General features: G+C 61.8%; 80 protein-coding genes and 1 pseudogene. 36 read left to right on the top strand and 45 right to left on the bottom strand.

Annotated features, from left to right (window positions below; genetic code table 11):
* Window positions 1–542 (bottom strand): MurR/RpiR family transcriptional regulator (locus AC1DWF_RS02205; protein WP_476841431.1); only part of this gene is annotated, 542 nt, incomplete at its 3' end.
* Between the two features lie 247 nt (window positions 543–789).
* On the opposite strand from AC1DWF_RS02205, the gene AC1DWF_RS02210 reads away from it, so the two are divergent.
* Both AC1DWF_RS02210 and AC1DWF_RS02215 read left to right on the top strand, forming a co-directional pair.
* Window positions 790–2238 (top strand): MFS transporter, encoded by a 1449-nt coding sequence (locus tag AC1DWF_RS02210; protein ID WP_476788694.1) that lies wholly within the window; start codon window positions 790–792, stop codon window positions 2236–2238.
* A gap of 8 nt (window positions 2239–2246) precedes the next feature.
* Complete coding sequence (locus AC1DWF_RS02215; RefSeq protein WP_476788732.1) at window positions 2247–2912, top strand: aspartate/glutamate racemase family protein; 666 nt, start codon at window positions 2247–2249, stop codon at window positions 2910–2912.
* A 66-nt stretch (window positions 2913–2978) separates the two neighbouring features.
* On the opposite strand, the gene AC1DWF_RS02220 is transcribed toward AC1DWF_RS02215, so the two are convergent.
* The 3 genes from AC1DWF_RS02220 to hpaR form a co-directional block, all read right to left on the bottom strand.
* Complete coding sequence (locus tag AC1DWF_RS02220) at window positions 2979–3386, bottom strand: group II truncated hemoglobin (protein ID WP_476786120.1); 408 nt, start codon at window positions 3384–3386, stop codon at window positions 2979–2981.
* Window positions 3387–3553: 167 nt separating this feature from the next.
* Entirely contained in the window at window positions 3554–4693 is a 1140-nt protein-coding gene (locus AC1DWF_RS02225) for an RHE_PE00001 family protein (protein WP_476786121.1), read from the bottom strand.
* A 99-nt stretch (window positions 4694–4792) separates the two neighbouring features.
* Window positions 4793–5254: a homoprotocatechuate degradation operon regulator HpaR gene (gene hpaR, locus AC1DWF_RS02230; protein WP_476786122.1), complete on the bottom strand. Its 462-nt coding sequence runs from the start codon at window positions 5252–5254 to the stop codon at window positions 4793–4795.
* A gap of 166 nt (window positions 5255–5420) precedes the next feature.
* Between hpaR and AC1DWF_RS02235 the strand changes: the two genes are divergently transcribed.
* Genes AC1DWF_RS02235 through hpaI form a run of 6 tightly spaced genes read left to right on the top strand, consistent with a single transcriptional unit; the run spans window position 5421 to window position 10833 of the window.
* On the top strand, window positions 5421–5807 hold the full coding sequence (locus AC1DWF_RS02235) for a 5-carboxymethyl-2-hydroxymuconate isomerase (RefSeq protein WP_476786123.1): 387 nt from the start codon (window positions 5421–5423) through the stop codon (window positions 5805–5807).
* Window positions 5808–5818: 11 nt separating this feature from the next.
* A complete protein-coding gene (gene hpaE, locus AC1DWF_RS02240) occupies window positions 5819–7336 on the top strand; it encodes a 5-carboxymethyl-2-hydroxymuconate semialdehyde dehydrogenase (RefSeq protein WP_476788695.1) in 1518 nt (505 codons plus the stop codon).
* 15 nt (window positions 7337–7351) lie between these two features.
* The gene (gene hpaD, locus AC1DWF_RS02245; protein WP_476787054.1) at window positions 7352–8332 is read left to right on the top strand and encodes a 3,4-dihydroxyphenylacetate 2,3-dioxygenase; all 981 of its coding nucleotides are present in this window, start codon (window positions 7352–7354) and stop codon (window positions 8330–8332) included.
* Between the two features lie 10 nt (window positions 8333–8342).
* Window positions 8343–9215: a fumarylacetoacetate hydrolase family protein gene (locus tag AC1DWF_RS02250; RefSeq protein ID WP_476841421.1), complete on the top strand. Its 873-nt coding sequence runs from the start codon at window positions 8343–8345 to the stop codon at window positions 9213–9215.
* Window positions 9212–10018, top strand: coding sequence for a 2-oxo-hept-4-ene-1,7-dioate hydratase (gene hpaH / locus AC1DWF_RS02255; RefSeq protein WP_476784431.1), 807 nt, complete (start codon window positions 9212–9214; stop codon window positions 10016–10018). Before AC1DWF_RS02250 ends, hpaH begins: the two co-directional genes overlap by 4 nt.
* A gap of 8 nt (window positions 10019–10026) precedes the next feature.
* Entirely contained in the window at window positions 10027–10833 is an 807-nt protein-coding gene (hpaI, locus tag AC1DWF_RS02260) for a 4-hydroxy-2-oxoheptanedioate aldolase (RefSeq protein WP_476788697.1), read from the top strand.
* Between the two features lie 149 nt (window positions 10834–10982).
* On the opposite strand, the gene AC1DWF_RS02265 is transcribed toward hpaI, so the two are convergent.
* The 7 genes from AC1DWF_RS02265 to AC1DWF_RS02295 form a co-directional block, all read right to left on the bottom strand.
* Window positions 10983–12353 (bottom strand): IS1182 family transposase, encoded by a 1371-nt coding sequence (locus tag AC1DWF_RS02265; protein ID WP_476804316.1) that lies wholly within the window; start codon window positions 12351–12353, stop codon window positions 10983–10985.
* Between the two features lie 145 nt (window positions 12354–12498).
* Window positions 12499–13902, bottom strand: coding sequence for an aldehyde dehydrogenase family protein (locus AC1DWF_RS02270; RefSeq protein ID WP_476841422.1), 1404 nt, complete (start codon window positions 13900–13902; stop codon window positions 12499–12501).
* A gap of 2 nt (window positions 13903–13904) precedes the next feature.
* Window positions 13905–15533 (bottom strand): ABC transporter ATP-binding protein, encoded by a 1629-nt coding sequence (locus AC1DWF_RS02275; RefSeq protein WP_476784435.1) that lies wholly within the window; start codon window positions 15531–15533, stop codon window positions 13905–13907.
* On the bottom strand, window positions 15530–16339 hold the full coding sequence (locus AC1DWF_RS02280) for an ABC transporter permease (protein ID WP_476841423.1): 810 nt from the start codon (window positions 16337–16339) through the stop codon (window positions 15530–15532). Before AC1DWF_RS02280 ends, AC1DWF_RS02275 begins: the two co-directional genes overlap by 4 nt.
* A 3-nt stretch (window positions 16340–16342) precedes the next feature.
* Window positions 16343–17323: an ABC transporter permease gene (locus AC1DWF_RS02285; RefSeq protein WP_476788700.1), complete on the bottom strand. Its 981-nt coding sequence runs from the start codon at window positions 17321–17323 to the stop codon at window positions 16343–16345.
* A gap of 18 nt (window positions 17324–17341) precedes the next feature.
* Window positions 17342–18871, bottom strand: coding sequence for an ABC transporter substrate-binding protein (locus tag AC1DWF_RS02290; RefSeq protein ID WP_476788701.1), 1530 nt, complete (start codon window positions 18869–18871; stop codon window positions 17342–17344).
* Window positions 18872–19015: 144 nt separating this feature from the next.
* The gene (locus tag AC1DWF_RS02295; protein ID WP_476841424.1) at window positions 19016–19792 is read right to left on the bottom strand and encodes a FadR/GntR family transcriptional regulator; all 777 of its coding nucleotides are present in this window, start codon (window positions 19790–19792) and stop codon (window positions 19016–19018) included.
* Between the two features lie 193 nt (window positions 19793–19985).
* Between AC1DWF_RS02295 and AC1DWF_RS02300 the strand changes: the two genes are divergently transcribed.
* From AC1DWF_RS02300 to AC1DWF_RS02350, 11 genes are read left to right on the top strand one after another with little or no spacing between them, the layout of a single operon-like run.
* On the top strand, window positions 19986–21395 hold the full coding sequence (locus AC1DWF_RS02300) for an NAD-dependent succinate-semialdehyde dehydrogenase (protein WP_476787218.1): 1410 nt from the start codon (window positions 19986–19988) through the stop codon (window positions 21393–21395).
* Between the two features lie 11 nt (window positions 21396–21406).
* On the top strand, window positions 21407–22660 hold the full coding sequence (locus AC1DWF_RS02305) for an amidohydrolase family protein (RefSeq protein ID WP_476788703.1): 1254 nt from the start codon (window positions 21407–21409) through the stop codon (window positions 22658–22660).
* 11 nt (window positions 22661–22671) lie between these two features.
* On the top strand, window positions 22672–22971 hold the full coding sequence (locus AC1DWF_RS02310; protein ID WP_476785982.1) for a hypothetical protein: 300 nt from the start codon (window positions 22672–22674) through the stop codon (window positions 22969–22971).
* Window positions 22968–23378, top strand: a complete 411-nt coding sequence (locus AC1DWF_RS02315; RefSeq protein WP_476785981.1) for a Rieske (2Fe-2S) protein — start codon at window positions 22968–22970, stop codon at window positions 23376–23378. The genes AC1DWF_RS02310 and AC1DWF_RS02315 overlap by 4 nt, the downstream gene beginning before the upstream one ends.
* Window positions 23375–25036, top strand: a complete 1662-nt coding sequence (locus AC1DWF_RS02320) for an FAD-dependent oxidoreductase (RefSeq protein ID WP_476788704.1) — start codon at window positions 23375–23377, stop codon at window positions 25034–25036. The genes AC1DWF_RS02315 and AC1DWF_RS02320 overlap by 4 nt, the downstream gene beginning before the upstream one ends.
* 41 nt (window positions 25037–25077) lie before the next feature.
* Window positions 25078–26103, top strand: coding sequence for an amidohydrolase family protein (locus AC1DWF_RS02325; RefSeq protein WP_476785979.1), 1026 nt, complete (start codon window positions 25078–25080; stop codon window positions 26101–26103).
* 52 nt (window positions 26104–26155) lie between these two features.
* Entirely contained in the window at window positions 26156–27172 is a 1017-nt protein-coding gene (locus AC1DWF_RS02330) for a DODA-type extradiol aromatic ring-opening family dioxygenase (RefSeq protein ID WP_476804315.1), read from the top strand.
* Entirely contained in the window at window positions 27169–27831 is a 663-nt protein-coding gene (locus tag AC1DWF_RS02335; RefSeq protein ID WP_476788706.1) for an RraA family protein, read from the top strand. Before AC1DWF_RS02330 ends, AC1DWF_RS02335 begins: the two co-directional genes overlap by 4 nt.
* A complete protein-coding gene (locus tag AC1DWF_RS02340; RefSeq protein ID WP_476788707.1) occupies window positions 27828–28484 on the top strand; it encodes an RraA family protein in 657 nt (218 codons plus the stop codon). The genes AC1DWF_RS02335 and AC1DWF_RS02340 overlap by 4 nt, the downstream gene beginning before the upstream one ends.
* The gene (locus tag AC1DWF_RS02345; protein WP_476786731.1) at window positions 28481–29149 is read left to right on the top strand and encodes a 4-carboxy-4-hydroxy-2-oxoadipate aldolase/oxaloacetate decarboxylase; all 669 of its coding nucleotides are present in this window, start codon (window positions 28481–28483) and stop codon (window positions 29147–29149) included. Before AC1DWF_RS02340 ends, AC1DWF_RS02345 begins: the two co-directional genes overlap by 4 nt.
* A gap of 43 nt (window positions 29150–29192) precedes the next feature.
* Window positions 29193–30365, top strand: coding sequence for a 4-hydroxybenzoate 3-monooxygenase (locus AC1DWF_RS02350; RefSeq protein ID WP_476788709.1), 1173 nt, complete (start codon window positions 29193–29195; stop codon window positions 30363–30365).
* Between the two features lie 131 nt (window positions 30366–30496).
* Here the strand turns inward: AC1DWF_RS02350 and AC1DWF_RS02355 are convergent, their stop codons facing one another.
* Complete coding sequence (locus AC1DWF_RS02355; RefSeq protein ID WP_476841425.1) at window positions 30497–31681, bottom strand: amino acid aminotransferase; 1185 nt, start codon at window positions 31679–31681, stop codon at window positions 30497–30499.
* 318 nt (window positions 31682–31999) lie between these two features.
* Between AC1DWF_RS02355 and AC1DWF_RS02360 the strand changes: the two genes are divergently transcribed.
* The 3 genes from AC1DWF_RS02360 (at window position 32000) to AC1DWF_RS02370 (ending at window position 35892) form a co-directional block, all read left to right on the top strand.
* Entirely contained in the window at window positions 32000–33679 is a 1680-nt protein-coding gene (locus AC1DWF_RS02360; protein WP_476788711.1) for a thiamine pyrophosphate-binding protein, read from the top strand.
* Between the two features lie 61 nt (window positions 33680–33740).
* Window positions 33741–34706 carry a PDR/VanB family oxidoreductase gene (locus tag AC1DWF_RS02365; protein WP_476787356.1) on the top strand — a complete coding sequence of 322 codons (966 nt, stop codon included), beginning with the start codon at window positions 33741–33743 and terminating at the stop codon, window positions 34704–34706.
* Window positions 34707–34716: 10 nt separating this feature from the next.
* Window positions 34717–35892 (top strand): Rieske 2Fe-2S domain-containing protein, encoded by a 1176-nt coding sequence (locus AC1DWF_RS02370; RefSeq protein ID WP_476841426.1) that lies wholly within the window; start codon window positions 34717–34719, stop codon window positions 35890–35892.
* Window positions 35893–35941: 49 nt separating this feature from the next.
* On the opposite strand, the gene AC1DWF_RS02375 is transcribed toward AC1DWF_RS02370, so the two are convergent.
* Both AC1DWF_RS02375 and AC1DWF_RS02380 read right to left on the bottom strand, forming a co-directional pair.
* Window positions 35942–36706 (bottom strand): IclR family transcriptional regulator, encoded by a 765-nt coding sequence (locus AC1DWF_RS02375; RefSeq protein WP_476784249.1) that lies wholly within the window; start codon window positions 36704–36706, stop codon window positions 35942–35944.
* A gap of 128 nt (window positions 36707–36834) precedes the next feature.
* Complete coding sequence (locus AC1DWF_RS02380; protein ID WP_476784250.1) at window positions 36835–39483, bottom strand: autotransporter family protein; 2649 nt, start codon at window positions 39481–39483, stop codon at window positions 36835–36837.
* Window positions 39484–39836: 353 nt separating this feature from the next.
* Between AC1DWF_RS02380 and AC1DWF_RS02385 the strand changes: the two genes are divergently transcribed.
* The gene (locus AC1DWF_RS02385) at window positions 39837–40895 is read left to right on the top strand and encodes a helix-turn-helix domain-containing protein (protein ID WP_476788713.1); all 1059 of its coding nucleotides are present in this window, start codon (window positions 39837–39839) and stop codon (window positions 40893–40895) included.
* A 63-nt stretch (window positions 40896–40958) separates the two neighbouring features.
* Here the strand turns inward: AC1DWF_RS02385 and AC1DWF_RS02390 are convergent, their stop codons facing one another.
* The 6 genes from AC1DWF_RS02390 to AC1DWF_RS02415 all read right to left on the bottom strand — a co-directional run bounded on the left by AC1DWF_RS02390 (window position 40959) and on the right by AC1DWF_RS02415 (window position 45760).
* Window positions 40959–41753 carry an anti-sigma factor family protein gene (locus AC1DWF_RS02390; protein WP_476788714.1) on the bottom strand — a complete coding sequence of 265 codons (795 nt, stop codon included), beginning with the start codon at window positions 41751–41753 and terminating at the stop codon, window positions 40959–40961.
* On the bottom strand, window positions 41740–42282 hold the full coding sequence (locus AC1DWF_RS02395; RefSeq protein ID WP_476784253.1) for a sigma-70 family RNA polymerase sigma factor: 543 nt from the start codon (window positions 42280–42282) through the stop codon (window positions 41740–41742). Before AC1DWF_RS02395 ends, AC1DWF_RS02390 begins: the two co-directional genes overlap by 14 nt.
* A gap of 46 nt (window positions 42283–42328) precedes the next feature.
* Complete coding sequence (locus AC1DWF_RS02400) at window positions 42329–42658, bottom strand: cupredoxin domain-containing protein (protein WP_476784254.1); 330 nt, start codon at window positions 42656–42658, stop codon at window positions 42329–42331.
* 24 nt (window positions 42659–42682) lie between these two features.
* Window positions 42683–43636 carry a metallophosphoesterase family protein gene (locus tag AC1DWF_RS02405; protein WP_476788715.1) on the bottom strand — a complete coding sequence of 318 codons (954 nt, stop codon included), beginning with the start codon at window positions 43634–43636 and terminating at the stop codon, window positions 42683–42685.
* 140 nt (window positions 43637–43776) lie between these two features.
* On the bottom strand, window positions 43777–44646 hold the full coding sequence (locus AC1DWF_RS02410) for a D-amino-acid transaminase (RefSeq protein ID WP_476788716.1): 870 nt from the start codon (window positions 44644–44646) through the stop codon (window positions 43777–43779).
* A gap of 25 nt (window positions 44647–44671) precedes the next feature.
* On the bottom strand, window positions 44672–45760 hold the full coding sequence (locus AC1DWF_RS02415; RefSeq protein WP_476841427.1) for a P1 family peptidase: 1089 nt from the start codon (window positions 45758–45760) through the stop codon (window positions 44672–44674).
* Window positions 45761–45990: 230 nt separating this feature from the next.
* Between AC1DWF_RS02415 and AC1DWF_RS02420 the strand changes: the two genes are divergently transcribed.
* The 7 genes from AC1DWF_RS02420 (at window position 45991) to AC1DWF_RS02450 (ending at window position 54061) form a co-directional block, all read left to right on the top strand.
* Window positions 45991–47622, top strand: a complete 1632-nt coding sequence (locus tag AC1DWF_RS02420) for an amidohydrolase (RefSeq protein WP_476788733.1) — start codon at window positions 45991–45993, stop codon at window positions 47620–47622.
* Window positions 47623–47683: 61 nt separating this feature from the next.
* Window positions 47684–49270, top strand: a complete 1587-nt coding sequence (locus AC1DWF_RS02425) for an ABC transporter substrate-binding protein (RefSeq protein ID WP_476788717.1) — start codon at window positions 47684–47686, stop codon at window positions 49268–49270.
* A gap of 68 nt (window positions 49271–49338) precedes the next feature.
* Window positions 49339–50274: an ABC transporter permease gene (locus AC1DWF_RS02430; protein ID WP_476788718.1), complete on the top strand. Its 936-nt coding sequence runs from the start codon at window positions 49339–49341 to the stop codon at window positions 50272–50274.
* Window positions 50275–50277: 3 nt separating this feature from the next.
* Window positions 50278–51099 carry an ABC transporter permease gene (locus AC1DWF_RS02435; protein WP_476788719.1) on the top strand — a complete coding sequence of 274 codons (822 nt, stop codon included), beginning with the start codon at window positions 50278–50280 and terminating at the stop codon, window positions 51097–51099.
* On the top strand, window positions 51096–52025 hold the full coding sequence (locus AC1DWF_RS02440; RefSeq protein WP_476785920.1) for an ATP-binding cassette domain-containing protein: 930 nt from the start codon (window positions 51096–51098) through the stop codon (window positions 52023–52025). The genes AC1DWF_RS02435 and AC1DWF_RS02440 overlap by 4 nt, the downstream gene beginning before the upstream one ends.
* 2 nt (window positions 52026–52027) lie before the next feature.
* Entirely contained in the window at window positions 52028–53014 is a 987-nt protein-coding gene (locus AC1DWF_RS02445; protein ID WP_476785919.1) for an ABC transporter ATP-binding protein, read from the top strand.
* A 168-nt stretch (window positions 53015–53182) separates the two neighbouring features.
* Entirely contained in the window at window positions 53183–54061 is an 879-nt protein-coding gene (locus tag AC1DWF_RS02450) for a LysR family transcriptional regulator (RefSeq protein ID WP_476785918.1), read from the top strand.
* Between the two features lie 102 nt (window positions 54062–54163).
* Here the strand turns inward: AC1DWF_RS02450 and AC1DWF_RS02455 are convergent, their stop codons facing one another.
* The 17 genes and pseudogenes from AC1DWF_RS02455 to AC1DWF_RS02535 all read right to left on the bottom strand — a co-directional run bounded on the left by AC1DWF_RS02455 (window position 54164) and on the right by AC1DWF_RS02535 (window position 69811).
* Entirely contained in the window at window positions 54164–54964 is an 801-nt protein-coding gene (locus AC1DWF_RS02455) for an ABC transporter permease (RefSeq protein ID WP_476841428.1), read from the bottom strand.
* A complete protein-coding gene (locus AC1DWF_RS02460; RefSeq protein WP_476788721.1) occupies window positions 54961–55833 on the bottom strand; it encodes an ABC transporter permease in 873 nt (290 codons plus the stop codon). The genes AC1DWF_RS02455 and AC1DWF_RS02460 overlap by 4 nt, the downstream gene beginning before the upstream one ends.
* A complete protein-coding gene (locus AC1DWF_RS02465; RefSeq protein WP_476788722.1) occupies window positions 55830–56933 on the bottom strand; it encodes an ABC transporter ATP-binding protein in 1104 nt (367 codons plus the stop codon). Before AC1DWF_RS02465 ends, AC1DWF_RS02460 begins: the two co-directional genes overlap by 4 nt.
* Before the next feature lie 76 nt (window positions 56934–57009).
* Window positions 57010–58035: an ABC transporter substrate-binding protein gene (locus tag AC1DWF_RS02470; RefSeq protein ID WP_476786725.1), complete on the bottom strand. Its 1026-nt coding sequence runs from the start codon at window positions 58033–58035 to the stop codon at window positions 57010–57012.
* 54 nt (window positions 58036–58089) lie between these two features.
* Window positions 58090–59088, bottom strand: a complete 999-nt coding sequence (araD1, locus tag AC1DWF_RS02475) for an AraD1 family protein (protein WP_476788723.1) — start codon at window positions 59086–59088, stop codon at window positions 58090–58092.
* Between the two features lie 26 nt (window positions 59089–59114).
* Window positions 59115–59894, bottom strand: a complete 780-nt coding sequence (locus tag AC1DWF_RS02480) for an SDR family NAD(P)-dependent oxidoreductase (RefSeq protein WP_476788724.1) — start codon at window positions 59892–59894, stop codon at window positions 59115–59117.
* Between the two features lie 12 nt (window positions 59895–59906).
* On the bottom strand, window positions 59907–61634 hold the full coding sequence (locus AC1DWF_RS02485; protein WP_476788725.1) for an IlvD/Edd family dehydratase: 1728 nt from the start codon (window positions 61632–61634) through the stop codon (window positions 59907–59909).
* Window positions 61631–62416: a FadR/GntR family transcriptional regulator gene (locus AC1DWF_RS02490; RefSeq protein WP_476788726.1), complete on the bottom strand. Its 786-nt coding sequence runs from the start codon at window positions 62414–62416 to the stop codon at window positions 61631–61633. The genes AC1DWF_RS02485 and AC1DWF_RS02490 overlap by 4 nt, the downstream gene beginning before the upstream one ends.
* A gap of 761 nt (window positions 62417–63177) precedes the next feature.
* Complete coding sequence (locus tag AC1DWF_RS02495) at window positions 63178–63387, bottom strand: cold-shock protein (RefSeq protein ID WP_476785013.1); 210 nt, start codon at window positions 63385–63387, stop codon at window positions 63178–63180.
* A gap of 194 nt (window positions 63388–63581) precedes the next feature.
* The gene (locus AC1DWF_RS02500) at window positions 63582–64715 is read right to left on the bottom strand and encodes an aminomethyl transferase family protein (protein WP_476785014.1); all 1134 of its coding nucleotides are present in this window, start codon (window positions 64713–64715) and stop codon (window positions 63582–63584) included.
* 171 nt (window positions 64716–64886) lie between these two features.
* Window positions 64887–65504 (bottom strand): HupE/UreJ family protein, encoded by a 618-nt coding sequence (locus tag AC1DWF_RS02505; protein WP_476804313.1) that lies wholly within the window; start codon window positions 65502–65504, stop codon window positions 64887–64889.
* A 50-nt stretch (window positions 65505–65554) separates the two neighbouring features.
* Complete coding sequence (locus AC1DWF_RS02510; RefSeq protein WP_476785016.1) at window positions 65555–66601, bottom strand: arginase family protein; 1047 nt, start codon at window positions 66599–66601, stop codon at window positions 65555–65557.
* A 25-nt stretch (window positions 66602–66626) separates the two neighbouring features.
* On the bottom strand, window positions 66627–67700 hold the full coding sequence (locus AC1DWF_RS02515; protein WP_214390604.1) for an agmatinase family protein: 1074 nt from the start codon (window positions 67698–67700) through the stop codon (window positions 66627–66629).
* 21 nt (window positions 67701–67721) lie between these two features.
* Window positions 67722–68111: a hydrogenase maturation nickel metallochaperone HypA gene (hypA, locus tag AC1DWF_RS02520; protein ID WP_476785018.1), complete on the bottom strand. Its 390-nt coding sequence runs from the start codon at window positions 68109–68111 to the stop codon at window positions 67722–67724.
* 9 nt (window positions 68112–68120) lie between these two features.
* On the bottom strand, window positions 68121–68792 hold the full coding sequence (gene hypB / locus AC1DWF_RS02525) for a hydrogenase nickel incorporation protein HypB (RefSeq protein ID WP_476788734.1): 672 nt from the start codon (window positions 68790–68792) through the stop codon (window positions 68121–68123).
* A gap of 96 nt (window positions 68793–68888) precedes the next feature.
* Window positions 68889–69104, bottom strand: a pseudogene (locus AC1DWF_RS02530) (hydrogenase nickel incorporation protein HypB); the annotation flags it as partial.
* A 2-nt stretch (window positions 69105–69106) separates the two neighbouring features.
* On the bottom strand, window positions 69107–69811 hold the full coding sequence (locus AC1DWF_RS02535; protein ID WP_476785019.1) for a TetR/AcrR family transcriptional regulator: 705 nt from the start codon (window positions 69809–69811) through the stop codon (window positions 69107–69109).
* Between the two features lie 717 nt (window positions 69812–70528).
* Here AC1DWF_RS02535 and AC1DWF_RS02540 point away from each other — a divergent pair.
* The 3 genes from AC1DWF_RS02540 to AC1DWF_RS02550 all read left to right on the top strand — a co-directional run bounded on the left by AC1DWF_RS02540 (window position 70529) and on the right by AC1DWF_RS02550 (window position 72809).
* Window positions 70529–70714, top strand: a complete 186-nt coding sequence (locus AC1DWF_RS02540; RefSeq protein WP_476787301.1) for a hypothetical protein — start codon at window positions 70529–70531, stop codon at window positions 70712–70714.
* On the top strand, window positions 70714–72126 hold the full coding sequence (locus AC1DWF_RS02545; RefSeq protein WP_476788728.1) for a purine-cytosine permease family protein: 1413 nt from the start codon (window positions 70714–70716) through the stop codon (window positions 72124–72126). Before AC1DWF_RS02540 ends, AC1DWF_RS02545 begins: the two co-directional genes overlap by 1 nt.
* Window positions 72127–72233: 107 nt before the next feature.
* Window positions 72234–72809, top strand: a complete 576-nt coding sequence (locus AC1DWF_RS02550; RefSeq protein WP_476804312.1) for a helix-turn-helix domain-containing protein — start codon at window positions 72234–72236, stop codon at window positions 72807–72809.
* 75 nt (window positions 72810–72884) lie between these two features.
* Here the strand turns inward: AC1DWF_RS02550 and AC1DWF_RS02555 are convergent, their stop codons facing one another.
* From AC1DWF_RS02555 to AC1DWF_RS02580, 6 genes are all read right to left on the bottom strand, one after another.
* The gene (locus AC1DWF_RS02555) at window positions 72885–76580 is read right to left on the bottom strand and encodes a putative Ig domain-containing protein (protein WP_476841429.1); all 3696 of its coding nucleotides are present in this window, start codon (window positions 76578–76580) and stop codon (window positions 72885–72887) included.
* A 690-nt stretch (window positions 76581–77270) separates the two neighbouring features.
* Complete coding sequence (locus AC1DWF_RS02560) at window positions 77271–77402, bottom strand: hypothetical protein (RefSeq protein WP_476784932.1); 132 nt, start codon at window positions 77400–77402, stop codon at window positions 77271–77273.
* Between the two features lie 29 nt (window positions 77403–77431).
* Window positions 77432–78157 carry a GntR family transcriptional regulator gene (locus AC1DWF_RS02565; protein ID WP_476784931.1) on the bottom strand — a complete coding sequence of 242 codons (726 nt, stop codon included), beginning with the start codon at window positions 78155–78157 and terminating at the stop codon, window positions 77432–77434.
* Between the two features lie 27 nt (window positions 78158–78184).
* Window positions 78185–79039, bottom strand: coding sequence for an ABC transporter permease (locus AC1DWF_RS02570; RefSeq protein WP_476789247.1), 855 nt, complete (start codon window positions 79037–79039; stop codon window positions 78185–78187).
* On the bottom strand, window positions 79039–79779 hold the full coding sequence (locus tag AC1DWF_RS02575) for an ABC transporter ATP-binding protein (protein WP_476789248.1): 741 nt from the start codon (window positions 79777–79779) through the stop codon (window positions 79039–79041). The genes AC1DWF_RS02570 and AC1DWF_RS02575 overlap by 1 nt, the downstream gene beginning before the upstream one ends.
* Window positions 79780–79847: 68 nt before the next feature.
* Window positions 79848–80825: an ABC transporter substrate-binding protein gene (locus AC1DWF_RS02580; RefSeq protein ID WP_476789249.1), complete on the bottom strand. Its 978-nt coding sequence runs from the start codon at window positions 80823–80825 to the stop codon at window positions 79848–79850.
* 425 nt (window positions 80826–81250) lie between these two features.
* On the opposite strand from AC1DWF_RS02580, the gene AC1DWF_RS02585 reads away from it, so the two are divergent.
* A complete protein-coding gene (locus AC1DWF_RS02585) occupies window positions 81251–81943 on the top strand; it encodes a fumarylacetoacetate hydrolase family protein (RefSeq protein WP_476789250.1) in 693 nt (230 codons plus the stop codon).
* A gap of 24 nt (window positions 81944–81967) precedes the next feature.
* Window positions 81968–82621 (top strand): 4-carboxy-4-hydroxy-2-oxoadipate aldolase/oxaloacetate decarboxylase, encoded by a 654-nt coding sequence (locus AC1DWF_RS02590; protein ID WP_476787087.1) that lies wholly within the window; start codon window positions 81968–81970, stop codon window positions 82619–82621.
* A gap of 62 nt (window positions 82622–82683) precedes the next feature.
* On the opposite strand, the gene AC1DWF_RS02595 is transcribed toward AC1DWF_RS02590, so the two are convergent.
* Together AC1DWF_RS02595 and AC1DWF_RS02600 are read right to left on the bottom strand one after the other, a co-directional pair.
* Window positions 82684–83712 (bottom strand): carbon-nitrogen hydrolase family protein, encoded by a 1029-nt coding sequence (locus AC1DWF_RS02595; protein WP_476789251.1) that lies wholly within the window; start codon window positions 83710–83712, stop codon window positions 82684–82686.
* 54 nt (window positions 83713–83766) lie between these two features.
* On the bottom strand, window positions 83767–84678 hold the full coding sequence (locus tag AC1DWF_RS02600; protein WP_476787143.1) for a fumarylacetoacetate hydrolase family protein: 912 nt from the start codon (window positions 84676–84678) through the stop codon (window positions 83767–83769).
* A gap of 204 nt (window positions 84679–84882) precedes the next feature.
* Between AC1DWF_RS02600 and AC1DWF_RS02605 the strand changes: the two genes are divergently transcribed.
* A partial coding sequence (locus tag AC1DWF_RS02605; protein WP_476841430.1) for a GntR family transcriptional regulator occupies window positions 84883–85156 on the top strand: 274 nt, incomplete at its 3' end.

Raw genomic sequence — 85156 nt, forward strand, 5'->3', positions numbered from 1 at the left:
CTGCCGACGCTGACCAGGTGCTCGCCCAGCGTCTGTCCCCCGCCCGGTATGGCGACAATGTTTTCCACCACCTGCGTCATCTGCCATTGGAAATAGTCGGCGAAAGGATGGCTGCTGCGAAAGCCAAGCACCCAGATCTTGCGGCTTGCCAGCATTGCCTCGACGGCAGCGTCAATCTGGCTGTCGGTGATGGTGGCGAAGGTGCCCTCGATATTGGCGATGCCCTGGGCCACATGGGCGCCCAGCGACTGAACCGTCGCCGTGTCGGTCGACGTCGTCAGGAACAGGCGCGAGCCGGTCTGCTTTTCCTCGCGCGCATGGCGGCGGGCTTCTTCGTAGTTCTCATAGCCCAGCCGTTTGACAAAGCGCGAAACCGTGGCGTTGGAGACGTTCGCCAAAGTGGCGAGCTCCGATGCAGAATAGCTGGCCAGCTCACCGGGAAAGTCGCAGACGAAGTCGCCAAGCCGCCGTTCCGCCGGGTGAAGCTCGTCTAGCGCCTCACGCACGCGGAAAAGAAAGGGCCGATCCTTGGGGTTCGTCATGCCGCCTGCCATTGAATTGTCGTCGCGCACATTTGCGCCGTTCAGGCGCGTCAGCAAGGGTGGAAACTTCAGAAGCCCTGCTTGGACTGCCGTAATCACTTAGGAATCACAGAGACATAAGCACATTTGCACACAACACAACTCTGCTATCTCCCCTACGTAAGTTTTGACTATAAAAAGATTGTTTCATATGTTACTTACGTGAAAATCAGTTTTCATATCTGGGTCAGCCAAGGGGGGAGAAACCATGGCAGCGGAAAATATGGTGCCGTCCGGCAAGTCATCGCCGGTCATTAGACAACTCGAATCGTCGCTCAGCCGCATAGGGGTGACAGGAGCGCACAAGCAGATCATCGCGCTGGTGCTCATTGGTGTGCTGTTCGATGCTTTCGAGCAGAACACAATCGGCGTTTCCGGGCCGATGCTCAAGGAGAGTTGGGGGCTGACTGGCGCCGACATCGGCTTCCTGAACACCATCACCTTCGGCAGCGCGGCCATCGGGCGGCTGCTGTCGGGCATCCTTGGCGACCGTTATGGCCGTCGCGTGATGCTGACCTTCAACCTGCTGCTCTTCACCATCGGTTCGCTGGCCTGCGCGCTGGCGCCGAATTTCGCGATGCTCGCCATTGCGCGTGGCGTTGTCGGCTTCGGCATCGGCGGCGAGATTTCGACGGCGGTGACCATGCTGTCTGAATTCTGCTCGCCAAAATTTCGCGGAACGGCGGCGGGACTGGTCAATGTCGGCGCCGGCGGCTTCGGCAACTTCCTCGCACCTGCCTTCGGCCTTTTGATCTTCACGATTTTTCCGGGTGAGAACGGCTGGCGCTGGCTGTTCGCCGCGCTGGCTTTGCCGGCGTTGCTGGTGGTGTTTTATCGCCGCTTCGTGCCGGAGACACCGCGTTTCCTGGCCTCGCAAGGCAGGATCGCAGAGGCCAACAAGGTGCTCTCGATCCTGGAATCGGGAACGCTCAGGCCACAAAACCTTGTTGTCCGCGAGTACCTGACGGCCGACCCGGCGCAGGAAGCGCCGAGCAAGAGCGCCTGGAAAGAGCTGTTCCGCGCGCCGTATCTCGGCCGGACGATTCCGGTCGCCATTGCCATCCTGATGAGCTACGGCGCGCAGCTTTCGGTGCTGACGCTTATGCCCATCATCTTCGTGTCGATGGGCTATACGCTGCAGGGCAGCCTGCTCTACTCCATGATCATCCAGAGCGGCAGCGTGCTCGGCGCCGTCGCGGCTTCGATGTTCGGCTACTACTTCCCGCGCAAGAAGGTGCTGACGGTGGGTGCGATCTTCGCCTGCCTGGCCGCCGTCTCGATCGCCACTCTCGGCACCAACATCTATCTGGTGCTGATGTTCGGCGCGATCTTCCAGTTCTTCGTGCTGCTGCTCAACACCTCGATCTGGATCTATGCGCCGGAGCTTTTCCCGACCCGCATTCGCGCCTTCGGCGTGGCCTTCATCCTGGCGACGGGATCGGCGGCGGGTTCATTCGTGCCGACGATCTCGGGCGCATTGTTCGACATCTACGGCATGGTCGGCGTGTTCGGCCTGGCAGCCGCCATGTACGCCGTCTTCGCCGTCTGCATCCAGATGGGACCTGAAACCTACGGCATGTCGATGGAAGACCTGACACAGCCGGCCGAGACTGATCTGCCCGAAATATCGACGCAGCCGGTACAAGCAAGAGTGTAACGATGAGCGTGACTTCACATATCCTGTTGATCAACCCCAACAGTTCGCATGCAACAAGCGACATGATGCATGCGATCGCGCGCAAAACGGCGACAGGACGGACGGCGGTGGCAGTTGCCACCGCCAGCCGCAACCCGCAGATGATCATCAACGGCGAGCAGCTTGAGGCATCGGCGGACCAGGTGATCGAGATCGGCTGCGGTCACGACGAAAACTGCCTGGGGATCATAGTCAGCGCCTTCGGGGATCCCGGCCTGGCGGCACTCAGGGAACGCGTCGACATTCCCGTCGTCGGCATCTGCGAAGCCTCGATGATCGAGGCTTCGCTCGGCGGCCGAAAATTTGGCGTCGCCACCACGACGCCCGATCTCGCCGAGGCAATTGCCGAGCGCGCGCTGGATCTAGGTCTCGCTCACCTCTATACGGGCATCCGGTGTACCCCGGGTGACCCTATCGCTGTAGCAGGCGACGAAAAGCTTCTCGTAAAATCGCTCGCCCAAGCGGTCAGCGATTGTATCGATCTCGATGGGGCCGAAGCCGTCATCATCGGCGGTGGTCCACTCGGGCAGGCGGCCGAGCAATTGCAGCCGCTGTTCGACACACCGATCATCGCGCCGATTCCCTGTGCGATGGAGCGGATCATCGGCATGCTGCCGGTGGGAACGGCCCGCTGAGCTCAAGGCAGCACTCAGGAGCGCGGATCTGAGTTTGGTCGCGCTCCCAACGCCTTGCCTGCAAAACTAATCCCGGTTGCGCGTTGTTTCGGCAGCGAATCCAAAATGGCGCATGACGAGGTCGCGGAAGCGGTCCGAAAAACCCGCTTTTTCGACCGCCCGTTGCATGCATTTCAGCCAGAGATCGCGCAATTCGGGGCCGATCTCGACATGCTCGTGGATTTCCTTGAGCCTCGAATGACCATGCTTCTGGACGTAGTAGCTCGGGCCGCCGAAGAAGCCGCAGAGGTAATTGAACTGCTCCTCGCGGGAGTGGGCAACGCCGTGGCCGCGAAGGTGCAGCACATGCAACGGTGCCGCATCCTCGTCCTGCTCGACGATGTCGTAGAAAATCTCGACGAGGCGACGGATGGCTTCTTCGCCGCCGACTTCGAGATAAAGAGAGCGCCCTTTTGGCTGCAGGCTTTCGTTCAAGATCATCCTCCCCTGAAGCTTTCGCGGCAGCGGTCTTGCTGGCATGGGCTGCAAGCGCCGTTCGCCGGGCCATCCCTCAAGCGGCCGGATGAAAGCATCGATTCATTTCGACACCAGCGCCAGCGATTTAAGCCACCCGCGTCCCACCGCCGCAGGCAGGCAACCGCTCACATGATGCCCCAGGCGCGGTACCTGCCCCTTCCGGTGATCTCGCGCAGGTCGAGTTCGCCGATCAAATTGAGCGCGCCGGCGGTGGTCACACCCAGCTCCTTTTCGACCATGCCGCTGGAGACCAGCGGCCGCGACAGCACAAGCTCGATCAGCTGAGGCAATTTCGATGTCGAGCGGCGGCCCTTGAGCCGCCTGTCCATCTGGGTTTTGGCAAGGATCAGCCGGTCGTGTTCCTTTGTTCCGGCCCTGGCTGTTTCGTAGACGCCGTCGAGAAAGGCCACCAGCCGCGTCGTGCGGTCGCGCGAATGCCTGCTCTCGCGCGGGATGATCCGCGCGCCAAGATAAAGTGCCGCCAGATGGGCTGTCGTCGCTCCGGCCTCGCGCAGCAGCGCTTCAACAAGCAGGCGTCCAAGCCAAGGCGCATGCTGCAGCGGCGCCATCACGCTCCAGGCGTCAAAGACGACAGCCGCGCGCAGAAGCGGCGGCAGGCCCTCGCTTTCGGAAAGTGTTCCCTGCCAGGCCGCAAGCCGCTCCGGCTCGTCCCAGTCGGCATCATAGATCAGCGGGTTTTTGTCGTCGGAGCTACGGCCCGGGGCTGCATCGGCACGCCTGGGCGGCTGGTTTGCCAACCCATCGCCGCGCGTCCGTTCAAGCACTGCCTGAGCACGGTCAAGCGCTGCATCGAGCGCGGCCATTTCGGCGCTCAGGCTGTTGTCGCCGTCGTCTTCGTCCTCATCGCCAACTTCCCGCGATGCCTCTTGCGCTTGCGGTTTTGGCGGCACGGGTGCAGCGCCTCGTCCGCACAGCGTGGCAAAGCCCTCGCGGCCCAGCGCCCAACCGGGCCTGTTGCCGAAAATCTGGCGCCTGAGCCGCAGGATCTCATGCGCCCGGGTCAGTTCGTGCGTCGGCGCGCGCAAGTCCATATGCGCGTCATGCAAAACCAGGTCCTCGGTATGCACCAGTTCGCCATCGAGCCACAGCGACGATGCGGCATCGGTAAAATGGCTGCGCTCGACAAAACCCTTTCCCACCGGCGAACGGGCAATGCGCTCGTCGAGGCGCACTAGCGCTTCGCTCGCCCGCATCGCCGGGCCAACGAGGCTTGTCAGGGGCAAATCGTTCAGATCGTGAGCCATTGATCAACTAAACACGAAGCGCAACTGAAGCTATAGTGGGCGTCACTTTATTATAGCGCAAGGGGCCCGCACGACAGAGAGCTGCAACAACCAGAGCGCTCAGTCCTTGCGGCTCTCCAGGTCGATCAATCCCTCGAGCAAATCGAGCAGCTGTTCGTAGCGCTCGTGTCCGATACGCTTTTGGACCTCGTCATAGATGGCGCTGCTTTCGGGCGCGACTTCGGCGATCAGCACTTGCCCCTTGGGCGCGATGGCCAGCATCACGCGGCGCCCGTCGCCCTCGACCTTGCCGCGCGTGATGAGCTTACGCTCTTCCAGCGCCTTGATGATCCGCGTCAAGCTTGGCGCCAGTATCGACGCCCGTTCGGCAAGTTCCGTCGCATCGAGCGGGCTCTGCTCGCCCAACACGCGGATGACACGCCACTGCTGCTCAGAGACGCCATGCTGGGCAAGGATCGGGCGAAACTGAGCCATCACCGCTTCGCGCGCGCGCAGCAACGACATGGGCAATGAGCGTCGGGTGTTCTGCGGCAGCAAAGACGAACTCCTGATGGAAGGCATTTCACTTTATTCCCGATATTGCGTCCGGTCACAACGGATCAACGCCGCACGCCAGCCACCAGCGGGATCCGAACAGCATGGCGGCGCAACACCATGCTTGACATCGGGCTGCGTAACTATTTAACATGTTAAATATCGATGCGCCAGCTCACCAGAAAGAAGCGTCTTGCCCCACCTCACCCTTGAATATTCAGCCAATCTCGACGACCGGGTTGACATCCAGGCGCTGTGCGAGCAGCTGTCGCAGGCGATCCTAGACACCGGCCTGTTCGAGCACGGTGCGGTCAGAGTGCGGGCACTGGGTGCGGACGCCTATGCGATTGCCGACCGCGTGGCCGAAAATGGCTTCATCGACATGAGTTTCAGGATCGGCGCGGGCCGATCAGCTGACGACAAGAAGCGCGCGGGCACCGCCATCTTCGCGGCCGCGAACGCGTTTCTGGCGCCGCTTTTTGCCAGTCCGCATTTCGCGCTTTCCCTCGAGATCCGCGAGATCGACGCCGAGCTCAGCTGGAAAAACAACGCCATCCACCCGCGCCTGCGTAACAAGTGACGGAAACCGACATGTCAGAATTCGAAAACAATCTGCGTAAGGCTGAAGCCTATCTCGAGCGCTTCCGGTCCGTAGGCGTAACCAACCACATCAATGGCGAGGCCATGGCGGCACTCGATGGGACAAGTTTCGAGACCATCTCCCCGGTCGATTTGAAGCCGCTTGCCCAGGTAGCGCACGGCAAGGCCGCCGACATCGACCTCGCGGCCAAGGCAGCCAAGGCAGCCTTTCCGGGCTGGGCGGCGCAGTCAGGTGACGCACGCAAGAAGCTGCTGCATGCCATTGCCGATGCCATCGTCAAGCGGGCCGAAGAGATCGCCTTCGTCGAGTGCATGGACACCGGCCAGTCGCTGAAATTCATGGCCAAGGCAGCACTGCGCGGTGCCGAAAACTTCCGTTACTACGCCGACAAGGCACCCGAGGCGCGCGATGGCCGCACGCTGCATGCACCCGGCCAGCTGAACATGACCACCCGCGTGCCGATCGGCCCGGTCGGCGTCATCACGCCGTGGAATACGCCCTTCATGCTGTCGACATGGAAGATCGCGCCCGCACTCGCCGCAGGCTGCACCATCGTGCACAAGCCGGCGGAATTTTCCCCCCTGACCGCTCGTCTCCTAGTCGAAATCGCCGAAGAGGCCGGCCTGCCGAAGGGCGTGTGGAACCTCGTCAACGGCCTCGGCGAAGATGCCGGCAAGGCGCTGACCGAACACCCCGACATCAAGGCGATCGGCTTCGTCGGCGAAAGCCGCACCGGTTCGATGATCATGCGCCAGGGCGCCGACACACTGAAGCGCGTGCATTTCGAGCTCGGYGGCAAGAACCCGGTGATCGTCTTCGCCGACGCCGACCTCGAACGCGCGGCGGACGCTGCGGTGTTCATGATCTACTCGCTCAATGGCGAGCGCTGCACCTCGTCCTCGCGCCTGCTGGTCGAAGCCTCGATCTACGACAAGTTCACCGCCATCGTGGCGGAGAAGGCCAAGCGCATCCGTGTTGGCCATCCGCTTGATCCGCAGACGGTCGTCGGCCCGCTGATCCACCCGGTGCACGAAGAAAAGGTGCTGTCCTACATCGAGCTCGCTCGCTCGGAGGGTGCTACCATTGCTGCCGGTGGCGGCAAGGTCGAGGGACCAGGCGGTGGCTGCTATGTCGCGCCGACGCTGTTTACCGGCGCGCGCAACGACATGCGCATCGCCCAGGAAGAGATTTTCGGGCCGGTGCTGACCGCGATCCCGTTCAGCGATGAAGCCGAAGCTCTGGCAATCGCCAACGACACCCAATACGGCCTCGCCGGATATCTGTGGACATCGGACGTGACACGCGCCCTGCGCTTCACCGAAGGGCTAGCCGCGGGGATGATCTGGGTCAACTCGGAGAACGTCCGCCATCTCCCGGCACCGTTCGGCGGCGTGAAGAACTCCGGCATCGGCCGGGACGGCGGCGACTGGTCGTTCGATTTCTACATGGAAACCAAAAACATCGCCTTCGCCACGACGGCCCACAACATCCAGAAGCTCGGCGGCTGAGCGGGAACAGACATCATGCCATTGCCCACACCCAACCTCTATCCCGCCTTCAACATCGTGCGGCTCAGCCATGTCGAGCTGGCGGTCACGGATCTGGCCAGATCCCGCGCCTTTTATGTCGACACGCTCGGCCTCCAGGTCACCGACGAGACGGCTGATACAATCTACCTGCGCGCCATGGAAGAGCGCGGCCACCATTGCATCGTGCTGAAGCAAGGCGACAGGGCCGAAGCCCGCGACCTCGGTTTCAAGGTGTTCTCCGAGGACGACCTCGACCGGGCTGGACATTTCTTCAAGGCGAAGGAACTGCCGGTCGAATGGGTCGAACGGCCCTATCAGTCACGCACGCTGCGCACCCGCGACCCGCATGGCATTCCGCTCGAATTCTATTCGAAGATGGACCGGCTGGCGCCGATCCACCAGAAATACGCGCTCTACAAGGGCGTGAAGCCGCTGCGCATCGACCACTTCAACTGTTTCTCGCCTGACGTCGACCAGTCGGTGGCCTTCTACAACGAGCTCGGCTTCCGCGTGACGGAATATACGGAAGACGCCGAGAGCGGCAAACTGTGGGCGGCATGGACCCACCGCAAGGGCGGCGTTCACGACATCGCCTTCACCAACGGGCTTGGGCCGCGCCTGCATCACGTCGCCTTCTGGGTGCCGACACCGCTCAACATCATCGACCTGCTCGACCTGATGGCAACCACCGGTTACGTCGCCAATATCGAGCGCGGCCCAGGCCGCCACGGCATCTCCAACGCCTTTTTCCTCTACATCCGCGACCCCGATGGTCACCGCATCGAAATCTACTGCTCGGACTACCAGACGGTCGACCCCGATCTCGAGCCGATCAAATGGGACCTCAAGGATCCGCAGCGCCAGACGCTGTGGGGCGCCCCTGCGCCGCGCTCGTGGTTCGAGGAAGGCAGCACCTTTGCCGGCACCGAGCCGCGTCTGTCCGCGCTTGCGGCATCGCCGATCATCGCACCGTGAGGGCAACGACATGAGCGACAGGCCCMGTTTCGCCACCTACACGCATGGCGGAAAAACCAGCTACGGCGCTGTGACCAAGAGCGGCATCATCGAACTCGCGCCCCATTTCCCGCAATGGCCAACCCTGCGTGAGGTCATCGCGGATAGCGGTTTCAATCAGCTGGCAGAAGCAGCGGCGCAACGCGCGGCTGACATCGCCGAAGATGCGGTCACCTTCCAGATCCCGGTTCCGGCACCGGAAAAGCTGATCTGCGTCGGGGTGAACTTTCCCGACCGCAACGAGGAATACAAGGACGGCCAGGTGGCCCCTGCCAACCCGTCACTGTTCATCCGGTTTCCGCGCTCGTTCGTCGGGCATCGCTCAGCGATCGTGCGGCCGCCGGAATCGCCGCAGCTCGACTATGAGGGCGAAATCGTCATCGTCATTGGCAAGGCCGGACGCCGCATCACCGAAACGGATGCACTCGGCCACATCGCCGCGCTTTCGCTATGCAACGAAGGCACCATTCGCGACTRGGTGCGGCACGCCAAGTTCAACGTGACCCAGGGCAAGAACTTCGACGCCTCCGGCGCCATCGGCCCCTGGCTCGTGCCCTACACCGACGAGACGCAGATTGCCGACATCCGCCTGACGACCAGGGTCAATGGCGAGTTGCGGCAGGACGATCGCACCAGCCGCATGATCTTCAGCTTCCGCAAGTTGATCGCCTACATCTCGACCTTTACCACGCTCGTTCCAGGCGATGTGATCGTGACCGGCACGCCGACAGGTGCCGGCGCCCGTTTCGAGCAGCCGCGCTGGCTGAAGTCAGGCGATGTCGTCGAAGTCGAAGCCGAAGGCATCGGCACATTGCGCAACACGGTGATGGACGAGCAGCCATGAAGCTTTCGCCACAGCAGCATCTGGCCGCCGCCCAGCGTCTCGACCAGGCCGAAAAGCAGCGCAAGCAGATCGGGCTTTTGTCGCTCGACCATGCCGAGATGGACATGGAAGACGCCTATGCCGTGCAGGCCGAGTGGGTGCAGCTCAAGCTCGCCCAGGGCCTCCGCAGGATCGGCTGGAAAATCGGCCTGACCTCCAAGGCAATGCAATATGCGCTCAACATCGATATCCCCGATTCAGGCGTGCTGCTCGACGACATGATGTTTTCGGATGCGGCGACGATACCAGCCGACCGCTTCATCCAGCCGCGCATCGAAGCCGAGATCGCCTTCGTCATGAAGGCGCCGTTGCAGGGCCCCAACACGACGGTCTTCGACGTACTCAACGCCACCGATTTCATTGCGCCGTCCATCGAGATCCTGGATACGCGCATCCTGCGCAGCGACCCGGCCACTGGCCGCACGCGCACAATCGTCGACACCATCTCCGACAATGCCGCCAATGCCGGCATCATTACAGGCGGTCGGCCGATGCGGCCCACCGAAGCCGACATGCGCTGGATCGGGGCCATCGTGTCGCGCAACGGCGAAGTCGAAGAAACCGGCCTGGGTGCCGGCGTGCTCAACCATCCCGCAGCCGGCATCGCCTGGCTTGCCAACCGGTTGGCGATGTTCGGCGGCTCGATCGCGGCCGGCGACATCGTGCTGTCCGGTTCGTTCATCCGCCCTGTCGAGGCACGCCATGGCGACACGATCACGGCCGATTTCGGCCCCTTCGGCACCGTCAGCGCCTATTTCGCCTAGAGAACCCCATGCCCGCACCAGTTAATACGTTCAAGGCCGCCCTGCTCGGCGGCGAGGCACAGATCGGTCTATGGCTCGGCCTTGCCAATGCCTACACCGCCGAGATCTGCGCCGGCGCCGGCTTCGACTGGCTGCTCATCGATGGCGAGCACGCGCCTAACGATATTCCCACGATGACGACACAGCTCCAGGCGATCGCGGCATCAGGTACAAGTGCGGTCGTGCGCCCGCCGATCGGCGAGACATGGATCATCAAGCAACTGCTCGACATCGGCGCCCAGACGATCCTGGTGCCGATGGTCGAAACCGCGGACCAAGCGCGCCAGCTCGTCCAGGCCATGCGCTACCCGCCGCATGGGGTGCGCGGCGTGGGTGCCGCCCTTGCCCGCGCTTCAGCTTTCAACCGCATCCCCGACTATCTGGCGACGGCCAATGACCAGACCTGCCTGCTGGTCCAGCTGGAGAGCCGGGCCGGCCTTGCGGCACTCGAAGGCATCGCGTCGGTCGACGGCGTCGACGGTATCTTCATCGGACCGGCCGACCTCGCCGCCGATATGGGATATCTCGGTAAGCCCGGTGCCCCTGAGATGCAGGCCGCGGTGGAAGATGCAATCATGCGCATCAGCAAATGCGGCAAGGCGGCGGGGATCTTGACCTCCGACACCGAGCTTGCGGCACGCTATCTCGAATTGGGCGCGGCCTTCGTGGCTGTCGGCACCGACGTCACCCTTCTGGCGCAGGCCACCAGCACGCTTGCCGGCAAATTCAAGGCTGCCCGCAACGACCAAGCCCCAGCCTCCAGCTCTGGCTATTGAGCGGTCCGAACATCTGAAACGCAAAAAAAGGCGGCCAAGGGCCGCCCCAGACTGCTGACAAACCCCGCCTTTTTGGCGGGGTTTTGTTTTTGGTGTTGGTCGGCTTGGAGATTGCCGGTTTCGGGGATTTGCCGGAGCGGTGCCGGTGTTCAGGCGGGCATCGGCTTTGGCCTGGGGCTCAGCGTCAGGGCGATCTTCTTGATATTTTGGCTGGCGGCGGCGATCAGGCACTGGCAGGCGACGCGTGTCAGCCCTCGGAAGCGGGCGTAGCGGTGGCCGTGCAGTTGCTTGGCGTCGGCGAAGGAGCGTTCGACGGTCTCCTTGCGGCGGCGGTAGACGGCCTTGCCCCATGCGGTCAGCCGGTTGGCGTCGGCGCGCTCGCGGGCGTCCTGCCAGACATGGCGGGTGATCAGGCGAGTGGCGTTGGCGTTTGACGTGCACGACGCGAGCAGCGGGCAGTCGCGGCAGATGGCCGGATCGGACTTGTAGTGGCGGTAGCCGTTGCGGTCGGTGGTGGCGTAGGCGAGCACCTGTCCCTGCGGGCAGCAGTAGCCGTCGAGCTCAGGCTCGTAGGCGAAGGCGCTCTTGCGCATCATGCCGGGCCTGGGCGGGGGAGGGTTGCGGTAGCCGGTGACGCCTGCAATGGCGCGCGCCTCCAGCCCCTTGGCGATGCCTGCTGTGGCATAGCCGGCATCGAGCCCGACCGCGGCGACGTCAAGGCCGAAGCGCTGCCGCTGGCGGTCAAGGCGGCCAAGATAGACGATGGAGTCATGCACATTGGCCGGCGTGGCGAAGGTGTCGGTGATGATGGCGTGTTTGGCGTCGACGGTGCGGTGATCGAGGTAGAAAAAGCCTTTCGGCTTGCCCTCGCGCACCATGTAGCCAGCTTGCGGGTCGGTGCGCGAGACCTTGGTCTGCTTCTCCACCGGCTGGCGGTCCTTCTCCTTCAACGGCTTCTGTCCGTGTTCGGCGCGCTCCGCCGCGATGGCCAGATCCAGATCGTTCCAGTAGTCGGCGCGCGACTTGGCAACCACTGCAAGGTCGTGTTTGCCCTTGTTGGCGTTGGCCTTCAGATGCGTCGAGTCGGTGTACAAAACCGTGCCGTCGACCAGCCCGTGGCGGATCGCCTGCGCGACGATGGTGTCGAAGATCGCCTGCGCCACGCTCTCGTCGCGATAGCGCCGGCGCCGGTTCTGCGACAGCGTCGAGGCGTCGAACACCTTGTCGGTCAGCTTCAGCCGCAAAAACCAGCGATAAGCGACGTTGACCTCGATCTCGCGCACCAGCTGACGCTCCGAGCGCACGCCAAACAGGTAGCCCAAAAACAGCGCCTTGAACATCAAGGTCGGATCGAGCGGCGGGCGGCCATTGTCGGGGCAATACAGCGGTGCTGTCAGCTCGTGGATGAACGAAAAGTCGATCACCCGATCGATCTTGCGCAAGAGGTGGTCGGGCGGGACCAGCTGGTCGAGCGTCACCATCTCGATCGCGGTCTGTTCAGGGCCAGGGCGCTTCAGCATGACCCAGTGAATCAAAAACCCCCGGCAATTGCCAGGGGTTTGTCAGCAGTCTGAGGCGGCCAAGGGCCGCCCTTTCCTTTTGCTGTCCTGCGATCACCCGGCGCCAGCCGCAGAGCCGCCCCTCACAGCAGAAGCCAGCGCTCGATCAGCGCGTGATGTGAACCGTCTGCATCTGCATGTACTCTTCGAGCCCCCAATGGCCGAACTCCACGCCGATGCCCGATTRCTTGGCGCCACCGAAGGGTGCTGCGGGCGAAATCGAACTGTGGTCATTGACCCAGGCGGTGCCGCATTCGAGGCGCCGCGCCAGCTCTTCAGCCCGCTTGAGGTCCGACGACCAGATCGAGCCGCCCAGGCCGTTCTCGCTGGCGTTGGCACGCGCGATCGCGTCGTCGACTTCGCTGTAGCGGACGATCGGCAAGATCGGGCCGAACTGCTCTTCATCGACGATGCGCATGCCGTCGGTCACTTCTGTGACCACGGTGAGCGGGAAGAAATAACCCGCTTCCCCTGAAGGAGCGCCACCGCAAAGGAAGCGTCCGCCATTGGCCTTGGCATCTTCCGCAAGCTCGCGAACCAGATCGAACTGCGCCTTGTTCTGCAATGGACCGAACTGGCTTGCCGGATCGGTCGCTGGACCGACCTTCGCCGCACGCGCCAGCCCGGCGATCTTTTCGGCGAGTGCATCGTGCAGGCTTTCATGCACATAAAGCCGCTTGAGCGCAGCGCAGGTCTGGCCGCTGTTGCCGAAGGATTTGGCGAAGATCGCCGGCGCAATGGCGTCGATATCCGCGTCTGGAAGGACAATCGCCGCGTCATTGCCGCCCAGTTCGAGCGTCAGTCGCTTCAACGTCGTTGAGGCATTGGCCATGATGTTGCGCCCGGTCGGGGTCGAGCCGGTGAACACGATCTTGTCGATGCCGGGATGGCCGGCGATAGCGCGGCCGATGCCGCCTTCGCCGGTGACCGAATTGAGCACGCCGCGCGGCAAATGCGCATTGGCAAGCTCAACGAGCCGAAGTGTGCTCAGCGGCGTGTAGGACGACGGCTTGATCACCACGCAGTTGCCCGCCATCAGCGCCGGCATGATGTGCCAGGTGGCGATCAGCACCGGATGGTTCCACGGCGTGATCGAGCCGACCACGCCAAGCGGCTTGCGGTGCACTTCGATCCTGAGCTTCTCGTCGTCGCGGATGACTTCGACGGCAGGCCTAAGCTTTGCCGTTTCACGCATCCAGTGGATCGCCGCGCCGATCTCGCCATGAGCACTGGCGCGGGGTTTGCCCTGCTCGGTCGAGAGCAACACGGCCAGGGCCTCCTTGTCGCCCTCGACCGCATTGGCGATCTCGTCGAGCAATCTTGCCCGTTCATCGAACGACGTATCCCGCCATGTGGGAAACGCCCTACGGGCGGCGGCGACTGCTGCATCAAGATGTTCTGGCCTGGCAGCTGGACACTGAGCGAACACTTCCGCCCGCGCCGGATCGATCACGCCGAACGTCTCTGCGGCTTTGACCTTTTCGCCATCGATGATCATCGCATGGGTCATTCTTATCTCCCTCGAATTTCAGCAGGCTGAGGCCCTGGCCGGGCAGCATTGCTGGAAAACCCGTCCAGCCAGCCTTCGCGCAGTTGAGGCACCGCGCGGATCAGGCTGCGCGTGTAGTCCGACTGCGGTGTCTCGAACACCGACCGCGTTTCGCCATGTTCAACGATCCTGCCCGCCTGCATCACCGCCGTCTTGTGCGAGAAACGCAGCGCCAGCCCTAGATTGTGGGTGATGAACAAGATGCTGAGCCCCTCGTCCTCGATCAGCCTCGTCAGCAATTTGACGATGCTTTCCTCAACCAGCGGGTCGAGTGCCGATGTGATCTCGTCGCAGATCAGAATGTCGGGTTTCGCCGCCAGCGAGCGCGCGATGCAGACGCGCTGTTTCTGTCCGCCCGAAAGCGAAGCCGGATAGCGGTCGAGATAAGCCGCTGGCAGCTCGATGGACTCCATCAGTTCGCGAAGCCGCTGGTCGGCGGCTGCACCACGCAAGCCGTGAAAATAGGTTAGCGGACGGCCGATAACGTCGCGGATGGTCTGGCGCGGGTTGAGCGCAAGGTCAGGCAATTGGTGGATGTACTGGATCAGCCGGCGCTGATCGAAGCTGCGGCCTTCGACGACAGGCGCCAGTATGCTGTCACGCATCCGGATCTGGCCGGTACGCGCCGGCTGCAGCCCGGCAATGCTGCGCGCCAAGGTGGTTTTGCCGCTGCCCGATTCACCAACGAGCGCCAGCACCGAACCAGCGCCCAATTTGATCGACGCGTCCTTGACCGCCGCGACCCCGCCATAGCCGACATCGACATTGCTCACGTCAAGCAACGTCGCCTCGCCACCATTTGCGCTGGCATAGGTACCGTCGCCCTGATTGGCGACCAGGCGCTGCGCGTATTCGGTCTGCGGGTTGTCCACCAGTTGCCGGGTCGTGCCCTGCTCGACCATCTTGCCGTTGCGCATGACCACGATCCGGTCAGCCATCTGCGACACCACGGCCAGGTCGTGCGAGATGTAGAGGGCGCCGCAATTATGCGTACGCGCCACCTTCTTGATTAGCCGCAACACCTCGATCTGCGTCGTAACGTCAAGTGCGGTAGTCGGCTCGTCGAAAATGATCAGGTCGGGCTGGTTGATGAGCGCCATGGCGATCATCGCGCGCTGCAACTGACCACCGGAAACCTGGTGCGGATAGCGCCGCCCGAAATTCTCGGGATCGGGCAGCTGAAGCTCCTCGAACAGCTCGACCGCCATACGCCGCCTTTGGGCCGTGGTCAGCTTCTGCGACATCGCAGGTATTTCGGTGACTTGGTCTTCCAGCCGATAGAACGGATTGAACGCGGCGGCAGCACTTTGGGCGACATAGGACGCCTTGGTGCGCCGGATGGTTTCGAGCTCGCTGATGCCCAGTTCCATGAGCGATTGGCCACACAGCTTGATCGAGCCGGCGGTTGGCACGCAGCCAGCCTTGAACAGCATGATCGAGCTCAACGCGAGCGTGCTCTTGCCAGCCCCGGATTCCCCGATAATGCCCAGCACCTCGCCACGATCGACATGGATCGAGACGTCATCGAGCAAAACGCTCGAACGTGCCTCGACGCGCAGATTGTCGATGCTCAGTATCCGATTTCCGCTCATTTCAATTCCGGTTTGTCTGAATAGCGGCCAACGAGCCAATCAACGATCCCGTTCACGCTCAAGCAGAAGAGCGCGATGCAGAAAGCCGGTATCAGCGGTGTCAGACGGCCGGTTGAAAGGGCGAGCGCATTCTCGCGGACAAGGCCGCCAAGATCGGCCGCGGGTGGCTGGATGCCGATGCCCAGGAAGCTGAGCGAACTGATGAAAAGTGCTGCCGACGAAAGCCCAAGCCMGAACTGCGCCAACAGCGAGGGGATCATGTTGGGCAGTATTTCCTTGAACAGGTACCAGTGCAGGCGCTCGCCGCGCAGGCGCCCGACTTCGACATATTCCATCGCCGCCAGGTCACCTGCGATCGGGCGGGTGACACGGTAGTAGGTGCTCGACTGCAGGACCGCCATGGTCAGGATCAGCGTGGTCAGCGACACGCCGGCAATGGCCAGGATGATCAAGGCGAAGATGATCTGCGGGATCGACATCAGGATATCGACCGCGCGCCCGATGACGATGTCGACCCAGCCCTTGCTGAGCCCCGCGAGGATGGCAAGCGTCACGCCGAGCATACATGCCAGCGTGGTCGCTATCAGCGTCGCAACGAATGTATAGCGCGTGGCGTAGAGGATGCGGGACAGCATGTCCCGGCCAAGGCCATCTGCGCCCAGCACGCCGCCCACGCCAGGCGCATCGAACGGCGTGTGAACCATCTCGTTCGGCGGAAAGGGCGCAAGTACAGGCGCGAAGATGGCGGCAGCCGCCATCGTTGCGAGAACGGCCACGGAAACGCCCAGCGTCACTTTATTCGACACGGTTCAGTTCCCCTTCCTGGGCAGTCGCTGGCGCGGATTGACGAGCATGGCCAAAAGGTCGGAGGCAAAGTTGAGCGAGATGAAAATGGTCGAAAACAGCACGCCGCAGGCCAGCACCATCGGAATGTCGCGATAGGCGACCGCGTCCACCATCAGCTTGCCCATGCCCGGGTAGTTGAACACCGCTTCGATCACGACGACGTCGACGATCAGATAGGCCATGGTGATCATGCAGATCGACACGATCGGCGAAAGCGCATTGGGAAGCGCGTGCTTGAGGATGATCTTGTTGCGCGGAATGCCCTTTGTCTCGGCCATCAGGATGTAATCCGAGCTCATCACCCCAAGCACGGCGGCGCGGGTGAGCTTCATCACATGAGCTTGCGCTACAAGCACCAATGTCAGGACAGGTAGCGTCAGAGCCGAAATCCAAGTCGATAGGCTGGCGCTGGAGCGGACCATCGACAGCGGGGGGAACAGTCCGAGCTTCACGGCAAATATGAAGACCAGGAGATAGCCGATCAAAAACGACGGCATCGACAGGAATATCGCCGAGATCGAGCCGGTCGCGGTGTCGATCGCCTTGCCTCGATTGATCGCCGAAAGCAGTCCCGCCGCAATGGCCAAGGGCAGCACGATCACTGCGGCCGAGCAGGCCAGGATCAGCGAATTGATAAGGCGCGGCACCAGCAGGTTGATGACAGGTTGGGCATTGGAGAGCGAGCTGCCGAAATCGCCCTGCAGCGCATTGGTCAGCCAGTGCAGGTACCTCACCGGCAAGGGTTGGTCGAGGCCCAGCGACTTGCGCAGGGCCAAGACCGTTTCAGGCGTCGCGTTCTGGCCGAGCAACGCATTGGCTGCGTCGCCCGGCAACATCGACGTTCCCACAAAAACCAGGAACGAGATGAAGAAGATCGACACGAGTCCAGACGCAACCCTGGCTACTACGAACGATTTCACCGGGGAATTGGCGAATAGAGTCATGCCGTMCAGTCCTTGGTATCAGGCGAACCAGACCTGCTCGATGGCGCGGTAACCGGCCATCTGCAGTGCCGAGGGCACAAAACCGTCGAGATCGCTGGTCGTGCCTTCAACCGTGCTGGAGAAGAACGGAATGATGGTTCCGCCGTCTTCGCGGCAGATCTTCTGCGCGGTGGCGTAGAAGGCCTTGCGCTTTTCAAGGTCCGGTTCGGCGCGTGCCGCGATGACGGCAGCGTCGAAGTCCTTGTTCACCCACTTGCACTCGTTGTTGCCAGACGTGCTGAGGAAGGCGACCGAGAAGATCGCGTCGGCCGTCGGCCGGTCGGAACGTGCCGAGACATGGAACGGCGTCTGGCCAACGATGGTTTCCCAATAGCCGTCCGAAGGCTCGCGCTTGACCTCGATCGGAATGCCCGCCTTGGCGGCGTGCTCCTGGAAGATCACGGCCATGTCAACGGCGCGCGACGAGATGGCTTCCGAGGTCTGCAAAACGATCGGGCCCTTGAAGCCTGTCTTGTCGAACAGTTCCTTGGCGCGTGCCGGATCGTATTCCGTCTGCGGCAGGTCGGCTGCGTAGACCGGATCGCTCGGTGCAACGGGTGTATCGTTGGCAATGCGGCCGACACCCACCGAAACGCGCTCAAGCATGTCGGGACGGTTGACGGCAAGCTTGAGGGCCATGCGCATGTCGGGATTGTCGAACGGCGCCATATCCGTGCGCATGTTGAAGCAGATGAAACCGCGACCTTCGGTGTTGTAGATCTTCAGGTTCGGCATCTGGCGCATCAGYGGCGCGGTACGCGCGTCGAGCAGCGTGGTCAGATGGATCTGGCCGCTCTGGAAAGCGCTGCCCAGCGCCGAGGCATCGTTGATCGCAAGGAACTCGACGCTGTCGACAAAGGCTGCGTCCGACTTGAAATAATTCTCGTTGCGCTCGGCTTCGAGAACTTCGCCCGGCGAGAACCTTTTCAGCTTGTAAGGCCCGGTGCCCACGCCATCAAACGTCGTTGTTCCAGCCGGAACGATGCCGAGCGAGAAAGCCGTCAGCATGGCGGGGAACATGTAGTTGGCTTCGGGCAGGTCGATGATGACGCGGTTTGGACCATCCGCACGGATATCGGCGACGCCCTTGATGATGCTGCGCATGTTGGAACGCGAAGCTTCTTCGGCGTGGCGCTTCAGCGAAAAGACCACGTCTTCGCTGGTGAAGGCCTTGCCATTGTGGAAGGTCGCACCCTCGACCAGATCAAAAATCCAGGTCTTGCCGCCATTGGACGGCTCCCAGCTCTTGGCGAGACCGGGGCGCAGTTCCATGTCCAGTCCGTGAACCTCGATCAGCGAGTTGTACGTGATGCCGGACATGACCGCCGTGTAAGGCGAACCGAATGTGCGCGGGTCCAGCGAGTCCGCCGTCGAGGCACCACCACTGGCCACCACAAGGTGTCCGCCGCGCTTGGGCTCAGCCGCCCACGCACCACCGCCGGGCAATGCCGCCATCAGGCCGGAAGCCGCTGAAATCTTGAGCAGGCTTCGGCGCGAAATCGTAAACATCTTCCTCACTCCCTTTTTCACAAATTGTCCCGCAACGCCCGCTCCTTTTGCGGCGTTCAGCAGGCATTCCCCTCTGCACCTGGCCCCTCTGCGCCCGGCGTGAACCAAAGCGGCAAGGCGCTGGGCCTCACCGCTCCTCCATGGTCATTCGCCAGGCTCTCCCTTCGCCAGGTCGCCCAACTGGCGCGACTTGACGAACTGCAGACGTTCGTAAACCAGATTTCTCGCAGCATCGGCTCCGCGCGCCTCGACGCAAGCAATCAGCGCGCGCTGAAACGCCACGGCGCGACGGGCTACGTCAGGCGACGAGCCGCGGACATAAAGCGGCATCAAGACATGGCTAAGCGCCCTGAACTGCGCGACCAGAACCCGGTTGTGGGAAGCCCCGACAACGCAGCCGTGGAAATTGATCGCCGCCCAGGTGAATTCCTCGGGGTCGTCGATCAGGCGCTCGGCCTCGGCCAGCGCGTCATGCAGCGCCTTGATATCGGCGCTGTCGGCGTTGGTTGCCRCAAGGCCTGCCGCCATCACTTCAATGGCGATCTGGGTGTCGAGCAGCTCTTCGGTGCTGATGCCGATCAACTTCAGCTGGATGGCAATGGTCTCGGCCAGGCGCTCGGAATTGCCCTCGGCGACAAAGATGCCGCCCTTGATGCCAACCTTGACCTCGATCACGCCCGACGCCTGGAGCGAGCGCAAGGCATCGCGCATCGTCATGCGGCTGACGCCGAATTGCAGCGCCAGCGACGACTCCGAGCCAAGCCGATCGCCGGGGGCCAGCCTGCCGGCAAACAGAACCGTTCGTATCTGATCGATCACGTTCGCCGAGAGCGTGGACTGCTTGCCCGAGGACCATAGGCGCTCGGCCGGCCCGACCATCTGGGTCAGACCGCCACCGTCAGCATCAGGCGCTTTTTGCATGCCTATCCCTTTGATACGATATTTAGGACAAAAAAGAGTATTTCGAGTCGAATATCAAGCTAAAAATGACGATTGCACGACCATTTTTTTTAAACTATCATATGTTTTGAAAATGGCGGTAACGAGCTCCCGCCTTCAACAATTTCAATCAGTTGAGTGGGACATGATCATAGAAGATCAGATAGATCGCTTGATGCGGATCGGATCCGAGAGGGTCAGGGCGGGCGATCGCGAGATCCTGCCCATTATCAATCCCGCCAGCGGCGAAACTGTCGGAGAAATCCCGGTCGCGACCGCCGCCGATCTGGATAATGCGCTTGATGCAGCCGGCACGGCGTATCGGTCCTGGCGCAAGGTTTCAGCCTTCGAACGCTACGGTATTTTGCGCCGTGCAGCGGCTCTGCTGCGCGAGCGTACCGCCAGCATTGCCCACTTCATGACACTGGAGCAGGGCAAGCCGGTCGGTGATTCCATGGCGGAAGTCATGGGCGCCGCCGACATCTTCGACTGGTATGCTGAAGAAGGCCGCCGCGCCTATGGGCGCATCATTCCCTCACGCACGTCAGGCGTCCGCAGCCTTGTCTTCCGCGAGCCAATCGGCCCGGTTGCGCTGTTCACGCCGTGGAATTTTCCGATCACCATTCCGGCGCGCAAGATCGCCGCGGCACTGGCGGCCGGGTGCTCATGCATCGCCAAGCCGGCCGAGGAGACACCTTCCCCGACGCTGGCGATCGCTCAGGCGCTTGCGGATGCCGGCCTGCCCGACGGCGTGCTCAACATCGTCTTCGGTGTGCCGGACCAGATCTCGACGCATCTGATCGCATCGCCCGTCATCAAGAAGATTTCCTTCACCGGATCGACCCGCGTCGGAAAACATCTCGCCAAGCTGGCAGCCGAAGGCGTCAAGCCAGCGACGCTCGAACTCGGCGGACACGCGCCGACGATCATTTTTGCCGACGCCGATATCGAAAAAGCAGCCGAGATGACCGCGCGGTCGAAATACCGCAACGCAGGCCAGATCTGCATCACCCCCACCCGGTTTTATCTGCACGAGTCCATCCACGACAGGTTCGTCGCCAGGTTCCGCGAAGTAGCGGCGTCACTCAGGCTCGGCGACGGCCTAGATCCCACCACGCAGATGGGGCCGCTGGCCAATGTGCGTCGGCTCGACGCCATGGAAGGCATGATTTCGGATGCGGAACGCTGCGGCGCCCGCATCGAACTGGGCGGCGAACGTCATGGCGAACGCGGCTATTTCTGGCAGCCGACAATCCTGACCGATGTGCCGAACGAAGCCCGCATCATGAACGAGGAGCCGTTCGGACCCGTCGCCGTGACACGCCGGTTCAAGGATTTCGACGAGGTCGTCGCCCAGGCAAACCGCTTGCCGTTCGGCCTGTCCGCCTACGCTTTCACCCGGGACACAACGACGGCGACAAGGATCGGCGACGAGCTGGAGTCCGGCATGGTTGGCGTCAACCACATGGTCCTGACGACACCCGAAACCCCTTTCGGCGGGGTCAAGGAAAGCGGCTACGGATCCGAAGGCGGGTCGGAAGGCCTCGATAGCTATCTCGTGACCAAATTCGTGACACAGGGCTGAAATTTAGCGCAATGAACGAGAATTCCATTCCCAATTTCCGCGAGCTTGGTGAAATCACCGGCTCGACCGACTCGCGCGACGTGCTCTCGCATGCCACGCGCCAGGCGGCGAAGAACTTTGACGACTATCTCATCGTCGACGTCGACGCCCACGTCTCGGAAGATCATTTCTGGTCCGAAATCATCGACCTGATCGACAATGATGTGCTGCGCCAGATCGGCCAGCAGCAGGTTAAGGGTTTTGCCGGCCCGAACGCCTTGCTCAACATCTCGCCTGGCCTGTCGCTGCAGAGCGTTGGCGGGCGCATCGGCCACCAGGGACGCCGCGAGCCGGTGCTGGACGACAGCGTGCACCGCTTCATTTCGACCGCGCGGCGCTCGATGGACGCGATGGGGCTGGACTACCAGGTGGTGTTTCCCAGCGCCATGCTGCTGCTTGGCATGCACCCGCAGGACGAGATCGAGGTGGCGCTGGCCAAGGCGTTCAACCGCTGGATGATCGAGCGCATCCTGCCGATCGACACGCGGATGAAAGGCCTGCTCTATCTCCCCTTCAATACGCCCGAGGCCTGCGAGGAACTGGTCGCCCAGTATGGCGATACCGAGGGTATCATCGGCTTCACCGTCTGCTCGACACGCAACAAGCCGGTGCATCACGACTGCTACATGCGGCTCTATTCAATGATCCAGGAACTGGGCAAGCCGCTGGCTTTCCACTCCGGCTATCATTGGGGCGATCCGTCCTTCGCGCAGCTCAACCGCTTCTTGTCGATGCATGCGCTGTCCTTCACCCACTACAACCAGATCCATGTGACCAACTGGATCATCAACGCCATGCCCGAGCGCTTCCCCAAGCTGAACATGCTGTGGGTCGAAAGTGGGCTCGCCTGGATCCCGTTCCTGATGCAGCGCCTCGACCACGAGGTGATGATGCGCCCCAGCGAAGCTCCTGGCCTGAAGCGGCTGCCCAGCGAATACATGCGCGAGATGTACTACACGAGCCAGCCGCTCGAACGTGGAAACATGAAGCTTCTTGAAGCGACCATGGAGGCCATGAACGCCGAAACCCAGTTGCTCTACTCGTCCGACTGGCCGCACTGGGACTGGGATTCGCCCGCGACCATCGATTCGATCCCGTTCCTCTCCGAACAGGCCAAGCGCAACATTCTCGGGCTCAACGCCGCACGGCTGTTCAAGCTGGACACGACACGCCGCAAGCCGCTCGCCGCAGACGTGCTCGCCAGTCGTCCGAAAACCTCATCGTAGTGGCACAGAACATGACAACATCCGAACATGACGCTGGTTTCAGCGCAGCTGCCGCAGCGATCGCCGCAGTGGCAGACGAAGCTCTGGCAACCCGAACGCTTGATAGCATCAGCGAAGCCGACATTGCCGTTGCGCTTGCCGCACTGGGACGACTTTACTCGGCCAAGGTGGAGAAATCCGACAAGGTTTTCCCGCCCGTCGCTCAGGACGCCCTCACCGCCACCGAGACGGCGGTCCTAGTCAGCGAATTGCTGCGAGCAGCCGACCTCAATGTCTTCGATCTGGCCATGTGGTTCAGGAGGGCGTCGTGAGCGCGCCGGCTATGGTGGCGGGTGCGTCGCGGCAGGTCGTTCTGGGCCGTCACGATGACCTCAAGACCCGGCAGCGCATGGTCGTCGAAGTGGATGGCGTCGGCATCGGCGTCTATTTCATCGGCGATGAAGTGCGGGCCTATCTCAACATTTGCCCGCATATGGGCGGGCCGGTCTGTCAGGGCAAGATCATGCCGCGCACGCTGGAGCAGGTCGCCGAAAACGGCAAGAGCCTGGGCCTCGGCTTTTCCAAAGACCAGTTGCACATCGTCTGCCCCTGGCATGGATTCGAGTTCGACATGCTGACCGGCCGTCACCCGATCGACAAGAATGTTGGGCTGACGCCTGTTCCGGTGCAGGTGAGCGACGGCGAGGTTGTGCTGACCGTCGGGGGACCTCGGCCATGACGGCAGTGCTGGAGACCGACGTCCTCATCGTCGGTGCAGGTCCGGTCGGGTTGACGCTGGGCATGATCCTGGCGCAGCGCGGCGTGGCCGTGACGCTGCTTGAGACGCGTCATCGTGGCGAGCCACCGAATGTGAAATGCAATCACGTCTCGGCGCGTTCGATGGAGATCCTCAGACGGCTGGGCGTCGCAAGTGCTGCCCGCAATGCGGGTTTGCCGGCCGATTATCCGAACGATGTTGCCTACCGCACCAGCATGGTCGGCAAGGCCATCACCCGCATCCCGATCCCCAGCCGGCGCGATCGCTACACGGCGACCGGCGGCCCCGATACGGACTGGCCGACGGCCGAGCCGCCGCACCGGATCAACCAGCTCTTCCTGGAGCCGATCCTGTTTGAACATGCGGTAGCGATGCCGGGCCTGACCGTGCTCAACCGCACCGAATACCTGTCTCACACCGAGACCGCTGATGGCGTTGAGATCAGCGCCCGCAATATCGACAGCGGTGAGCAAACGACGATCCGCGCCAGCTATCTCGCCGGCTGTGACGGCGGCCGCTCGCAGGTGCGCCGCGACATCGGCTCCAAGCTGGTCGGCGACGCAGTGGTTCAGCGCGTTCAGTCCACCTACATCCGCGCGCCCGAATTGCTCGGCCTGATGAACGACCAGCCGGCATGGGCGAGCTTTTCGCTCAACCCTCGCCGCAGCGGCAATGTCTACGCCATCGACGGCCGGGAAACCTGGCTGGTGCACAACTATTTGCGCGATGACGAGCCGGACTTCGACAGCGTCGACCGCGACTGGTCGATCCGCGAAATTCTGGGCGTCGGGCCGGAGTTCTCCTACGAAGTGATCTCGAATGAAGACTGGTTTGGACGGCGCCTCGTCGCCGACAGGTTCCATTCCAGGCGCGTGTTCATTTGCGGCGACGCTGCACATCTGTGGGTACCTTATGCCGGCTACGGCATGAATGCCGGCATTGCCGATGCGGAGTGTTTGGGCTGGTTGCTCGCCGCCTGCGTCGCCGGATGGGGCAAGGCAGGCATGCTCGATGCCTATGCCGCCGAGCGCCAGCCGATCACCGAACAGGTTTCGGTCTTTGCGATGAACCATGCGCACGCCATGGCCAAGGAGCGCCGTATCGTCCCCGCCGACATCGAAGACGACACGCCAGCCGGCGAGACGGCGCGCGAGACGCTCGGGCGCAAGATCTACGATCTGAACGTCCAGCAATATTGCTGTGGCGGCCTCAACTTCGGCTACTACTACGACCGCTCGCCGATCATCGCCTATGACGGCGAGGCACAGCCGGCCTATTCGATGGCCGATTTCACACCATCGACAGTGCCCGGCTGCCGCACGCCTCACATCTGGCTGGCGGACAAGCGCTCGCTCTATGATGCAATGGGGCCTGGCTACACCTTGCTGCGGTTCGACTCGGCCCGCGATGCCCAGCCTTTGAGGGCGGCGGCAGCGGCGCGCGGCATCCCGCTCCAGCTTCTCGACGTTGTGCCCAGCGAGCAAGGTTGCGGCCCTTACACTGAAGCCTTCGTGCTGTCGCGGCCCGACCGGCATGTCGCCTGGCGCGGCGAAACCTGCCCAGTCGATCCCGACGCCCTGCTCGACACAATCACCGGTGTGGCCGCCTCACTGAACTGAGGGAGCCTGATGCGACCTGTTTTGGAATTCTGGAGTTTCCGATGAAGATCATCGATTGTCATGCGCATATGGCGGTGCCACATCAGCTTCCCGCCTACAAGGCGAGCATCCTGTCGCATCGCGGCGCGCATGGCCGCAAGGCGCCGCCAGTCTCCAACGAAGCGCTGGAACAGGCGTTCAACCGCGTCGAGATGGCACCCATGGGCCACCTCGCCTGCCTTGATCAGGCCGGCGTCGACATACAGCTTTTGTCGCCACGCCCATTTCAGCTGATGCATTCGGAAGAGCCCAAGAAGCTCGTTCACTGGTATGTCGAATACGCCAACGACATCATCGCGCAGGAATGTGCGCTCTACCCCGAGCGGTTCTACGGCGTGGCCGGCCTGCCCCAGACCGGAGACAGCCCGATCACCGAGGCGCTGGCCGAGCTCGAGCGCTGCGTCAAGACACATGGTTTCCGCGGCTGCCTGATCAATCCGGACCCGTTTGAAAACAATGGCCGCATGGCCCCGCCGATGGGTGATCGCTACTGGTATCCGCTCTACGAAAAGCTGTGCGAGTTGGACGTCGTCGGGCATGTCCATTCGGCAAGTTCGCGGGCGCCCGAACGCGAGCCCTATTCGCTGCATTTCATCAACGAAGAAACCACGGCGGTCTATGGGCTGTGCAAGTCGACGGTGCTCGACGACTTTCCCGATCTCAAGATCCTGGTCAGCCATGGCGGCGGCGCGATCCCCTACCAGCTCGGCCGCTTCGATGCGACCACGGTGCCGCGCAATGGCATGTCCTCGTCGGGCGTGCGTTTCCGCGACCAGCTGCAGAAGCTCTATTTCGACACCGTGCTTTATTCGCGCGATGCGATCGAACTGCTGGTCAAGGTGGTCGGCGCTTCGCAGTGCCTCTATGGCGCGGAAATGCCCGGTGTCGGCTCGTCCATCGATCCGGAAACCGGCGAGACCTTCGACACCATCATCCCACACATCAACGGTCTGTCGTTCATCTCAGATGATGAACGCAAAGCAATCCTGGGCGGCAATGCCGCACGGCTTTTCAAGATCGAAGCCTGATCAACACCAGGTCACCTGAAGCGCAGCCTTAGAACAACATGGAGGCTACCCAATGGCGAAAATAGTCGGATTCATCTGCACGGCCCACGGGCCGCAACTGCACACCACGCCTGACAAATGGCTGCTGCGCGTCCAGTCGGACCGCACGCGCAAGCACCCGTTCCGCGGCGGCGTCTATTCCTTCGAAGAACTCTGCGAACTGCGCAAGCACGAAAACCTTGCGGCACGCAGCACCATGGAGGCGATGACCGCCAACTATGAGAAGTGCCACGCGGCCAGCGAACGCCTTGCCGACGCCTTCGACGCCATGAAGGCCGATGTCGCCGTCATATTCGGCAACGACCAGCACGAGATCTACGGCGAGGATTTGAGCCCGCCCTACATGATCTACTACGGCGACAAGATCCGCCATCATCCGGCCACCGAAGAAGGCCGCCGCCTGATGCCACCTGGAGTAGCCGAGGGCGAGGCCGGGCATGCGCCGGAAGAATACCGCGAATACGACACCGTGCCGGAACTGGCCAAGCACATCATCGGCAATCTGGTCGAAAACGAATTCGACATCACCGTGTCGCCCAAGCTGCCGACCCACAATCCGCGCACGACCGGCATCAGCCATGCCTTCGGCCATATCTACCGCCAGGTGATGCGCGACAAGGTCATTCCCAACGTTCCGATCTATCAAAACACCTTCTTCCCGCCGAACCAGCCGACGGCAAAGCGCTCCTACAAGTTCGGTCAGGTCGTGGGCGATGCGATCCGCTCGTGGAACAGCGATGCGCGCGTGGTCGTGTTCGGGTCGGGCGGCATGAGCCACTTCACCATCGACGAGGACTGGGACGCCCGTTTCATGAAGGCGATGCGCGAAAAGGATGCCGAGTTCCTCAAGAACATCCCGCTTTCCGAGCTCCAGTCCGGCACCTCGGAAATGAAGAGCTGGATCACCACCGCCGGCGTCATGGAAAAGATGAACACCGAGTTCCACGAGGTCGCCTATGTGCCATGCTACCGTTCCGAGGCAGGCACCGGCACGGCCCAAGGCATGTACTGGTGGGACGTCAAGCCATGAGCGCCGACCTCATTCAGCGGCTGCGCCAGCTTGATGCCTGCTCCGTTTCCGACGCGCTCGATGCGCTTGGGCTGACCGGTGCTGTCACCGGCATCGCCCGCCGCTCCGGCGGCGGTGTGGTGGCAGGACGGGCGGTTACCGTCTTGCTCGCACAAGGTCCCGCACCTGCCGGTGCGCCCAAGGTGCATCTGGGCGCCCGCGCCATCGAGGCCGGCAACGCTGACAGCGTGATCGTCGTTGCCCATCCCGGCATCGATGCCGGCGGCTGGGGCGGCGTGCTGACCCAGGCCGCGCGTTTTGCCGGCATACAGGGCGTCATCGTCGATGGCCCCTTGCGTGACATGGATGAAGCCAACGGGCTCGACTTTCCGATCTTTGCGCGCGCGACCACGGTGCGCACGGCTCGCGGCCGCGTCCACGAAGTCGCAACCAATGTGACGGTGACCATCGACACAGTGGAGATCACACCTGGCGACTACGTCATCTCGGACGGGTCGGGTGCGGTGTTCATTGCCGCCGACAAGGCGGAGAAGGTGATCCGGACGGCCGAGCGGATCGCGGCCAAGGAACGCCTGATGGTCGAGGCCCTGCTGACCGGCAAGCCGGTCTCCCAGGTGCTCGGCGCCGATTACGAAGACATGCTCGAGGCAATGCAATGACCGACCAGGCCCTAGAACGCGCCGGAAAACACGACTGCGCCACCCTGTCGGATGCGATGGACCGACTTGGCATCGAAGGCGTTTGCCGGGGCATCAAGCCGCGCGACCACAAGTTCAAGCTTGTCGGCCGCGCCTTCACCGTCCGCTATGTTCCCGTCGACGTGCTTGCGCCCGGCAATGTCGGCGACTTCATTGACGACCTGCCCGCTGGAACGGTCGTGGTGCTCGACAATCGCGGCCGCGAGGACTGCACCGTCTGGGGCGACATCATGACCCAGCTGGCCAGCCATAAGGGGCTTGCCGGCACGGTCATCGACGGTGCCTGCCGCGACGTCGATCTCTGCCTCAAGCTCGGCTATCCGATCTACTCGCGCAGCTATTCGATGAAGACCGGCAAGGATCGCGTCCAGGTCGACGCCACCGGCATCACTGTCGAGATCGGCGGCGCGCTTGTCCGCCAGGGCGACATCCTGGTTGGCGACGCCGACGGCGTTGTCGTCATCCCGAGCGAGCGCGCCGGACAGGTTCTGGACCTCGCCGACGAGATCGCCACCGCCGAAAACGCCATCCGGCAAGCCATCACCGAAGGCATGTCGCTGCGCGATGCCCGCACCAAATTCCGCTATCACTCGCTGCAGACGCGCCAATCATGAAGAAGGTCATTCGCAACATCGAGCGCGCCGATAGCGCCACCATCGCCCGGCTGGCCAGGGCCGGCGTCGCCACCACACATGAGGCGTTCGGCCGAACCGGGCTGATGAGCTCTCGGATGCGGCCGATCTATCCAGGCGCCGCCATTGCCGGAAGTGCGGTCACCGTTTTGGTGCCGCCCGGCGACAACTGGATGATCCATGTGGCGATCGAGCTGATCAAGCCGGGCGACATCCTCGTCGTTGCGCCGTTTTCGCCTTCCGACGCCGGCTATTTCGGCGATCTGCTGGCGACCTCGGTCATGGCGCGCGGCGGCATCGGGCTGGTCATCGACGCCGGCGTCCGCGATATCCGCGATCTGACGCAGATGAAGTTCCCAGTTTGGTCGACGGCGATCTGCGCGCAAGGCACGGTCAAGGAGACGCTGGGTTCGGTGAACGTGCCGATCTCCTGCGCCGGCGCGGTCGTCAATCCCGGCGATGTCGTGGTCGCCGATGATGACGGCGTGGCCATCATCCCCCGCGAGATGGCTGAGAAGGTGGCGCATCTCTCCGAGCAGCGCATCGCCGAGGAAGAAGCCAAGCGTAGCGAACTCGCCAAGGGCGTCCTCAGCCTTGATCTCTTCAATTTGCGTGAGCGCCTGAAAGGCAAGGGCCTCGAATACTGACGCCCGCAGCAGCGTAGCACTCCAGTCAGCAATAGGTGAACTCATGAAAACTCAGGTCGGGATTATCGGCGCGGGGCCAGCCGGCCTGCTCGTAGCGCGGATTCTTCAGTTCAACGGCATCGACTCGGTCATCCTGGAACGGCGCACGCGGGAATATGTGCTAGGGCGCGTGCGCGCCGGCGTGCTTGAATCAGGCACCGTCGATACTCTCAGAACCTACGGCATGGGCGAACGCCTCAATCGTGAAGGCATTCCCATGCGCTCGATGCAGCTTTGCTGGGACAAGCAGAAGGCCGACATCTCGCTCGACGACGGCACCGGGCGTCACCTGACCACCTACGGTCAGCAAAAGATCGTCGAGGACCTGATCGTCCAGCGTGAGACCGATGGCCTGCCGGTCATATTTGAAGCCGCCGTGTCGAGGCTCGACGATATCGAGAACGCCCCACGTATCCATTACACCCACAATGGCGAAGACAAGGTGCTGGAGTGCCAGTTCATCGCCGGTTGCGACGGTTATCACGGCGTCAGCCGCAGGCACATTCCGGGCTCCGACGAACACGTGTTCCTGACCGACTATCCGTTTGCCTGGCTGGGCATCCTGGCAGAAGCGGCACCACTCGCTGCTCGTCGCGGCTTCGCCCATTCGACGCGCGGCCTGGCGGTGGCCTCCGCTCGCTCGGCCTCGATCGGCCGGCTCTACCTGCAGGTCGAACCCGATGCCGATCCCAATGCCATGAGCGATCAGCAGATCTGGGACGAACTCGATCTGCGCCTTGAGGATGGTACCAATGCACAGCTCAATCGCGGCGCGATCATCGAGCGCAGCGTTGCCCGTCTTCGCGGTTATGTCTGCGAAAAGATGCGCCACGGCCGGCTAGCCATTGCCGGGGACGCGGCCCATATCGTACCGCCGAGCGGCGGCAAGGGTCTGAACCTTGCGGTCGGCGACGCGCGCATCATGGCCGAAGCGATCCGACGTTTGCTGACAGCCAATGATTCAGGCCTGCTCGATAGCTATTCCGAAATGTGCCTGCGTCGCATCTGGCCGACGGTTCATTGGGCCTGCTCGATGTGCGAGGCCCTGCACATCTTCCCCGGTCAGTCGAGCTTCCAGATGCGCATGCAGTACCAGACGCTCAACCACTGGGGTAACACCGAGATCGGCCAGCAGCGCCTGCGCAAGGCTCAACTCGGCCTGCCTTACGAAATCTGAAGCTCTGCCCATCCGGGACACAGCGGAAGCTGGTCCCGGATGACTTTCAAGTGCCTATAAGAAAGGGCGGCGCTCCAGTGGAACGCCGCTCTACTTTTGTTCCGCTGGCCAGAAGGCCGCGTCAGAAGAAATCAGCCGCAGACCGCGACGATGGCGTTGGCAACATGACCGACATTCTTGTCAGTCAGGCCGGCCACGTTGACGCGACCCGAGCTGGTGATGTGGACATGGTGCTCGACCTTCATCCGCTCGGCGTCGGCAGGGGTAATGCCGAGCATGGCGAACATGCCGCGCTGCGCGCCAAGGAAGCCAAAATCGCGCGTGGTGCGGCCAGCCAGTGCCGCCACCAGCTTGGTGCGCATGCCGTTGATGCGTTCGCGCATTTCGGTGACCTCGGCCTCCCAGCTGTTGCGAAGAGCCGCATTGCCGAGAATATGGGCGACGACGGAAGCACCGTGATCTGGCGGCATCGAATAGTTGGTGCGAACGACCGGCAGCAGGTGGCCATGCGCGCGGGCCGCGGTCGCTTCATCCTTGGCCACCAGCGTGAGCGCGCCGACGCGTTCGCGGTAGAGCGCGAAGTTCTTCGAATAGGAACTGGCGATCAGCATTTCCGGCAGGCGCTCGGCCAGAAGCCTGACGCCGGCCGCGTCCTCATTCAGCCCGTCGCCGAAACCGAGATAGGCAAGGTCGATCAGCGGCATGGCGCCGGTCGAAGCAAGCAGCTCGGCGATCTCGGCCCATTGCGCCAGGCTGGGATCCGCACCACCCGGATTGTGGCAGCAGCCGTGGAACAGCACCAGGTCGCCGGGGCGTGTGGCGCGCAAGGCCTCGATCATCTGGTCGAACTGCAGGGTTCCAGAGGCGACATCGTAATAGGGATAGCTGACCACTTCGAGACCAGCCGCCGCCAGCAGCGAGGGATGGTTCGGCCAGGTCGGTGTCGGCAGGTAAACCTTGCAGCCAGGCTTGAGCCGATTGGCAAAATCGCCCGCAACGCGCAAGGCGCCGGTGCCACCCGGCGTCTGGATCGCCTGCGACCGCGCGATCAAGCCACTATTGGYGCCGAAGATCAGCTCCCTGGTCAGCCGGTTATAGTCGTCGTTGCCGGCCGAGGAGACATACGACTTCGACTTCTGGGTCTCCACCAGGAAAGTTTCCGCCTGCTTGACGGTGGCCAGCACAGGTGCGTTGCCCTGCCCGTCCTTGTAGATGCCGATACCGAGATCAACCTTGTCGGAGCTCGGATCATCGCGAAATTGCTGCATCATCCCAAGCAGCGGATCGGCCGTCGGCGTGGAGAGATTGGAAAACATAACATCCTCGTTTGTCTCGTATTGTGAGACTCTATCGCGTATTTTGAACATGGTCAACTTCTGGCTTGCCGCATCCAGCGGCGGCGCAAGCGACGCCTAGCATTTTTTACGGATGTGCACGACAGGCGACCAGCGCCGGCATCTGACTGGTCATTATCGGGTGCGATTTTTCGTTGACTAGCGAGACGCCGTAACGCATTATGAGACGACATTGTATTCCACGTGACTATTCGCAGGACTTTGGGATGCGCCTTGGCCCAGCTAACGGCCCAGATCAGACCTCCGCCTTGCGGTCAAAAGCTATCGGAGAAGAAAAGCGTGAGCGGGAAGTACGAACCTATGGAGCTGACCGGGGGACAGGCGCTGGTAGCCCAGCTCCTCGAAGAAGGCGTGACCGACATCTTCGGCATTCCCGGCATTCAGCTCGACTGGGCGGTGGAAGCCATCCGCAGCCAGCCCGACCGCATCCGGTATGTCATGCCGCGCCACGAACAGGCGACGTCCTACATGGCCGACGGTTATGCCCGCACGACCGGACGCGAAGGCGTGTTCATGGTCGTGCCGGGACCCGGCGTGCTCAACGCGCTTTCCGGCCTCGCCACCGCCTATGCCTGCAGYTCGCGCGTGCTGTGCATCTCGGGCCAAATCCCCTCGACGCTGATCGGCCAGAAGCACGGCATGCTGCACGAGATCCCGGATCAAAGCGGCATCCTCAAGTCGCTGACCAAATGGCATGGCATTGCTCACCGCCCCGAAGATGTGCCCGCGCTCGTCCACGAAGCCTTCGTGCAGCTCCGCTCGGGCCACCCGCGTCCGGTCGCCATCGAACTGCCGCCGGATGTGCTGCAGGCCAAGGGCGTGACATCAATACTGCCGCGCGCCGAATTCAGCCGGGCCGAGCCGCAACAGGACGCCGTCAAGGCGGCTGCGACCATCTTGGCGCAGTCGAAATTCCCGGTCATCCAGGTTGGCGGTGGTGCTGCCGCATCCGGCGCTGGCAAAGCCATCCAAGCGCTCGCCAAGCGGCTGCAGGCGCCTGTGGTCATGACCGACGGCGCGCGCGGCATCCTTGACGACAACCACCCGCTGGCGCTGACGTCGCTTGGCGGCCGGGCCGTGTTTCCCCATGCAGATGTGGTTGTGGCTGTCGGCACCCGTTTCATCGACGGCATCGCCAAGCCCACCCATGCCAGCGACAAGACCAAATATATCTACGTCAATGTCGACGCTGGGGCTGCCAGCGCACCCCGTGCACCAGGCTGCCTGGTGCTATCGGATGCGGCTGCCGGCGCCGAAGCGCTTCTCGCCGCCCTGCCGGCAGATGAGCGCACCTCGTCCGCCGACAAGATTGCCAAGGTCAAAGCCTGGTCCTCATCGCAGACCGACGCGATCCAGCCGCAGACCGACTATGTCAGGGCCATCCGCTCCAGCATGGCCGACGACGACATCCTGGTCAGCGAACTGACCCAGGTCGGCTATTTCTCCAACATCGCCTTCCCAGTCCATGCCGCCAACTCCTACGTCACCCCAGGCTATCAGGGCACGCTGGGCTACGGCTTCAACACGGCACTTGGTGCCGCGCACGGCAATCCGGACCGGCGCGTGGTTTCGCTCAATGGCGACGGCGGCTTCGGCTGGGGCATGCAGGAGCTGGCGACGCTTTCACGCGACGGTTGCAACATGTCGGTCGTGGTGTTCGTCGACGGCCATTACGGCAATGTTCGCCGCATCCAGCAGCGCACCTTCGGCGAGACCTTCGCGGTCCAGCTTGCCAACCCGGATTTTGCGCATCTGGCGAGCGCCTTCGGCCTGCCCTTTGAAAAGGTGGACTCGCCGCAGGGACTTCACGACTCGCTTGTGCGGGCAAAAGACAGCAAGGGCCCTGCCCTGATCGCCGTCTCGGTTAGCGAGATGCCGAGCCCCTGGGCGCTGATCCATCCTTTCGTGCCCTCGCCGGTCGTACCGCCGGCAAACCCACTCGGCGAACCGCACGCCTAGGCCTGTTCCGCGGACGCGCGGCCACGCCTTTAACCGAAACGGCTTGGGGATGGCCGCAACAATGAACGACGGTCACCAAGACAACGCCGGCGCGACAATCCAGGTAATTGTCCGCCGGATGTCCTACGAAACGCCCTCGGTCCTTTCCTACGATCTGCGGCCCGCCGATGGCGGGCCTCTGCCGTCGTTCGAGCCCGGCGCCCACATCGATATCCATCTGCCCGATGGGCTTGTACGACAGTACTCGCTGATCGGCCCTAGCGACGGGGCCGATTACCGCATCGCCGTGGCGCTCGACCGCGCTACCCGCGGCGGTTCGCGCTGGCTTCATGTCAGCGCCCGGCCGGGCGACCGCATCAAAATTTCCCCGCCACGGACGAGCTTTCAACTGGCCGAGACGGCTGGCCCATCGATCCTGATCGCCGGTGGCATCGGCATCACGCCATTGCTGGCCATGGCCCGGCAGCTGCAAGGGACGGGGGCCGACTGGCATCTGCATTATGCGGTGCGCACGCGCGGCGACTGCGCCCTTCTCGACGAGCTGACAGCACTCGGCGGAAACATCCACCTGCATATCGACAGCGAAAATGATCGCCTGCTCGACATAGCAGGGATCGTCAGCCAGGCCGGCCCGGACACTCATTTCTACTGCTGCGGGCCACAGCCGATGCTGGATGCGTTTTTGGCCGCAAACCAATCCCGCGATCCCTCGACGGTGCACTACGAGTCTTTCACCCCGACGGTGCCGGCGGCGGACGATGGCGGCTTCACGGTCGTCCTGAACAAGTCGGGCGCCTCGGTCAGTGTCGGGGCCGACCAGACAATTCTCGGTGCGCTGGAACAGGCGGGGGTCCACGCGCCCTCGTCCTGCCGCAACGGGGTCTGCGGCACCTGCGAAACACGCGTTCTGGAGGGTGTGCCGGACCATCGCGACAAGGTTCTCAGCGACGGCGAACGCGCCGCCGGGAACACAATGATGATCTGCTGCTCACGCGCCAAGACGGCGCTTTTGCGGCTCGACCGCTAGGGAGGTATTCATGACCAAGGACGGATCAGCCTACGCGCTGCCCAAGCCGACATATTTTGCCGAGTTGACCGAAGTGGAACGCGGAACGCCGATGGGCGAACTGCTGCGCCGCTATTGGCACCCGGTCGGCCTGTCGGAAGACGCCACAGCCACGCCACGAAAAATCATGGCGCTAGGCGAGGAGCTCATCTTATTTCGCGACGGCAAGGGGCGCCCCGGCCTGGTCCACCCGCGCTGCGCGCATCGCGGCGCCTCGCTCTATTACGGCCGCGTCGAAGAAACTGGCATTCGCTGCTGCTACCATGGCTGGCTGTTCGACACCGAAGGCAATTGCCTCGAACAGCCCTGCGAACCGGAAATGGGCGAAAAGACCCGCGGCCATGTCCGCCAGCCGCACTATCCGCTTGGAGAGAAGTATGGCCTGATCTTCGCCTATATGGGCCCGCTCGACCGCAAGCCCGTGCTGCCGAGCTACGATGTGCTTGAAGGTCTTGCGGACGGCGAGTTCCTGGAAACCGATGACAGCAGTATCGGCAGCGGTGGTCCTGTCATCGTCGATTGCAACTGGCTCCAGCACTACGAAAACGTGCTCGACCCATTCCATGTGCCGATCCTGCACGGCTCCTTCAGCGGCGATCAGTTCAATTCCAAGATGAGCCTGATGCCGCGCGTGACCTTCCACTACACACCGCGCGGCGTGTCGAGCCTGCAATTACGCGATTTGGAAGCCGGCGAACATCAGCGCATCACCGAGGCGGTGGTACCCACCGTGCGCGCTGTCGCAAGCCCGGTCGCGACTGTCGACGGACCCTGCACTCTGCTCGGCTGGGTGCTGCCGATGGACAACACTTCGTTCCGCATCTACTCGGTCGGCCGCGTCACGGAAGCCGGCACGCTGGCAAAAATCCGCTCGAAATATGCCGGCAAWCTCTGGCAGGAACTCTCTGAGCAGGAACACCAGAAGCTGCCGGGAGACTATGAGGCCCAGGTCGGCCAAGGACCGATCACCTTCCACTCGGAAGAAAACCTGACCTCGACCGATCAAGGCATCGGTATGCTCAGGCGCGTCCTGCGCCAACAGGTCGATGCGGTGGCAACAGGCAAGGATCCGATGGGCGTGGTCTTTGATCCAGCCAAGGCGCTGGTCCAGCTCGAGGCCGGGTCGCGCACCGTCCCCAAAGCATGATTGAATTGCCGGCTCGCGGACTTACCTGCGGCCGGCAAAGCACCTGTGATCAGCTTGATTGCCGGGGCATCAGCGGCGGGGTGACGCCGTCGGCGTAACGCTTCTGGATCTCGCTCGCCACCGACCGGACCGTCGCGAGCAGCTGGACGTCCGGCTCGGGCACAAGCAGCGACGACGACAGGATCACCCCCAGCGAGGCACAAATCTGGCCGTCGGCTTCGAATATCGGGGCAGCGATGCCGCCGAGCCCGTTGCCGCGCGTGTCGGTTTCGAAATCGACACCGTGGGCCGACAAATTCTCGACGACCCGAGGCGGCACCGGCTTCTTGTTTTCGAAGTAATAAAACAGCCGAGCGGCCGGCGATCCGGGCAGGCTGAGCACCATGCCGGGCTGCACCATGATTCCGGGCTCGAACGGATTTGGCACGGCGTGCACGACCATCGCACCGCCCTTGATCGGCGTGGTCAGCAACGCTGTATGCCCGGTCTGTGCGCATAATTCGCTGAGATAAGGTCGGGCGATCTCGACGACGTTGCTGCGGTAGACGGCCGCGCGGCCGAATTTGAACAGCTTGCGGCCGAAGACGTAACCCTCGCCCTCCCTGGCGTGGTCGACAAGTCCGAGGCGCGTCAGTGTCTGCAGATGCCTGGAAACCCTAGCCTTGGTCATGTCTAGCGAACGCGCAAGCTCGGTCACGCGCACGGGCCCCGGGGCATCGGCGAGCGCATCGAGAATCTCGACCGCAACCTCGACGCTTTTCACCGTTGACGATGATCTCTGATCGTCGTCATTGTCTGGGTCAGACCGTCTCATGGCTGTTCTTCCGCTACACGTGCCCTGTTATATGTCACGCATAGCAAGAAGTAATCACGAAATTCGAGACAACTGGCGGAAAACCCCCTTACGTCGGCTCCCGGCGTGACCTGGCCAGACGCGCGTACTCAAAGCCCTGCGGTAAAGCCGACAACGCCCTTGAAGCCGTAGCCGCCCTCAAAGCTGGTCGAGGCCAGCGCTTCGCCGTGCAGGGCATATTTGCCGCCGGCCCATTTGTAGGTGCCGCCGAAGCCGAGTTCGCCGCCGAAGCGTTGGGGCTCGAAGGCGACGTTGACACCTGATACGGCGACAGAGGTGCCGTCGAGGAACTCGTAGGTCAGGTTGGCGATGCCGTAAACGTGGTTGCCGCTGGTATCGGCATCGTAATTGACGGCAGCACCGAGGCGGCCCTTGAGGCTGTCACCTTGGCGCAGGGCAACATTGGCGCCGAACGGATCGGTGAAGGCATCGAAATCGACCGAGGCATAGGCCAGCTGCGCCTGCGGCGTCAGCGACCACGTGGCGTCGAGCGCAATCTTGCGTCCGGCTTCGAGGCTGAGCGCATAACCGCTGCCGTGGATGCCGTCGCCGATTGTGCCGATGCCAACAGCACTCATGTCGGAGCGCAAGGTCGCCACCTGCGCCTGGCCGTCGACATAAAAGCCAGTCTGGCCATACCAGGTCAAATTGGCGCCAATGCCATGACTTTCGGTGGTGTTCGAGCCATCGCCGAGGCTTGAGAAGATGTCGGCTGTAGCGTGCGAATATTGCGCCGTCAGCCCGCCAATCAGCATGCCGGCAGTGCCTTCGTAGAGCTGGCCGTCGAAACCGGCCTGCACCAAGACTGTGTCGGCGTCATAGGCGGCATTGGCAGTGGAAGTATCGGCCTCGACATGGCCGTGCGCTGCCTCGATGCGAGTCCAAATGGCGGCCTCGCGCGATATCGCGCCGCCATTCACCGCATTGCGCACGCGTTCGCCAACACGCTGCTCGAGCGTCGGCAGCGCCACCATGCCAAGCAGCACCTGCGGATAGTTTTCGTAGACCGGCACGGTGGGCGCGAGGCCACCAGCGCGCAGGTACCAGTCACCATCTGCCGGGTTGGTGATGCCGTGCTGGAACAAATTATAGCGATAGGCACCGCCAATTGCCGGGCCGTTGAGCACGAAAGCGTCGGCCGCCGAAGCGCCGTCGACCTGGACGATCCTGATGCCGTCGCCGGTGGTTTCGGCGCCGGCGCCGCCGACATTGATGACCCGCACCTTGGTCGCGCCGGTGCCCAGGATGGTGTCGCCAGTGACGACGAGCAGATCAGTTGGCGAATTGTCAGCGCCGAGCTTGGCCTCGATCTCCAATGCGCCGCCATTGCTAGTGTAGTCGCCGGCGACGGTGAATGTGCCGATCGAATTGCCCGGCGCGATGATACCGCCGGCATTGTTGGTCGTTGCGCCGACCGTGCCAGTGCCTTGCAGGCGTCCGCCAAGCACGTCCATGGTGCCACCGAGGATGCCGTTCACGGAAAGGGTGCCGGCGCGGACAGTCGTTGCGCCGGTGAAGCCCGAGCTGTCGCCTTCGAGGCGCGTAGTGCCCGAACCGGTCTGGTTGATCCTGCCATTGCCGGACATAGGCAGTGCGAAGGCGTAGTCGCTGTTGGTGTGGTTGAAATTCAGCGCACCCGTGCCGCCGGCAAGGGTGATGGAGGCGACATCCAAATGGCCCGCGCCCGTTGCCGCTTCGCCAACCGCGCCGCCGATGTTGATCGTCCCACCCTTGTTGATCGTCAGAACGCGCGAAGGCGCGACTGCGACAAAGGAAAAGGTGCCGCCGTCCGCAACGGTGATGATGCCAGTTCCGTTGGTCCCGAAGATCAGGCTGTTGACGCTATGCCGTGAACCGGCGCCCGAGATCAGGATGTTGGAGGTCTTGCCGGCGAGATGGCCGATCGACATATTGCCGTTCTGCATCAAGCCGCCATCGAGGATCCTGAGCGACACATTCCCAAAAAAGCCGAGCGAGCTTTGCCAGCGTGACCCGGTGCCGGAGATCAGGATCGTCGCACTTCCCGACCCGGCGCCCGCAACACCGGCGCCCATGGCGATCTGCCCCCCATGGATGATCGCGCCGCCGTCGAGGATATTGTAGGTGGCGTTGCCATGCAGCGAGCTGATGGCGGATTGCGTTCTGAACTCCGACCCATCTCCGATCAAGTTCAATGTCGCCTTTGTACCCGCCACATTCGCGACGTTGACGTTTCCGCTGGTGTTCTGGAACATGCCCCCATTTTCAACCGTCATCGTGACACCGGCCGCAGAACCAATGGCGCCGAGGCTGGCTCCCGTGGTGAGCTTCGATCCAATCCCGCTGATGATCAGGCCGGCATTGGCGCCGGTCAGGGACAGCGTGCCGCTGTTTGCCACCGTGCCACCATCACTGATGCGCAGCCCGCCCCCGGAGATCGTCGTGCTCGCGTAGCTGCTCGCGCCCGTCAGGGTCAGTGTGCCGTCGCCCGCCTTGGTGGCGCCTCCGGCCCCGGTGATGGCGCCCGACTGCGTTGCGCTGGCCCCCACCCCCACGGTCAATATTGAAGGGGCGGTAACGCCCGTGGTTCTCACCTCGCCATTGCCGTAGCTGATGTTCTGTGCCTGCGCCTGAGTTGACGCTATCGTGGCAATCGCCAGCGACAAAACCAGAACAGAATGTGACACCGCACAACGTGGTAGGCCATATAGGCTACCGAATGGGTGATCGGCGGAAATGGTCTTGGTGACGATAGGCATGGCTGCTCCTGCCCGAAGCCGCATTTCTGAAGCCCGGATCGCTGGTCTGATACGAGCCTTCCTGTCAGGGGGGAATGCATGCAGCAAGCTGCCGCAGAACTGATCCCTCAAGATACCCGCCGCAAGGGGAGCATTCGCATAGAATTGGCTATATCGAAGCGGCGCCATGTCTCATTTTTCTATGCATTTTGTCTCAAGCCATTCACCGCGCTTCTACCGGGCCGTGCTGATCGTCTTCGACGCACGCAAGAATAGGTGGAACACGACATCAAATCACCTTACCAACCGTCAGGTGAGGTTTCGGCCTTGGCGAGGGAAAAAACGATGGGACAAGCTGGAACGGACATCCGATAGTGGCTGACGAAGTGCTGCTTTCGACGGACTTCGTCGAACCGGGCCTGCGCGACGAAGTCTGGCGCGAGATCGCCAAGCCCTATTTCGAGGCGACGCAAGGCGACGGGGACGAAGACACCCTGCAAGGCTCAATCCTGTCGCGGTCACTGAACACGATACTGCTGGGGGCGACGACATTCAACGGACAACGCTACAGCCGGGATCGGCGCATCGTCTTGCAGAGTGGGCTCGACCATTATCTGGTGCAGCTTTTCGTCTCCGGTTCGCTCCTGGGCGATTGCGACGGCCGCATGATCTCCGTCGATCCGGGCGACATCTGGGTCTTCGACCTTGCCCGCACCTTCAAAGGCAGTGCACGCGCCGGATCGACGATTTCGATCGTCCTGCCGCGCGAGCGCGTCGATAAAGCGGCTGACGGGTACAGCCTGCATGGCGAAGTGCTCAAGGCAGGGTCTCCCGTCACGCGGCTTTTGACGGATTTCATCGTCAGCCTGTCGAACGTGTCGGCTGAGATGGAGCATGCCGATATGCTTGCCCTTGAGGGAGCCGCCATCGATCTGCTGGCATGCGGCCTGGCGCGCCAGCTCCCTGACGGCGCAATAGGCGACCAGGCACTTGCACATGTGCTCCGCCGACGCGTGCTCGATTTCATCGACGCAAATCTGTCTGAACCTGAGTTGGGGCCGACCCTGCTGATGCGGCGTTTCCGCGTATCACGGGCCCACCTCTACAGGACGTTCGCCACCGATGGGGGCGTCGCCAGGGTAGTGCGCGAAAGGCGCTTGGATGCGGCCTATGGCGAGCTTGTGCGCCCTGGCCATCCGTCGCGCTCGATAACCGAGATGGCCTCTCGGCTTGGCTTTTCCGGCAGCTCTCAGTTCCTGCGCGCATTCCGCGCCCGCTTCGGCATGACGCCGAGCGAAGCCCGGCAGGAAAAGGCCCGGCCGACACTGGCCGATCGGCGGCTGGCGCAGGTACAGGCGCGCTTGCTGGAATATTCGCAGAACCTTCTTGCGGATGACGCGTCTCATGCCGGCACTCACGACGGAGACAGCTGAGGGGTTTGCCAGAGGCCGCCATCGCCGCCTCGCCGCCCAAATTTGAAGTGGCATCGCGACAGGTCAACCTGCGACGGCCGCTGCCTGGAAGCGGTGGACGAAATCTTCGAGGACGGGGCGCTCCGTATCCGAGATTGCCCAATAGGAAAAAGCGCCATCGTTCCAGCGTACCAGCGAGAACCCGTTCGCCGAAAGAGCCGCCTCGGCTGGCGCTACGGCGATCTCCTGTGGCACCGCGACAAGCGTAATCAGGTGCTCATTGTGACGGTAAACGAGCGCCGGCACCGGCTTGTCCCCAATCACTTCGACCCGGCCTCCGAGAAGTGAATATCCATCTTTCGCAAGGTCGGGCGCCGGTGGCGAGACTCCGATCCTGGCGTCCAGCCATGGCTTTACCGTATGGCGGTCCGAAGAAGCGACGTCCACCGCGCTAGCCGCCAGAAGGCTGCGACGATGGCTGCTGGCGATTGCCGTGGCGAAGCTGTCCTGCGCTATGGGCGCCGTCATCCAGTAGGTGGCACCGCTTGCCACGGCAGCCGAGACCAGCGCCGAGGCGGCCAGGGCGCGCCAACCCGACAAACGGAAGCTGTCATTTGCCGGCCTCGTTGCCGCCTGCTTGTGTGCAGCGAGTTCGGCGATGCGCGCCCGAAAAGCGTCGCTGATCTCGGGCCTGGGCAAGCTGGAAACAGCGGTGCGGAGCGCATCGATCCGCGCATGTTCGGCAGCAAGGACCGGATCGCTCGCCATGCGCCGCTCAAGCGCCAAGGCCGCTGCAGCGTCGAGTTCGCCATCGACCAGGGCATGGATCAGAAGGCGCATGTCAGGCGAATTGGTCGGCAGTCCGTTATCTTCGATCATGATTGCCCCCAAGTTGCGAAATCAGCATTACTCGGGCTCGCGAAAGGCGGGACATGACCGTGCCTAGYGGCACGTCAAGCATTGCTGCGATCTCCCTGTAGCTGAGGTCGTTGATGTCGCGCAGCACGATAATTTCCCGATATTGGTGCGGCAGGGATGCTATGGCCGCTTCAAGTGCCGCGATGTCGGCTTTGGCGATCAGGGCCGCCTCGGGGCCATCGACGGGCTGAATGTCCTGCGAAGCGGCCATCTCGTCGAGATCGCTGAGATCTCCAACAGCAACGATACTGCGTGGCCGGTTGCGCGAGAGCCACGAGTAAGAGGTGTTGCGCACGATGCTCAATAACCAGGCGCGGGCATTGCCGCCGGCATAGCTGCCGATGCCGGCATAGGCCTTGAGACAGGCCTCCTGCACCACGTCTTCGGCGTCCACCGCATTGCCGGTCAGCCAGCGCGCCAGCGCCAAAGCGTCGCCAAGATGAGGCAGAACCACCTCACCAAAGCGTTCGGCCGAAACATTGCCGCTCAACACAGCCGTATCATCCGGGACTCCCAACAAGGTTCGCGGACGGCTTTCAAAAAGTAACTGTGACCTTGCCCTGCATATGCGGGTGTAGCCCGCAAAAATAGGGGAAGTCGCCAGCCTTGGTAAAGGTGAAGGCATAGGTGTCGCCTGTGTCAAGCGCCTTGGACCTGAAGGAGCCATCGCTCGATACGACCAGATGCGGAATGTCGTCGTCATTGCGGAACGTGACCGTCGTCCCGGCTTTCACGGTCAATGTTCGCGGCGTGAAGGCGAAGTTTTCGATCTTCACCATCGGCGCATCGGCCGCGAGCAAAGGTGCATCCATGGCGGCCAGGCCAAGGCCCACAACGATCGCCGCGAGTAGAGCTGAACGGATCATGCGAATGCTCCTTCGGCTTTCCACTCAAGCTTCGGCAAGCGTGTGATCGATGATGGCAAGCTCGCCACCGCCCTGCTTCACCGCAACGGAGGTGGTGCCGAGCAAACCGCGAAGCTTGCCTGGTTCGACCGTCATTGGCCCCGGTGCCGGAGCCGTGCCCGGTGCCGGCTGCGGAAAGGCCGTCGAGCGCGCAGTATGGAAAGTCACATTGCCTTCGACCTTCTGCATGATTTGATGGATATGGCCGTTCAGCACAGTGACCGAGCCAAAACGTTTGAGTAGAGCGAGCGCGTGTGCCGCGTCGTCGGTGCCCCAGCCCCATTCCGGATAGACGGCCCACAACGGGATATGCGCAAACACGACGACCGGGGTGGAGTTGCTGACCGGCTTCAGGTCGTCGGCCAGCCAGGCGAGCTGGTCCGCGCCGAGATTGCCAAGCCCGCCGGCCTTCAGATTGACGACGTTGACGAGGCCGACGAAGTGCACACCGTTCTGGTCGAACGAGTACCAGCCGGCACCCTTGGTGCCCTTGCCGTAACGTTCGAGATAGGCCTGCCCGTTGCCCTCATCGATGACATCATGTTCGCCGGGAACATAACGCACGTCGAAACCCGAGCCACCGATGATCTGGGCTGCGTTGTCGAACTGCGCTGCTTTGGAAAGATGGGTGATGTCGCCGGTGTGGATCAGGAAGGAGGGCTTTGTCTTGAGTGCCTTGATCTTGGCTATCGCCTCCTTCAGCGTATCGATCGCATGCGGATTGGCCGCCTTGTCGAAGCCGATATGGCTGTCTGAAATCTGCAGGAAGGTGAAGCCGGTGGACAATGCCGCGGCCGCCTCGGCTTCGCCCAGAAGGTTGAGCGAAACCGGCACGCCGCCTGAAATCGTCCACAAGATGCCTGTGCCTGCCCAGATCATGCACTCCAGCGCATGGCGACGGCTCATGCCCTCGCCGTCCTTTTCGTCATAATGGGTCATGTCGATCTCCTGCCGCGCCGCTTGTGGCGCATGCCTAGGAGACCTCGGGACGGACAGGTTTATTCCAGCAGCAACAGCTGGCGCCGGTCACGATGACGTGACGGCATAGGCGCCTGGTCTATGCCGTCCTCAACTGCCGATCAGCTGGCGTTTGCCCGGGCGTGGTCTACATAGATCTCGCGCAGCCTGGTGACGACCGGGCCTGGCTTGCCGTAGCCGACCGGTTTTCCGTCGATCCGGGTCACCGGCATAACGAAGGTTGAGGCGCTGGTGATGAAGGCCTCCGCCGCGCCCAAGGCTTCCTCGACGGTAAATCGGCGTTCCTCAAGCGTCAGGCCGCTCTCGTCCATCAACTGAACGATCGCCTGTCGCGTGCAACCAGGCAGTGTGCGCCTGCTGTTGGCCGGCGAGACGATCTTGCCGTCATGCGTGATGATATAGGCTGTGGACGACGCACCTTCGGTGACATGGCCGTCCTCGACCATCCACGCCTCGTCGCAGTTTTCGGCGCGCGCGTCGCGCTTGGCCAGCACCTGCGGCAGCAGCGATACGCTCTTGATGTCGCGCCTGGCCCAGCGCTGGTCGGTCACCGTCTTGACGGCAATGCCGGTCTTGGCAGCAGCAACGTCGACCAGAACCTTGGGCTGTGTGAACAGGAGCAGCGTCGGCTCCAACTCATCGTCAAACAGGAAATTCCGTTCCTCGGCACCGCGCGTCAGCTGGAGATAAACGACGCCCTCCTCGAGTCCATTGCGCTCGATCAGGGCATGTTCGATCTGCTCGATCGCAGCCGTGGTGACCGGCAGGCGCAAGCCAAGCTCGCGCGCCGAACGTTCCAGCCTTGCCATATGCAACGCGCTGTCGACGAGCTTTCCTCCAAGGACCGCGGTGACCTCATAAATGCCGTCGGCAAACAGGAAGCCGCGATCGAAAATCGACAGCTTCGCCTCGCTGGCCGGAAGGTAGCTGCCGTTCAGCCAGACAATGCGGTTTTGTCCGCCATTGGTCATTGGAACTCTCCAAAGCTGGGTGATGTTAGCGCTGCTTGTTTCGAGCCAGCGCTTTCAATGAAATTGCCTCGACGCGAGACGGCTTGCCGGTGCCGGCATCATAGCCATCGAAGGTGTGCGCCATGCACAGCGAGTTGAGGATGGCTTCTTCTGTCGCTTCGATCACCGCCTCAAACAGCGGCGACACCAGTTCATTGGGCAGTGTCGGCGCGGTGACGATGCCGGCACGCCTTTCGGGTGTGCGGCGAACGCTTTCATTGGTCGAAAACACCAGCGCATAGTCGCCCGAGCCGTTGCTGAGGGCCGCGCCCGTCCTGGCGAGGCCGCCGAAAGCACGCTGGCCCAGCCGCTTCAAATTGCGCTCGCACAAGGGTGCATCCGTCGCCACCACGATGACGATGGAGCCATCCTTGTCCTCTGAAGCAGGCTTGGCGCTCCAGGGCTCACCATCGACCAGCAGCCGGCCGCCATAGTTCGACTGCACCAAAACACCAATCGTGAAGGTCTCGCCGTCCTTGAAAGGTACGCGCCGCGAGCTTGTGCCAATGCCGCCCTTCATCCCGAAGGCCACCGTGCCTGTGCCCGCGCCGACCGCCCCTTCGGCGACCGCGCCATCCCCAGCGGCATCGATCGCTGCGCTGATCTCCGAAATGTCCGGGCGCCCAGCGCGAATGTCGTTCAGGCGGGAATCGTTGGTCTCGCCGACCACGGCATTGATCGACACCACCCGGTTGTTCCCCGGCTGCGCCAGCGTATGAGCGTGGATCGCCTCGATGGCGCGTCCGGTCGCCAGCGTGTTGGTCAAGACGACAGGTGTTTCGATCTCGCCCAATTCATCGATCTGGGTCGAGCCTACGAACTTGCCATAGCCGTTGAAGACAGCGAGCGCGGCGGGGACCTTGTCGCGAAAGATGTTGCCGCCATGCGCCAGGATCGCGGTGGCGCCTGTGCGGATGGTATCGCCTTCGACGACGGTCGAGTGCCCCACCAGAACGCCTGCAACGTCGGTGATCGCATTGAGCGGACCCGGCGCGAAAACGCCTGGCGCTATGCCAAGGTCACGCAACCWGCAACGCGTCGATGTCTGAGGAATGTCCGTGGAGCCGTGTTTCATGCGACATCCTTAGTTCCGTTTGCCGGCCGGAGACATTGCAAAGGTGGAATAGTTTGATGCCGTTGCCGCAAGCCGCAGAAAGAGCTCGGCATCCCGGCTGACGGCTGAGCGATTTGCGTCCGGACAAACTATTCCAGAACTGCATGACCCATGCCCTTTTGCGAATTTGCATTTGTCGGCTCATATCCGGATACTCGCGGAAAAGAATTTTAGGGTGGGGAAAGTCGATGATGAAAAGTGCCGGTAGCCCGGATATGATCCTGCATAACGGCATCGTCTGGTGCGGCTATGCGGAAGGCATCCGGCAGGCTGTCGCGATTGGCCAAGGCACAGTGCTGGCAACCGGATCCGACGAAGAGATTCTCGCGCTGAAAGGCGCTGAAACCAAGCTCATCGACCTCAACGGGCAGTTCGCGACACCCGGCCTCAACGACGACCATTTGCATCTGATTTCCACCGGCCTTTCCATGCAATGGGTCGACGCCAGCCCGGAATCGGCGCCGACGCTTGCCATCCTGCTCGACAAGCTACGCAAACGGGCCCAGGAGACGCCCAAGGGCGGCTGGGTGCTGGCGCGCGGCTATGACCAGGTCAAGCTCGATGTCGGCCGTCATCCGCACAAGAGCGAACTCGACCAGGTAACCACAGACCATCCGCTGATGCTCGTGCGCGCCTGCGGCCATATCAGCATCTTCAACTCGCGCGCTTTCGAGCTGGCGAACGTCAACGCCTCGACACCGGCGCCAGCCGGCGGCGTCATCGAAACGGTCAACGGGACTTTGACCGGCATGGTGGCGGAAAACGCGCAATCCGTGTTGCGCGCGGCGATCCCTGTCCCGAGCCAAGACGACCTGATCGATGCCATTGAACGAGCCGGCAAGTACCTTTTGTCCTATGGCATCACCAGCTGCATGGACGCAGCCGTCGGACAGGTCGATGGCTTCGCCGAAATCCACGCCTACAACAAGGCAAAGAAAGAGGGCCGGTTGCCGGTGCGGGTCTGGCTGACATTGCTCGGCGACCCCGGCAATTCGGTCGTCGACGAAGCCTATGCCGCCGGGCTGGTCTCGGGTGCCGGCGACGATTGGCTGCGGGTGGGCGCGGTCAAGATCTTCCTTGACGGTTCGGCTGGCGGGCGCACCGCCTGGATGTCGGAGCCCTATCTCGGCGAAGACAACACCGGCGTGCAGATCCTGTCCGATGACGAGCTCGAAAAGCTGGTCGCGGAGCATCACGCCCAGGGCTACCAGCTCGCTTGCCATGCCATTGGCGACCGCGCCATCGGGCAGCTGATCACCGCCTATGAAAAGGCGCTGGCAGCCGTTCCGGATGCCGACCGCCGCCACCGGATCGAACATTGCGGCTTTTCAACCGAAGCCCAGCACAAGCGCATGCTCGCGGCCGGAATTTACCCCTGCCCGCAGCAGGCGTTCATTTATGATTTCGGCGACAGCTATATCTCAGTGCTCGGTGAGGAACGTGCGCTGTCCAGCTATCCGCTGAAGACCTGGGACGATCTCGGTTTCAAGCCGGGCACGGGCAGCGACTCGCCTGTCTGCCTGCCCAACCCATTCCCTAATCTCTACTCCATGGTCACCCGCAAGACCTGGAAGGGAACGGTCATGGACGCAGGCCAGCGCGTGCCGATGGACAAAGCGCTTCAGGCCTACACCGAGTATGGCGCGTTTTCGCAGAAGGCCGAAACGATCAAGGGCCGCATCGTTGCTGGCCAATTGGCTGACATCGCAGTCTTCTCACGCAACCTGCTCACCGCATCACCAGAAGAAATCCTGCACGACACACAATGCACCCTGACGATCGTGGCAGGCGAAGTCGCTCATGAGCGCCCGACCGCCGCGTAGAGCGGAACGAATAAAATAATAAAAACAATACAATAGCTAAAACAAATAGGAGGAATCTCGCATGTTCAAAACCTTGTCCTTGACCGCGATGCTGATGCTCGGCGTGTCCACAGCAGCACTTGCGGAAGAGCCGCGCTCAGGCGGCGTGCTCAATTTCGTGGCCCCTTACGGCTCCAGCTTCGCCACACTCGACATCCACGCCACGCCCCAGACTCAGGACGAATTCTACGCCAAGGCGATCCATCGCAGCCTTTACAGCTGGGATTCGCTTAAGAATGAACCCGTGCTCGAGCTGGCAACCAGCGTTTCGGTGTCCGACGACGGCAAGGTCTACACCTACAAGCTGCGCGACAACGCCTTCTTCCACAACGGCCGCAAGATGACCGCCGATGACATCATCTGGTCCTACAAGCGCCTTGCCACGCCCTCCAACGCCTTCCCCGGCGCCCGCTACATCGCCGACATCGAAGGCGCCGATGCCTTCGCCAGCGGCAAGGCGACCGAGATTTCTGGCCTGAAGAAGATCGACGATTTGACGCTGGAGATCACCTTCACCGCGCCGATCAATCCCGGCTTCAACCTGATGCGCACCAACGCGGCCATCTATCCCGCCGACATCGGCGACAAGGCGGCGACCCATCCGATCGGGCTTGGGCCTTTCAAATTCGTCGAGCACGTGCCGGGATCGCGCATCGTGGTCGAGAAGTTCGACAAGTTCTACGAGCAGGGCAAACCCTACCTCGACAAGATCAACATCGTGATCATGGAAGATTCCGCGGCCCGCGACGTTGCCTTCCGCAATCAGGAAATCGACGTGACGGTGCTGGGGCCGACCCAGTATGTTGCCTATCAGGGCGATGCCGCACTGTCCAAGAACATCCTGGAAGTGGCCGAAGGCTACACCCGCAATGTCGGCTTCAACCCCAATTTCGCACCCTTTGCCGACAAGCGCGTGCGGCAAGCGATCAACTACGCCATCGACACCAAGCTGATCGTCGAGCGGCTTGCCAAGAACAAGGCCTACCGCGCGGTGAGCTGGCTGCCATTGTCGTCTCCGGCCTATGACACCACAGCCCAGCCCTACGCCTACGATCCGGAAAAGGCCAAGGCGCTGCTGGCAGAGGCCGGCTTCGACAAGGGCTTCGAGTTCGAACTCACGGCAACGCAGAATGAAAGCTGGGGCCTTCCCATTGTCGAAGCGATCATTCCGATGCTGGCCAAGGTTGGCGTCACAGTGAAGGCCAAGCCGGTCGAAGCGTCCGTCCTGTCCGAAGTCGTGCCGGCGGGCGACTTCCAGGCTTATATGTGGTCGAACGAGAGCGGACCTGATGCGCTCGCAGCACTGCAGTGCTTCTATTCGAAGACCGCGCAAAGCGCCTGCAATTACTCCAACTACAAAAACCCCGAATTCGACAAGCTGTTCGAGGCGGCCCAGACAGAGCGTGACCAGACGGCCAAGACCGAACTTCTGAAGAAGGCCAACAACTTCCTGCAGGAAGAAGCGCCGGTCTGGTTCTTCAACTACAACAAGGCGGTCATGGCCTATCAGCCCTGGCTGCATGGCCTGAAGCCGAACGCTACCGAGCTGGCCATCCAGGACTACGAAGATCTCTGGATCGACGAGACCGCGCCCGCTTCGCGGAAGTAACCTCCATCATAACTAAGAGTCCCCGACCCGCTGCCTGCGGGTCGGGAGAACGGGAGGGGTCTGCCCGGATGCTGCGCTTTATCATTCGCCGGATATTGCAGGCGATCCCGACCGTTATCGCGGTCGCGCTTTTGATTTTCGTCATCTTCTCGGTGGTTCCGGGAAGCTTCACATCCAGCCTGATCGCCGACGGGCGATCAGCATCCGACCCTTTGCTTGTCGAGCGGCTGAACAAGGAATTCGGCCTCGACAAGTCGCTGCCCGAACGCTTTACCTCTTACGTCTACGATCTTGCGCGTTTCGACCTCGGCACCTCGTTTCGAACGCGGCAGCCTGTGACGGACGTGATCGGCGCGCGGCTATGGCCGTCGCTGAAACTGGCAATGGCAGCGATGGTCTTTGCTGTGGTTTTCGGCGTGCCGCTGGGGTTTCTCGCAGCACTCAAGCCCGGCAGCATTCTTGATACGGTGACAATGATCGGCGCGGTTTCGGGCCTGTCATTGCCGCAGTTCTGGCTCGGCCTGCTGTTGATGTATCTCTTCGCGCTCCAGCTCGGCTGGCTGCCCAGCTTCGGCTACGGAGATGGCGGGCTGCGCTATCTGATCCTGCCGGCGATCACGCTGGGCCTGACGCCTCTGGCGCTGCTTGCCCGCACGACCCGCGCCGGCGTGCTCGAAGTGATGAATGCCGATTTCATTCGCACAGCATATTCCAAAGGCATGAGCAGTGGACGCGTCGTGCGCTGGCATGTGACGCGCAACGCGCTGGTGCTGATCGTCACGACCATCGGCCTGCAGTTCGGCTCGCTGATGGGACAGGCGGTGGTGATCGAAAAACTGTTTTCCTGGCCGGGCCTTGGCTCATTGCTGGTCGACAGTGTCGCGCTGCGCGACATTCCGGTCGTGCAAGGCAGCATCCTCGTCATCGTCTTGTGGTTTTTGCTCATCAACACGATCGTCGACGTCGTCTATGCCGCGATCGATCCACGTATCAAGCAGGACTGAGCCATGCGTATCCAGTTCAACCTGATCGTTGGCGGCTTCCTGACGGCACTGGTCATTCTGGCGGGACTTTTCGCACCCTGGCTCTCACATCTTGACCCGGTTCTCGACGCCGACCTGATGAACGCCGAATTGCCGCCGGACTGGACATTCTGGTTTGGCACCGACGCGCAAGGCCGCGATATCTACACACGGGTGCTCTATGGCGCCAGGATCTCGCTGACCGTGGGCATCGTGTCCCAGCTCATCAACACTGTGATCGGTCTCGCGCTGGGTATCTCGGCCGGCTATTTCGGCGGCTGGTGGGACGACCTGGTCAATGGGCTGACCAACGTCATGCTGGCCATTCCTTCGCTGATCTTTGCCATCGCCATCATCGCGATCCTCGGGCCGGGATTGCCGAGCCTGCTGATCGCGCTGGGGCTTACCAACTGGTCCTGGACCTGCCGTATCGCGCGTAGCTCAACCTTGTCGCTCAAGGGCCTCGGCTACGTCCAGGCTGCGAAGACGCTTGGCTACGGCAATATCCGCATCATGATCACCCAGCTTTTGCCGAACATGATGGGTCCGATCCTGGTGATCGGAACCTTGGGCATGGGCGGTGCTGTGCTGTCGGAAGCCGCGCTATCGTTCCTCGGGCTTGGCATTCGCCCGCCCTTCCCCAGCTGGGGCAGCATGCTCACCGACGCGCGTGAACTCATCGTCATCGCGCCGTGGGCAACGATCTTTCCCGGCCTTGCCATCTTTCTGTCCGTGCTCGGTTTCAACCTGCTGGGCGATGGCCTGCGCGACATGCTCGACCCGCATATGAGGATCCGCCGCGCATGAGAGATATCCCGCTTCTCGAAATCAAAAACCTGGATATCGGCCTGAAGATCGGCGGGCACGAGCAAAAGATCGTCAAGGACGTGTCCTTCGACATCATGCGTGGCGAGGCCTTCGGTCTGGTCGGTGAATCAGGTTGCGGCAAGACGATCACCTCGCTTTCGATCATCGGCCTGATGAAAGGGCCACTTGCGGTTACCGACGGCCAGATCCTGTTTGACGGCACGGACCTGCGCGGCCTGTCGCCTCGCGACATGCGCAATCTGCGCGGCAATCGCATCGCGATGATATTCCAGGAGCCGATGACCGCGCTCAACCCGCTGGCGACAGTCGGGCGGCAAATYGCCGAGATGTTCGTTCTGCACAAGGGCACGAGCTGGAAGGATGCAGAACAGCGCGCGGTCGAAGCATTGGCCAGCGTCAAGGTGCCGGCACCCGAGCAGCGCGTGCACAATTACCCACACCAGATGTCAGGCGGCATGCGCCAGCGCGTCATGATCGCCATCGCACTCGCCTGTGACCCGGACCTTCTGATCGCCGACGAGCCAACGACAGCGCTCGACGTGACCGTGCAGGCGGAGGTGTTGAAACTCATCCACGAGCTTTGCTCTGCCCGCAACACCGCCGTCTTGATGATCAGCCACGATCTTGGCGTCATCGCCAACATGTGCCAGCGCGTTGGCGTGATGTATGCCGGCCAGCTCGTTGAAGAGCGCGATACCTACGACCTGTTCGCCGATCCACGGCATACCTACACCAAGGGCCTGCTCGGCGCCTTGCCCCGGCTCGGTTCGCGACAACGCCATGGTCGCCAACGCCTCGTCGACATCGACAGCATCGTCACCGACAAGAGCAAGCTGACCGAAGAATTCTACTTCGAGCCACGCAAGCCGCAAATGGCGGCGCGTGCCGATAGCGAGGCTCGCTGAGCATGTCTGGTCAAACAACGGCGACCGATCGTCCCTTGCTCGAAATCAACGACCTGCACGTCCATTTCCCGGTGAGCGGCGCGCTTTTTTCCCGGCGTAAGCAAGCATTGCGGGCCGTCAATGGTGTCAGCCTCCACCTCAACAAGGGCGAATGCCTGAGCATTGTCGGTGAATCCGGCTGCGGCAAGTCGACAACCGCCCTGTCGGTGATCGGGCTCCAGGCTCCGACCTCAGGCGATATTCTATTCGAAGGCAAATCGATCATTGGCGCCAACGCGCCACCCCGCATGGAACGCGCGCGGATCGCACAGATGGTTTTCCAGGACCCCTATGCCTCCCTCAACCCGCGCCAGACGGTGCATCGTTCACTGGCGGAGCCCTTGCGCCTGCATGGCACCAAGTCCCGCAGCGAAATCGACGACCGGGTCGCCGAGATGCTGCGCCGCGTCGGCCTGACGCCGGAACAGGGAACCCGCTTCCCACATGAATTTTCCGGCGGCCAGCGCCAGCGCATCGGCATCGCGCGCGCGCTGATCCTCGACCCGCACATCATCATGCTGGACGAACCGGTCTCGGCGCTGGACGTGTCGATCAGGGCGCAGATCATCAACCTGTTGCTCGATCTCAAGGAACAGCTGTCTTTGTCCTACATCATGATCAGTCATGATCTCGGCGTGGTCGAGCATATGAGCGACCGCGTTGCGGTGATGTATTTCGGCCAGATCGTCGAGATCGGTCATTGGGACGCGATCTTCTCAAGCCCGACACACCCCTATACACGCAAGCTGATCAGCACCATTCCCGACCCGGACGCCATCTTGCAAACCGGCGTCAAGGCAGTCTTGCGGAACGCGCCACTGCCGCCTCAAGGGTATCGGTTTTATCCGCAAGACATCACCAATCCCGACGTCTATGCCGCTCCTGCGCCCAGCGAGCTGATTTCGATCGGCGAGGATCATCAGGTACGTTGCCAGCGCCTCTCCGCCTGAACCGGTCGCCCGGCAGGCAAGGGACTCGTTCCGGCCACTGGTCATACCGGATGCCGCATGCCTTGACATGACGTCGACTTCGGCCGCATCCCATGATCACGAATTCAAAGTGTTACGCGTCGCTTGCGCCCCCCTTGGGCCGCACGGCGATGCCCAGGGGGCGGCGTCTTGGAACTCAAGTGGCTGGAAGACTTCCTCGCCTTGGCGGAAACCAATAGTTTCTCCAAGGCTGCGGAAGAAAGGAACATCACCCAGTCCGCCTTCAGCCGTCGCATCAAGCAACTCGAGATATGGCTCGGCTCAAGTCTAATCGATCGCGCCACCTATCCCTCGCGACTGACCTCTGCGGGCGAAAAGTTCGTGCCCGTCGCGCGCGAGGCCGTACGCAGCCTGACGCAGGCGAGGCGAAGCCTGCGCGAGCAGGAAGGGGCCGAGGCCCAGACGATCACCGTCACCGCGCTGCACACGCTGTCGTTCACCTATTTCCCCGGCTGGCTGCGCACAGTCAGCGACAGGGTCGGCCCGCTCCTGTCGCGGATCAAGCCCGACCTGGGAAGCATGGAAGAAAACGTCAGCTCGCTTGTCGATGGCGACTGCGACTTCCTGCTGACCTATGCGCATCCAGCGGTATCCCTCGTGCTCGATCCCGAACTCTTCGAGTACCGCATCCTCGACCAGGAGACGATCATTCCGATCTCCGCCCCATCCAGCGACGGCAAGCCGCTGCATGATCCCGACCGGGAGCGCCCGGCGAGCTATGTCGGCTATGAGAAAGGCTCGTTCTTCGGCCTGCTGTTCGGCGAAGTTCTGTCCGAAAGGCTTGCCGCGCACAAGCGCGCCCACACCGGCTCGATGTCGGTGGGGCTCAAGGGCATGGCGCTTGCCGGCTGGGGCGTTGCCTGGGTTCCCGAAAGCCTGGTCCGGGCGGAACTGGACAATGGTACGCTCGTTCGAGCAGGCGATACATCGTGGGACATCCGGGTCGACATCCGCCTATACCGCTCCCGCCAGAACCGCCGCCCCATCGTCAACCGCGTCTGGCAATGACGGGATCCGTCCGACCGTCCATCCCCGCAGGGATGCTCGACACATAGCCCCCACGCACCAGAAGCCTCTCTCCGACAATGCAACTGCATTTGAGACAAAGCCTCAATTCCGTTGTGTGGCGACCTGCCTGGGAATGAGGAAGCGGGCGGCAAGGACGCAGAGCAGCACGGTAAACATCAGGATCAGCGCAACGAGCKCGTTGATATCTGGCGAAAAACCAAGCCGCATCATCGCCCACAGCCTGACGGGCAGCGTGCTCTGAGTTCCGGTCACCAGAATGGTGATCATGGTTTCATCGAACGACAAGGCGAAGGCTAAGATCGCGCCGCCGATCATCGCGCTCGAAAGATTTGGCAAGATGATGCGCCAGAACGTCTGCCACCTTGTGGCACCCAGATCGTAAGACGCCTCCACCAGCGTGCTGCTCATCGATTGCAACCGCATCAGCACGGTGCGGTAGACAATCGCCAGGACAAAGACCGTGTGACCGATGATGACCGTCAGCAGCGAGCGCTCGATGCCAACTTCACGGAAGAAGATCAGGAGCGCCAGACCGCTGATGATCGGCGGCATCAGGAATGGCAGGAATATGATGAACTGCAGGATGGAACGCCCGCTGCGGCGGCCGTGATAGTAGAGGGCCAGCAGCGTTCCGCCCACCACGGATAGGACAACCGTACAGATACCGACAATCAGCGTGGTGCGCAGAGCGAGGAGAATGTCCCGGTTCTCGGCCAAGGCCACGTAGGCCGAAACCGTTGGGGACGACCAATCGACCTCGCCGCGTGTGATCGTGAAGAACGACGACACGATCGGCACAAGCAGCGGACTGTAGAGCAGCACGGCGACCAGCGCMGTGACTGCGGCCAGAAAGATAGTGGACGGCCGAAGCGCGGCACTCATGGCGAAGTCCCCCGATTGCGCCCGAAGCGCTCGCCAAGGAGAATTGCGGCGATCACCACCATGGCCAATGCCACCGACAGGGCCGCGCCAAACGGCCAGTTATAGGCCGTGCCGAACTGGCTGTAGAGGATGCGGCCGAAGGTGAACCCGCTGATGCCACCGACCATTTGCGGGGTCAGGAAATCGCCGATCGCCAGCACGAACACAAAGCTTGCCGCCGTTGCCACACCCGGCAGGCTAAGCGGCAGTGTGATACGCAGGAAAGTCTGCAATCCACTGGCGCCGAGATCGTCTGATGCGCGCAGCAAGACCTGCGGAACGCGTTCGAGTGCGAGGAAAATCGGCAGGATCGCGAAAGGGATCAGCAGGAGCGTCAGCGTAAGCAAGATGGCGTTCATGTTGAACACGAAGAGCGAGGATGGCTCCTGCAGGATGCCGATCGCCACCAGTGCCTTGTTGAGAAAGCCATTGAGGCCGAGAATGCTGCGGATCGCGTAGATCTTGATGACATAGCTCATCAGCAGCGGCACCAAAAGCAGCATGAGCAACGCGTAGCGCCACCGTCCTTTGAGCGTGGTCAGGAAATAGGCCGCGGGGTAGGCCAGCAAGACACAGATCGCCGCCACCGAAACGCACAGCACGATCGTGTTCCAGAACACCGGCAGGAAAACCGGATCAGTGAAGAAACGAACGTAATTGCCCAGCGTCAGGGCGTGGTTGATCTCACCCTGATCGACGCTGAAAAAGCTGTAACCCAGAAAGATCGCCAGCGGCACGAGAATGAAGATCACAGGCAAGGCAAACGCCAGTACCGTCACTAGCAGCGACCATCGCATTTCGGAAAGCCGCATCGAACTATAGCTGGTCATGAAAGCACCAGATGGCCTTCGTGCGGCATGAACGAAAGCGCCATTGTCTGGCCGCATGTCAGTGCGCTGCCGTTGACCCGGCTTGGGAGACGCAGCCTCACGCGMGGCGCGTCTTCGCCGTAGCCGGCAGTGATGGTAGCAACGGTCGATGAGCCGGCAAAGGCCATATCGACAATCCGGCCTGAAAAGCAGTTGTCGGCGTCCTGCGCATCCGCAAGGTGTAGGGCCTCAGGACGAAACACCGCAAAGGCGCTGGTTCCGTCCGCCGCAGCCTTCAGTTGGGGCTGCCCGTCAACGGAACAGACCAGACGTCCGAGCCCTGTCTCGATGGATCTCAACTCGCCCTTGACCGGCCCAAGCGTTCCCAGCACCAGATTGTTTTCACCAAAGAACCGCGCCACAAACTCGCAATTCGGCTTGTAGTAGAGCTCGTGCGGGGTGCCCAGTTGGCGAATGTGACCAGCCTGCATCACGCAGATGCGGTCGGCCATGCCGATGGCTTCTTCCTGATCGTGGGTCACGAACAGAAAGGTGGTCTTGATTTCGCGCTGAATGGATTTCAGGAATTCCTGCATCTGGCGCCGCAGTTCGAGATCGAGCGCGGCAAGCGGTTCATCGAGCAGGATGAGGCGCGGCTGGCAGATCAGCGCGCGGGCCAACGCCACACGCTGGCGTTGGCCGCCGGAAAGCTGCGCGGGAAAGCGATCGGCAAAGCGCCCGAGTTGGACCAGCTCCAGAGCTTCCGCGACGCGACGAACGATCTCCTTGCGTGGCACATGGCGAACTGAAAGCCCATAGCCGACATTGCCGGAAACGGTCAGGTGCGGAAACAGCGCATAGTCCTGAAACACCGTGTTGAACGGACGCCGGTTGATCGGCATGCGGCTGATGTCTTCACCGTCCAGCCGGATTTCGCCTGATGTCAGGGGCTCCAATCCGCCGATGAGCCGCAGGACCGTGGTCTTGCCCGAACCCGATGGTCCCAGGACGGTCAGAAATTCGCCATCCCGGATCGAAAGATCTAAGTCGTGGAGCACGGGAACCGCGCCGTAGGACTTGGATACGGACCGCAATGTAAGCAGGTCGGGATTCTGGTTCATAAGTTGCTCTTGCGTAGATTTGGCGATGGTCCGGACATGTCCGGACCATCGGTGTTTCGAGTGCGCAAGTCAGAGATCAAGGTGTAGCCTTGACCTCGTTCCACATATCCGAACGCTTGAGCGGGTCTTCGACATTGTTGAGCCAGACCAGCTTGTCGTTGCCGCCGGCACTGCCGGTTTCAGTGACCGTATTGCCAAAGCCGGTACGTTCGGAGAGCTCACCACCGATCTTCTTGCTCAGCATGAAGTCGATCCACTTTTCGGCCGCGGCCTTGTCGCGAACGCCTTTGGAGATGACCCAGTTGTCGAGCCAGGCCAATGCGCCCTCGCTTGGATTGACATAGGCGACGTGGGCGCCAATGTCCTTGAGCGCCTTGACCTGCTGCTGGCCGTAATTGGCCCAAATCAGAGCAACGTCGTTGTTCTTGTAGATCTGCTGAGCTTCATCGGCGGTGGTGTAAAAGCTGAGCACGTTGCGCTTTAGGTCGACCAGCTTGGCCTTGACCGCCGCCAGTTGGTCGTCGCTGAGATTAAACGGATCCTTGTAACCGAGCGTCAGCGCCGTGAATGAGAAATTGTGCTCGCCATTGTCATAAGCCAGGATCTTGCCCTTGAATGCCGGATCCCAGAGTGCTCCCATCGACGTCGGCGCTGGCTTGACCTTGTCGGTGTCGTAGATCAGGCCGATCGAGTCGAAGCAGAACGGAATGCCGTATACCTTGCCATCGTTCATCACGCCGCCAACCGCCGCCAGATCGCGGAAGCGCGGCAGCACGTCCTTCTGGTTGGAGAGCTGCGCGACGTCGATCGGCGCGACAAGATCAGCCTTGATATAGCGCTGCAATTGGGCTGTGTTGACTGCGAAGACATCGAAGTCCTGGCCTTCGCTGCCCTTGATCTTGGCCCAGATTTCATCGTCGCTGCCGATAAAGACAACATCCACGCCTATGCCGGTGTCGGCGGTGAATTGCTTGACCCAATCAGCGTCTGCGTAACCGTCCCAGGCCAGGACCCGAAGGTTCTCGGCCAAGGCCGCCGATGCCATCAGGCCGATGCCCAATCCAACTGTCGCTATCCTTAGAAGCAGTCTTTTCAGTGCCATAACTAACCTCCCTTGATCATGCATGGTGAGCCGCAATTCGCAGGTCTTCCGCTGTCACAGCTGTGTGACGACGACCAATCCCTCGTCCGGCATAAGCTCCATCCGGTTGCGCAGTGGCTTGCCGAACTGCTGGGCTTGGATTTCATATTCGTCGCCGGGTGCCGTCTGGACGCCCGAGGCGTAGCTCATGACTGCCGCGCCGAAGAAATAAGCGTGCAGGTCGCCGGGCCTGCGGTTCATCGGGTAGCGGAAATGATAGTGCTCGAGATTGGCGATCGAGTGCGACATGTGCGCCTCGCCCGACAGAAATTCCTGCTCCCAGATCACGGCGCCGTTGCGCCGGATGCGAGAGTGGCCACGCACTTCGTCGGGCAGATCTCCAACCAGCAGTTCCGGGCCGATCGAACAGGACCTGAGCTTGGAATGGGCAAGATAGAGGTAGTTCTCCGCTTCCGTAACATGGTCGGAAAACTCGTTCCCAAGCGCATAGCCGATGCGATAGGGACTGCCATCGGGCCCAGTGAGATAGAGCCCGACAATTTCGGCTTCCTCGGCGCCAGCCCGGGCGAATGCAGGCAGCGGCAACGGTGAGCCGGGCGCAACGACACAGGTGCCGACACCCTTGAAGAACCACTCTGGCTGAACCCCGAACTGGCCGGCGGCGGGCTTGCCCCCTTCCAATCCCATGCGGAAAATCTTGAGGGAATCGGATTCCTCGGCATCCTCGCCATGGGTCAGGACGTGCATCTTGTCGCGCGCTGCTGCACTTCCCGTGTGGGTCAGGCCCGTGCCGGTGACAAGGAAGCGCGCTGGCTCGGGATGATCTACCGGGGCAAGCACCAGGCCGGCACGCAACAGCTCATCATAGTCAATCTGCTCGGCCGTCATGCGCTCCTCGACGAGCGTTGCAATGGATACGCCCCGGGCAATCGCCGCCTCGGCCAGTTCGAGGACAGTGCTTGTTTCCTTGAGCGGGTGCAGATGGTTGCCGTCGATCGAGACACGGCCCACCCGGCGGTCTCCGGCAGGCATTTTGAATTGTACAAGACGCATGAAATCACCTTTTTCCATCGGGCGGGTCACACCCACCCTCCATCGACGATGAATTGCTGGCTTGTGCACATGCTGCTGTCGTCGGCTGCGAGAAACAGCGCCATGCGCGCGATATCGGACGGCTGCAGTCTATCCGGCAGGCATTGCCGTTCCTCGATCTGTCGCTCGCCGGCCGGGGTCAGCCACAACCGCATCTGGCGTTCCGTCATGACCCAGCCCGGCACCATGCAGTTGACGCGGATGCGTTCGGGGCCGAGCTCTCGTGCGAGCGCCCGTGTCATGCCGTAGACTGCAGCTTTCGCCGTCACATAGGCGGGGCAATCCGGATCGCCGACCATCCAGGTGATGGAGCCAAAATTGATGATCGAGCCGCCACCGAGTGCGCTCATCTGCGGACGCACGGCCTGGGCCGCAAAGAACTGGTGACGCAAATTGACCGCCATGCGATCGTCCCAATAGGACACCGTCACATCCTTGGTTTGGTGGCGGTCGTCGCTGCCCGCATTATTGCACAGCACCTGGATCGGGCCGTTGTGCTGCATCGCCTGCTCGACGGCGGACCGCAGATCCTCGACATTGCGCAGGTCGCACGGAACGAACAGCGGCGGTGCCTCGCCCAGTGCGCCGATGGCATCGACGAGACGCCTCGACTGCTCCTCCGCCACATCTACAAATGCGACGCGGCTGCCCTGGGCGCAGAAGTGACGTACCAGGCTCTCGCCGATGCCGCTGCCGCCGCCGGTTATGAAAACGCTGCGGCCCCTCAGGCTGGGGAAGATGGCGTAGCTGCTGGTTTCGCCAGTCATTGCCCGCGCCCTCTAGTGCGAATGCCGAGGGATGCCGGCGTCGCGGCGGCCGACGAGAAAATCGAAATCGCAGCCCTCGTCGGCCTGCAGCACGCGCTCGACATACAGGCTTTGGTAGCCGCCTTCCGGCGGCGGCGGCGGCGTCCAGTCGCTACGGCGGATCGCCAGTTCTTCATCGGAAACGAGAAGCTCTAAGCGACGCCCGGCCACATCGAGTTCGATAAGATCGCCATCGCGCACCAGTGCAAGCACGCCCCCGGCGGCTGCCTCGGGCGCCACGTGTAGGACCACGGTGCCATAGGCGGTACCGCTCATGCGCGCATCCGAAATCCGAACCATGTCGGAGACGCCTTGCTTGAGCAGCTTTGCCGGCAGCGGCATGTTGCCGACCTCGGCCATGCCGGGATAACCGCGTGGACCGCAATTCTTGAGCACCATCACCGACGACGCGTCAATGTCCAGATCGGGATCATCGATGCGAGCGTAGTAATGCTCGATGTTTTCGAAGACGACGGCCCTGCCGCGATGCTGCATCAATTCAGCCGTTGCCGCCGATGGCTTGATCACCGCCCCGTTGGGCGCGAGATTGCCGCGAAGGATCGATATCCCCCCCTCCTCGGTCAACGGGTTTCGCAGCGGCCGGATCACCTCGGGATTGTAATTGGGCGCACCGTCGACCAATTCGCCGATGGTCTTTCCACTGACAGTCATGGCATCGCGATGAAGAAGCCCCACCTCATCGAGCGACGCCATGACCGCAGCTAGCCCCCCGGCGTAGTAAAAGTCTTCCATCAGGAATCGGCCGGACGGCATAAGGTCGACGATCGTGGGCACGCCGCGTCCAAGGCGATCCCAGTCTTCAAGCCCCAGCTCCACCCCAACCCGACGGGCGATGGCGATCAGATGCAACACCGCATTGGTCGAGCCCCCGATTGCCCCGTTGACGCGAATGGCATTTTCAAAGGCCGCCTTGGTGAGGATTTGCGAGATCGTCACGTCCTTGTGGACCAGATGGACGATGCGGCGTCCCGCCAGATGGGCCAAGACTCCCCGCCGGGAATCGACCGCAGGGATTGCCGCGTTGTCGGGCATGCCGATGCCGAGCGCTTCGACCATGCTTGCCATGGTCGAAGCGGTCCCCATTGTCATGCAACTGCCGGCCGACCGGCTCTGGCCCTGTTCGGCGGCGAGGAAATCGGCCACGGCCATGCGCCCAGCCTTCACGTCCTCGGCGAATTTCCACACATGGGTGCCCGAGCCGATATCCTGCCCGCGGAACTTGCCGTTGAGCATCGGCCCGCCCGAAATGGTGATGGTCGGCAGATTGCATGACGCCGCCCCCATCAGCAGCGCCGGCGTGGTCTTGTCGCAGCCGGCCAGCAGCACGACGCCATCCATCGGATTGCCCCGGATCGATTCCTCCACATCCATGCTTGCCAGATTGCGGAACAGCATGGCGGTCGGGCGCATATTACTTTCGCCCAGCGACATCACCGGAAACTCGAGCGGCAGGCCGCCGGCCTCATAGACGCCGCGTTTGACATGGTCCGCAAGCGCACGAAGATGGGCATTGCACGGGGTCAATTCGGACCAGGTGTTGCAGATCCCGATCACAGGACGGCCGTCGAACTCGTCGCCTGGAATGCCCTGGTTCTTCATCCAGCTGCGGTGCATGAAGGCATTCTTGCCCTCGCCCCCAAACCATGCGGTTGAACGCAGCTTGCGTTTTTCATCCGTCACGACGTCTGTTCCTTGCGGCGCTTGTTGCGGTTCTCGACGCTGCGGCGCACGTCTTCCTCGGCGTTGTCGATGAGCACCAGCAGCGCCTTTTGCGCGCCCGGACCGTCGCCAGAGGCGATTTTTTTGGCCACTTGCCTGTGCAGCGGCAGCGAGTGGCGCTGCCCCTCGGGGTTGTCGTTGGAAAGGCGAAAGCTCATCACAAGAGCGGTCTCGACCAGGGCAGCCAGCGAGCCGATCAGTTCGTTGCCGGTCATACGCAAGATGGTCTGGTGGAACACAAGGTCCGGCTTGGCGAAACGGTCGCCATCGTCGCCAACCGCTTCCATTTCGGTCAGCGCAGCGTTCATCTCGGCGATCTGGCCCGGCGTGGCACGCTGGGCTGCGAGTGCTGCGGACATGGGCTCGATGGCTCGACGCAACTCGAACAATGCCCTGACATCGTCGGCGCTGACAGCCCCGGCGTAGCGCCACGACAAGACATCCGGATCGAGGAAATTCCAGTCGGCGCGCGGACGCACCCGCGTTCCTGTCTTGGGCCGTGACTCGACAAGCCCCTTGCCCGCCAGAACCTTGATCGCCTCGCGCAGCACCGTGCGGCTGACGCCCAGCATTTCGCTGGAGTCGTCGGCGTTGGGAAGCGCTTCGCCGGGCAGGAAATCACCTTGCACGATGCGCAATCCGATTTGTTCGACCACCGTCGCATGCAGCGCGGTCGAGCCGCTGGATACCGCGACCGCGACCCGGGAGACTCGGGCCGCGCTAAACGACTTTCTATTCTTCATACTATTCATATGATATTTTTTAACGGCATGATCGCCGGAGTCAAGAGGATGGCATCGGTCTCGCCGCCAGATACGCTGCCGATCCTGCTCGATACGGTCTTTAGGGTATGGGCACGCTGCGGATCGCAACGTTCACGTTCACGCTTTCCAGGCACAATTTACTGATTAGCGAAGAGGCATCGTGGCCAAAGCGGCGAACGAATGCGCGACTTCGATACGCGGCAGAAGAACACTGGATAGTGTCATCACTGGCTATCCGCACCGAGCGCAGCTTTGAAAACTACGCAGCTCAGGCAAGCCGAATGGGGATGGGCAAATCAAGAGTGTCGCTGACGGAAGCTGAGCGCTCACACGTGACCGTATTCGAAAAATCTACAGCATCGCCAGCGCTGCAACTGCCAAGATGATGCGGAGATAACACCCGGCCTGCCGTCGATTGAAGCAAGGCGGCTCATGACGAACCACTGCCAAGCTCCAAATAGCTAAGGACGCAAATAGCTCAGGATGATCGTCGGACAGGTCACCTAGCCAACCATCATACTGCTGAAATTGAACCAACAAACACGAAAAGGCGGGAGATTGCCCCCGCCTTTTCGTCGCCAAATGGGCTGATCTGAAATGATCATGTCTAAAGACCTGCTGCGGCAGTTTGCTGCCCAGGTCTCCGGATCAAACCATGTTTCTCGCGCGCTCACTGGAGCGGACGTCAGTACAGTCGAGACTTGCCGCGCGCCTCCGGCTGCCAGGGTGCGCGAGAAAAATCAGGCTTTGCTGAGATTGCCAGCAGAGGACTTGCCGGTGCGGCGGTCCTGCTCGATCTCGAAATTGACCTTCTGGCCATCAGCGAGGGTCGAGAGTCCAGCGCGTTCAACAGCGGAGATGTGAACGAAAACGTCCTGACCACCATCATCCGGCTGAATGAACCCAAATCCCTTAGTGCTGTTGAACCACTTCACGGTTCCAGTCGCCATATGCTTATTCCTTGTAACTCTAGCAATGTGCATGGCCCGACAGTGAGGCCGGTTCGGTTCGTATCAGGATTTTGAGACAGACGCAGCAAAAAGATGACAGCCCATCGGCCTGCATCGATGCCACTTTCGCGGCGCCCCGCCGGTTTCCCCGCGCGATACCGGCGGGGACACTCAGGCCGCGGCTGTACCGGACGTCAGCCCTTTGACGTCCGCTTCTTCTTTTCGGGATCATCGAAGGTCAGCGTGTGGGCGATCGCGTTGGCTCTCAGCGACCTGCCCCGCACCTCCAGCCTCACGCCTTGCTTGGCATAAGGCCCGTCGAGACGAGCAATCGCCATCGAGCGTTTGGTCAGCTTCGAATAGGACGGACAGGTGATGACGCCGACCTTGTTACCGTCGGCCCAGACCTCGTCACCGAGATCGGCCATCTTGTCGCCTTCGATCAGCATGCCGAAGATTTTGAAGCGCTCCTGGCCTTTCTGGCGATAGTGCTCCTCGGCACCACGGAAGCCGGTCTTGCCAGGCGAAACCGTGAAATCGAGCCCAAGCTCCCACAGGCTATCGCCGACGGGCTGGCCCGGGATCGGATACATCTGCGAATTGTCATAGGGGTAAAACAGCAAATAGCTCTCGACACGCAGCAGGTCGAGCGTGCTGAAGCAGCACGGAATGATGCCCATCTCCTTGCCTTCGGAAAGGATCGTGTCCCAGACAAGCCGCGCGTCCTGGCCGCGCACGAAGAGTTCGTAGCCGCGTTCGCCGGTGTAGCCCGTCCGCGAAATCGTCACCGGCGCTCCGAACAGCGTGGTGTGGATGTGGTGGAAGTAGTTGAGGTCGCGGATGCCGGGCACATGCCTGGCGAGGAAGTCGACGGCGACCGGCCCTTGCAGCGAAAGGTCGTGCAGGTCGTCGTCGAACAGCACGGCACAATTGCGGCCCGCCGCCTGCTTGACGATCTCTTCATGCGCGGTGCCGGTGCCGGAAACCAGCATCCAGGAATTGGGCCCATTGCGATAGATCACGCAATCATCGGTCAGATGGCCGCGCTCGTTGAGCATGGTTGCATAAACCGAACGGCCCGGCTGGATCTTGGCTATGCTGCGGGTCGTGATGTACTCCAGGATGGCGATTGCGTGCGGGCCGATCAGGTGCGTCTTGCGAAGGCCCGACACGTCCATCAGGCCGGCCTTGGTGCGGATCGCGATGTGCTGGTCGAAAGGGTCCGCGTCGTAGGTCCAGGCGGTGCCCATGCCGCTCCAATCCTCGAGATTGGAACCCAGTGCGCGGTGGCGGTCGCCGAGGGCGGTGAAGCGCCAGCTCAAAGTCATTGTATCCTCCGGTAATTTTGGCAAACAGGTTTCGTGCTGGCGCGGGTCAAAGCGCACCAGGAACGTCTTTCGTTCGTGAGCAGGACCCGCGACAGATTTTAAGGAGTTTGGGCAGGCGATCGGCCTGAGCGCCCTCCAACGCTCAGGCCAGGCGGAGCGGGACTCCGCCGATCAGCCGGCCAGGCCGGCAGCCAGGACCACGCCTGCAGCGGCGATGCCACCACCGCCCATCTTGAGCGCTGTGCGCCAGGATTGGCGCGCGACAATGGTTGCAAGGGAAAAGCCCATCGCATGCAGGACCACTGTCGAAGCGACAAAGCCCAGCCCGTACAGGAAGGCATTGCTGGCGATAGGCAATTCCTGGCCATGGGCAAAACCATGCAGGCCGCCAAACGCGAACGTCATCGCAAAGGCCGCTGCGAATGGCACCTTGCTGCCCAGCGCAACGATCGCGCCCAGCAACACCACCGACCCGGCAATGCCCAGCTCGACGAAGGGAAGCGAAAGCCCACTCATGCCAAACACCGCACCGGCGATCATGCCGATGACGAAGCCGAGCGGCAGCCAGCGGAACACCGGCTCGTTGTCGGCATTCTGCCCGGCCCAGATGCCCACCCCGGCCATGGCCAGGATATGGTCAAGTCCTGACAAAGGGTGGGACAGTCCGGCTCCTAGGCCACCGGCCTCGGGCAGAAAATGGGCATAGCTCGGCATCGTCGAGGCGGCATAAGCAACAGCAACCGCTGCAGCGAACCGCGTCATCTTCTTCGTGTTCGTTGTCGTGTTCACCATCAACTCCTGTGGCCGGCCGCAGCCGGCCTTATCCAAGTGGTTGTCTGTTACTCGGCGGCGACCAGATCGGTGCGGCGCAGATTGGCGTCGATGACGTCGCCATTTTGTGCCGCCAACGAGGCCATCAACCGCATGATGACACACGCAGCCAGGCGGGCCGCCGTGCCGCTGATGTCGAAGATCGGGCAAAGCTCGGTGAGGTCGATGACACTGACACTGCCGCGCTTGGCGATCATGTCGGCGATGCGCATCATCTCGCGCGACTCGATGCCGCCCGGCTCCGTCGAGGTGACGCCGGGTGCAGCCGACGAATCCATGACGTTGAAATTGAAGCTCAGATATTGCGCGTCGGTGTTGCCCCAGACCCGCTCGATCGAGCGCTCGACAAGCGGGTAGATGCCGCCATCGAACAGGTCGAACATCGAGTCGAACTGAAGCCCCCTCTCCTTCGACAGATCGATATGGTCCTTTGGGTTCATGGCGTTGCGAGCGCCCAGATGCGCGACATTTTTGATGTCGAGATTGGGCAACTCGGTGATGCGGGCCATGGCGCAAGGGGCGAGATTGCGCTCGCCAGCCCAGCTGTCGGCCATGTCGAGCTGGGCGCTGAAATGCATGTAGCCCATCTTCTTTTGCGCCCCGATATGGTCGGAAAGCGCGCGCGCCGCAGCGATCGAGATCGAGCGGTCGCCACCGCAGATGATCGGCGTCAGCCCGGATTTCAGCACTTCGCGGACCGCACGATAAATGCGCTCGTGGGCCACTTCGGGGCTGACCTTCGGCATCGAAACGTCGCCGCAATCGACAGCGGCACCGTGCAGGTCGACATTATATTCGAACCAGTAGGAGAAATACTCCTGCGAGACGAGGCGGAATTCGCGCGGGCCGTCCTCCGATCCGGGCTTGCCGACATTGCCCTCATCGAACGGCACGCCAACGAAGGCATATTTGGCGCCGCAGGCCTTGAGTGCTTCGGCGTTCAACGGGACGTGGGCTGAACGCAGGAACGTGATCAGGCCAGGTGCCCGGTAGTTGTCGCCCGCATCGCCGCCAAGCGGCGAAAACAGATGGGCATAGGATTTTGCTGGGTTCATGACTGTATCTCCTCCTCAAGAATTCTTACGGTTGCTTACCCTGCTGGCGCAGAGTCTGGGCGCGTGAGCCGAGATAGTGGTAGATCATGTTGACCGTCATCTTGGCGCTGATCTGGCTGGAGTCGAAGTAGGGGCAGAGCTCGACGACATCGAGAATGTCGCAGCCATGCCGGCCAGCGATCCGCGCGAACTGGATCGCTTCCCGCCCCTTCAGGCCGTAGCATTCCGGCGAGGTCGAGCCGGGCATGCAGCTCATGTCGATCGAGTCCGTATCCCAGGTGAAGTAGAGCGTGTCGGCGTCCTTCTTCACCCGTTCGAAGATCTCGTTGGCGCACACTTCAAGCCCGCGCTCGATCATCTCGGGCATGGTGACGACACGGATTTCGTTGTCGACGTAGAAATCCCACCAATCCTTGGGATTGAGGCCGTTGCGCGAGCCCATATGCGCCATGTTCCGGGCGTTGCAATTGGGCAGGTCGAGCGCGCGCGGCGCACCGGAGCAGTTGGTGATCAGGTTGCCGGCCCAGTCGGGTCCGGCGTCGAGATGGCTGTCGACATGCAGATAGCCCATCTTGCCGGCGCCGGTAAAACGCGACAGCGCCTTAGCGCCAGGGATCGGCAAGGAATGGTCGCCGCCAAACAGGATCACCTTGGCGCCGCCTTCGAGGCATTCGGTGACGTAGTCGGTGGTATATTCCTGCGACTTGATGTTGTTGCCGGGCACCGTCGGCACATCGCCGCAGTCGACGATGCGGAAATAGCTCAGCAGGTCGACGTCATATTCGAACATGTAGGGGAAATATTGCGTCGTGGCTTCACGTAGCCCCGAGGCACCTTGCGAGGCGCCGGCGCGCACGATCTGGCCCTGGTCCCACGGCACCGCCAGGAAGCAGATTTTCGCACCCATTTCCCGGATCTTGTGACGATCCGGCGGGCAATAGGGCGCGCCCATGAAGGTGGCGAGCCCCCTGGATTTGAACGAGCCGTTGTGCAGCTTCGGAGAGTAGATGTGATCGTTCTCGCCGAACTGCTCGGCGGGGCCACGATGTTGATGTGGCGTGAACTGCCACTTGGCTATGTCTGCTTTTCGATCAAGCATGCTGTTCCTCCCAACAGATAACTACTGAAGTGTTTGCCCAACCGGGGCCAACGCCGGAAATGGAGCTTCTTCCTCAAGCTCGATGTGGGTCAGTTCCATCTCGCGCCCGGACAGCACCTTGCGTGAAGGCCTCCCGCAGTCGGGGCAGCGAAGATTGGAAAGAGAGAGCGGCGAACGCGCCTCAGCACAGTGTTCGCAGAATATGGTCAGCGGCACTTCTTCGATGTGCAGCTTGGCGCCTTCGCAAAGCGTGCCGCGCGTCGCCGGGCCAAAGCAGAAATAAAGCGAGCGGGCGATGCCGCACATGACGCCTAGACGCACATGCATACCAGTGACACGGGCGCGGCCGTTACGCGACGCGTGATCGCTGGCGAGATCGATCAGGCTTGAGGCGATCGTGAGTTCGTGCATGGCGCCACCTCACGCGTGCAACGTGTTGCGGATGGATTCGACCCGTGCCTGCAGCGCTCGCGCGAGGTCTTGCAATTGCTGCTGGCGGGCGCGGACGATCCAGTCCAGCCAGTCCGTCATGCCCGTGCCGTCGCGGGCGGAAACGACGATGGTTTCGATTGTCGGGTTGATTTCACGGGCGCGGCCAACACAGGCCGCGATGTCGAAATCGCAATAAGGCGCAAGGTCCGACTTCGAGATGACCAGAAGGTCGGCCGCAGCGAAGGCCTCGGGATATTTGACCGGCTTGTCGTCGCCTTCGGTCACCGACAAGATCACCACCTTGTGGGCTTCGCCGAGATCAAAGCCGGCCGGGCACGCCAGATTGCCGACATTTTCGATGAACAGTACCCCGCCCTGCTTCAGCGAAAGCGATGCTAGCGCGCGCTGGATCATGTCAGCGTCGAGATGGCAGCCCTTGCCGGTATTGATCTGCACGGCCTGAGTATCCGTCGCACGGATGCGGTCAGCGTCGTTAGTCGTCTCCTGATCGCCTTCGATCACCCAGGTCGGGAAGCTTCCCTTCAACCGCTGCAAGGTCTCGACCAGCAAGGTGGTCTTGCCTGCTCCGGGGCTGGCGATCAGGTTGAGCGCAAGCACGCCATGGGCGCACAGTTCGTCGCGCACATCGTCGGCGAACATGCTGTTCTTGGCCAGGATCTCCTGCTCGATCTGCACCAGCCGTTTCTGGCTCATGCCCGGCACGTGAGTCTTGGCGGCATCCTTGCCGAAATGCAGGTCGACGGGCCGGATGCCCGCAGCGGGATTCTCGTCCGCGTGATGATGAGGTTGGTCATGGCCGTGATGATGGTGATGGCCGTCCTCATGATCGTGGTGATGATGCACATCGCCATGGTGGTGATGGCTATGCGCATGCTCGTGATCGCCGCCCCCAGCATCGCCTTTGCCATCAAATCGAATGTTCTCAGGCCCGCAGCCGCATACCTGGCACATGGCTATCTCCCGTTCTTGATAGTGGAAGGGCTTTTGGCGGAGGGGTCGCCGGCATAGTGCAGCAGTCCCCAGACGACCTCCTTGAGGTAACGCATCGCAGCCGGGATCGGCGCGCCGTGCGGCATGAAGCTGCCGAAGTAGATGCCGTCGATATTGCGCGAGATGAATGCCGCCATCTCATCGGGGTCCGGGCAGGCAAACATGCCAACCTCGACGCCCTGACGGATGCAATCCGCAAGAACCCGCTTTTCGGACTCATAGAAGTCCTCGACGAAGCTATCGATGAACTTGGGACCCGCGTCCTTGGCGCCACCGGCGTTGACGAACATGATGCGCACGAGGCTGCGCAGCGTCTCCGACATCTCGACATTGAGGTCCAGGTAAGCGCTCAGCAATTCGGCCGGGCTTTCATGTCGAGCGACGACCTCGCCATAATTGGTCATCAGCCGGTCAAGCGCATGAAGCACAGAGGACTGATACAGCGAGTCCTTGTTCTTGAAGTAATAATAGATAAGCGAGTGAGCGACACCCAACTTCTTGGCGATAAGCGGGATCGTGACGCTCTCGTAATCTTCCTCTGCGAAGCATTCCAGCGCCGCCTCCAGCAAGGACTCCGCCCGAACACCCGGATTGCGGAAAAAGCGGGTCTTGGCCCGTTTGACCGATTTCACGCGATCTTCAAGATGGATGAGTGCGGCGGATTCCATGGATGATTTCCTGACTTTGGGCATTGCCGGAAAGGCTCGACGCCGACAGCGTCGGTACAGCACCTGAGAGACAGCCAAACCGCTGCCTCAGATGTCGAGGGCACTGGGCTCGTTGATGGCTCTTTCGACCTTGACGCTACGTAGCTTTGACATTCGTGTCAACACCTGTTTCCGGCAGTTTTTGCTCTTTCATGCGAAGGCGGAGTCACCAATGCGCGTTTGCCATTATCCCATTTGAGATGAATTCAGCCACAACTAATATCTCATATGCTATTGAAATAACTATCATAGTTGCACTGCCTCGTGTTGACGCGCGCGGCATTCGCCTTTCCCTTTGCAGCTTGCATTTTCCTTGACCGAGGCATGTATGTGCGGTCCTACTAATATTTTTACAGCACTGTCAGGAAAAATGTTTGACAGCGAAATCAAACTGCCGCAACGTAACGAACCGATGGAAGTTTGCCTCGAATGAGGAGATGAGAGGCGCGCCACGCATCCAAATGTCTGCCGGAACCTGGGGTCGTTCAGATAGGAGAACCCCGCTTGCTAGCTCCCTTCCCGAAATCAGACGGACGCAACGGCTAAGGTCAGCCTCGTCCGAACGGGCGCTGCGAGGACCCTGCCCCGCCAGACACACAAGCCTGCCCCGAGCCGAAGCGTTGATGCTTCTTCAGCGCCAGGACATCGGTGTTCATTTAGTCTTTGGAGGAGGATGAAATGACCGTCACTTCAACCGACAATGAAATGCGTCGGGAACTGGACAGACGACTGACCATCATTGCGGACCCAAGCTATGAGGATCCGGCGCGAACCGACATTTCGGGCCGCGACATCGGCATCTGGTTCGCCGTCACGTCCTTTATTCTCGTCGTCGCGATTGCCATGTGGGTCGGGGGCAACTGATGGCCCCCCCACCCAAATTCACTGGCGCAAGCGCTGCCTTCGGCACACTTCCCGTGCTGAAAGAGGAACGCGAGATCGGCTTCCTCGATCATTCCTGGATCAATATCGGCCTCGCCATCGCCACCTGGGCATTCTTGCTCGGCGGCAGCACGGCCCTGGTTGTCGGCGCCCGCGACGGCATCTATGCGATCATCATCGGCAACGTCATCGGCGTGTCGATCATGGCCGTCAGCGTCTGCATCTCGACCGGCAAATTCGGCATCGAGCAATTCACCTTGATGCGCAGCGTCTTCGGGCCGACCGGCATTTTGATCCTCGTCGGGTTCTTCCTTGCCATATACGGCGTCGGCTGGTCGGCGGTTCTGTCGATCATGTTCGGGCGCGCCATCAGCGGCGTCATGAACCAGGTCGGCGGCACCCATATCGGCGAAAACGATCTCGGCGTGACCCTCTTCGCCATCCTGGCGATCGGAATCTCGTGGCTACTGCTGTGGAAAGGCCCGACCGCCGTCAAATGGCTCAACCGCTTTGTCGGCCCCGGCAAGCTCATCTTGTGCTTCAGCATCTTGTTTCTGATCTTCAGCCACAAGAGCTGGAGCGACATCAGCAGTGCGGCTCCCCTTGCACCGTTCGACGACCACCGGCTCAACTTCATGATCGCCGTCGAATTCAACCTGGCGGCCGGTTTTGGCTGGTGGCCAGTGCTGGGCAACATCTCGCGCTTCACGCGCACCCCGCGCGCAGCGCTCTGGCCCAACCTGATCGGCATTTTCGCCGCTGCCGTGCTCGGTGAATTGGTCGGATTGTTTGCAGCCCTCAGCCTTGGGTCGCATGACCCTACCGCCTGGATGATCCCGCTCGGCGGAGCCTTCATCGGGGTGACAGCCCTGCTGTTTGTCGGACTGGCAAACATCACCGCCATCGTCAGCATCTTCTACGGCATGTGCCTGGCGATGCGGCAAGCCGGCGGACGCTACTTCGAAGCACTGCCATGGGGATTGCTGACCGGGGCGCTGTTTGTGCCGGTGATCGTCATCGCCTTCTTCCCGGGCCAGATCTACGACAACTTCTTCAAGTTCCTCGCCTGGACTGCACTTGGATTTGCTCCGCTTTCCGGCGTAACCGCGGTGGACTACCTGATCCTGCGCCGAGGCCGGATCAAGCAGTGCGACGTCTTCAACGACGGTGCCGATTCCGACTATGCGTTCTGGCGCGGCATCAATCCGGCCTCGTTCCTGGCGCTGGCAGGTGGTGGCCTCGTCTACTACGCCTTGTTCGATCCACAATCGCTTGCCGCGCATGGGCCATTCATCTGGGTCAGCGCATCTGTTCCCGCCTGCCTGGTAGCAGCGCTCCTGCACTACATTCTGACGAAGTCCTTCGTGATGCCGGCCAGGCTCGGCGGATACTGAACTCGACTTCGGGTGATCCGTCCAAGGCAACGGGTCACCCGAAGCTTGTGCCAAGTGGTGCAGCCCCACCGCACCTGATCCTTCAGCGCCATCAGCCTGAGATCACCGTGAAAAAAGCCAGAGAACCATTGCTGCACAATGCAATTGGTCGCGAGGTTCGCGCCTTTCGAACGCGACACGGCATGAAGGTGAGTGACCTGGCAGCGGCAGCGAACCTGTCAGTCGGAATGCTGTCGAAGATCGAGAACGGCGGCATCTCGCCCTCGCTCACCACATTGCAGGCGATATCGCGCGGCTTGGCTGTGCCCATCACCTGGCTGGTGAGCCGCTTCGAAGCCGAGCGTACTGCAATCTTCGTCAGAGCGGGAGCACATGGCGGTACCGCTTCGGCCAGCCAGAAAAAGCGCCTCGGCCATACGGGCGTCGACCCCGCTGGCTTTGTTGTCGAGCCCTGTATGATCACCCTTACGCGCGAGACGGACATCTTCCCGTCAGCCAGCCACCAAGGGATGGTGTTCCTCTACATGCGGCAAGGCGAAATCGTCTACCGCCACGGCTGCAGCCTTCATCGGATGACGCCGGGGGACAGTTTGTTCTTCGACGCCGACACATTGCATGGTCCGGACGCAATCATCGAGCTGCCCGTCCGCTGTTTGTCGATCACGTCAAGTCGTCACAGATGACACGCGACGGCCGCCAAATGGAGATGCCTCGCGCCGGCGTCGCCGCATGCGTCATGCATGCGGCCGCTGCCTTTGTCAGAACCTGCTGCTGACGCCCAGCTTCGCGCCAACCGACCTCTGACCTGCGCCCTCGATGTTGAACAGAAGATCGGCATCGATGGTCCAGTCGTTGACCGTCTGCAGCGACAGCCCGGTCGAGACCGTGCTGAACAGGCCGCCCCCGTCCATCGCCGAGTAGCCTGCGGTGAGGCCGAGCTTTGGCATCAGGGTCGAGCCGTTCGCCAGCTCGAAGGTCCGGGTTATCTCAGCACCAAGGCTGAGGCGCAGCTGTTCCTGGTTGAAGCCGTCGATCTCGATCTCGTCGCCGAGCTCGTTGCGGACGGCATAGTCGTCGACTTCCTCGGAGAAGTAGACGGCCCGCAGCCGCGGCGTTAGCACGGTGATGTCGTCGATCTGCATCTGGCCCTTGAGCGAGCTGTCAAACATCCAGCGCTGGGTGTTGAACGTCCCGTCCCAAAACTGCGTGTCGATGTCGTTGGACGACCCGCCATAGAGCAGGCTGGTGTTCCAGAATACACCCTTGCCAAGCTCGAACGAAGCATAGGGGCCAACCAGCCAACCATTGCCGGTCAGCAACGCGTCTTCGTCGGTGGGATCGGACATGCGATCATAGTGCAGGGAAACACCGATCAAGGCCTTTTCGGATAGCAGATAGTCTGCGCCGAGCGAAACCATGCCGAAGCTGCCCCAGTTGCCGGCATTGTCGTCCCGCTTGTGCGCCATCAGAGCGCCGTCGATCCAGATGTTGAACGGCGAGGACGCAGCGCCCAGTTGCGCCAGCGATGAGGCAAAGCCAAGTGACAGGCCGCTCTTTGACGGCGACATCTGGGCCGTGACCGGCGCGCCGGCCGTCTCCATGCGGCGGCGCTCCATCAAGTCCGGGATCGCAATCGTCGAAGCGATCATGCCTTGGCGCGACTCGACGAAGCCGCGTACCCGCGCTTCGATGTTTTCGGCCACATCGGCTGCATCGTAGCCGAGATTGTAGGTGATCGTGCCGGTGTTGGATCCCAAGGCGCTCGTCAGACGGAAACCGACGCGCACCCGACCCGAATAGCCCCGGTTCGGCTTGAAATTGAGATACCAGCCGACAGGTGCCGCGAACGCAGACGCTTGGGCAACCTGGCCGCGAATGATGGTGACTGTGCCTGCATTGGCCGGCTCGACGAAGGTCGCCTCGGCGTCGGTGAACGGACCTCCGGTCGCGCCGCTGTTGAGATAGACGTCGAGCGGATCCGACCCCGGCGGAACGTTGACGACCTGGTCGGGAACGGCAACCGCACGGGTCTTGACCTTCAGGGTGAAAGCTTCCGATCCCGTCGCGCCGTTTGCATCGCGCACACCGATGGAGAAATTGTAATCGCCCTCGGTAGCCGCCTGCAGCGGGCCAGAGAGCGCGCCTGTCGAGACATTCAGCACCAGTCCGCCAGGAAGCGTTCCATTGACAACACTGTATATCAACGCGCCGGTTCCACCGGTGGCGGTGATCTTGCTGGTGTACTCCTCACCAGCCATGGCCTCGACCAATGCGCCGCCGGCGGGCGAGAAAACGAAGGTGGTCGGTGATACCGCCACAGCGATCGCATATGCGGCCGCTCCGGATGCGCCATGGACGTCGGTCGCGGTAACGGTGAAGTTGGCAGTTCCGCTTGCTGTCGGCGTGCCGGCAAGCACACCGGTCGAGACATTGAGCGTCAAGCCGGCCGGAAGCGCGCCCGAAGTGATCTCGTAACGGTAAGGTGCGGTGCCGCCTAAGGCGGCGATCGTCTGGCTATAGGCCGTTCCGGTGGATCCGTTGGGCAGGGTCGCTGGCGAGACGGCGAGGGTCGGTGGAGACACGGTGATGGTCACGGTCGCCGGTGACGAGGTGCCGGAGGCATTGGTGGCGGTGTAAGTGAAGCTGTCGGAGCCGGAATAGCCTGCCGTCGGGGTGTAGGTGATCGACATACCTGATGCCGTGGCGGTGCCACGGGCGGCGGCCGAGGCAACGGCAACTGATGCCGCTGAACCGCCGCTAAGGTTCAAGGTGATAGGATTGGCCGAGGAATTGGCTGCAACCGTCGCGCTCACAGCGCCGGCGACCGGCGCCTGACCGCCGATGGTGAGGGAATAGGCTCTCGATCCGGTCGCGCCATGGRCGTCTTCTGCGGTGATGGTGAGGTTGGCAATGCTGTTTGCCGTCGGCGTGCCGGAGATCACCCCTGTCGATGTGTCAAACGACAGGCCGGCCCCCAAGGCGCCGCTGGTGATCTCATAGCTATAGGGCGCGGTACCGCCAGAGGCAGTGATCGTCTGAACATAGGCTACACCGATGGTTCCACCTGCCAGGGGTCCTGCTGCTGGCGAAAGCGCGAGTGTCGGAGCCGACACGGTGACGGTCACGGTCGCCGGTGCGGAGGTGCCGGAGGCATTGCTTGCAGTATAGGTAAAACTGTCGGAGCCCGAATAGCCTGGTGTCGGAGTGTAGGTCATCGACGTCCCGACGGCGGAAGCGGTGCCGTGGGACGGCGCTGCAGCCACGGTAACGGATGTTGCTGCGCCTCCAGAAAGGTTCAGCGTTATCGGGTTCGCACTTGAGTTGGCTGCAACCGTCGCAGAAACCGCTCCCGCGGTCGGGGCCGGAACGCCTCCCACTGCGATCGAATAGCTGGCCTGACCTGTTGCGGAATTGGCGTCGGTTGCAGTGACCGTGAAACTTTCGGTGCCGTCGGCGGTCGGCGTGCCGGAAATCATGCCGCTGGCGGCAATAAGGGTCAGCCCCGCAGGCAGCGAGCCGGCGGTAATGGCGTATCTGTATGGGGCGGTGCCGCCCGAGGCAGCGATGGTCTGGCTGTACGCGATGTTGATCGTTGCCGCCGCCAGCGCGCCGGAGCCGGGGGATAACGTGATTGACGACGGTGCAACGTAAGCAAATGCGCCTGTCAAAGTGGCCGACCCAGAAGCGGTCGCGACAACAACATCGACGTTTCCGGAAGCATGTGGAGGAGTGGTGGCGGTGATCGAGCTCGCGCTGTTGACAGTGTACGAACTCGCATTCGTGCCACCGAACTTCACAGCCGTGGCACCGGTAAGATGGGTGCCGGTGATCGTGACGGAAGTGCCGCCGGCAACATCACCGGAAGGCGGCGAAACCGCAGTGATCGTGGGAGTCGAGGCGACATTCAATGTTGCCGGAGTGGAGACGGCGTCTGGCGAAACTGCACCCGTGGCAACCACCCGGTACAGATACCGGTTCATGCCGGCCGTTGCCTGGCTGATCGTCAGCGTCGACGTGGTTGCGCCCGAGTAGACGCTGCCATTGGCGATGTTGGTAAAACCTGAGCCCTCATTGACCTGCCACTGATAGCCGGTGGCGTCAGTTGCTGTGACGGAAAATGTGGCAGGGCTGCCGGAAACCACGCTTGCATTGGCCGGCTGCCCGGTGATCGCAGGGGCAGCTGGCGCAGGTGTACAGGTGACGGTGGCTTGGAGAGTGCCGTTTTCGGAGCCGCTCCACGCGTAGACGACAAAACCGGTGTCGTCGGCATCGATAGTGTACGTGCCGTTCAGGCTCAGCTCACTGCCCGGTGTGGCAAAGCGCTCAAGAGGGACACCTGCGGGCCCGGACCCGTTGTTCTTGTAGATTGCGAAGCCCGCGTTGCCTGAACCAGGATTGGTCGCACCGGAAGTGGTCACCGTATAGTTTATCTTTTCACCGGCGCTCACGCTCACGCCGGGCTCGCCTCCTGCCGCCGGAGCCGTGTAGCGGAGGTGGTTCCAAAGCTCCTGGCTGTTGGACAGGGTGACACCACTACCCCAGTGTGTGTTGATCGCAGCGCAGCCCGCCGATGGCGCCGCCTGGGCCTGCCAGACCGAGCCGAAGGTAGTGATTGCCGATAACAAAACGAGAGTATTTGCCGCGCGCGCCAAACCACGGCACACGGACCGAAGTCCACCAAAAGCTGTATTCACGTAATTTCCCCCTCGGCAGCCAGCCGAGGAAACCCAAGGCTAGTACCGGCAGTTCACCCGAACTGCTTCCATACCTCCACTTGGGGAAGCCGAGAACGCCATGGAGGTTAAGTTACTGAATCTGCAATCAATGCGTGGTTGCAATTGCCACCTACTCCGCTCCCGCGACCACTGAGAAATCCGCGGCTGTATCCCTCAACAGCTTCCGTCCGCCTGCATTGCGGCTTGTTTCAAGGAAGGCGCAACGCTGACGCCGATGCCATTGGTTGCCGCCCACATGCCGCGCGTCACGGCCATCGAGTGCTTCGCCGGGTCGCTCGCGCACGACCTCGTTGCCTCAACATCAAGGTCAAGCTGAAGGAGCCGAGCTACCCGTCGAGATGGCAAATTCGCATCGCAGCACGCAGCTTCATTTTCGATCGGGCCTGACATTTGCCCGGTCCTGTCCTGCTAGCCTAGCCGGTCGAAGGACGCGACGGTCTTGGCCACAGCCTCGCTGGCCTGGGCCTCATCGCTGACATCGGCGGTGACAGCGACAGCACGGTCGCCGTAGGCACGACACCACATCCAGCAAATTGGCAATGCCTTTCCAACTCGACCTTGGTGGGATGCTACGTCGCTCCATCGATTTCAAGCTGCTCTTCCAGAAGCTGCAAGGTCTTGAGATACTGGGCGACCAGATGCTCTTTTGCCAGCTCGGCATTGCCGTCGATCGTCGCCTCCATGATGAGGCGATGCTCTTCGTTTGAATCGCGGCGCGGAGTGGTCGCGATGACCATGGATATGTACCTGTAGCGCTCGGCGTGATCCATCATCTCGTTGCAGAAATTGATCAGCAACGAGGACCCGCAGGCGGCGATAAGCGCATTGTGAAAAGCGCGATGCTTGATTTCCCATTCTGAATTATCGCCGCCTTCTTCCGGCAGCCGGACCTTCGTACGCGACAGGCGGTGATAGGTGAGGATAACATTGTCTTCCCAAGCCTGGGTACGATTAGCGATGGATTCCTCCAGCGCCTTCGCTTCAAGCCAGCAGCGCGTCTTGACCAGCTCGCGGAGACGTTCGAGCGACAGCTGAGGCACCGAAAAGCCGCGCTGGTCGTGGCGATCGACCAGGCGCTCCGATGAGAGCCGGTTGAGCGCCTCGCGCACGGGGTTCGTGCCTGCCGAATAGCGCGAAGCGACCTGATCGATCTGCAGCTTCTGGCCGGGCTTGAGCTCACCCTTGAGGATGTCCTGGCGAAGATGCTGGTACACGAAGGTCGCCGTCGTCACCTTTTCGGTACGGCTACCCTCTCCAGCCTTCTGCTCGGCAAGAGCCTGATCAACCAGCGTCATGCGTTGCCCTATCTGTCGCCCAAAGGCTCACTTGCTTACGCCTCCGCTCATACTGGACTTGTGCCAGAAAACCAGCTTGCGCTCCAGCCACACGACCGACCAAAACAGGGTCAACCCCAGAAGACTGAGGAAAATGATCAATGAAAACACCCTTGGGGTGTTGAGCTGCGAGGAGGCAACGCGAATGAGTTCACCAAAACCTTTGCCGCCGCCAAGAAACTCCCCGGTGATGGCACCCGCCATGACCCCGACCGCTGCAATCTTCAGCCCGGTGAAAATCTGCGGCAAGCCGAGCGGCAGTTTCATCTTGAACAGCGTCTGAAAGCGGCTGGCGCCCATGGTCTTGAACAGCATGCGCGCATTGTCATCGGCCACGTAGAGGCCGGCGGCCGTTCCCACAACGATCGGGAAGGTGGCGATAAAGGCGGCGAGCGCCACTTTCGAGGCGATGCCAAATCCCAGCCAGGCCAGAAACAGCGGCGCGAAGGCAACTTTCGGCATGGTGTCGATGGCAACGAGATAGGGCAGCACGGCGCGCTCGCCGAAAGCCGTTTCGCCCACCAGCACGCCAAGCAAAAAGCCGATGCTGATGGCAATGGCAAAGCCGAGGATCACCTCCTTGATGGTAATCCACATGGCCACCAGCATATAGCCGCCGGAAAGCAGGTTTTTGGCGACGAAGACGATGTCGGCGCCGGTCTCCCATGGACCCGGCAGGATGATTGGCGAAACCACGCCCAACACATGGATCAGCTGCCACAACGCGATGAAGCCGAACAGCAGCCCGGCCATGGCAATGGAGCGGGGAATCCGGTCTATGAAGGAGACATGTTCGGTCCAGATCGTCTCCGGACGCTGGTCCTTGTTGTCAATTGCGACCATTACAGGAAAGCTCCCTTGTCGAGCCTTGCGCGGATGCGGCGCACATACTCGCCAAACTTCGGATCTGTCATCATGTCGAGCGTCCGTGGCCGTGGCAGATCGATCGTGACCGCTTCGACGAAATTGCCAGGCCGCGGCGACATGACATAGACCGTATCGGACAAGATCACCGCTTCTGGAATGGAGTGCGTGACCAAAAACGCGGTGGCGTTGCGTTCCATGCAGATGCGCTGCAGCTCCATGTTCATGAAGTCGCGGGACAACTCGTCGAGCGCGCTGAACGGCTCATCGAGCAGAAGCACGGCGGGCCTGGTGATCAGCATCCTGCAGATCGCCGCGCGTTGGGCCATGCCGCCGGACAATTCGTTCGGGCGCACGGCATCAAAGCCCTTCAGCCCGACAAGATCGAGCAATGCCCGCGCCTCGTCGTGCATGGCCCGTGCCGCCTTCTTGCCGTCGCGAATCTCGATCGGCAGGACGATGTTTTCGAGTGTCGTGCGCCACGGAAATAGCGTGGCCTGCTGGAACATCATGCCGATATCTCGGCGCGTGCCGGTGACCGGCGTGCCCTCCAGATAGACACTGCCCTCAGTCGGCGGCAGGACACCCGCCATGATCTTAAGAAGCGTGGACTTGCCACAGCCGGAGGGCCCGATGACCGAGGAGAAGCTCCCCTCGGTCAATGTCAGGTCGACCCGGTCGAGCGCGTGAATGGAGCGGCGCGCGTAGCTTTTCGCCACGCCGCGGAGCTCGTATACGGGCCGGCCTGGCAGGCCGGCCCCGTCGAATTCGGATCGCTGAAGTGCGTTCATTCGTTCCAAGCTTTCACGAAATCATTCGTGTAGGCCGCGTTCAGGTCGTCAAGCGGCTTGGCCAGAGCACCCGTCGCCACCTGGCTTTCATGCCACATCTTCCAATGCTCCGGCGGCTGGTAGCCATAGCCGTTGGACAGGTCGAGCGGCGTGACGCGATCCTGGATCGCGGTCAAAAGTGCTGCTGCGAACTTTGCGTCCTCGCCTTCCTGGGGATTGCCGGCTGCCGCATGGGCGAGCACGGCATCCTTGTTGGCCGGATCTAGGCCGAACTTCGTTCCCTTGACCAGCGCCTTGCCGAAGCCTTCGATGACTTTCGGGTTTGCCTCGAGATAGCTGCGCGTGACCGCCCACCCGTTGCCGAAGAAGGCCAGGAATTCTTCCGGAGTGATTTCGCGCAACGGGATGCCGCGCGCACCGATGATCGCCGCGTCACTGACGGCAGCCGCATAGGAATCGACCTCGTTGTTCAGGAACGCCGCGGCAGCCGTGCCGCCATCGCCAACGGCGAGAAATTTGTAATCGGTGCCTTCGGCCAGCCCGGCCTTGGAAAGGATGGCGCGGCTGAAGCCCACTTCCGCACCGTCGGCCGTGCCGACGCCGACCGTCGTGCCCTTGAGGTCCGTCGGCGTCTTGATCGTCGCGTCCTCCTTGACCACGAGGCCAAAGATGGATTTCGGGAACTGGTTGTAGATGAAGACCACGTCCTCGCCGCGCGCGCGGGCGCCGAGCAACGGGCCGGGGCCTGGATTGCCGATCTGCGCCTGGCCTGCCGCCATGGACTGAAGCACGGAAGCCGAACCGTTCACCGCCTCCACGGTGACGTCGAGACCCTGCTCCTTGAAGTAACCTTCTCCGATCGCGACATGCAGGGGGAAGTTGTTGATCGCCGAGGGATTAGGCACGACAATCGTGACCTTGGTCTCTTGGGCATATGCACTTCCGGCTGTACCTGCGACCGAAGCCAAAGCCATTGTCAGTGCCAATTTTACTGTTCGGTGTAGATCCTTACCCATTCTCATATTCTATTCCTCCCGTGGCTGGCTGCGCGGAATTGTTCCGTCGACTAGCAACCTCAAACAATCTACATTTTTCACAATAGCTGTCAAAAACATATTTTGAAGATGCAATCTGGGCAATTGAATTTACCGTCCTGGTCCTACTCAACACCAGTGGCGCCGCAAAAATGTCGAATATTCATTGCTGAACCAGCAAATTTGGGCGCCACTAACGCCCAAAGCCACCGCGAAGGCGATGCGTCCGCCTCGACACCAGTCTAACCCAATGCTTGACACCAATGCACAAAATTCTGCCGTGGCGAAAATCATACATTCTTGATGCAATGCGCGAAGTTATGTGCTTAGCTCCGACGGTGTTGTTCAAGCAGGGAGGAGCCGGTATGGCCAATGGGTTCGTAGTCGAGGCGCCGCAGCAGGTAACGCTGCCGGTCGCAGGTAAGGCAGAGCGGTTTCCGGTTCGCCGCATTTATTGCGTCGGGCGCAACTATGTTGCCCATGTGCGCGAGATGGGCGGCAACGAGGATCGTGATCCGCCGATCTTCTTCCAAAAGCCCACTGACGCGATTGTCCAGGATGGCGCGACTATCCCCTACGCGACCATGACCAAGGACTTCCACCACGAGATGGAACTGACCGTGGTGCTGAAGTCGGGCGGCTACAACATTCCCGAATCTGAAGCGCTCGATCATGTCTACGGCTATTGCGTCGGGCTCGACATGACGCGCCGCGACATCCAGGGCAGCGGCAAGCCTTGGGAGATCGCCAAGTCGTTCGACCAGTCCTGCCCGTGCGGTCCGATCACGCCGGTCGAGAAGGTCGGCCACATTTCGTCAGGCAGCATCAAGCTCACCGTCAACGGCGAGGCAAAGCAGGACTCCGATGTCAACCTGCTGATCTGGAAGGTGCCGGAGATCATCGCCAACCTCTCGACCTATTTCGAGCTCCATGCCGGCGACATCATCCTGACCGGCACGCCTCATGGCGTTGGACCTGTCGGACCCGGCGACGAACTGGTTGGCACCATCGCCGGACTGGAACCGCTTACGATACGGATCGGCACGGCTGCCCAGTAAGACAAACCGATCGGGGGCGTGGCCATGGATGCTGACTTCGAGCGACCCGATCCGACGCTGCTGGGACAACTCGCCGCGTTCTCCGCGGCGACGATCCACGAGGCTAACGGACAACGCGGAGCAGTATCCAGCGCCCTGCAATCGCTTGACCCGGTAATGCGCCTCTGCGGCACCGCCCTGACGGTGCATTGCCCGGCCGGCGACAACCTGATGATCCACGCCGCGATCGCCGTGGCCCAGCCCGGCGACGTTCTCGTCGTCGATCATCAGGGCTCGATGGACGACGGCCCCTTCGGCGACCTGCTTGCTCAAGCCTGCCTTGCTAAGGGCATTCTCGGCCTGGTCATCGACGGCTGCGTTCGCGACGCTGCAACCCTCAAGCAGATGAACTTTCCGGTCTTTGCGCGCGGCCTGTGCATCAAGGGCACGACCAAGGTCAAACCAGGCACGATCGGCCGGCCAATCAGTCTTGCCGGGGAACACGTCGAACCGGGAGACGCTATCCTGGGCGACGAGGACGGCGTGGTCGTGGTGCGACGGCAAGACATCGCCAGCGTCATCACGGCATCGCGCGAACGCGAAGCCAAGGAGGCCGTCATGCGCGATGCCATCAGAAACGGCGCCTCTACGGTCGACCTCCTCGATCTGAAAAGCCGTCTATCGGCTGTCTCGGCCTAAGCCGGGCGCGATCTGCCTGAACACGTCACGCTCCGCCCGAGATAGGCGAAGGGCAAAGCCTCTCAAATTTCAGCGGTTGCGGTTTCGGACGGCTCGGTCGTTTCGTTGTCGCGCCAGTCTTCAGGTGCTTCGCCGGCCCAGGAAACGCGCGACAATGGCTTGCGATTGACGCGCAGGTCGAAGACATCGAAGCGGTTGTAGTGCCCGGTGATGTCGTGCATCTGCTTGGGCTGGATGCAGCGGTTGAGGTCGATCTCGGCATAGACGATGCCCTCTTCGTCAACCAGCGGGTTGCCGACCACGCGCCCGTCAGGGCCGATGACGCCTGAAAAAGCACTGTTCCTGCGCTCCAAAAGGGCGCGCGCCTCGGGATGATCGACACAGATGGTATCGATCATCTCTTTGGTGATGGTCGAGCACGACACCACGGTAAATACCTTGCCCTCAAAGCAATGTGCGGCTGCGCGCAGGCGGATGGCCTCGGCCATGTCGTAGTCGGCGGGGGCGACGGGCAGTGAGATGTAGCTCGCCACATGCACCATTTCGCCCTGAGCCAGCAGGGCAAAACGGGCGAGTGTGTTGGTGTTTTCGCCACAGGCGAGCACGCCCAGCCGGCCGATATCGGTGTCGTGAACGACTAGGCTCGAACCGTCGCCACCGGCCCAGGTCAGCTTTTCGGCCCAGGTCGGAACCAGCTTGCGGTGACGGCCGAGCAGTCGGCCGTCGGCACCGATCGTGACGATAGTGTTGTAGATCGTGCCATGACTGCTGCGGGGCCGTTCATTGACGCCGATCACGACATTGATACCGCATTCGCGAGCTGTCTGAGCAACAGCGCGAACTTCCGGCCCAGGCACGTCGACGGCACTTTCGTGCAGTTTCTGGAACCAGGTGCTGCCCTGGATCGGGTTCATGATCCAGTTCCAGTAGGGATAGCCGGCGATGAACGCTTCAGGGAAGGCGATGAGCTTCGCCCCGTTGGCGGCTGCCTCGCGGATGAGCGAACATACTTTTTCGGTGGTGGCTGCCGCATCCAGAAAAACAGGTGCCGTCTGCACGGCGGCGGCAACGAATATTGGAAGCTTGGTCATCGACAATGTCCTCATGTCCGGGGCGAGGCGAGGCGGTGCCTTGCTTGCGCCCTGTTAGACGGCGACGACCGGGCAGCGCAGGCTCCCGATGCCATCGACGCCAGCTTCAACGACGTCGCCTGGCCACAGCCATTCGCGTGGCGTGCGACCCGCGCCAACGCCCTCGGGAGTGCCGGTGGCGATGATGTCGCCAGGCTCCAATGCAATGCCCTGGCTGATGTCGGAGATCAGGTAGGGCACCTTGAACAGCATGTGGCGGGTGTTCGACTTCTGCTTGGTGACGCCGTTGACCGTCAGCCACAGGTCGAGGCCATGCGGATCGGCAACCTCGTCGGCGGTGACGATGCAGGGGCCGAACGGAGCGTAGGTGTCCTGCCCCTTGGAGACGATCCACTGGCCGGCGCGGCGGCAATCGCGGGCGGATACGTCGATCATGACGCTGTAGCCGAAGACGTGGGCCAGCGCGTCTTCTTCCGAAACGCGCTTGGCGCGCTGGCCGATGACGACAGCCAGTTCGACTTCCCAGTCGAGCTGCTGGGTGATCTTGGCATTATGTTCAATGGCGTCGCCGGGTCCGCAAATCGTGGTCGGGGGCTTGGAGAAGATGACCGGCTGGTTTGGCAGGTCTGCCGCGTTTTCGAGCATGTGCGCCGATTCCGCGATGTGTTCGACGTAATTCAGGCCGATGCCGAAGATGTTCTTGCGGGGGCGCGGGATCGGGGCCAGCAGCTTGACGTTGGCGGCGTAAAACGCCGTGCCGACCGGCCAGTCGTCAGTTGACTCATCAATGATCTTGCGCGCTGTGTCGAGCGCGGCAGGACCGAGGTCGATGAATTCCAGCATGTCGCTGGGCAGTTCCAGATCGTAGAAAGCCGCGAGCGCCTGCAGGTCGACGACCAGATCGTTGACGAGCGCACCCAGGCGCGCTGCGGCAGTCACGCTGCTGCGATAAGTAACCAGACGCATGTTCTTGCACCTCTGTTGGTTGGCGACGAGATGCCGGCCGTCGTTAGCGGCCCTCTCTGTCTCGATTCGCTCGCACCATAGTTCGCCATCGCTTCTCGTCAACATATTTTATAAAATCTTGAACATTGCACAAAATTCCATGGACGGATAAAGTGTCGGCGAGGCCTGAATCCAAGCCTCGCATCGCCCATTGGGATAGAGCTCGTGACGGATCCTGCGTTTGCCGATTCCGACGGATCGCTTGCCGATCGCGCATACCGCCTGATCCGAGACGATATTCTCAACGGCGCTTTTCTACCCGGCGAGCCGCTGCGCCTTGCCGTGCTCCGGGACCGCTATGGGCTGAGTTTTTCGCCCCTGCGCGAGGCGCTGACGCGCCTGAGCAGCGACCGGCTCACCGAGCTTGCATCGCTTCGCGGCTTTCGCGTCGCGGAAGTTTCGCTCGAGGAGATGTGGGATGTCATCGGCATTCGTATTC

It is taken from the genome of Aminobacter sp. P4_D5 (genome assembly GCF_056401815.1).

Bases quoted from the DNA above. Each gene is read 5' to 3' on its own strand.
- AC1DWF_RS02210 (WP_476788694.1), top strand. From the start codon at position 790: ATGGCAGCGGAAAATATGGTGCCGTCCGGCAAGTCATCGCCGGTCATT.
- AC1DWF_RS02225 (WP_476786121.1), bottom strand. From the start codon at position 4,693: ATGGCTCACGATCTGAACGATTTGCCCCTGACAAGCCTCGTTGGCCCG.
- hpaR (WP_476786122.1), bottom strand. From the start codon at position 5,254: ATGCCTTCCATCAGGAGTTCGTCTTTGCTGCCGCAGAACACCCGACGC.
- hpaD (WP_476787054.1), top strand. From the start codon at position 7,352: ATGCCATTGCCCACACCCAACCTCTATCCCGCCTTCAACATCGTGCGG.
- hpaH (WP_476784431.1), top strand. From the start codon at position 9,212: ATGAAGCTTTCGCCACAGCAGCATCTGGCCGCCGCCCAGCGTCTCGAC.
- hpaI (WP_476788697.1), top strand. From the start codon at position 10,027: ATGCCCGCACCAGTTAATACGTTCAAGGCCGCCCTGCTCGGCGGCGAG.
- AC1DWF_RS02265 (WP_476804316.1), bottom strand. From the start codon at position 12,353: ATGCTGAAGCGCCCTGGCCCTGAACAGACCGCGATCGAGATGGTGACG.
- AC1DWF_RS02275 (WP_476784435.1), bottom strand. From the start codon at position 15,533: ATGAGCGGAAATCGGATACTGAGCATCGACAATCTGCGCGTCGAGGCA.
- AC1DWF_RS02285 (WP_476788700.1), bottom strand. From the start codon at position 17,323: ATGACTCTATTCGCCAATTCCCCGGTGAAATCGTTCGTAGTAGCCAGG.
- AC1DWF_RS02300 (WP_476787218.1), top strand. From the start codon at position 19,986: ATGCGGATCGGATCCGAGAGGGTCAGGGCGGGCGATCGCGAGATCCTG.
- AC1DWF_RS02305 (WP_476788703.1), top strand. From the start codon at position 21,407: ATGAACGAGAATTCCATTCCCAATTTCCGCGAGCTTGGTGAAATCACC.
- AC1DWF_RS02310 (WP_476785982.1), top strand. From the start codon at position 22,672: ATGACAACATCCGAACATGACGCTGGTTTCAGCGCAGCTGCCGCAGCG.
- AC1DWF_RS02320 (WP_476788704.1), top strand. From the start codon at position 23,375: ATGACGGCAGTGCTGGAGACCGACGTCCTCATCGTCGGTGCAGGTCCG.
- AC1DWF_RS02325 (WP_476785979.1), top strand. From the start codon at position 25,078: ATGAAGATCATCGATTGTCATGCGCATATGGCGGTGCCACATCAGCTT.
- AC1DWF_RS02330 (WP_476804315.1), top strand. From the start codon at position 26,156: ATGGCGAAAATAGTCGGATTCATCTGCACGGCCCACGGGCCGCAACTG.
- AC1DWF_RS02335 (WP_476788706.1), top strand. From the start codon at position 27,169: ATGAGCGCCGACCTCATTCAGCGGCTGCGCCAGCTTGATGCCTGCTCC.
- AC1DWF_RS02340 (WP_476788707.1), top strand. From the start codon at position 27,828: ATGACCGACCAGGCCCTAGAACGCGCCGGAAAACACGACTGCGCCACC.
- AC1DWF_RS02345 (WP_476786731.1), top strand. From the start codon at position 28,481: ATGAAGAAGGTCATTCGCAACATCGAGCGCGCCGATAGCGCCACCATC.
- AC1DWF_RS02350 (WP_476788709.1), top strand. From the start codon at position 29,193: ATGAAAACTCAGGTCGGGATTATCGGCGCGGGGCCAGCCGGCCTGCTC.
- AC1DWF_RS02365 (WP_476787356.1), top strand. From the start codon at position 33,741: ATGAACGACGGTCACCAAGACAACGCCGGCGCGACAATCCAGGTAATT.
- AC1DWF_RS02375 (WP_476784249.1), bottom strand. From the start codon at position 36,706: ATGAGACGGTCTGACCCAGACAATGACGACGATCAGAGATCATCGTCA.
- AC1DWF_RS02380 (WP_476784250.1), bottom strand. From the start codon at position 39,483: ATGCCTATCGTCACCAAGACCATTTCCGCCGATCACCCATTCGGTAGC.
- AC1DWF_RS02390 (WP_476788714.1), bottom strand. From the start codon at position 41,753: ATGATCGAAGATAACGGACTGCCGACCAATTCGCCTGACATGCGCCTT.
- AC1DWF_RS02400 (WP_476784254.1), bottom strand. From the start codon at position 42,658: ATGATCCGTTCAGCTCTACTCGCGGCGATCGTTGTGGGCCTTGGCCTG.
- AC1DWF_RS02405 (WP_476788715.1), bottom strand. From the start codon at position 43,636: ATGACCCATTATGACGAAAAGGACGGCGAGGGCATGAGCCGTCGCCAT.
- AC1DWF_RS02410 (WP_476788716.1), bottom strand. From the start codon at position 44,646: ATGACCAATGGCGGACAAAACCGCATTGTCTGGCTGAACGGCAGCTAC.
- AC1DWF_RS02420 (WP_476788733.1), top strand. From the start codon at position 45,991: ATGAAAAGTGCCGGTAGCCCGGATATGATCCTGCATAACGGCATCGTC.
- AC1DWF_RS02425 (WP_476788717.1), top strand. From the start codon at position 47,684: ATGTTCAAAACCTTGTCCTTGACCGCGATGCTGATGCTCGGCGTGTCC.
- AC1DWF_RS02430 (WP_476788718.1), top strand. From the start codon at position 49,339: ATGCTGCGCTTTATCATTCGCCGGATATTGCAGGCGATCCCGACCGTT.
- AC1DWF_RS02435 (WP_476788719.1), top strand. From the start codon at position 50,278: ATGCGTATCCAGTTCAACCTGATCGTTGGCGGCTTCCTGACGGCACTG.
- AC1DWF_RS02445 (WP_476785919.1), top strand. From the start codon at position 52,028: ATGTCTGGTCAAACAACGGCGACCGATCGTCCCTTGCTCGAAATCAAC.
- AC1DWF_RS02460 (WP_476788721.1), bottom strand. From the start codon at position 55,833: ATGACCAGCTATAGTTCGATGCGGCTTTCCGAAATGCGATGGTCGCTG.
- AC1DWF_RS02470 (WP_476786725.1), bottom strand. From the start codon at position 58,035: ATGGCACTGAAAAGACTGCTTCTAAGGATAGCGACAGTTGGATTGGGC.
- araD1 (WP_476788723.1), bottom strand. From the start codon at position 59,088: ATGCGTCTTGTACAATTCAAAATGCCTGCCGGAGACCGCCGGGTGGGC.
- AC1DWF_RS02480 (WP_476788724.1), bottom strand. From the start codon at position 59,894: ATGACTGGCGAAACCAGCAGCTACGCCATCTTCCCCAGCCTGAGGGGC.
- AC1DWF_RS02490 (WP_476788726.1), bottom strand. From the start codon at position 62,416: ATGAAGAATAGAAAGTCGTTTAGCGCGGCCCGAGTCTCCCGGGTCGCG.
- AC1DWF_RS02495 (WP_476785013.1), bottom strand. From the start codon at position 63,387: ATGGCGACTGGAACCGTGAAGTGGTTCAACAGCACTAAGGGATTTGGG.
- AC1DWF_RS02500 (WP_476785014.1), bottom strand. From the start codon at position 64,715: ATGACTTTGAGCTGGCGCTTCACCGCCCTCGGCGACCGCCACCGCGCA.
- AC1DWF_RS02510 (WP_476785016.1), bottom strand. From the start codon at position 66,601: ATGAACCCAGCAAAATCCTATGCCCATCTGTTTTCGCCGCTTGGCGGC.
- AC1DWF_RS02515 (WP_214390604.1), bottom strand. From the start codon at position 67,700: ATGCTTGATCGAAAAGCAGACATAGCCAAGTGGCAGTTCACGCCACAT.
- hypA (WP_476785018.1), bottom strand. From the start codon at position 68,111: ATGCACGAACTCACGATCGCCTCAAGCCTGATCGATCTCGCCAGCGAT.
- hypB (WP_476788734.1), bottom strand. From the start codon at position 68,792: ATGTTCGCCGACGATGTGCGCGACGAACTGTGCGCCCATGGCGTGCTT.
- AC1DWF_RS02535 (WP_476785019.1), bottom strand. From the start codon at position 69,811: ATGGAATCCGCCGCACTCATCCATCTTGAAGATCGCGTGAAATCGGTC.
- AC1DWF_RS02540 (WP_476787301.1), top strand. From the start codon at position 70,529: ATGACCGTCACTTCAACCGACAATGAAATGCGTCGGGAACTGGACAGA.
- AC1DWF_RS02545 (WP_476788728.1), top strand. From the start codon at position 70,714: ATGGCCCCCCCACCCAAATTCACTGGCGCAAGCGCTGCCTTCGGCACA.
- AC1DWF_RS02565 (WP_476784931.1), bottom strand. From the start codon at position 78,157: ATGACGCTGGTTGATCAGGCTCTTGCCGAGCAGAAGGCTGGAGAGGGT.
- AC1DWF_RS02570 (WP_476789247.1), bottom strand. From the start codon at position 79,039: ATGGTCGCAATTGACAACAAGGACCAGCGTCCGGAGACGATCTGGACC.
- AC1DWF_RS02580 (WP_476789249.1), bottom strand. From the start codon at position 80,825: ATGGCTTTGGCTTCGGTCGCAGGTACAGCCGGAAGTGCATATGCCCAA.
- AC1DWF_RS02585 (WP_476789250.1), top strand. From the start codon at position 81,251: ATGGCCAATGGGTTCGTAGTCGAGGCGCCGCAGCAGGTAACGCTGCCG.
- AC1DWF_RS02590 (WP_476787087.1), top strand. From the start codon at position 81,968: ATGGATGCTGACTTCGAGCGACCCGATCCGACGCTGCTGGGACAACTC.
- AC1DWF_RS02595 (WP_476789251.1), bottom strand. From the start codon at position 83,712: ATGACCAAGCTTCCAATATTCGTTGCCGCCGCCGTGCAGACGGCACCT.
- AC1DWF_RS02600 (WP_476787143.1), bottom strand. From the start codon at position 84,678: ATGCGTCTGGTTACTTATCGCAGCAGCGTGACTGCCGCAGCGCGCCTG.